We start from the raw sequence: 115,343 nt of genomic DNA, 5'->3' as shown, positions 1-115,343 counted from the left end.
AACTCGCTCGCCGGCCGGGACATCCTCGGCCGCGGCCGCACCGGCTCCGGCAAGACCCTCGCCTTCGGCCTCGCGCTGCTGGCCCGTACCGGCGGACGGCGCGCCGAGCCGCGTGCCCCGCTCGCGCTCGTCCTCGTGCCGACCCGCGAGCTCGCCCAGCAGGTCACCGACGCGCTGACGCCGTACGCCACGGCCGTGAACCTGCGCCTGGCCACCGTCGTCGGCGGCATGTCGATCAGCAAGCAGTCCGGCACGCTGCGCCGTGGTGCCGAGGTGCTCGTCGCCACTCCCGGCCGACTGAAGGACCTCATCGAGCGTGGCGACTGCCGGCTCGACCAGGTCGCCATCACCGTCCTCGACGAGGCCGACCAGATGGCCGACATGGGCTTCATGCCGCAGGTCGTCGCCCTGCTCAAGCAGGTCGAGCCGGACGGTCAGCGGATGCTGTTCTCCGCGACGCTCGACAAGAACATCGACCGCCTGGTCAAGATGTTCCTGACGGACCCCGTCGTGCACTCGGTCGACCCGTCCGCGGGCGCGGTCACCACCATGGAGCACCATGTGCTGCACGTGGCCGACGAGACCGACAAGAAGGCCGTCGCCACCCGGATCGCCGCCCGTGACGGCCGGGTGATCATGTTCGTGGACACCAAGCGTGGCGCCGACCGCTTCGCCAAGCGGCTGCTGGCCAGCGGTGTGCGGGCCGCCGCCCTGCACGGCGGGCGCTCGCAGCCGCAGCGCAACCGGACGCTGGACCAGTTCAAGAACGGCCAGGTCACCGCGCTCGTGGCGACGAACGTGGCGGCGCGCGGCATCCACGTCGACGACCTCGACCTGGTCGTGAACGTGGACCCGCCGACCGATCACAAGGACTACCTCCACCGCGGCGGGCGCACGGCGCGTGCCGGGGAGTCCGGCAGCGTCGTCACTCTGGTGCTGCCCGAGGAGAAGCGGGAGATGACCCGGCTGATGGCCGACGCGGGCATCGCCCCGCGGACCACCCGGATCAAGTCCAGCGACGAGGAACTCACCCGGATCACCGGGGCCCGTGAGCCGTCCGGCGTCGCGATCGTCATCGAGGTCCCGCAGCCGACGCAGCCGAAGCCGCGGACCCGGTCGGGCGAGGCGGCGGCCGGTGGCTCCGGCTTCCGCTCGGGCAGCCGCGGCCGGGGCCGGCGCGGTGGCGCCGGTCAGGGCGGCGGCGCCGAGGGCCGGGGCGCGGGCGGTTCGTCCCGTGGCGCCGGTGCGGGTGCCGGTGCGGGCGGTGGCCGTGGTAGCGGTGAGGCGCGTGGTGCCGGGCGTTCCGGGGCCGGACGCGGTGGTGCGGCGGCGTCGGGGCGTGGCCGCAGGGCCGCGTAGCGCCGCGGACCCCGTGGGGTGACCGGGCGGACCCGTCCGGTCGCCGCTCGGTCCTCAGCCGCCGGAAGGCTGGTCGCGGGGCGGAGCCCCCGGCTGCCTCAGGTGGCGCAGTCCAGGACTGTCCGGCACAGTCCGCACCGGGCCCGAACCCTGCCGCGCACCGGAACGCGGATGCGCTGGTGGCAGGTGGGGCAGGCGAAGGAGACCCGGAGCCCTTGCGGGCCGTTCTCGAAGGCGTACGGGGCGTCGGGTCCCGGGGCCGCCCCCGCGCCCGGGTGGTCCTGGGCGTGCCGCCGGTCCTTGGCGTAGCGGTGCCGGCCCGCCCAGCCCGCGGCCGTGAGGGGCGGCTGCCGTGTGTCGTGGAGGGCCTGGGCGCGGCCCTTGGTGTAGGCCGTGTACGCCTGCGGGCTCGTGAACCACGGGGAGGGGTCCTCGTCGAAGGCGAACGCCCGCTTGGCGAGGACGTATCCGAACTCCTCCGGGGTGAGATAGCCGAGCTTCTGGCTGGAGACGGCGTCCTCGCGGAACGCGTCCAGCAGCAGCCAGCCCGCGCCCAGGTACGTCGTCGCCGTGTCGGTGAGGATCTCGTTGTCGCGCGTACCGGGGAACTCCAGGCCGAGGCGGTGCAGCAGCACATGCGTGACCTCGTGCGAGAGCGCGGCGCCGATGTCCCTGCGGTGGGTGCGGAAGCGGTCGTTGAGTTCGATGAAGTACTCGGGCCCCGCGGCGAGTTCGACGCCGGCGGCGTGTTCCATCGTCCGGAAGCCGACGATCATCCGGGCGTCCGGCAGATGCAGGTGCTGGACGATGGCGCGCGCCACCCGCTGGGCGCCGAGGTACAGATCGTCCTGGTCGCAGAAGGCGGCGTCGGCGGGCGCCAGGCTCGTCGCGTAGCCACGGACGCCGTCGTACGACAGCCTCCGGTACAGCGCCGTGATCGCGGACCGGACGGTGTCGAGGTGGGGGAAGCCGTGGACCACCGGACCGCCGCCGCGGCCGTTGCCCTGGCCGCTGCCGTTCCCCCGGCTGCTGTCCGGCACGCCCCCACCCCCTTCGCGACGCTCGAGCCGGGCTCCACTGTAGCCGGAACGTTACGGATGATCTCGGCCGAAAATGAATCTTGTGAGCCGCGTGAGCAGTTTCCGAGTCCACCAAGGTCTTCCAGGCCCCCAGCTACAACGGCGCGTAGGACTGGGCGCTGATCAAGCTCGCCAAGCCCATCGACCTGCCCACCCTGAAGATCGCCACCAGTACCGCGTACAGCAACGGCACCTTCACCATCGCCGGCTGGGGCGCCGCCACCGAGGGCGGCGGCCAGCAGTGCTACCTGCTGAAGGCCACCGTGCCGTTCGTCTCCGACGCGGACTGCCAGGCCGCCTACGGCAGCGACCTCATCCCCGGTGAGGAGATCTGCGCCGGGCTGATCGACACCGGCGGCGTGGACACCGGCGGCGTGGACACCTGCCAGGGCGACTCCGGCGGCCCCATGTTCCGCAAGGACAACGCCGGAGCCTGGATCCAAGTCGGCATCGTCAGCTGGGGCCAGGGCTGCGCCGAGCCCGGCTACCCGGGTGTGTACAGCGAGGTCTCGACGCTCGCCGCCGCCATCGCCTCCGCGGCGTCGACGCTCCGACCCCGGTCACCGGCCCCGGCTCCTGCCACGGCCGGTGTCCGACTCACACCTGGACATCTCCGGGGGTGCGCGTCCGGACGGGCGCCCCCGGGCCCAACTCGGCATACGGCGCGCCCGCGTCCTCCAGTTCCAGCACCCACACCTCGTTGGCGCCCTCCCGCAGCACCGGCCCCGGCACGTACAGCGTCCGCTGCGGACCCGCCGACCAGTAGCGCCCCAGGCAGAAGCCGTTCACCCACACGAACCCGCGCGTCCAGCCCGGCAGTTCGAGACCCGCATGCCCGGTGCCGGCCGCCCCCACGACGTCGAACTCCCCCCGGAACAGCCCCGTGCGCTCGGCCCCCGCGACGCTCCCGAAAGCCACCCCGGCCAGCGCGTCCGGCCCCTCGAACGTCTCCAGCCGCAGCCCCCGGGCCCGTACACCGTGCAGGAACTGCCGTTCGTGCAGCACTCCGCCCGTGATCCCCTTGGGCTCACCGAGCCGCTGCCCGTAGTTGACACGGCCCAGGGACTCCACCCACAGCTCGACCTCCGCAGGCCCGGCCACCGGCTCGTCCAAAGTGCCGTTCTCGTCGCTCAGCACACCCTCGCGGACACCGTCCACGTACACCACGGCCCGGTCCCGGAGCCCCGACACACCCAGGGTGTACGGACGGCGCGGACCAGGCACGGCAACCTGATAGCGCACCAGGCCCCGGTCGACCCCCAACTCCTCGAAGGTCGGCGGAACACCGGACGGCGCCGATTCCTCATCACCCAGCGCCTCCAGTACGGCGGTCAGCGGAGCCCAGTCCGTCAGCTCCGCCCGTACCGGAGCGGCAAGACCGGCGGGCTCGGGTGGAAGCTCCGGAAGCGGCCCGTCCGCGTACTCGGCGAGCACCTTGCGGAACAGCCGGAACTTCTCCGTGGGGCGGCCGTACTCGTCGATCGGCGCGTCGTAGTCGTACGACGTCACCGTCGGCATGAAGTCCTGGTCCTGCAGCGGACCGGACCGGTTGGCACCCGCCCACCCGGCGAAGTTCGTGCCCCCGTGCGCCATGTAGATGTTCACCGAGGCCCCGCACTCCAGGATCTCCCGCAGCGAGTCGGCGGCCCGCTCCGGGTCGCGTACGACCGGCTCGGCACCCCAGTGCTCGAACCACCCGCACCAGAATTCCATGCACATCAGCGGCCCCTTCGGCTGATGGCGGCGCAGCACCTCGAACGCCTCCCGCGCACCCGACCCGAAGTTCGCCGTGGCGAGCAGCCCCGGCACGGAACCACCCGTGAGCATGTGGTCCTCCGGCCCGTCGGAGGTGAACAGCGGCACGGTCACCCCACGCTCCCGCAGTATCCCGGCCACCCGCCGGAGATAGACCTGATCGGTGCCGTAGCTCCCGTACTCGTTCTCCGCCTGAACCATGATCACCGGGCCGCCGCGCCCGATCTGCCGCTGCACCACCTGCGGCAGCAGCGCCGCGAACCACCGCTCCACGGCACCCAGGTACTCCTCGTCACGCGTCCGCACCCGCCGTCCGAACCGCCCCGTCACCCAGGCCGGCAGACCACCGTTCTCCCATTCGGCACAGATGTACGGGCCCGGGCGGACGATCGCCCACAGCCCCGCCCGCTGCGCCGCGTCCAGGAACCGGCCCAGCGCCGCCACGTCCCGGAACCGGCCGGGCCGCGGCTCATGGAGATTCCACGGCACATACGTCTCGACGCAGTTGAGACCCATGGCGCGCAGCATCGACAGCCGGTGGTCCCACTGCGCCTCGTGGACCCGGAAGTAGTGCAGTGCCCCCGACAGCAGCCGTACGGGCTTCCCGTCGAGCCGGAAGTGGTCGTCCCCCACGGTGAAGTCAGCCATCGTGCTCGTACTCTCCTGTGCGTGCGGTCCCCCGGGGCCGCGCAGCCCCGGATCGCACGACAGCACGCACCACGGAGCGGGCGAACCCGGGAGGAATGTTGTAACCAACCATCGCCCCCTGGCGTGCGGCCGGTCCATGGACAAAGATCACTGCTGTTTGGACACAAATGTTCGGACCAACGCGATGAAGGACGAAAGGGGAGAAAGAAAGGCCGATGTACCACACCTGGATGCGCTTCTTCACTCCCAGCCCGCTCCACCACCGGCTGGGCCTTGTCTGCCTCGGTGTGGGCCTGCAGCACGGCGCACTGCCGACGGTCGGCCCGCGCACCCTGGACCACCACGTCGCCGTGGTCATCAGCTCCGGCAGCGGCTGGTTCAGCGGCACGGACGGCCGCCGGGTCCCCGTCGTCGCCCCCAGCCTGATCTGGCTGACCCCCGGCACCCCGCACCACTACGGCGCCGACCCCGGCACCGGCTGGGACGAGAGCTTCGTCGACTTCACCGGCCCCGCCACCGCCACGTACACCGAACTCGGCTACATCGAGCCCGACCGCCCGCTCGTCCCGCTCGCCGACACGGCGGGCCCCCGAGCCGCGGTGGGGCGGATGGTACGGGCGGCCCGGCGCGGCAACCCGCTGCTGGAGGTGGAGACCAGCGCCGCCGTCCACGAACTCCTCGTCGCCCTGCGCCGGGCCCGCGCCGATGTCAGCCCCGATGGCGACCCGGTCCTCCAGGCCCTCGCCCGCGACGCCTTCCAGCCGCTGTCCGTCGCCGAGCACGCGGCCCGGCACGGCATGACACCCGCCGAACTGCGCACGGTAGTACGGCGGGGCGCGGGCTGCAGCCCCAAGGACTACCTCCTCGGCATCCGGCTCGGCCGCGCCAAGGACCTCCTCGCCGCCACCGACCTGCCGGTCGCCGCGGTCGCCCGACGCGTCGGCTACGACGACCCGGCGTACTTCTCCCGCCTCTTCGCCCGCCGGGTCGGTGCCGCCCCGGTCCGGTTCCGCGAACAGCAGTGCCGCAACGTCCCGGGCGGCTGGAGCGACCAGGTCCCGGACCCGGATCACCCACCGACGATCAGCCCGCTGGGCCCGGCCCTCTGAGCGACTCGCTCTTCGCCGGCCCGGCTAAGCTCGCTGACCATGACCACGAGGGACATCGACGAGTCCGTGAGCGCGGAACTGAACCGGCTGCGCGAGAGCATCGACAACATTGACGCCGCTGTCGTCCATATGCTCGCCGAACGCTTCAAGTGCACCCAGCAGGTCGGCCACCTCAAGGCCGCCCACCAGCTCCCCCCGGCCGACCCGGCCCGCGAGAGCCGGCAGATCGCCCGGCTGCGGGAGCTGGCGGAAAGCGCTCACCTGGACCCGGCCTTCGCGGAGAAGCTGCTCAACTTCATCGTCGCGGAGGTCATCCGCCACCACGAGCGGATCGCGGACGAATCGGCGTCGAACGGGGAGGCCTGAACACCGGAGACCAGACGGCCGTCGTACGCCGCCTCTCGGCCGGCCGACGGCGCAATGCCTACGCGCTGCTTTTCATCCGGCCGACGGCGCAACGTCCACGCACCGCCTCTCATCCGGCCGAGGCCGGCCCGTCCGCCGAGCGCGACGGAAGCGGGCCGGCCCGCCGGGCCGACCGCCTGCGCCTCGACCACACCACCCAGGCGCTCACCAGCAGCCCGATCCCCGTGGCCAGGACGGCGAACCCGGCCGAGGCCGACTCGTTGACCTGATCACCGTCGTCCTCCGGCGCGGGCAGACCGGCGGCCGCGTAATGGGGGAGGACCAGCAGACCCGCCCCCACCAGGGCCGGCACCGCCCAGCCGACGCCCTCGCGGCGCGAGGACCGGACGGACACCAGCGCACCCAGGCCCCCGAACAGCCATCGGAGAACCCGCCTGCGCCCCGCCCACCCCGTACGGCAGCATGGACGCATGTCCGTACTGACGCGCGACGAAGCGCAGACCCGAGCCCAGTTCCTCGACGTACACCGGTACACGATCGACCTCGATCTGACCGGAGGGGAGGAGACCTTCGACTCCCGCACCGTCATCCGGTTCACCACAGCCACGGCCGGAGACACGTTCGTCGAGCTCAAGCCGGCCACCCTGCGCTCGATCAGCCTCGACGGACAGCCCCTCGACCCCAACCACCTCACCGAGAACCGCTTCCCGCTCACCGCACTCACCGCCGGCGCACACGAACTGCGCATCGACGCCGCCATGCGCTACTCCCGCACCGGCGAAGGCATGCACCGCTTCACCGACCCGACCGACGGCGAAACGTACGCCTACACCCAGCTGTTCATGGAGGACGTCCAGCGCGTCTTCGCCGCCTTCGACCAGCCCGACCTCAAGTCCGTCTTCGAGCTGACCGTCACCGCCCCCGACGGCTGGACCGTCCTCGGCAACGGCGTCGCCGAGCACCGCGGCGACGGCCGCTGGACCCTGGCCGCGACCCCGCCGATCTCCACCTACCTCGTCGCCGTCGCCGCGGGCCCCTGGCACTCCGTGACCACCGAACACGCCGGACTGCCCTTCGGCATCCACTGCCGCCGCTCCCTCGCCCCGTACCTCGACACGGACGCCGACGAGATCCTCGACATCACCCGCGCCTGCTTCGACCGCTTCCACGAGAAGTTCGACGAGCCCTACCCCTTCGACTCCTACGACCAGGCCTTCGTACCCGAGTTCAACGCCGGCGCCATGGAAAACCCCGGACTCGTCACCTTCCGCGACGAGTTCATCTACCGCTCCGCCGTCACCGACACCGAACGCCAGACCCGCGGCATGGTCATCGCCCACGAAATGGCCCACATGTGGTTCGGCGACCTCGTCACCCTCGCCTGGTGGGACGACATCTGGCTCAACGAGTCCTTCGCCGAATACATGGGCTACCAGACCCTCGCCGAAGCCACCCGCTTCACCGACACCTGGGTCGACTTCGGCGTCGCCCGCAAGGGCTGGGGATACGACGCCGACCAGCGCCCCTCCACCCACCCCGTCGCCCCCGACCCGGCCGCCGTCCCCGACACCGCGTCCGCGATGCTCAACTTCGACGGCATCTCCTACGCCAAGGGCGCATCCGCCCTGCGCCAACTCGTCGCCTGGCTCGGCGAGAAGGACTTCCTGGCCGGCATCAACACCCACTTCGCCCGCCACAAGTTCGCCAACGCCACCCTCGCCGACTTCATCGACAACCTCGCCTCCGCCACCGACCGCGACGTCCACGCCTGGGCCGACGCCTGGCTGCGCACCACCGGAGTCGACACCCTCACCCCCCACATCGAAGAATCCGACGGTACGTGGTCCCTCACCGTCGACCACAACGGCAGCCGCCCCCACCGCATCGCCGTAGGCGCGTACGACCACACCCCCGACCCCCACCTCGGCCCCGACCACCTCGTCCCGCGCGACCGGTTCGAGATCGACATCCCCCACAACGGCACCGCCGAAGCACTACCCGGACACCGCCCCGCCCTCGTCGTCCTCAACGACAGCGACCTCAGCTACGCCAAGGTCCGCCTCGACCCCACATCCTGGGAAACCGCCGTACGCCACCTCTCCGGCATCCCCGACGCACTGACCCGCGCCGTCGTCTGGAACACCGCCCGCGACATGGTCCGCGACGGCGAACTCGCCCCCACCACCTACCTCGAAGCGGCCCGCGCACACCTCCCCCACGAGACCGACCTCGCCCTCGCCCAGGGCGTACTCGCCTTCGCCGACATCCACATCGCCGACCACTACCTCACCCCCGAGCACCGACCCGCCGCCCTCGCCACCCTCACCGCACTGTGCCGCGACCTCATCCGCCGCACCGAGGACGGCCACAACCCCGGCCTCCGCCTCATCGCCGTACGCCACCTCATCGACGCCGCCACCCAGCCCGACACCATCCAGGACTGGCTCACCAACGGCACCGTCCCCGGCGGACCCGAACTCGACCCCGAACTGCGCTGGCGCATCCTCACCCGCCTCACCGTCCTCGGCGCCACCGACGAAACCGCCATCGCCGCCGAACTCGAACACGACCCCAGCGCCACCGGACAGCAAGGCGCCGCCCGCTGCCGCGCCGCCCTCCCCACCCCCGAAACCAAGGCCGCCGCCTGGCACGCCCTGTTCAACGACGACAGCCTCTCCAACTACCTCTTCACCGCCACCGCCCAAGGCTTCTGGCAACCCGAACAGGCCGACCTCGTACGGGACTACGTGCCCCGCTACTACCCCGACGCGACCCGGCTCGCCGCCCGCCGCGGCCCCGCCATCGCCGAAGCCGCCGGCCGCTACGCCTTCCCCGCGTACGCCGTCGACGCGGAAAGCCTCCACCTCGGCGAACAGGCCCTGAACGACACGGACCTCATCCCGGCCCTCCGCCGCAAACTCATCGACCAGATCGACGACCTGCGCCGCGCCCACGCCGTACGCAACACCCACTGACCCACACGGCCCGCACCAACCATGCGGGCCCCAGAGCCCGCACCACCCGTGCCCGGCGCCACCCCCACCACACAGGGAGGCACCGGGCACACCCATATCCGACGCCACACCCATACCACCACACCCCCCGAAAACGGCCCCCAGCCTTTCCACATCCCCCTTTCGAGTTCAGATCACCGAGCTCTCCGGCCGCGCCCCCGAAAACCCGGACAAGCTGGCAAGTCCACCCATGCCCGCCCACACACACGCACACCCGAAGGGCCCACCACCATGCCCACCCCACCCCTCGCCGGCTCCACCACCGGCCCCGCCGCACTGCGCCCCCTCATCGACACCGTCCTCACCGCACTCCACGACGGCGCCCACCGACGCGACGGCCCCCTCCCCGCAGGCGGACCCGACGCCGTCACCCCCCGCACACGCGCCACCACCCACCCCGTCATCCCCGACCACGGCACCGACCCCCACGACGCCCTGCGCACCCTCGTCACCGCCCTCGCCGAAGGCGCCGCAGACCCCGCACACCCACTCTGCGCCGCCCACCTCCACACCCCACCCCTCGCCCTCGCCACCGCCGCCGACCTCGCCGCCTCCGCCCTCAACCCCTCCATGGACTCCTGGGACCAGGCCCCCGCCGCCTCCGCCCTCGAAGCCGACATCACCGCCGCACTCGCCACCGAGATCTACCCCCACCACCCCTCACCCGACGCACTCATCACCACCGGCGGCACCGAAGCCAACCAACTCGCCCTCCTCCTCGCCCGCGAACGCAACGGCCCCGTACAAACCATCTGCGCCGCCAACGCCCACCACAGCATCACCCGCGCCGCCTGGCTCCTCGGCCTCCCCACACCCGTCGTCATCCCCGCCCCCACCGGCGTCATGGACCTCACCGCACTCGACGAAGCCCTCACCCGGCTCCACAGCCCCCACCGTGCCCTCTTCGTAACCGCCACCGCAGGCACCACCGACACCGGCCACATCGACCCCCTCGCCGACATCGCCGACCTCTGCACCACCCACGGCGCCGAACTCCACATCGACGCCGCCTACGGCGGACCCCTCCTCTTCAGCCCCACCCACCGAGGCAAAGTCCACGGCCTCGACCGCGCCCACAGCGTCACCCTCGACCTCCACAAACTCGGCTGGCAACCCGCCTGTGCAGGCATCCTCGCCGTCCCCCACCGCACCCACCTCGACGCACTCCACCACCACGCCCCCTACCTCAACGCCGACGACGACACCGAAGCCGGCCTCCCCGACCTCCTCGGCCGCTCCCTGCGCACCACCCGCCGCCCCGACGCCCTCAAGATCGCCGTCACCCTCAAAGCCCTCGGCCGCACCGGACTCGCCGACCTCATCGACCACACCATCGCCACCGCCCACCACCTCGCCGACCTCATCGCCCACACCCCCACCCTCGACCTCTACGACCGCCCCACCATCAGCACCGTCCTCTTCCGCCCCACCGACGCCGACGACCACACCGTCGCCACCATCCGCCGCACCCTCCTCACCCGCGGCCACGCCGTACTCGGCCGCGCCCACACCGACGACCGCCTCTGGCTCAAAGCCACCCTCCTCAACCCCCACACCACCCCCGACGACCTCCGCACACTCCTCGACCTCGTCAACCAACTCACCACCGACCTCGCGGAAGGCAACACCCCCCGATGACCGACCAGCCCACCCCCGAAACCAACCAGCCACACGACCTCGTCGGCATCGGCATCGGCCCCTTCAACCTCTCCCTCGCCGCCCTCGCCCACGGCATCCCCGCCAGCCCCCACCCCCTCGCCGCCACCTTCTACGAACAACGCCCCGCCTTCCACTGGCACCCCGGCCTCCTCATCGACGGAGCCAGCCTCCAAGTCCCCTTCCTCGCCGACCTCGTCACCCTCGCCGACCCCGCAAGCCCCTGGACCTTCCTCAACTACCTGCGCACCCGCGACCGGCTCTTCCCCTTCTACTTCGCCGAACGCTTCCACATCCAACGCGCCGAATACGACGCTTACTGCCGCTGGGTCAGCGACAACCTCCCCGGCCTCCACTTCAGCCACCAAGTCGACGCCATCCGATGGAACAACGAACGGCACTTCTTCGAAGTCGACTTCACCCAACTCGACGCCGACGGCGAAGCCGAAGCACTCGGCCGCGCCCACACCCGCCACATCGCCCTCGGAATCGGCACCGAACCCCACATCCCCGACCCCCTCAAACCCCTCGCCGAAGCCGAATCCGTACCCGTCATCCACTCCGCCGACTACCTCCACCACCGCGAAAAACTCCTCACCGCCGAACACATCACCGTCATCGGCTCAGGACAGTCCGGCGCCGAAATCTTCCTCGACCTCCTGCGCGCCCGCCCCACCGGCCGCGAAAAACTCCACTGGCTCGCCCGCACCGAGGCATTCGCCCCCATGGAGTACTCCAAACTCGGCCTCGAACACTTCACCCCCGACTACAGCCGCTACTTCCACGCCCTCCCCGAATCCGTACGCGACGAACTCGTCCCCCACCAATGGCAACTCCACAAAGGCATCGACGCCGACACCATCGCCGCCATCCACGACGAGCTCTACCGCCGCACCCTCCACGGCGGCTGGCCCGACACCACCCTCACCCCCGGCGTCTGCGTCCGCGCCGCAGGACGCCTCGTCAACACCCGCGTCGAACTCCACCTCGAACACACCCAGCAGAACACCCGCTCCCGCCTCACCACCGACGCCGTCATCCTCGCCACCGGCTACCGCGAACGCTCCCTCGACCGCATCCTCACCGGCCTCGACCCCTACATGCGCCGCGACACCTCCGAACGCCCCCGCATCGACGACCGATTCCGCCTCGTCCTCGACCCCACCGTCACCGGCCACGTCTACGTACAGAACGCCGAACGCCACACCCACGGCGTCGGCGCCCCCGACCTCGGACTCGCCGCCTGGCGCAGCGCCACCATCCTCAACGACCTCACCGCCACCAACGCCTACCCCCTCCCCGCACGCACCGCCTTCACCACCTTCGGCCTCACCCCCCGCACCCCCACCATCCCCACCCAGAACCCCGACCTCATCCCCCTCGCCCACGGCAACTGACCCCCGGACCCACACAGACAGCAGGCGGCCGCCCCTCCACCAGGAAAGGACGGCCGCCAACCCGACGAACAAACGCCTAGAACACCGGCGTACCGTCCCGCGTCAGACGCCAGTCCACCGAAGCGAACTGCGCACCATCCACCGAACCCTTCGCCTGCACCCAACCGATGATCGTGTTACGGATCTCCTCCGAATTCGCCCACAACTGCTTCGCACCCGCCACATGCGGGAAATTGCCACCGCCACTCGCCCGGTAGTTGTTCACCGCCAGCACGAACTGCGCCACCGGATCGATCGGCTTCCCCTCGAACGCCAGACCAACGATCCGCGAACCATTCGGCTTCGCAATGTCGATCTCATACGTCAGACCCGACACCGCGTCATAGTTGTAATCCGGAGTGTTGTCCGCATTCGTCAACTTCGCCGTGTCCACCGCAGCACCCGCCGCCGTCTGCACGTAGTACCGGGCCGAGAACTCCAGATAGTCCTTGATCTGCGCACCGGTCAGCAACCGCGCCTCAAGGGTGTTCTCGAACGGATACAGCCCCGCCGCGTCCTTGATCGTCACATTCCCGGCCGGGATCTGCGCCGTACGCGAGAAACACGACGCCTGCGACAGCACCGGAAGCGCCGCGTACGCCCCACCCGCCAGCGCCGCCTTCACCGTCTCCGCCTGGACGACATTGATCAGATCGATGATCGGCTCGTCCTTCCACGCCGCCTCCGCCGTCGTCATCGCCGCCGTCGACGTACCGATGACCTGATTGACGTACGCCACGACCTTCTTGTGCTCGTCCGCGAGCAATCCCGTGATCTTCGGGTCCTCATCCACGGTGTTGGAGTTCAGCACCCGCGAACCCGCCTTCTCCACCACCCAACGACCCTTCTCCCACACCAGATCGAAGTCGAACAGCGTCAGCCGCTGCCCCCACTTCAACGGCTCCGAGAGCACCACCTTCTTGCCGGTCTGCTTGTTCTCCACGAAGTACTCGGGGATCTCCTGATGCGCATGCCCGACCAGAATCGCGTCGATACCCGGCACCTGCTCGGCCACCAGACCAGCCGCATTCTCGACATACGGGATCTGATCACCGTACGACGACGTACCACTGGTGCCCGAGTGCGCCGAGACGATCACGACATCCGCACCCATGGAACGCAGCCGCGGCACGAACTTCGCCGCCTGCTCCTCCAGCCCCGGGAACACCATCTTCCCGCTGACGTTCGCCTTGTCCCAGATGGCGATGCCCGGGTTGGTCAGCCCCAGGACCGCCACCTTCACATCCCGACCCTGCGGAGTACGCAGCTCCTTGATGACGTACGGGGCGAACGCCGGCCGCAACGTCTTCGCATCCAGCGCGTTCGCACCCAGCAACGGGAAATCGCACTGCTCCTCGAACTTCCGCAGCACCGGAATACCGTAATTGAACTCGTGATTGCCGAGCGCCGCCGCGTCATAACCGATCGCGTTCATCGCCTGCGCCACCGGGTGCACCGGCCCACGCTTCGCCGTGATCGGATCGACCTTCGCGTAGTAGTACGACAACTGGGTGCCCTGGATCGTGTCACCCGCATCGATCAACAGGGTGTTGTGACGGCCCTTCTCCAGGCGCACCTGGTCCACCAAGGCCGAGATCTTCGCCAGACCGACGTCGTTGTGAGCCTTGTCGTCGAACTCCGCGTCGGTGAAGTAGTCCCAGTTGAAAACGTTCCCATGCAGATCGGTGGTCCCCATCACGGTGAACGAATACCGCTTCGACGGATCCCCCTGGCCAGGCCCGTCGCCACCACCCTGGGCGGCCGCGGGAACGGCGGAACCACCCGCGATCGCCACACCGGCACCGGCGGCCACCGATGTGCCCAGGAACGTCCTACGGTTCAGCGGCATTTCGTCTCCCACATCTCAGATCTCGTACAGCTCAGTTCCGGTACAGCTCAGTCCTGGTACAGCTCAGTTCTCGCAGCAACGCGCGTAGATAATGACCCAGGAGCCATGCCCGGCAACACCCCCTGCAGGTTTCGATCTGATGACCACCAGCTGTCGTACCCGGATGCAACAGTGGACACATGACCGACACCCCACCCCCCTACGGCACCCCCGACCACCCCCGCGTCGCCGTCCGAGGCGAAGCCCCCCTCGCACCCGCGGAATGCTCATCCGAGCACCCCGGCGCACAATTCAACACTTGTCAATAACCCTTCACCCAAAGGTTGTTGAGCAGTCACGTGCGGCCAATTAACTACCCGTAGGTAAGGTCTAGGCTCGAACCATGCGCCGAGCAAAAATCGTTTGCACCCTGGGACCCGCCACCGACACATACGACCAGATCAAGGCATTGGTCGAAGCGGGAATGGACATCGCCCGCCTCAACCTCAGCCACGGCACCTACGCCGAACACGAAGAGCGATACCGCCACGTACGCAAAGCCTCCGACGAAAGCGGACACAGCGTCGGCATCCTCGCCGACCTTCAAGGCCCGAAGATCCGCCTCGGACGCTTCCGCGAAGGCCCCGTACTCCTCGAACGCGGCGACGACTTCACCATCACCGTCGAACCCATCGAAGGCGACCGCCATACCTGCGGCACCACCTACGACGGCCTCGCCACCGACGTCACCACAGGCGAACGCATCCTCGTCGACGACGGTCGCGTCACCCTCGAAGTCACCGAGGTGGACGGCCCCCGCGTCCACACCACCGTCATCGAGGGCGGCATGGTCTCCGACCACAAGGGCCTCAACCTCCCCGGCGTCGCCGTCTCCGTCCCCGCACTCTCCGAGAAGGACATCGAAGACCTCCGCTGGGCCCTGCGCACCGGCGCCGACATCATCGCCCTCTCCTTCGTACGCAGCGGACGCGACATCGAGGACGTCCACCGCATCATGGACGAGGAGGGCCGCCGCCTCCCCGTCATCGCCAAGGTGGAGAAACCCCAGGCCGTCGACAACATCGACGGCATCGTCGCCGCCTTCGACGGCATCATGGTCGCCCGCGGCGACCTCGGCGTCGAAATGCCCCTGGAACAAGTGCCGATCGTCCAGAAGCGCGCGATCAAACTCGCCAAGCGCAACGCCAAACCGGTCATCGTCGCCACCCAGATGCTCGACTCGATGATCGACAACTCCCGCCCCACCCGCGCCGAGGCCTCCGACGTCGCCAACGCGGTCATCGACGGCACGGACGCGGTGATGCTCTCCGGCGAGACCAGCGTCGGCAAGTACCCCGTCGAGACGGTCCGCACGATGTCCCGCATCGTGGAGGCCGCCGAGGAGGACATCCTCGCCAAGGGCCTCCCGCCCCTGAACGACCGCAACAAGCCCCGCACCCAGGGCGGCGCGGTGGCCCGCGCGGCGGCCGAGATGGGCGACTTCCTGGGCGCCAAGTTCCTGGTCGCCTTCACCCAGAGCGGCGACACGGTCAGGCGCCTCTCCCGCTACCGCTCGCCCATCCCGCTCCTGGCCTTCACCCCGGCCCCGGCCACCCGCTCCCAGCTCAACCTGACCTGGGGCGTCGAGACCTTCCTCGGCCCGCACGTGGAATCGACGGATGCGATGGTGGCCCAGGTCGACGAGGAGCTGCTGAAGATCGGCCGCTGCGAGAAGGGCGACGTCGTGATCATCACGGCCGGCTCCCCGCCGGGAGTCCCGGGCTCGACGAACCTGGTCCGGGTCCACCGTATCGGCGAGGACGAGAGCCCGAAGTAGGGCCGGTCGTCAGTACTTCGGCCCGACGTGGGCGTCCATGAGCGCGACGGACGCCCGTCGGGCGACGGAGATGTTGTACTTCTTGCCCGCGCGGGTGCAGTGCGTCCACTCGATGCCGAGCTTGTCCAGGGTGTCGGTGTAGAGCTGCCGGATGTCGTCCGAGACGTTCGTGAACCAGTACCTCGGGTACTCGTAGCGCTTGCGTACGCCGCCGACCATCCGAGTCGTCCAGTTCATGTTCCGGCAACCGTCGGAGTGGATGAGTCCGCGGATGAAGTCCCAGGGGTGGGCGTCGACGATTTCCTGCTGCCAGGGTTCGAGGATGATGGGGCGCTCGTGCTTCTTGCCGGGGCCGTGTTGCGGGAACAAGCACCACAGGTGCTTGGAGACCACCTTGACCTGGCGGCATCCCTTCCGGCGCACCCTGCACACGGAATTCTCCGGAAAGACGGCGCGCATGGCGTTCTCGCACAGGTCCATGAGGCCCGGCCAGGCATCGGCGCAGGCAATCGACAGGCTGGGAGTGCTCATCCTCCTGTTCTGCACGATGTGCCCATCGCCGAGGTAAAGGCCAAGAAGGTACGCGTACGCAGATTGATCAAGCTCGCCTTCGCATCGAGGGCAAAAGGAACGGTGGGCTCCGGGGCACTCGCCGCGTTTGGCGCGGTCCATGTGTTTCCAGTAGCTGATGGTGCCTGCCGGGACGTTCAGCTTCCGCGCCACGTCCGCGTTCTTTGCGCCGCCTCGGAGGAGAGTGAGCGCCCTCTGCCGTAGTTCCGGTCCGTGGAAGTTCATACGAACACCATGAGCGACCACTCGCTACTGGGTGCAGCAGAAAGCGGATGTTCACGAGAACGTGAACATCCGCTTTGTCTCACATGTGCCGAGTGCGGGATTCGAACCCGCAAGCCCTTTCGGGCAGATGTGTTTGAGACATCCGTGTATGCCATTCCACCAACCCGGCGAGGTTGCTGCCGGAAAGTGTACCGGGTGACATGCCCGGTCCGCTGCTAGGTAGGCTCAAGGGAGCTGTACCTGCCCTTGGAACAAGGAGTCCCCGTGACCGCCCCCGAGCCGCCCCAGCCCTCCGCCGACGACGACAAGTCGCACGTTCCGCCGCTGACGACCCGGGTCGTCATCGCGGAGGACGAGGCGCTCATCCGTCTCGATCTCAAAGAGATGCTGGAGGAAGAGGGCTACGCGGTCGTCGGTGAGGCCGGGGACGGTCAGCGGGCTGTCGAGCTCGCCCGGGAGCACCGGCCGGACCTGGTCATCCTCGATGTGAAGATGCCGGTCCTGGACGGGATCTCCGCCGCGGAGAAGATCGCCGAGGAGTCCATCGCGCCCGTCCTGATGCTCACCGCGTTCTCGCAGCGCGATCTCGTGGAGCGGGCGCGGGACGCCGGGGCGATGGCGTATCTCGTGAAGCCGTTCAGCAAGAGCGACGTGGTGCCGGCCATCGAGATGGCGGTGTCGCGGTTCGCGGAGCTGAAGGCGCTGGAGGGTGAGGTCGCCGACCTCGCGCAGCGGCTGGAGACGCGGAAGCTGGTGGACCGGGCGAAGAGCATTCTGCAGACGGATTACGGTCTGTCGGAGCCGGCCGCGTTCCGGTGGATCCAGAAGACGTCGATGGACCGCCGACTGTCGATGCAGCAGCTTGCCGAGGCGTTGATCGAGGATGCCGAGGAGAAGAAGAAGGCGGCGGAGTAGCCCGTACGCGCGTACGCGGTCATGAAGGAGGCCCGTACCCGGTCAGCCGGGTGCGGGCCTCCTTCATGTGTACGGGAGGGGTCAGTCCTCGCCGAGGTAGGCCTTGCGGACGGACTCGTCGTGGAGGAGGTCCGCGCCGGTGCCGGAGAGGACGATCTTGCCGACCTCCATGACGTGGCCGTGGTCCGCGAGGGAGAGTGCGGCCTGGGCGTTCTGCTCGACGAGCAGGATGGTGGTGCCCTGTGCCTTGAGTTCGACGATGGTCTCCATGATCTTCTGCATCATGATCGGGGAGAGGCCCATGGAGGGTTCGTCGAGCATCAGGAGTTTGGGCTGGCACATGAGGGCCCTGCCCATGGCGAGCATCTGCTGTTCGCCGCCCGAGAGGGTTCCGGCGGCCTGCTTGCGGCGTTCCCCGAGGATGGGGAAGAGGTCGTAGGCGCGCTGGATGTCCTTCTCGATGCCTGCCTTGTCGTTGCGGAGGTAGGCGCCGAGCTGGAGGTTCTCGGTGATCGTCAGCCGGGGGAAGATGTGGCGTCCCTCGGGGGAGTGGGCGAGGCCCAGGGAGACGACCTTGTGGGCCGGGATGTTGGTGAGTGGTTGGCCGTCGAAGGTGATGCGGCCGCCGGCCGGCTTGAGCAGTCCGGAGAGGGTGCGCAGGGTGGTGGTCTTGCCCGCACCGTTGGTGCCGATGAGGGTGACGACCTGGCCGGCTTCGACGGTGAAGGAGATGCCCTTGACGGCTTCGATCTTGCCGTAGGCGACGCGGAGGTCCTCGACCTCCAGTAGTGCGGTCATCGGGCGTCCTCCTCCTCGGTGCCGGTGGTGCCGGTGGTGCTGTCGGTTTCGGTGGTGCTGTCGGATTCGGTGGTGCTGTTGGTGTCGGCGGCGGCGTCGGCCGCCTTGGTGGCGACGGCTTCGGCTGCTTCGACCTCGGCGACTTCTTCGGCGCCGGGGGCGCCTTCGAAGGGGGTGCCGAGGTAGGCGGCGACGACGCGTTCGTCGCTCTGGACGACGTCGGAGGTGCCTTCGACGAGTTTCTCGCCCTGGACGAGGACGGCGACGCGGTCGCAGAGGTTGAAGATGAACCGCATGTCGTGCTCGATGACGAGGACGGCGATGCCCTGGTCGCGGATGGCGAAGATGAGTTCTTCGGTGACGCGGGTTTCCTGCGGGTTCATGCCGGCGGTGGGCTCGTCGAGGAGGAGGAGTCCGGGGTCGCTGGCCAGTGCGCGGGCGATTTCCAGCTTGCGCTGGTCTCCGTAGGGGAGGTTGCGCGCGAGGTGGTCGGCCTTGTCCTGGAGGCCGATGAACTCCAGGAGCTGCATGGCTCGTTCGCGGCTGGCGTGTTCGGCCTTGGTGAAGCCGGGGAGCCGTAGGAGGGCGGACCAGAGGCCTTCTTTTGTCCTGGTGTGGCGTCCGACGAGGACGTTCTCCAGGACGGTCATGTTGGCGAAGAGCCGGATGTTCTGGAAGGTGCGGGCGATGCCTGCCTGGGTGACGAGGTGGGGCTTGGGCGGCAGGACGGTGCCTTTGTAGCTGACCTTGCCCTCGGTGGGGACGTACAGGCCGGTGAGGCAGTTGAAGAAGGTGGTCTTGCCGGCGCCGTTGGGGCCGATGAGGCCGACGATCTCGCCCGCGTTGACGGTGAAGTCGACGTTGCGTACGGCGGTGAGGCCGCCGAAGCGCATGGTGACGCCACTCGCGTCGAGGACGGTGGTGGCGGTTTTCGTGGTGGTCATGGTGGTCACGCCCCCGCCTTGGCGATGCCGGCGCCGGTCTCTTCGGACTGCCGTGGCTCCGGTACGTCGAGCTGGTCGGTCTCGTGGAATTCGAGCTGCTTCCTGCGGTCGGCGACGAGGCCCTCGGGGCGCAGGCGCATCAGGAGGATGAGTGCGACGCCGAAGAGGAAGAGCTGGTAGTCCGACATGAACTGGAGCTTGGCCGGGATGAGGTAGAGGAGTGCGGCGCCGACGAGGGGTCCGCTGAGGGTTCCCATGCCGCCGAGGATGACGGCGGCGAGGAGGAATGCGGAGTTGGGTGGTACGGAGCCGGCGAACTGGTACTGCTCGGGTGTCACGGTGTAGTTGACGTGTGCCTGGACGGTTCCGGCGAGGCCGGCGAGGGTGGCGCCGAGGGCGAAGGCCAGCAGTTTGAGCCGGAAGGCGTTGATGCCCATGGCGGTGGCTGCGGTTTCGTCCTCGCGGATGGCGACCCAGGCGCGGCCGATGCGGGATTCTCCGGAGCGGCGGAAGACGAGGACGACGACGGCGGTGAAGACGAGCATCAGCAGGTAGTAGTTGGCCGACCTGCCGAGGTTGAAGCCGAGGATGTCGTGTTTGAGTCCGAAGTCGAATCCGAAGAAGTTGAGGTCGGGGATGCTGGGGATGCCCTGGGAGCCGTTGGTGAGGTCGGGTCCGCTGTTGCCGTTGAGGTTGTTCACGGTGAGGCGGAAGATTTCACCGAAGCCGAGGGTGACGATGGCGAGGTAGTCGCCGCGTAGTCGGAGGGTGGGGGCGCCGATGAGGACGCCGAAGATGAGTGAGGCTGCGGCGCCGGTGAGTACGGCGGCCCAGAAGGGGAATTCGACGCCGATGGCCGACATGGTGGAGCCGGAGACCAGGGCGGCGGCGTAGGCGCCGACGCCGAGGAAGGCGACGTATCCGAGGTCGAGGAGGCCGGCGAGGCCGACGACGACGTTGAGGCCGAGTGCCACGGTCGCGAAGATGAGGATGTTGGCGCCGATGAGCGCGTATTCCTCTTTCTGCTGTGTGAACGGGAAGCAGACGGCTGCGACGAGGGCGGCGGCGAGGGTGACGTTGCGGTGCTTGGTGGTGAGTGCGGTGACGCGGGAGACGAGTCCGGCGCGGTGGAGTGCGGTGAAGGCGAAGCCGACGGTGATGAGGAAGCCGATGAAGAGTTCGGCGTAGTCGGTGTCGATTCCGTAGCTGAAGATGTAGAGGCCGATGCCGAAGGCTACGGCGATGATGAGGATTTCGGCCCAGGAGGGGAGGGGGGTGGCGCGGCGGGCCGGTGGGGCGCCGAGGCTGTTGCGGAAGCGTTGCCAGGCGGTGGTGCCGGTGCCGGTGTGTGGCTGGTCTCCGGGGAGGCCGAGTGCGGCGATGGCGGCGATGAGTGCGCCGGTGCCGCTGACCCAGGCGCCGGGTTCCAGGTTGACGACGCCGCCGAGGTCGTAGGCGATGGCGCCGATGGTGTAGCCGGTGGTGCCGAGGGTGCCGAGGGCGAGGAGGCGGACGGGGCTGTTGGTGCCGCCGGGGGTGAGCCAGCGGAGGCCTCGGATGCCGTACCCGGACAGCGCGAAGAGCAGGGTGAGTGCGGCGCTGATGAGGGTGAGGACCTGGAGGCCGCCGGGGTAGCCGGTGACGGTGAGGTCGCCGGGGAATTCGCTGGTCCAGGTCCAGGCGAGGAAGGTGCCGGCGAGTGCGATTGCGGCGCCTGCGAGGGTGGCGATGCGGGCGGCGGCTGCGGGGACCGGGAGGAAGGGGGCGGCCTCGGGTGCGGTGGTGTGGTTGGTGGTCATCCGTATCACGCCCGATCCGCGACGCGTTCGCCGAGCAGGCCCTGGGGCCGGATCAGCAGGACGACGATGAGGAGGACGAAGGCCCATACGTCCTTCCAGGCACCGCCGCCGAAGAGTTCCATGCCGGGGACGTCGCTCATGTAGCCAATGGCGAGGGATTCGGCGACGCCGAGGACGACGCCGCCGAGCATGGCGCCGTAGATGTTGCCGATGCCGCCGAGTACGGCTGCGGTGAAGGCTTTGAGGCCCATGAGGAAGCCCATTCTGAAGCCGATCACGCCCTGCTTGAGCCCGTAGGCGACGGCGGCGATGGCGGCGAACGCGGCACCGATGGCGAAGGCCATGACGATGATGCGGTCGGTGTTGATGCCCATGAGCTTCGCGGTGTCGGGGTCCTGGCTGGTGGCCTGCATGCCGCGGCCGGTGCGGGTCTTGGAGACGAAGAGGCCGAGGGCGATCATGCAGACGGGTGCGGTGATGAGGACGAAGAGGTCACCGAGTTGGATGTGGGCGCCGAAGATGTCGATCGCTTCGCCCTTGAACTGGGGGAAGGAGCGGTCCTTCTTGGCGTCGGGGTACCACTTCCAGATGGCCTGCTGGAGTGCGAGGGAGAGTCCGATCGCGGTGATGAGCGGTGCGAGTCGGGGGGCGCCCCGCAGGGGCCGGTAGGCGAAGCGTTCGGCGGCTGTTCCGACGGCGACGGAGCATATTACGCCGCCGATGATCATGAGTGGGGTGATCGCGAGGAGGGAGACACCGGCCGGCATCCAGAGGTACACGGTGAGAGCTCCGAAGCCTCCGATCATGAAGATCTCGCCGTGGGCGAAGTTGATGAGCTGGATGATTCCGTAGACCATCGTGTAGCCGATCGCGATGAGACCGTACATCGCGCCGAGGATGAGTCCATTGGCCAGCTGTTGCGGCAGTTCGTTCACCGCAGGGCCTCCGTGGAGTGGTTCGGATATGGCACCGCGCGGGAGCGCTGGTAGCGCTCCCGCGCGGTCTGGTGTCAGTTCAGTGCGTGGCTGGGAGGGCCTGTGGGGGTCAGGGCTTGTAGGCCTCGCTGAGCTTGGAGGTCCACTTGCCGCCGTCGACCTGGTAGGCGGTCATCATGGTGTTGGTGGTGTCGCCGTATTCGTCGAAGGAGACGGGGCCGGTGACGCCGTCGAACTTGACCTTGGCCATGGCTTCGAGGACCTTGACGCGGGCGTTGTCGGGGAGCTTGCCGTTGTTGTCGGCGACGGCGATCTTGACGGCCTCGATGATGGACCAGGTGGCGTCGTAGGTGCCGCCGCCGTAGGCCTCGTAGGCGTCCTTGTATCCGGCCGTCTTGTAGTCCGCGATGAACTTCTTGGCGGAGTCGAGTTCCTCGACGGGCTTGCCGACGGAGGTGGCGATGTCGCCCTGGGCCTTCTTGTTGAGCTTGATGAAGTCGGCGCTGTACATGCCGTCGCCGCCCATGAGGGGGATCTGGACGCTGTCCTTGAGCTGCTGGCTCAGGGGTGCGCCGGCGGGGTACTCGCCGCCGTAGTAGACGGCCTTGGCGCCGGACTTCTTGACCTTGGTGACGACGGCGTTGAAGTCGCGGTCGTCCGGGTTGACGTGGTCGGTGCCGACGATCTTGCCGCCGAGGGTGGTGAAGGTCGCCTTGAAGGAGGCGGCGAGACCGGCGCCGTAGGGCTTCTGGTCGTCGATGAGGTAGACCTGCTTGATCTTCGCGTCGTTGAAGAGGTACTTCGCTGCGAAGGCGCCCTGGATCTGGTCCGTGGTGGCGGTGCGGAAGTAGGTCTTGTAGGGGCGCTTCTTTTCGCCGGTCTTCCAGTTCTCGCCCTGGGTGAGTTCGGTGCCCGTGTTGGCGGGGGAGACCTGGGTGAGGGAGGCGTCGTTGAGCGGCTTCTGCATCGACTGGGAGACGCCGGAGTTCAGCGGGCCGACGACGCCGACGACGGTGGCGTCGTCGATGAACTTCTGGGCGTTCTGCTGGCCGACGGAGGGCTGTGCCTGGTCGTCGAGCGGCTTGACCTCGAACTTGATGCCGGGGACGGTCTTTTCCTTGTTTGCCGTCTTGGCGGCGAGGTCTGCGGAGTTCTTGATGCCGAGGCCGAGGGCGGACAGGTCGCCCGTGATGGGCGCGTCGACGCCGATGACGACGGTCTGGGTGTCGCCGCTGCTGCTGTTGTTGCCGTCGTCGCGCGACCCGCAGGCGGTGAGTGTCAGTGCTCCGGTGGTGAGCACTGTGGTGAGGATGAGCAAAGAACGGTGTCGCACGAAAGGTCCTTTCCCTGGCGCGGCCTCCTCTGCTTGAGGTGCCGTGTCGTTCGCCGGGCCGTACTGGTTGGTACAGGGCCGTGCTGCAGACGCGCCCGGCGGCGCGGTGACTGGCGGTGACTCTAGGCGCAGGTGTGGGGGTCCGGGATGGGTCCGCCGCAGGATGTGACTGTCTTGTTATGCCTTTGAGCAAGGCTTGAGGTGGCTGTGCTGACATGTACGGTTTTTTGCCGGTCGGGTGGAGTGACCGCATGGTGAGAACGCGCAGCTCTGCTAAGGGGCTTGGGTGGATCTTGCTGCTGTCGCGCGGTGGGGGTGGGAAGGGGGGTGTGCGGGCGCGACGAGGTGCCCGGCGGTGGTGGGGCCGGGTTCGGGGTGTTGCGTGGAGCGTTTTGTGTGGGGCGCTTTTGTTACGCAGTGTTACGTCTGGGTGGGTGCGGGCGACGCGGTGTGGTGTGCGGGGAGTGCTGAGTGGGCCATACAACGGAGGCCGGGGTCAAGGGTGTTGGTCGGTCCGGTTGCTCAACTGTGTTGTGTGCGTGGGTGGTTGTGGGTGGGAATGGCGCTGCCCGGCCGGATTGTCATCCGGCCGGGCAGCGGTGCGGTGGGTGTGGTGCGGTGTCTTTCGGCCGGTCAGGCGGCGTCGGGCCGGGGCGCGTCGCGGAGCAGGCAGGTGAGCCGGGCGGTGCAGACGCGCTTGTTGTGTTCGTCGGTGATGGCGATCTCGTAGGTGGCGGTGGAGCGGCCGCGGTGTACGGGGGTGGCGACGCCGGTGACGAGGCCGCTTCGTACCCCTCGGTGATGGGTGCAGTTCAGGTCGACGCCGACGGCGAGCTTGGTGGCGCCGCCGTGGAGCATGGAGCCGATCGAGCCGAGGGTCTCGGCGAGGACGGCGGAGGCGCCGCCGTGGAGCAGTCCGTAGGGCTGGGTGTTTCCCTCGACGGGCATGGTGCCGACGACGCGTTCCGCGGAGGCTTCGACGATCGTGACGCCCATGCGCTCGCCGAGGTGGCCGGCGGAGAAGAGGGCGGGCAGGTCGACGCCGAGTGCGGCGAATTCGTCGATGATCTCCTGGGGGAACTTGGGTGTGGTGTGCTCGCCCATGGGGTCCGGCTCCGATCGTCTGCGGTGGTTCACCGTCTTATTTGCTGTATGCATCGTTCTTATCAGACGACTGAGCGAACGCTTAGGGCCTGTCCGGTCCTGATCCGTTGGACCGGACCTGGTGGGTTGTGGGTACGGATCATTCCTGGCCGGCCCGCCCCTGGATGTTCTCGAAGCGCACGACGACGGACTTGCTGGCGGGGGTGTTGCTGGTGTCGGCCGTGGAGCCGAGGGGTACCAGCACGTTGGTCTCCGGGTAGTAGGCGGCGGCGCAGCCCCGGGCCGTCGGGTAGTGCACGACGCGGAAGCCGGGGGCGCGGCGTTCCACGCCGTCCTTCCACTCACTGACCAGGTCGGTGTACGCGCCGTCGGCCAGGCCGAGTGCGCGGGCGTCCTCGGGGTTGACCAGGACGATGCGGCGGCCGCTCTTGATGCCGCGGTAGCGGTCGTCGAGGCCGTAGATCGTGGTGTTGTACTGGTCGTGCGAGCGCAGGGTCTGCAACAGCAGCCTGCCTTCGGGGAGTTCGGGGTATTCGACGGGTGCGGCGGTGAAGTTGGCCCTGCCGGTCGTGGTGGGGAAGCGGCGTTCGTCGCGGGGGCCGTGGGGGAGGGTGAAGCCGCCGGGGCGGGCGACGCGGGCGTTGAAGTTCTCGAAGCCGGGGACGACGCGGGAGATGCGGTCGCGGATTGTCGCGTAGTCCTTCTCGAACTCCTCCCAGGGGGTGGTCGATCCGGGGCCGAGGACGGCGCGGGCGAGGCGGGCGACGATGGCGGGCTCGGAGAGCAGGTGGGGGCCGGCCGGGGTGAGGTTGCCGCGCGAGGCGTGGACCATGCTCATGGAGTCCTCGACGGTGACGAACTGCTTGCCGCTCGCCTGGACGTCCTTGTCGGTACGGCCCAGTGTCGGCAGGATCAGGGCGCGGGTGCCGGTCACGGCGTGCGAGCGGTTGAGCTTGGTGGAGACGTGGACGGTGAGGCGGGCGCGGCGCATCGCGGCCTCGGTGACTTCCGTGTCGGGGGTGGCCGCGACGAAGTTTCCGCCCATGGCGAAGAAGACCTTGGCCTTGCCGTCGCGCAGTGCCTCGATGGAGCGGACGACGTCGTAGCCGTGGTGGCGCGGCGAGGTGATCCCGAATTCCTTGTCGAGGGCGTCGAGGAAGGCGGGGGAGGGCCGCTCGAAGATGCCCATGGTGCGGTCGCCCTGGACGTTGGAGTGGCCGCGGACGGGACAGACCCCGGCGCCGGGGCGGCCGATGTTGCCGCGCAGCAGGAGGAAGTTGACCACTTCGCGGATGGTCGGCACGGAGTGCTTGTGCTGGGTGAGGCCCATGGCCCAGCACACGATGGTGCGCTTCGAGGCGAGGACCATCGCGAGGGCCTCTTCGATGGTGCCGCGGTCGAGGCCGGTGGCGGCGAGGGTCTGTTCCCAGTCGGCTTCGCGGGCGGCGGCCGCGAACTCCTCGTAGCCGTGGGTGTGCTCGCGTACGAAGGTTTCGTCGACGGCGCCCTCGGTCTGGAGGATCATCTTGTTGAGGAGCCGGAAGAGGGCCTGGTCGCCGCCGATACGGATCTGCAGGAAGAGATCGCCCAGCGCGGTGCCCCTGATCATGCCGAGCGGGGTCTGCGGGTTCTTGAACCGCTCCAGGCCGGCCTCGGGCAGCGGATTCACCGAAATGATCTTCGCGCCCGCCGACTTGGCCTTCTCCAGGGCGGAGAGCATCCGGGGGTGGTTCGTGCCGGGATTCTGTCCGGCGACGATGATGAGGTCGGCCTGGTGGAGGTCTTCCAGCAAGACGCTGCCTTTGCCGATGCCTATGGTCTCCGTGAGGGCCGAGCCGGAGGACTCGTGGCACATGTTGGAGCAGTCGGGGAGGTTGTTGGTGCCGAATTCGCGGGCGAACAGCTGGAGCAGGAACGCCGCCTCGTTGCTGGTGCGCCCGGAGGTGTAGAAGAGCGCCTCGTCGGGGGAGTCGAGCGCGCCCAGTTCCTCGGCGATGATGCCGAAGGCGCGCTCCCAGGTCACCGCCTCGTACCGCTCGGCGCCTTCGGGGAGGTACATGGGCTGGGTGATCCGTCCCTGCTGGCCCAGCCAGTACCCGCTGCGCGAGGCGAGATCGGGGACCGGGTGTGCGGCGAAGAAGTCGGGGGTGACGCGGCGCAGCGTCGCTTCCTCGGCGACGGCCTTGGCGCCGTTCTCGCAGAATTCCGCGGTGTGCCGTTCGTCGCCCTCGGGCCAGGCGCAGCCGGGGCAGTCGAAGCCGTTCTTCTGGTTGACCTTGAGGAGGGTCTGCGCGGTGCGCCGCAGGCCCATCTGCTGCTGCGCGATGAGCAGGCTGTGGGCCACGGCCGGCAGTCCGGCGGCGGCGTGCTGCGCGGGTTCGACCTGCGGTGCGTCCTGGACCGGGTCACCCGTGGGCGGTTTCGTGGCCATGGTGCGCTCCTCTTCGAGGCGGTGCCGACGCGCATGCGCGCGGTGCGCTTACGCATCGATGCGGTACGTGTTCCTCGCGCGATCCTGCCACGCGGCCCCGGCGGAGCGTCCGGGGAGTCAGGTGCGGTCGGGATTGTCAGTGGTCCGTGGCAGGATCGGGGGCGTGGCTGAGACGGCATCGAAGAAGACGGCAGACAACCGACCGCGCCTGCTCCTGATGGACGGGCACTCCCTGGCGTACCGGGCGTTCTTTGCGCTGCCTGCGGAGAATTTCACGACAGGGTCGGGGCAGCCGACGAACGCGGTGTACGGCTTCGCCTCGATGCTGGCGAACACATTGCGTGACGAGGCGCCGACGCATTTCGCGGTGGCGTTCGACGTCTCGCGCAAGACCTGGCGCTCGGAGGAGTTCCCGGAGTACAAGGCGAACCGCTCGAAGACCCCGGACGAGTTCAAGGGCCAGGTGGAGCTGATCGGCGAGCTGCTCGACGCGATGCGCGCCGACCGTTTCGCGATCGACGGTTTCGAGGCGGACGACGTCATCGCCACGCTGGCCACGCAGGCCGAGGCGGCCGGTTTCGAGGTGCTGATCGTCACCGGTGACCGGGATTCGTTCCAGCTGATCACGGACAACGTCACCGTGCTGTACCCGACGAAGGGCGTCTCGGAGCTGACGCGCTTCACCCCGGCGAAGGTCGAGGAGAAGTACGGGCTCACGCCGCGGCAGTACCCGGACTTCGCGGCGCTGCGCGGTGACCCGTCGGACAACCTTCCGGGCATCCCCGGCGTCGGTGAGAAGACCGCCGCGAAGTGGATCAACCAGTTCGGTTCGTTCGACGAGCTGGTGGAGCGCGCCGAGGAGGTCAAGGGCAAGGCCGGTCAGAATTTCCGGGACCACCTGGACGCGGTGCGGCTGAACCGCAGGCTGACCGAGATGGTCCGTGACGTGGAGTTGCCGAAGACCCCGCAGGACCTGGAGCGCGCGCCGTACGACCGCACGGCGGTGACCGGTGTGCTCGACGTCCTGGAGATCCGTAACCCGAGTCTGCGCGAGCGGTTGCTGGCCGTCGACCCGGGCGCGGCCGAGGACGAGGCCCCGGCGCCCGCCGCGGGTATCGAGCTGGACGGCGCGGTGCTGGGCGCGGGCGAGCTGGCGCCCTGGCTCGCCGAGCACGGCGGGCAGCCGCTCGGCGTCGCCACCGTCGACACGTGGGCGCTGGGCTCCGGCACGGTCACCGAGATCGCGCTCGCGGCGGCCGGCGGCGCGGCGGCCTGGTTCGACCCCGCGGAGCTCGACGAGGGCGACGAGCAGGCGTTCGCCGCCTGGATCGCCGACCCGGAGCGACCGAAGGTCATGCACAACGCGAAGAGCGCCATGCGGGTCTTCCCGGAGCACGGCTGGCAGGTCGACGGCGTCACGATGGACACCGCGCTGGCCGCCTACCTGGTCAAGCCCGGCCGCCGTTCCTTCGCGCTGGACGCACTGGCGGTGGAGTACCTGGGCCGGGAGCTGGCCCCCGCGGCGGCGTACGACGGGCAGCTGGCCTTCGGCGCGGACGACCGGGCCGAGGCCGACGCCCTGATGACGCAGGCCCGCGCGGTCCTGGACCTGGGGGACGCCTTCTCCACCCGGCTCGCCGAGGTCGGCGCGGCCGAGCTGCTGCATGACATGGAGCTGCCGACGTCCGCCCTGCTGGCCAGGCTGGAGCGGCACGGCATCGCCGCGGACCGGGCCCATCTGGAAGGCATGGAGCAGCAGTTCGCCGGTGCGGTGCAGCAGGCGGTGAAGGAGGCGCACGCCGCGGTCGGCCGCGAGTTCAACCTCGGTTCGCCCAAGCAGCTCCAGGAAGTCCTCTTCGGCGAGCTGGGCCTGCCCAGGACGAAGAAGACGAAGACCGGATACACGACGGACGCCGACGCACTGGCCTGGCTCGCCGCCCAGACCGAGCACGAGCTGCCGGTCATCATGCTGCGCCACCGCGAACAGGCGAAGCTGCGGGTCACCGTCGAGGGCCTGATCAAGACGATCGCGGCCGACGGCCGTATCCACACCACGTTCAACCAGACGGTGGCGGCGACCGGCCGGCTCTCCTCCACCGACCCCAACCTGCAGAACATCCCGGTCCGTACGGACGAGGGCCGGGCCATCCGTCGGGGCTTCGTCGTCGGCGAAGGCTTCGAAACGCTGATGACGGCCGACTACAGCCAGATCGAACTGCGGGTGATGGCCCACCTCTCCGAGGACGCCGGTCTCATCGAGGCGTTCACCTCCGGCGAGGACCTGCACACGACGGTCGCTTCGCAGGTCTTCGGCGTCGACAAGTCGGCCGTCGACCCGGAGATGCGCCGCAAGATCAAGGCCATGAGCTACGGACTCGCGTACGGGCTCTCCGCGTTCGGCCTCTCCCAGCAGCTGAGCATCGAGGCGGGCGAGGCGCGCGGCCTGATGGACACCTACTTCGAGCGGTTCGGCGGAGTGCGTGACTATCTGCACCGCGTGGTGGAGGAGGCCAGGGCCACCGGCTACACGGAGACGGTCTTCGGCCGCCGCCGCTACCTCCCCGACCTCAACAGCGACAACCGCCAACGCCGCGAGATGGCCGAGCGGATGGCGCTCAACGCACCGATCCAGGGCACGGCGGCGGACATCGTCAAGGTCGCCATGCTCCATGTCGACCGGGCGCTGACCGGGGCGAAGCTGAAGTCCCGGATGCTGCTCCAGGTCCACGACGAAATCGTGCTGGAGATCGCCGGGGGCGAGCGCGCGCAGGTGGAGGAGATCCTCCGCCACGAGATGTCCACGGCCGTGCAGTTGCGCGCCCCGCTCGATGTCTCGGTCGGTGTCGGCACGGACTGGGAGTCCGCGGCGCACTGACACGGCGCACTGACACGGCGCAGAAGCACGGCGCAGAGACACGGCGCACTGACGCTGCGGCGCCGGACGGGCCGGGCCTTTCGGAGACTCCCGGAGAATCAGGCCCGTCCGGCGACCGAGGGCACGGAAGCACGCGGTCGCCGCAGCCGCATCCACGCCCCGTACAGCACCAGGCCCACCGCCGCTCCCGCCCCGGCGCCGAAGCAGGCGGTCGGGATGATGTCCAGCGGGGTGTCGATGTGCCCGAAGTACGCGTACCACCGTGCGCACCGGTGTACGACGCCGAGCAGTACGCAGACGCTCAGCAGTGCCCCCGCCGACCACCGCCCCCGACGGCTCAGCACGGGCACGGACGGCGGGGCCGGGCACGCCCCCGTCCGCCGCAGCCCCGACGCCGTGAACCAGGCGAGCACGACCAGGGCCACGGCCGAACTGCCGTACTGCACCAGCTGGAACACGGGATGTCCCGCCACACTCCCGTCGAGCACCGGCACCAGCCGCACACCCCACCGGTCGTGATGGGTGAAGGCGTCCCAGACGACATGGGTGGCGGACCCGATGACCGCCGACAGCGCGAACCACCCACCGTCCCGGACACCCCACGCCCCCCGTCCGGGTGCGCGCCGGCCCCGTACGAACGTGTGCACCCGCCCCTGCCAGGCCCTTGGCAGCAGCGCCACCAACGGTTCGCGCAGCAGCAGCCACAGCGCCACCACGGCCCCGGTGATCAGCACATCGACCGTGCACACGCCCCACACCGAATGGGTGACCTGCCCGAACTCCATCGCTCCAGGGATCGCGGTATCCGCGTAGTACGTCATGTCGGGCGCGAACGAGCCCGCGACGAGGGCCGAGGCGAGGAGTGGGCCGCGTGCCGTTCCGTTGCGCCGGATCCCCGGGAGCACGGCGGCGGCATGACTGAGGGTGAACGGCATGGCGGCAAGTATGCGCGAGCCGCCGACGCCCTCCCGACGACCGCCGTACAACCTGCTGTCGGGAATGTGAAAAACAGGTAAGAACCGGTCAGTGCACGGTGTTCCGGCGGCACAAGTTGCCGTAGGGTCGCCTGAGTCCAGGCGCTGGGGAGCGCGGACAGCCGTCGAAGGGGAGGGGCCAGAGGTATGGCAGCGCAGTTCGGTCGCCGACTTCGCAAGGGGGCGACCACCACCGCCGTGGCCGCCGTAGCCGTGGCGGCGCTCTCCGCCTCCGGGGCCCCCGGCACACCGCTGGTCGGCGGCAGCGGCGACCCGCAGTCCACCGGAACGACCCCTCCGCCCGACGACAGCGCGGCCACCGGCAACTCGCCGTACTACACGGACCTGCCCCCGCTGGTCACACCCGACAAGCCGGGCACGTCCACGAATCTGCCCGTCACCGGCAGCGCGGAATCCGGCATTCCGGCTTCGATCCTGGCCGCGTACAAGAAGGCCGAGCAGAGCCTCGCGAGCAGCGACGCCGCCTGCCGGCTGCCGTGGCAACTGCTCGCCGCGATCGGCAAGGTCGAGTCCGGCCAGGCGCGCGGCGGTCGGGTCGACGCGAACGGCACCACGTTCTCCCCGATCCTCGGCCCGGTTCTCGACGGCCGCGGCTTCGCCCTGATCAAGGACACCGACAACGGGGCGTACGACGGGGACGCGACGCACGACCGCGCCGTCGGCCCGATGCAGTTCATCCCGTCCACGTGGGCGACCTGGGGCCAGGACGGCAACGGCGACGGCCGCAAGGACCCCAACAACATCTACGACGCGGCGCTCGCCGCCGGACACTACCTCTGCGCCGGCTCCCGCGATCTGTCCATCGCCACGGATCTCGACCGCGCGGTCCTGAGCTACAACCACTCGAACGCCTACCTCCGTACGGTCCGTTCCTGGTTCGAGTACTACAAGCGCGGCACCCACGAGATCCCCGACGGCACCGGCGTGATCCCGCCCGACCTCGGCGGTACGGACACGAGGCCCGGCAGCCCGAGTCCCTCCCCTGCGCCGTCCGGGCCCGTCAAGCCCGGGCCGACGCCGAGCCCGGCCCCGTCGAAGCCGGGCGGCGGACCCACGACCGGCCCGACCCCCGACCCCACTCAAACCCCCACGCCCCCGCGGTCCCAGACCCTCGCGGGCGTGGAGAACGCCGGCACCGGCACGCTGACCGCCACCGCGGGCGACGCGTTTACCGAGCGGATCAAGGTGCGGGCCAGGAACAGCGCCGGCGGCCCGCTCGCCAGGGTGTCCGTGACCTTCACCATCGCCGGTGACACGGACGCCGCCTTCGACGGCGGGAAGAAGGCGGTCACCCTCCTCACCACGGCCGACGGCACGGTCACCGCCCCGGTGCTGAAGGCGGGCGAAAAGACGGGGAAGTTCACGGTGCGGGCCGTCGCCACCGGCCGCTCGCTGCCCCCCGTCACCTACGGCGCGACCGTCACCGCCCGCCGGGCCGACACGATCGCCAGGACCGACGACAAGGCCCTGACCGCCGCGCCCGGCGCCGAGTTCGCCGACACCGTCGAGGTCAAGGCCACCTACAAGGACGCGGTCGCCGACGGTGTCGCGGTCACCGCCACCATGATCACGGACGCGGCGGAGCACGCCGAGAACGACAAGGGCCCGTACTTCAAGGACGCGGACGGCAAGACGGTCCGCACCCTCACGAACCTGAGGACCGGCGCCGACGGCACCCTGAAGCTCCCGAAGATCTACGCCGACGACACCGCGGGCACGTACAAGCTGCGCCTCACCACCGAGGGCGGCGCCAAGATCGTCATCGAGCTGAAGGTCGAGGCCCCGCCGGCCCCGGAGGTATCACCGACCCCGGAGGCATCGCAGACCCCGGAGGCATCGCAGAGCCCGGAGCCCCCCGCCGCCTGATCGGCCCGGCCGCACGTCACGACAGCCCCTCCGCCACCACCCGGCCGAGGGGCTGTTCCACGTTTTCTCATCCCGCGCCCGGTGTTCTCATCTCGCGCCCGCGTTGCTACGGTGCCCCAACCCTGACGACCCATCAGATCCGTGCTCTCCGGGAGGACCGGCATGCGTGCCCTCGTCGCCGCCGCCATCGGACTGGCCGCAGCCCTCGCACTCGTCTTCACCATCAGCGCGATCGGCGCCCCGCCCGGAGAGACCTCGCCCAAACCTCTGCTGACCACCGTCCCGGGCCCCAAGAACCAGTAACCGGAAGAAGAAACAGAAGCTGAGGGAGGGCACCACCACCATGCGCCGCCGAGCCAGCCTCGTACTCCTGGCCTTCGCCGTCTTCTTCGCCGCCATGTCGCCCCTGTTGCGCTGGTACGCCTTCCCCAGGCTCGCGAAGATCCCGCCCAGTCAGTACCAGGAGACGGTGCTGGAGGCGAAGCCCGCCACCCTCCTCGACTACAACGACAACATGAAGGTCAAGCGGGTCCCCAAGGTCACCATCGTGCAGACCCTCAAAGGCAACGTGGAGGAGTCCGAGAAGATCGAGCGCAGCGCCGGCCGCGACGTCGTCGTCTGGGACGCCCTCAGTTACGTGGTCGGCCCGGACGGCAAGATGGTCTCCGAGATCCCCGAGCGCTACATCTTCGACGCGCACAGCCAGGCCCCCGTACACGCCACCGGGGAATCCGTCGACGGCGACCCGGTCAGGCGCGAGGGCATCGAGTTCAAGTGGCCCTTCCTCACCGAGAAGCGCGACTACGAGTACTTCGACGCGCAGGCCCGCACCAGCTCGCCCATCCACTACAAGGGCACCCGCACCTTCCACGGCATGGACGTCTACTACTTCGAGCAGACCATCCCGTGGACCAAGGTCCCGATGCCGAAGAAGATGCCCATCAAGGGCGTCACCCCGGAACAGATCAGCAAGACGGGCATGACCCGCTGGTACACCACCAAGCGGATGTTCTGGGTGGACCCGGTCACCGGAGCGCCCGTCAACGGCGAGGAGATCCACAAGGAGGAACTGCGCAACGCCAAGGCGATGGGCCTGCCCCAGGACACCGTCACCGTGTTCGCCGGGCACGTGAAGATGCGCGCGGACTACGTCGATTCGATCGTCGCCCTGGTCAAGTCCCAGCGCCTGCTGGTCCTGCTGCTCACCTCGTACCTGCCCTGGGGCTTCCTCGCCCTCGGCGCGGTCCTGCTCGCGCTCGCCCTGTGGCTGGAGGCACGCTCCCGGCACCCGCAGGACGAACAGCCCGACGGAGCGACGGCACCCGCCTTTGACCCGCAACCCACTCCCGCCTGAGCCGGGCCCTCTTCCTACTCCCGCTTGAGCCGCGCCTTCGTGAACCGGGTCGCCTCCACCGTCGTGGGGTCCTGTGGCCACGGATGCTTCGGATACCGGCCGCGCAGCTCGGCCCGCACGGCCCGGTAGCCGTCCCGCCAGAACGACGCCAGATCCGCGGTGACCGCCGCGGGACGGCCGGCGGGGGAGAGGAGATGGACCAGGACCGGCACCCCGGCCACCCGCGGCGTCTCCCGCAGGCCGAACAGCTCCTGGAGCTTCACCGCCAGTACGGGCTGCGCCCCGCCGTACTCCACCCTGATACGCGAACCGCTCGGCACCTCGATCCGCTCCGGCGCCAGCTCATCCAGCCGCACCGCTTCACCGGTCGCCCACGGCAGCAGCCGCCGCAGCGCCTGCCCCGCGTCGATCCGCGCCAGGTCCGAACGGCGCCGGGCCCGTGACAGCTCGGGCTCCAGCCACTGTTCGGTACGGTCCAGCAGCGCACCGTCCGACACCTCCGGCCAGGGCTCCCCCAGCTCCCGGTGCAGAAAGGCGAGCCGCTCCCGCAGCTGCCCGGTGTCCCGCGTCCAGCGCAGCAGCCCGAGCCCCTCGCGCCGCAGCCCCTCGACCAGCGCCTCGCGCACCAGCTCCGGCGCCGGCTCCTTCAGCGGGCGCGCCGACAGCTCGACGGCACCCAGCCGCTCCACCCGGCGGGCCACCACATCGCCGCCCGCCCAGCGGACCTCCTCGCCCGCGAACCGCAGCTGCCCGGCGGCCACCCGCGCCGTGCCCTCGTCGACGACGGCGGCGAGTCGCACCCGCGCCGACGCGGCATGGGCGGGCCGGTCGGCGACCGCGACCGCCAGCCACGGCGCACTGCGCAGCCCCGACCCGTCCCGCAGCTCCGCCCCCGTCCCCGACACCATCAGGAACGCCCCCTCGCCCCGCGCCCGCGCCACCCGCTCCGGGAACGCCAGCGCGGCCACCAGACCGACGGCGGCGTCGTCCGGACCCGAACCCCCGCCCACGTCCTCGACCGACGACGACAGCCGCCGGACCTCCTGCCGCCACCGCGCCGCATACCCGTCCCGGCCCCGCCGGGCGGTACGCAACGCCACCGCCAGATCGTCGCCGTACTCCCGCGGCGGCTCCTCGCTCAGCAGCGCCACCACCTCGGCCGCCCGCCGCCCGCCCACCTCGGCGGCGCCGTCCAGCAGGGCCCGCGCCAGCCGCGGATGCAGGCCCAGCCGGGACATCCGGACACCCCGGTCGGTGACCCGCCCCGCCGCGTCCACCGCGCCCACCGCCGTCAGCACCTCGCGCGCCGCGCCCATCGCGCCCGCGGGCGGCGGATCGAGCAGCGCCAGCCGCGACGCGTCCGGATCGCCCCAGCAGGCCGCCTGCAACGCGAACGCCGCCAGATCCGCGACCTTGATCTCCGGGGACGGGAACCGCGCCAACCGCCCGTCCTCCGCCTGCTCCCAGCACCGGTACACCGTCCCCGGCGCCTCACGTCCGGCCCGGCCCGCCCGCTGCCTGCCCGCCGCCTGCGAGGCCCGTACGGTCGTCAGCGCGCTCAGTCCCCGCGCGTGATCGGTGCGCGGCTCCCTGGCCAGCCCCGAGTCGACCACGACCCGCACCCCGGGCACCGTCAGGGACGACTCCGCCACCGACGTCGCCAGCACCACCCGCCGACCGTCGGACGACCCGGCCAGCACCGCGTCCTGCACCGCCGCCGGAGCCCGCCCGTGCACCTGGAGCACCTCGGCCGCCACCCCCGCCAGCTGCCCCGCCACCCGGCCGATCTCGCCGACACCGGGCAGGAAACACAGCACGTCGCCGTCCCGTTCGTCGAGCGCCCGGCGCACCGTCGCCGCGACATGCGCCAGCAGCGCCGGATCGACCCTCATCCCGTGCGGCGGCCGCACCGGCCCGGTCGGCGGCACCCACACCACCTCCACCGGATGCGAAACACCCTGCGCCTGAACCACGGGGGCGTCGCCCAGCAGCCGCGCCCAGCCCTGCGCGTCCGTCGTCGCGGACGCGGCGACCAGCCGCAGATCGGGCCGGATCGCCTCCCGCACATCAAGGAGGAACGCGGCGACCGTGTCCGCGTCCAGATGCCGCTCATGGCACTCGTCGATGATCACCGCATCGACCCCGGCCAGCTCCTGGTCGCGCTGCAGCCGCTGGAGCAGCACCCCGGTGGTCACCACCTCCACCACCGTGTCGCGCCCCACCACGCGCTCCCCGCGGACCGTGAACCCCACCCGCCCGCCGACCTGCTCCCCGACGAGCCACGCCATCCGCCGCGCCGCCGCCCGCGCCGCGATCCGCCGCGGCTCGGCGACCACCACCCTGCGCACCGGGCCGCCCCCGGCCAGACCGGCCAGGACCAGCGGTACGAGGGTGGTCTTGCCGGTGCCGGGCGGCGCGCACAGCACCGCGACGCCGCGGTCGTCGAGCGCCCGCTCCAGGGCGGGCACAGCGGTGCGTACGGGCAACTGGTCCAGGGCGTCGGTACGGATCACGCCCCCAGTCTCGTACGACACGCCCGCGCTCCCGTACCCCGAGGCCGGTCCGGGCCCCGAGACCGGTTCCGTACCCCGGGACCGGCCCGGTGTCAGTCCCGTACGCAGACGAAGATCGCCGTGCCCGGGATCAGACCCCCGCGCAGCGGGGACCAGCCGCCCCACTCCTGGTGGTTCCAGGCGGGCCACTCCGGTTCGACGAGATCGACGAGCCGGAATCCGCCGGCCACCACGTCCCGCACCCGGTCGCCCAGCGTCCGGTGGTGCTCGACGTAGACCGCTTCGCCCCGCTCGTCCTGCTCGACGTAGGGGGTGCGGTCGAAGTACGAGGCCGCGACCGAGAGCCCCTCGGGCCCCGGCTCGTCCGGGAACGCCCAGCGGACCGGATGCGTCACCGAGAAGACCCAGCGGCCCCCGGGGCGCAGCACCCGGTGCACCTCGCGGAACACCTGCACGGGATCGGCGACGAACGGCACCGCGCCATAGGCGGAGCAGGCCAGGTCGAAGGAGGCGTCCCGGAACGGCAGCGCCCCGGCGTCCGCCTCCACCAGCGGGACCTCGTCGCCGATCCGCAGGGCGTGCTGCAACTGCCGGTGCGAGAGGTCCAGGGCCACCGGACGGGCTCCCTGGGCGGCGAGCCAGCGCGAGCACTGCGCGGCGCCCGCGCCGATCTCCAGGACGTCCAGGCCCTTCAGCGCCCCGGCGGGGCCGAGCAGACCGGCCTCGGCCTCGTCGAGCCCCTCCGGGCCCCAGACGAAACGGTCGTCGCCGAGAAAGGAGCCGTGGTCGCTCTGGTACTCGTCGGCGTTCCGGTCCCACCAGCCGCGACTGGCCCGGCTGCTCTCGGCCTGCGACGCGCTGCGGCGTGTCGCTTCGGGCTCGGCCGGGTGGATCTCTTGGCTCATCGTGTCCGTCGTTGTAGTTTGCCTTCACCCCGCCGCACGCGGTACGTAACCAGGGGTGCCTGTCCTTACGGCTCCGTGCTCACGCAATTGTCTCCCGGGGCCGATATGGCCTCGGAGAACACGAATTGTGCCGGAAATGGGCCGTTGTGCCCCGGGTGTACGCCTTCGCGCATTGACCGTGCCCGGCTGCCCCCGTATGCTACAAGTTGCGCTGCGAGCCTGCGCGCCTCAGACCTAGCAGGCCGCGCTCGCATCTGTTGTATGTCCCCTCGGTTCACGAGGCGCTTCCCGTTCGGCGGGTCCGGTGCTTCCCGAGCTGTCCGGCTTCTGCAGAGGCGATACGGGCTCCCGGCGTAGCAGTACCTACGACTCACTGTCCGTACCGGAGCCCTTTCCCACATGACGAGCAGCACCGAGACCACCGCCACCACCCCGCAGGTAGCGGTCAACGACATCGGTAACGAGGAAGCCTTCCTCGCCGCGATCGACGAGACGATCAAGTACTTCAACGACGGCGACATCGTCGACGGCGTCATCGTGAAGGTCGACCGGGACGAGGTCCTGCTCGACATCGGTTACAAGACCGAAGGCGTCATCCCCTCCCGCGAGCTTTCGATCAAGCACGACGTCGACCCGAACGAGGTCGTCAAGGTCGGCGACGAGATCGAGGCCCTGGTTCTCCAGAAGGAGGACAAGGAAGGCCGCCTCATCCTGTCCAAGAAGCGCGCTCAGTACGAGCGTGCCTGGGGCACGATCGAGAAGATCAAGGAAGAGGACGGCATCGTCACCGGTACCGTCATCGAGGTCGTCAAGGGTGGTCTCATCCTCGACATCGGCCTCCGTGGCTTCCTGCCGGCCTCCCTCGTCGAGATGCGCCGCGTCCGCGACCTCCAGCCCTACGTGGGCAAGGAGCTCGAGGCCAAGATCATCGAGCTGGACAAGAACCGCAACAACGTGGTCCTGTCCCGCCGTGCCTGGCTGGAGCAGACCCAGAGCGAGGTCCGCCAGACCTTCCTCACGACCCTGCAGAAGGGCCAGGTCCGCTCCGGCGTCGTTTCCTCGATCGTCAACTTCGGTGCGTTCGTGGACCTCGGTGGCGTCGACGGTCTCGTGCACGTCTCCGAGCTGTCCTGGAAGCACATCGACCACCCCTCCGAGGTTGTCGAGGTCGGCCAGGAAGTCACCGTCGAGGTTCTCGACGTCGACATGGACCGCGAGCGCGTCTCGCTGTCGCTCAAGGCGACGCAGGAAGACCCGTGGCAGCAGTTCGCCCGTACGCACCAGATCGGGCAGGTCGTTCCCGGTAAGGTCACCAAGCTCGTTCCCTTCGGTGCGTTCGTGCGCGTCGACGAGGGCATCGAGGGTCTGGTCCACATCTCCGAGCTGGCCGAGCGCCACGTGGAGATCCCGGAGCAGGTCGTCCAGGTCAACGACGAGATCTTCGTCAAGGTCATCGACATCGACCTCGAGCGTCGCCGCATCAGCCTCTCGCTGAAGCAGGCCAACGAGTCCTTCGGTGCCGACCCGGCCTCGGTCGAGTTCGACCCGACCCTGTACGGCATGGCCGCGTCCTACGACGACCAGGGCAACTACATCTACCCCGAGGGCTTCGACCCCGAGACCAACGACTGGCTCGAGGGCTACGAGACCCAGCGCGAGGCGTGGGAGACGCAGTACGCCGAGGCGCAGCAGCGCTTCGAGCAGCACCAGGCCCAGGTCATCAAGTCCCGCGAGGCCGACGAGGCCGCTGCTGCCGAGGGCGCTGCTGCCCCGGCCGGTGGCGCCCCGGCTGCCTCCGGCGGCAGCGGTGGCGGTTCGTACTCCTCGGAGTCCGCGGACAACTCCGGCGCCCTGGCGTCGGACGAGGCCCTGGCTGCCCTGCGCGAGAAGCTGGCGGGCGGCCAGAGCTGACGCTCCGCGCCCCCTCCGGTCGGTGATCGACCGCAGTAGCTGAAAAGTGAGGCCCGTTCCCTTCGAGGGGCGGGCCTCACTCGTTGTTCTGGAGCCGGTCCGAAGCTGTCCGGGGTCGTACGGGGTCGTACGGGGCCGTCCGGAGCCGTCCGGAGCCGTCCGGGGGCGTCCGGGGTTGTCCGCGCGGGCCGTTACGGCGTGACGGTGATGTTGTTCAGGATCTGGACCCGGTCGCTCCGGTCGGAGAGGTTGCCCGCCGTGCCGACGTAGACGCCCTCGCCCATGCCGCGGCCGTCGTGCCCGGTGCCGTAGATCCGCGAGTTCTTGATGACGCCGTCCTTGCTGGAGTTGCGGAAGTGGACGCCCTCCATGCCCAGGTCGTGCACGGTCACGGAGTCGATCACGACCCCCGTGGCGGTGTCGGCCATGAGGGTGATCCGGGCGGCGGCGGTGCCGGGGACGGTCGCCTTGAAGTTTCCGGTGTACGTGCCGTCGGCGAGTCGGATGGTGTCGCCGGGGCTCGCGGCGGTGAGGGCGGAATTGAGCTGGGCGGCGGTGCTCACATCGATGACCGTCGCCGCGTCCGCGGTGGTGGCGGAGGCGAGAGCGAGGCCGCCGGTGGCGAGTGCGGTGGCCAGCAGGGCGGGGAGCAGCGTGCGGGTGCGCATGGAGGGCCTTCCCGGCGAAGGAGTTCGAGAGGTTCTCGTACGTGAACGTGGGGCGACTCTCTGAACTTGCTGCCCAGTGACGGTAGGGACGAGGTGAGACCGTGTCAAGGTGTGGACCATTGCTCGCGGGTGGCCGGTGCGACTTGCTTTCCGTCGTCAACTCGGCGCCCACGACGAGGTATTCACTGACATGAATGTCAACGCACGTACCGACGGCGTCCCGTGCGGACAACGGCCGTAGGCGGTGACGGCACTGCACATCCGCGTTCTCGCGCAAGTTCTGGCATGAACCGCCGGGTGAAGGGGCATGGTGCGGGAATGCTCGTGCCCAGCCGGACGTTCTTCTCAGGGAACACGAGGAGGAGCGGTAACCGTGCTTGATCCGCAGAGTTTGTACGAATGGGAGCCGAAGGGACTGGCCGTCGTCGACATGGCGCTCGCCCAGGAGTCGGCCGGCCTGGTCATGCTCTACCACTTCGACGGATACATCGACGCGGGCGAGACCGGTGAACAGATCGTCGACGGCCTGCTCGAAACGCTGCCGCACCAGGTCGTCGCCCGCTTCGACCACGACCGGCTCGTCGACTACCGCGCGCGGCGCCCGCTGCTGACCTTCCGGCGCGATCGCTGGGCGGCCTACGAGACGCCGACGCTGGAAGTCCGGGTCGTCCAGGACGCGACCGGGGCGCCCTTCCTGCTGCTTTCCGGGCCCGAGCCCGATGTGGAGTGGGAGCGCTTCGCCGCCGCCGTCGAGCAGATCGTCGAGCGCCTCGGCGTCCGCCTCGCGGTGAATTTCCACGGCATCCCGATGGGCGTCCCGCACACCCGCCCCGTCGGTATCACCCCGCACGGCAACCGCACGGACCTCATGCCCGGCCACCGCAGCCCGTTCGACGAGGCGCAGGTCCCCGGCTCCGCCGAAGCTCTGGTGGAGTACCGGCTGATGGAGGCCGGACACGACGTCCTCGGCGTCGCCGCTCACGTGCCGCACTACGTCGCCCGCTCCGCCTACCCGGACGCGGCGCTCACCGCCCTGGAGGCGATCACGGCCGCGACGGGCCTGGTCCTGCCGACCGTCGCCCATGCGCTGCGCACGGAGGCCCACCGCACCCAGACCGAGATCGACCGGCAGATCGACCAGGGCGACGAGGAGCTCGTCTCGCTCGTCGAGGGCCTTGAGCACCAGTACGACGCGGTCGCGGGCTCCGAGACCCGGGGCAATCTGGTGGCCGAGCCGGTCGACCTGCCGTCGGCCGACGAGATCGGTCTCGAATTCGAGCGGTTCCTCGCGGAGCGCGAGGGAGACATCTGACCGGCCCCACCGGCCTGGTGTGAGGGGCACTAGGCTGCCCGGCATGCTGAAAGTGGGCCTGACCGGTGGGATCGGCGCCGGCAAGAGTGAAGTGTCACGGCTGCTCGTGGGATATGGAGCGGTCCTGATCGACGCGGACCGGATCGCCCGGGAGGTCGTCGAGCCGGGGACACCCGGGCTCGCGGCCGTCGTCGAGGCGTTCGGCGCGGACATCCTCACCGCCGACGGCACCCTGGACCGGCCCAGGCTCGGCTCGATCGTGTTCTCCGACGCCGACCGGCTCGCCACCCTCAACGCGATCGTCCACCCGCTGGTCGGCGCCCGCTCCGCCGAGCTGGAACGGGCCGCGGGCCCCGACTCGGTCGTCGTCCACGACGTCCCCCTCCTCACCGAGAATGGCCTCGCCCCGCTCTACGACCTGGTCGTCGTCGTGGACGCCGGTCCGCAGACCCAGCTCGACCGGCTCGTGCGGCTGCGCGGCATGACCGAGTCCGAGGCCCGCGCCCGGATGACCGCGCAGGCCACCCGGGAGCAGCGGCGTGCCGTGGCCGATCTGATCATCGACAACGACGGACCGCTGGAGGATCTGGAGCCACAGGTCCGCAAGGTCTGGTCGGAGCTGACGAAGCGGGCTGCGTCCGGGTGATGTCGGTATCAGGACAGCGGGGCCCGGCCGGGTGATGTACGTATCGGGACAGCGGGCCGCGTCCGGGTGATGTCCGTACCGCGACAGCGGGTCCAGGTCGGCTGATGTCCGTACCGGAATACCGCGCCTCGGCCGGGTGTTGAGAGCCGCGTAGTGAAGGGAAGGATGCAATCGTGCCCGAGAGGACCCCGGAAACCGACGTCATCGACTTCCGCGCGGCCGAACACCTGCTGGCGGCGCGCGATCCCCGGGGTGCGGTGAAGCTCCTGGACTCGGTGATCGCGGCCCATCCGGAGAACACGGCCGCCCGGCTGCTGCGGGCCCGTGCCTTCTTCGCCGCCGCCCAACTGCGTCCCGCCGAGCTCGAATTCGAGCTCGTCCTGGAGCGCGAACCCGACAACGCCTTCGCGCATTTCGCGCTCGCCCGCACCTTCGAACGCTCCGGCCGCTCCGACCGGGCCGCCCGCCACTTCCGGCTGGCCGCGGCCCTCGACCCGAACCCGGAGTACCTGAAGGCGGCCCGTTTCCGTACGGAGAACTGACACCGACACCGCCCCGCCGGGCGGCAATGCCGCCCGGCGGACGTCGCGCCCCGGTCAGTGCCCGTACCTGCCGCGCCCGCCGTGGTCGGGTTCGTACGGCGGAATATTGCGGCCCGGCTGGTAGTGCGGGCCCTGGCGGATGTGGTGGATGATCACCGCCATGTCCACGAGGACCAGCAGAAGCAGCACACCGCAGGCGGCGGCCCACCCTGGGCGGTCGGTCAGTGTGAAGGCCGCCAGGCCGAAGACGGCCCAGGCCAGCCCCCATAGACTCAGGCCGAGCCGCAGCCGCAGAGGACTGCGGGCAGTCGTCGGTTCATTACCTGTACGCATGGCAATCGCCCTCTCCTACCAGGATGGACCCGCAACGCGGTTTTGGGGACATGTCGACATGGGATTGAGGGGATCGTGCGTGAACGGCACATCATGGGGGGACCGCGTCGGCCGCAGGGCGAGGGTCCGGGGCTGTCTGCTGGGTGGAGCGATCGGGGACGCCCTCGGAAATCCCGTGGAGTTCCTCTCGCTCGCCGGTATCCGCCGCGCGCACGGTGAACACGGGGTACAGGGACTTCTCGCGGACGAGGAGGGAGTCGTCGGGCGTGTCACGGACGACACGCAGATGACCCTGTTCACCGCCGAGGGACTGATCAGGGCCCATTCCCGGGCGATGTCGAAGGGGATCGGCGGCGCCGAGATCGGGATCGTGCGGAACGCGTACCTGCGCTGGCTGGACACCCAGAACCACCCCGCTCCGCCGCCCGGCGGAGCCGAGAACCCGGTGCGGACCGGCTGGCTCAGGGAGCAGCCCTGGCTGTACGCGCGCCGAGCCCCCGGCAACGCCTGCCTGACGGGCCTCGCGACCGGCCATGTCCCCGAACCGTCGAGGCGGCTCGGGGAGCCCGGTCCCGTCAACACCGGGTCCAAGGGGTGCGGCACGGTGATGCGGTCCGCCCCCTTCGGACTGGTGGCGAAGGACGCCGAGGCGGGCTTCCGGCTCGCTCACTGGTGCGCGCAGATCACCCACGGCCACCCGACCGGTGCGTACGCCGCCGGTGCGTTGGCCGCGATCGTCGCCCATCTCCTGGAGGGCGACTCGATCGCGGGCGCGGTCCTGCGGGCCATGGAGCTGCTGCGTCGCCACCCGGGGCACGAGGAGACGACGGCGGCCCTGCGCGCGGCCGTCGACCTGGCCGCCGAGGGCGAGCCGACCGCCGAGAAGGTGGAGACGCTGGGCGCGGGGTGGGTGGCCGAGGAGGCCCTCGCCATCGCCGTGTACTGCGCGCTGGTGCTGCCGGGCGCCGACCAGGTGGCCCAGTCGCTGCTGCTCTCGGTCAACCACTCCGGCGACAGCGACTCCACGGGTGCGGTCTGCGGCAATCTGCTCGGCGCCCGCCACGGGGACGTACACCTTCCGCCGTCCTGGCTGGTGGCGACCGAAGGGCGAGCGGTGATCACGGAGGTGGCCGACGACCTGTGCGTGGAGTTCGAGCACGCGGTCGCGTGGCCGGCCGAGCGGTACCCGGTGCACTGACGGGCCCGCCGCCGCGCTTCGAAGCCGACGGCAGGTCAATACACCGGGCGGTGACGGCCGGTCAGTCCGTCGGTACGCCCGCGATGACCGCCTGTCAGTCCGTCAGCATCTTGGCGCGCAGCGCGGCCACCGTCGCGTCGTCGAGCCTCAGGTCCTCGCGTAAGTAGGTGTCGAAGTCGCCGTACAGGAGCCTTACAGGTGGTCCACCTCGGCGAACGCCGCGCGCAGCCGGCTCAGTTCGACGGCCTTGGCCAGGGTTATCAGTGCCGAGTCGTGGAACCGGATGCCGTGGCTGAGCGAGACCACGTCGGCCTGGACCGGCGTCCACCGCCGCCGCCCTGCACATCCACCCCAACACCGTCGACTACCGCATCCGCCGCATCGACTGCTTTGCGGGCCTCTCCCCGGCCCGCCCGGCCGGCCTCCAGTACATCAGCGCGGCCCTGGTCGCCCGTCGTTCGGTGTGACCCTCGGGGGGACTCAGGGGAAGCCGGGGGACCGGGATCTGTGGTCCGGCAAGCGATGAATTCCGGACCGCGGGCCGGTCTGTCTCTTCGTGAACACCACAGTGCGCAGCTTCCCCGAGGAGACCCGGATGTCCCAGTCCACGCAGGCCCCGAGCACCCCCGCCGCCGCCTTTGCCGATGCCTCCGACGACACCCCTTCACGTACTTCTTCCGATGCCCCGGCCGGGGGCCGCAGCCGGGCGACCGTCGCGCGGGTCGTACTCGCCCTGTTCTTCGGGTTCAGCGCGTTCGCCAAGCTGATTGATAGCCCGCGAGTGGCGGGGCCGTAGGCGGAGCTGGTCGCGTACGTCCGTGGGCGCGCGTAGCGGCTCCCCGTTCCGGGCCCGGCCGGTCGGTGGTCGGTCGTGGCGGTCAGTGGACCGTGGTGAAGCTGCGCCACGGGAGGTTACGGGCGCCGGTCACGTCGCTGACCGTGGTCGCGACGTACGTCGTACCCGGCCCGGTGCAGTCGGGTGTGCGGTACAGAATGATGTCGATCAGGGTGCCGTTGGTCACTTCCTTGGCACCCGCGGGAGCGAGCCGGTGGCAGCCCTTCACCGAGGGGCTGTTCACCATGATCACGGCGTTCCGCTCCGTCGTGTAGGTGACCGGCCCGACCGCGGTCCGGCCGAGGCCGGAACAGCCTGCGACGGTGAGGGTCAGGAGCACGGTCCCGGCCGCAGTGCCGAGACGGCGGCGTCGTTGATCGATCACGGGCATGGGCGGGTCCTCGTCTGTGTCTCGTCCGGCTCAGCCTTCAGCACCGTTCGCGACACGGCACTGGGTGCGCCACGGAGAACGTGCTGACGCTGGTCACCCTGCCCGTTCCCCGGCGACCCGGCATCCGGGGCGGGGCCGGGCGGGGGACAGCCGTAAGCGGAGAGCCGCGACTCATGTTCATATCGGTTGATAGTGGGCATACCGTGGTAATAGCGACTGATTGTCGTGTTTCGATGTTTCCGGCGTTCAGGGGGCCGTCATGGTCCAGGAGCTCGTGATCGCGATAGTGGCTGCGGCCTCGGCGGGTGCGTTGTACGTGTCCGCAGCGGCCAAGGTCGTCAAGCAGTACGAGCGGGGTGTCGTGCTGCGGCTGGGCAGGCTTCGTAACGATGTGCGAGGGCCCGGATTCACCATGGTGATCCCCGGCATCGACCGGTTGCACAAGGTCAATATGCAGATCGTGACGATGCCGGTGCCCGCGCAGGACGGGATCACCCGGGACAACGTGACGGTGCGGGTCGACGCTGTCATCTACTTCAAGGTGGTCGACGCGGCGAATGCGGTGATCCAGGTGGAGGACTACCGGTTCGCGGTCTCGCAGATGGCACAGACCTCACTGCGGTCGATCATCGGCAAGAGCGACCTCGACGATCTGCTGTCCAACCGCGAGAAGCTGAATCAGGGTCTTGAGCTGATGATCGACAGCCCGGCGGTCGGGTGGGGCGTGCAGATCGACCGGGTGGAGATCAAGGACGTCTCCCTGCCCGAGACGATGAAGCGCTCCATGGCCCGGCAGGCCGAGGCCGACCGCGAGCGGCGGGCCCGCGTCATCAACGCGGACGCCGAGCTTCAGGCGTCGAAGAAGCTCGCCGAGGCGGCGAAGGAGATGTCCAGCCAGCCGGCCGCGCTCCAACTGCGCCTCCTGCAGACGGTGGTCGCGGTCGCGGCCGAGAAGAACTCCACGCTGGTGCTTCCGTTCCCGGTGGAGCTGCTCCGCTTCCTGGAGAGGGCCCAGCAGCCCGGCCAGCAGACGGAGTTGGAGCCGCAGCAGGCCGTGCGGCCGCCGCAGCGCCCCGCGCAGGCGCCGCCCGAGCGTCCGGCCCAGGCGCAGCCCGAGCGCACCGGGCAGGCACAGGCACAGCCGCATCCGCAGCCACGGTCGCGGGCGCAGAAGCCGCAGTCCGGGGCGCCTGTTCCCACGCCCGCTGTGCTTGCGGGCACCCCACCCGCGCGGTCGTCCCGGTCGAAGCCGTTCGCCCGGCACTGAGGCGTGCGGGGATCCCGGCGCCGAACCGGGCACTGCTTGGCCAATACTGCATCTGACCTGCTGGAATGCGGGTGCGCGACCGGTTGTCAGACCCCCCGCCTAGACTCGCAGGAGTCATAGGGATCAGGACGATCAAGAGGATCAGGGCGGGAGGGGAGGGGACCGATGACCACGGCAGAACACCGGCTGGACGAGTCCGCCGTCCGCCTTCTGAGATGTGCTGCCGTTTTCCTTCCGGCATCGCTGCCGAGGGACGGGCGCGTCGCCTTCTGGGATCCCGATGGCGTCCCTCTCTCGGAGCCGGCCGGTTCTGCGGATCGTGAGGGCGCGGCGCAGGGCACGGCACCCGGTGCGGCCGTCGCGGAGATCACCGTCGTCCGCCGGGACGGACAGCAGGACGGCGTGGGACGGCGTACGGTGCCCGCGGTCCTGCTGCCCCTGTGCGATGCCGTGCCGCTGCTGTCCCGCGCCCGGCACCTGCAGTCCGCCCATCCCGCGACCCGCTGCTGGGGCGCCGCCGCGCTCCAGGCGCTCAACCTGGTGGCGCGCGGCAGACTCCTCCCCGGCCTGACGGGCGACGACCACGACGCCTGGCGGGCCGGACCGCGCGACGCCGAGGACATCGCCCACCTCCGCGCGATCGCCGCCGCCATGCCGGCCGAGGGCTACGCGGTCCCGCTCCCGGACCGCGCACCGCTCCAGGTCCCCGACCCGGAGTGGCTGCTCGGGACGTTCCTCGACGCGGTGGCCGACACCCTGCCCCGTACGCCCGCCGCCGCATACGCGATGGGCGCACCTTTCGCGGCCGTTGAGGCCCAGCATCTGCCGGAAGCCCGTGACTGGGCCGTCGAAGTCGCGGCCGGGCTCGACGCGGGGGTACGGGTTTCGCTGCGCCTCGACCTGTCGGCGTACGAACTCTTCGACACGGCGGATACGTACGCCGGCCACCACGAATACAGCGGCGACGGCCACGACGCCTACGACGCCTACGACGCCTACGACGGCCGCAGCGACCGGAACGGCCGCGACGCCGACAACGACCACGGCGACCGGAACCGCCGCGACGTCGACGGCGCCCCCGCTGCGACGGCCGCGGATGCTCGTCCCGGCGCTGCGCGGCACGCCGCCGCGGCCATCACCCAGGTGCACAGCCTGGCCGACCCGACCTACGTCGTCGACGCCGCGGCCCTGTGGCACGGCCCGGCCGGAGAGCCGTTCGGTCCCCGGGCCAGGATCGACGCGGTGCTTGCGCTGCGCCGCGCCGCCCGCGTCTGGGCGCCGCTGGAGCGGCTGCTGGACCAGCCGGTGCCCGATGTGCTCGCGCTCGACGAGGACGAGCTGTACGAGCTGCTGGGCGACGGCGGAGCCCGGCTGACGGCGGCCGGGGTGAGCGTCCACTGGCCCAGGGAGCTCGCCCGTTCCCTCACCGCCGCCGCCGTCGTGCGGCCCGCGCCCGGCTCCGCCACCGACGGCACCTCGTTCTTCGACGCCGAGCAGCTCTTCACCTTCAACTGGCAGTTGTCGCTGGGCGACGAGCGGCTGACCGAGACGGAGATGGACGTTCTCGCGGAGGCCCACCGGCCGGTGGTGCGACTGCGGGACCAGTGGGTCGTCGTCGACCCCGCGCTCGTACGCAAGGCGCGCAAGCGGGAGCTCGGGCTGCTCGATCCGGTCGACGCCCTCGCCGTCGCGCTGACCGGCAGCGCCGAAGTCGACGGAGAGCAGGTCGAAGCGGTGCCCGTCGGCGCGCTGGCCGCGCTCCGGACCCGCATCACTGCCGACGACACCACCATCGCCCCGCCGCCCGGTCTCGACGCCACGCTCCGCGACTACCAACTGCGCGGCCTCGCCTGGCTGGACCGGATGACCTCGCTCGGCCTCGGCGGCTGCCTCGCCGACGACATGGGCCTGGGCAAGACGATCACCCTTATCGCGCTGCATCTGCACCGGGTCCACCCCGCGCCCACCCTGGTGATCTGTCCCGCCTCCCTCCTGGGCAACTGGCACCGGGAGATCAACCGCTTCGCCCCCGGCGTCCCCGTGCGCCGCTTCCACGGCACCGGCCGCACACTCGCCGATCCCGACGGCGGTTTCGTCCTCACCACGTACGGCACGATGCGTTCGAGCGCGGCGCAACTCGCCGACCACAGCTGGGGACTGATCGTCGCCGACGAGGCCCAGCACGTGAAGAACCCGCACTCCTCCACGGCGAAGGCGCTGCGGACCATCCCTGCCCCGGCCAGGGTCGCCCTCACCGGCACGCCCGTGGAGAACAACCTCTCCGAGCTGTGGGCCCTGCTCGACTGGACCACTCCCGGACTGCTCGGCCCGCTCAAGGCGTTCCGGGCCCGCCACGCCCGCATCGTCGAGAGCACCGGTACGGCTGCCGGGCTCGCCAACGACGAAGCGGTCGAACGGCTCTCCCGGCTGGTCCGGCCATTTCTTCTGCGCCGCAAGAAGTCGGACCCGGGCATCGCCCCCGAGCTGCCGCCCAAGACGGAGACCGACCACCCCGTTTTCCTCACCCGCGAACAGGCCACGCTCTACGAGGCGGCGGTCCGCGAGACGATGGCGTTCATCGAGGCCTCGGAGGGCATCGCCCGGCGCGGTCTGATCATGAAGCTGCTGGCCTCGCTCAAGCAGATCTGCAATCACCCCGCGCAGTATCTGAAGGAGGAGCCGACCCGCCTCACCGGCCGTTCGGGAAAGCTCGCCCTGCTCGACGAACTCCTCGACACGATCCTCGCCGAGGACGGCTCCGTCCTCATCTTCACCCAGTACGTGACGATGGCCCGGCTCCTCTCCGCCCACCTCGCCTCGCGCGCCGTCCCCTCCCAACTCCTGCACGGCGGTACGCCGGTGGCCGAGCGGGAACGGATGGTGGACCGCTTCCAGTCCGGCGAGGTACCGGTCTTCCTGCTCTCCCTCAAGGCGGCGGGCACCGGACTGAACCTCACCAGGGCCGCCCACGTCATCCACTACGACCGCTGGTGGAACCCGGCCGTCGAGGAACAGGCCACGGACCGGGCGTACCGCATCGGCCAGACACAGCCCGTGCAGGTGCACCGGCTGATCGCGGAGGGCACGGTCGAGGACCGGATCGACGAGCTCCTGCGGGCCAAGCGGGTCCTGGCCGATGCGGTTCTCGGCGCAGGTGAGACCGCGCTGACCGAGCTGAGCGACCGCGACCTGGCCGATCTCGTCTCGCTCCGGAGGCCGCTGTCATGAGCCCCCGCCCGCAGCCCCTGCCCCGTTCGTACGCCCGCCCCGAGCCCCGGCCGGCCGGTCGGGGCGTGGCCAGGTCACGCCCCGGCCCCGACGATCTGCGGCGCACCTTCGAGGCCGTGCCGCCCCGCACCTCCGACGGCGACGAACCCTTCGCGGACAGCTGGTGGGGCCGCGCCTGGGTGGCCGCCCTGGAATCCCTGTCGATGGACGAGGGACGGCTCTCCCGCGGCCGTACGTACGCCGACAGCGGCAAGGTCGCCGCGATCACCGTCACCCCCGGACGAGTCGTCGCCTACGTCCACGGCAGCCGCCCCCGCCCCTACCGCGCCGAGCTGCGTCTGCGGTCGTTCACCGACGCCGACTGGGACATCTTCCTGGACGCGGTGGCCGCCCGCCCCGGTCACCTCGCCGCACTGCTCGCCAAGGAGATGCCGCACGCGCTGGCCGACACGGCGGCCGAGGCCGGCATCGGACTGCTGCCCACCGCGGGCGATCTCGATCCCGGCTGTTCCTGCCCCGACCACGGCTGGCCCTGCAAGCATGTGGCCGCCCTCTGCTACCAGATGGCCCGGCTGCTGGACGCCGACCCGTTCGTCCTTCTGCTGCTGCGCGGCCGGGGCGAGCGCGAACTCCTCGAAGAGCTGGGCCGCCGCAACGCCGCGCACTCCGCCCGGGAGCGTCCCGCCGCCCCCGCCACCCCCTCCGTGCCGGCCGGCGAAGCCCTTGCGGACCGATACCTCCCGCCGCTCCCCGCCCCGCTCCCGGTCCTGCCGCACCCTGGGCAGCCGCCCTCGTACCCGAGCCTGCCCGGCGCCCGCGACCCGCTCGCCCTCGACCACCTGGCCACGGACGCGGCGGCCCGTGCGCACGCGCTCCTCACCACCGGCCTCGACCCGCTCGCCGGTCTCACCGCCTGGCAGGACGCGGTGCGGCTGGCCGCGTCCCGGCCCACCGCCGGGCTCACCGCGACCACCCGCGCCCTCTACCGCGAGTTGGCGTACGCCACCGGCCGCACCCCCACCGACCTGGCCCGGGCCGTCGCGGCCTGGCGCCAGGGCGGCGCCGAAGGGCTGGCCGTCCTCGAAACACCCTGGGACCCTCCGGCCGGCCCCTTCGACCGCGCCCGCCCCGCGCTCGCTGCCGCCGACTTCCCCCGCTTCCACCCCTGGCGCAACCACCTCACCCACCCCAGCGGCACACTCCAGCTCCGCTTCGGCCACGACGGCCGTTGGTACGGCTACGAATCCGAGCCGGGCGAGGACGACTGGTGGCCCCGCGCCACCCCGGACTCCGACCCGGTGGGCGCACTCCTGGAACTCGGCGGCGGCTGAACCCGGCCTCCGGGCCTCAGTAGCTCTGCAGATAGACGAAGAGAGCGATCAGGAACACGGCGACGATCGGCAGCACGATCAGCCGCGCCTTGCGGAACCCCTCGTTCTCCTGGTCGGACCGGCCCCGGTCGGCGCCGTGCACCGACGCCAGATGCTCCCAGGCCATATCGGTGATCCTCTTCATCGTCAGCAGCGAAGGCGACCAGTCGCAGTGCGCACAGACCACGAAGTCGCGGTACGGGTCGTACCGGAAGTCACGCTCGATATTGACCGTGAACAGCTGACCGTCCGGCGTCGTCGCTGTGAAGTGGCGTACTGGCGTGCCCATATGGATCGTTCCCCGTTCGGTGCGTGTGCACGGTCCTTTACCCGGCCGCGGCACAGTACCCGACCGGACCGCGCCCGTTCCCGGCGCCGTCAGCGAGGCAGTACGGCATCGACGACGTCCCGGGCGAAGTCCGGCGGCACCGGTTCGCGGCGGAACAGCACCCGCATCCAGACCGCCCCCGCGATCAGGTCCAGCAGCAGCATCGGGTCGGCGTCCACGGGGAGTTCGCCGCGGGCGGCGGCGCGGGTGAAGACCGGCTGTTCACGGGAGAAGCGATCGGCGAAGAAGTCGCGGGTGAGGGCGGCGAGTTCGTCGTCGGGCAGGCCGGTGCCCGAGGTCATGGCGCGGGCGACGGGTTCGGTGCGCCCGTCGGTGAGCAGGCGGGTGATCTGTTCGGTGAGGGCGATCAGATCACCGCGGAGGCTGCCCGTGTCGGGGATGTCGATGTCGAGGACCCGGGCATGGATCAGGGCCGCCCGCAGGAGCGCCGGTTTCGAGGACCACCAGCGGTAGATCGTCGTCTTGTTGACCCCGGATTCCTGGGCGACGGCCTCGATGGTGAGCCGGGCGTAGCCGCGTTCCGCGAGATGGCGCAGCGTGGTGTCGAAGATCGCCTCCGCGGCTCGCGGGCCCCGGCCCGGGCGGCGGTTCACGGTCGGGTCGGACATGAGCACTCCAGAAAAAGACAACGCAACGTTGCGTTGCGTTATAAGGTGCTGTCATCGTACTTCGCACTGCGACACAAGGGGCCCGGTATGGCGGAGGCAGCGGTTTCCAAGGCGGTGACCTGGGGGCTGTTCGCCGCCTGGGTGGCCAATGATCTGGAGGAGCTGGCCACCATGGCCGGCTGGGCGCGGGCCGCCCGGCCCGGGCTCCAGGAGCGGTTCCCGCGAGTGCCGGAGGCGTTCTGGAAGCGGATGGAGCTCTCGCAGCGGGACGTCGACGTCGCGATCGGCCTCATGGGCGGGGTCATGGCGGCGGCGTCGGCAGACGGGGCACGCACCGGCGGCCGCAGCCCGTTCTTCCGGAGCGTGCTGGTCGGCTTCGGGGTGCATGGTGTCGCGCACCTGGCGCAGTCGCTGGCGTACCGGGGCTACACGCCGGGGGTGGCCACGGCGCCGACGGTCGTCATTCCGTACTCGGTCTGGGCCGTGCGGCGGCTGAAGGCGGCCGGTATCAAGAGCGGCGGCGCCGTCGCGACGGCTGCGGCGCTGGCGCTTCTCCCGGTGACCGTGGCGGGAGTTCACGCGCTGGCGCACCGGATCAACCGGCCGCGCGGGCGCAGGGCCCGCGTGGCGGCGTGACCGCGTGGCGGCGTGACCGCCGCGTGCCGGAAGTCGGCGGTCGGTGTCAGAAGTCGGCGGTCGTGCGCTCTTCGAGCCGGGCCACCGAGTCCTGGGCGTACGCCTTCTCGTAGGCGTCCCGGATCCGCTCGATCTGGGCATCACGTACGCGCGCCTCGGACGCCGGGTAGAGCAGGGTCAGTTCGTAACTGCGCTCCCGCTCGATCACCCCGCGGGAATCCCGCCACTGGCCCCGGCCGTCCTGGATGGTCAGTCCGTTCGGGAAGCGCGGTGTGACCTCCTCGTCGACGAACGCAAGGAATTGACGATCGGTCACAGTCGGTCCGCCGTCGGGGCGTTCGGTGCCGAAGAACAGCCGGGTCTCGATGTAGGCCTTCCCGCGCACGGCGACGGACGACGTTGCCGTGCGCGAGGCGGCGGGGGATTCGTCGCCGAGCGTGGCGTACGCGACCGGTGTGCCCACGGCCAGGACGGCCAGGGCGGCGGCTGCGGTGAGTGCGGTGTGCTGCTTCGGGCCGGTGAGGCCCTTCGTGCGGGTGAAGTGGGGGAAGCGAGGCAAGGCGGGAACCTTCGTTCGGAGTCTGCGCGGGGGTCCGTGAGGGCCTGCGGCGCGGATGCGCGGGGCTCACTGTGGCAAGCGACGCGCGCCGGACGGCGGCAGGACATGGGAGCACCCACCGGAAACCACCCGTACGGGTCGGACCGGAGCTTCGCCGGAATCCCACTGCTTCACGGAATCCGAGGGTTTCACTGAATCCCACTGCTTCGCCGAATCCCACTGCTTCACCGAATCCGAGGGATTCACCGAAATCCCGCAGCGCCCGCGTACCCCGCGCCTTCGATGGCCCGTTGAAGGGCCGTTGCCGTGAAAAACCCTTGGTTCCCATCGGTTCGGCGCTGCTAGCTTCCTCGATGTGGCGAAACTCAATCAGATCATCGAAGTGGAGAAGGGCGTCAAGTCCAAGGCTCACCAGGACCTGACGGCGGCGCATCACGGCCTTCAGAAGGCCGGTCTGCTGGCAGGGATCTCCCGGACGTATCAGCCGAAGGACGAGGAGGGCGAGCAGCTGCCGCCCGAGTCGACGCTCGTGCAGATCAAGGCCGAGGACGTGCTGCGACAGACCGCGGCGACCCTGACCCGGCTCTTCGATGTGACCGCCACGAAGGACTGGGCGAACTGCGCGGCCCGCGCGGATGTGAAGGTCGACGGGCGGGTCCTCGTGAGCGAGGTGCCGGTGTCGTATCTGCTCTTCCTGGAGAAGCAGCTGACGGACATCAACACCTTCGTCCGCAAGCTTCCGGTGCTCGATGCCGCCGAGGCATGGACCCAGGACCCGTCGACGGACTCGTGGAAGACCGAGCCGGTGCGGACGCTCCGCACGAAGAAGGTGCCCCGCAACCACGTGAAGGCGGAGGCCACCGACAAGCACCCGGCGCAGGTCGAGGTGTACTACGAGGACGTTCCGATCGGGTACTGGACGACCGTGAAGTTCTCCGGCGCCCTGCCCGCGCGACGGGTCAATGAACTGCTGGACCGGGTGGAGAAGCTCCAGCAGGCCGTGAAGTTCGCCCGTGAGGAGGCCAACGGCGTGGACGTCACCGACCAGCGGGTGGGTGATGCGGTATTCGGTTACCTCTTCGGGTGACCGACCAAGGAATCCCCGGCCGTTCACTACGGCCGGGGTGCGCGAGGAGCGCAAGCTGAAACTGAAGCTTGTCGTGACGACGCGGTTCCAGTGGAGGTTCGAGTCCTCCTCCCGGCATTCGACGCGTTCCGCGCACGGACGGGCCGGGGTAGCCCAACTGGCAGAGGCAGACCGCGATCAATCTCAGACTCTTGCTCCAGACTCAGCATTCGCCACCCATCGCCGAATCGATCGGGCCCGTGCCCATGGGCGTCGAGATGCCGGTTCGACTCCGGCCCGCAGAGCTTCGATCTGCGGTCGTCTAAAGGCAGGACGCGACGACATAAACCTGACACGGTTCCTTAAAAGTGTCGGCGTGCCGCATGGGTGGCACCTTCAGGGCCCGGGGGCCGGCTACGCCCCCGGGTCCGCTCCCGTTCCGGACAACGCGCCGCTCGCGGGCAGCGACACCCCGCGCCCCGCGAAGAAGCGCTCGAAATCGGGCAGCGGAAGGTCCGCGGCACGCGTCCCGGCCGTCGTGCCCGAGGGGTTGTGGAAGTGGACACCGGCGCCGTCGGCCGTACGGGACGTCAACAGCACCAGATGCCCGCCGCGCCCCGGAGCGGGCCGCTCCGGATGCCGGATGCCGTAGTGCACCGAGGCCATGACGGTCCGGGCGCAGTCCAGCAGATCGAGGATCTCCCGCACGGAGAGGTGGCGGTGGACCGTGGCGTCGAGTCCGTGCACCTCCCGTACGTACTGTGCGAAAGGCGCGTAGATCAGGCCCCGGATCACGCCCTCGGCATCCTCCGTGTACGCGCCGTACTTGAGCGCGCCGTCGCGCAGCGCGAACAGGGACGGGGCCCCGGCGGCCCCCTCCGGCACGGCGCCCGGGATCTCCCCGGCGCGCGAGCTGTCCCCGGTGCGTCGCGAGCTCTCCCCGGCGCCGAGCGCCATGCGCAGGCAGGTCATACCGCACAGATGACCGGACCAGCGCGCGTACTCGGCCGGTGACGCCGCTCCCGACTCCGCCCACGCGGGATCGGTGGCCGGATCGTGTCCGCCCTCGACGATCGGGCCGACGAGTTCGGGCGAGGCGAACTGGGTGAGGACGGGAACGCGACAGGCGGGGCAGGTCACCGGGGGCATCCGATCACTGGCGGTATCCGGTCAGGAAGCGGCCGATGCGGCTGATCGCCGCGTCGAGATCGTCAGCGTACGGGAGGGTCAGGATCCGGAAGTGGTCGGGCCGCGGCCAGTTGAAGCCGGTGCCCTGCACGACCTGGATCTTCTCTCGCAACAGCAGGTCCAGGACGAACTTCTCGTCGTCGACGATCGGATGCACCTTCGGGTCGATGCGCGGGAACGCGTACAGCGCGCCCTTCGGCTTCACGCACGAAACGCCGGGGATCTCGTTCAGCTTCTCCCAGGCCCGGTTGCGCTGTTCGTACAGCCTGCCGCCGGGCGCGACCAGTTCCCGGATCGACTGCCGGCCGCCGAGCGCCGCCTGGATGGCGTACTGCGCGGGCGCGTTGGGGCACAGGCGCATGGAGGCGAGCGTGGTCAGCCCCTCCAGATAGTTGCGGGCGTGCTGCTGCGGGCCGGAGATCACCATCCAGCCGGAGCGGAACCCCGCCACCCGGTACGTCTTCGACAGACCGCTGAAGGTGAGGCAGACCAGGTCGGGCGCGAGGGCCGCCACGCTGTGGTGCTCGGCGTCGTCGTAGAGGATCTGGTCGTAGATCTCGTCGGCGAACACCATCAGGCCGTGCCTGCGCGCCAGATCGAGGATGCCTTCGAGGACGTCGCGCGGGTAGACGGCACCGGTCGGGTTGTTCGGGTTGATGATCACGACGGCCTTGGTACGGTCGGTGATCTTCGACGCCATGTCCGCGAGGTCCGGGTTCCAGTCCGAGGCCTCGTCGCAGGTGTAGTGCACGGCCTTGCCGCCCGCGAGGGTCACCACCGCGGTCCACAGCGGATAGTCGGGGGACGGGACGAGCACCTCGTCACCGTCCTCCAGGAGCGCCTGGACGGCCATGGAGATCAGCTCCGAGACACCGTTGCCGAGGAAGATGTCATCGACCCCGACGTCCGCCAGCCCCATCGCCTGGTAGCGCTGCGCCACCGCCCGGCGGGCGGACAGGATGCCACGCGAATCGGTGTAGCCGTGCGCCTGCGGAAGCATCCGGATCATGTCCTGGACGACCTCCTCCGGCGCCTCGAAACCGAAGAGTGCCGGGTTGCCCGTGTTGAGGCGGAGCACGCTGTGGCCCGCCTCCTCCAGGGCGTTGGCGTGCTCGATGACCGGGCCCCGGATCTCGTAACAGACCTCGTTGAGCTTGCTGGACTGCCGGAATTCCATGCGGTGGCCTCCCCGACCTGATTGCGATACTTGGTTTTACCAAGCTCGGACTTGGAAAGTCCAACAACATGTCTAGACTGCGTCGCATGCCACGTCAGCAACAGTCCGCAACCCGCCCGGCCCGCCGCCGGAGTTACGACCAGTTCTGCGCCACCGCACGCTCCCTCGATTCCGTGGGCGACCGGTGGACCCTGCTGATCGTCCGTGAACTGCTGGCGGGCCCCCGCCGCTACACCGACCTCCACGCCGACCTGCCGGGCGTCAGTACGGACGTCCTCGCCTCCCGGCTCAAGGACATGGAGCAGGGTGGCCTGGCCACCCGCCGCCGGCTCCCGCCGCCCGCCGCGGCCTCGGTGTACGAACTGACGGAGCGCGGCCGCGGGCTGCTGCCCGTACTAGCCGCCCTCGCGGAGTGGGGCGCGCCCGCGCTCACCGAGCGGCGGCCCACCGATGCGGTGCGGGCGCACTGGTTCGCGCTTCCGCTGCTGCGCGCGCTGGACGGGCTGACCCATGCCGGGGTCGTCGAAGTCCAGCTGGACGAGGGCGAGTTCCATGTACGCGCCGGTGGCGCGACGGCCGGGGGGATGGCCGGGGGGACGGAAAATTCGACGGCCGTTGCGGCTGTGTACGGGGATGGCCCCGCTGACCACGCCGATGCCCGGATCGCCCTCGACGTCGAGGTCTGCCTGGCGCTCGGGCGGGGGGAGCTGACGCTCGCCGAGGCCGTCGAGGATGGGCGCGTCGAGGTGTCGGGCGACGGGCCGCTCGTCGCCGAACTCCGCGGCGAATGACCGGGACGGCGTGGGCGACGACCGTCGGGCCGGGAGGGTTTCGCGGCTCAACTCGCGGGTAGCGTGGGGGCATTTGATATGACCGGTTCCGGAATTGCGGTTCGGATTTCCGGTTCGGGGTTCCGGCCCGGGGTCCGGTTCGGAACGTCCGGTCCGGGGTGTCCAGGATGCTTCCGGGACGCCGAGGCAGAGGAGTCGCACGTGAAGGTCGGCAGACAGCAGGGGAACCGCGGGTGGCGCGTACAGCAGGCGCGACTCGCCAAGGCCCTGGGTATAGGCCGCTGCGCGGCCGCGCTCGGCTTCCTGCCGTCGGCAGCCGTCGCCACACCCGCCGGCGGTGTGAGTGGCACGGTGCTCGCGAAGGGCACGTCAGCGGGGAAGCTGAGGGTGAAGACCCCGAACGGCCGCACCGACGTGACCTTCCGGACCATCACCGTCGAGTCGGGCGGCTCCACCGGCTGGCACACCCATAGCGGTCAGGTCATCGCCGTCGTCAAGTCCGGGACGCTGACGCGCATTATGGACGACTGCTCGGTCGAGGTGATATCCGCGGGCTCGTCCTTCATCGAGCCGTCCGGGGCCAAGCACCGCCACATCGGGCGCAACCTGGGGACCGAACCTGTGGTGATCTTGGCGACGTATCTGCTGCCCGAGGGCAGTGCGCTGTCGGACGACGCCGACGCGGTGCACTGCGGCGCGAAGAAGTAGACCGTGTGACGCGTACCCGTCCATCGTTGCCGGGGCGGCCCTCAGTCGGTGAGCGTCTCCCCGTATGCCCCGTACCTGCGCAGCGCTTCCTTGCCGTGCACCGTGCCGGACGGATCGCCGGCGAACCGCGCCATGACGGGTGAACTGAACGTCACGTCCTCGTGATAATGCGCCAGAACACGGTCGAGATCGTGGGAGTTCCAGTCGTCCTGCCACTGGGCGGCGAACGCGCGAGCGAATTCGAGGTCCATGGAGAGGATCATAGAACGCGAACTCGCCGTGGACGGAGCGATTTGAATGGCGGGGGCGTTGTGACCGGCGGGAGTGTTGTGACCGGTGGGAGCGTTGTGCGCGACGGGAGAGGCCAGTCGTGACTGGGGAGAACCCGAAGGGCGGGAAGAGCGCGGAGGGGCTCGATCCGGCGCGCCGCGCCGCGTTGACGCAGGACCTGCTGCGCGCGCTTGCCGCCCACCAGGACGACACCGCGGCGCGCGGCGACGAATGGTCGCGGCCGGCGAGCGCCCTGGCCAATGCCGTCGCCGCGACCAAGGCCGTACTGCGCGGGCAGCCGCAGACCGCCCGGGGCCTGCTGGAGCGTGGCTTCCGGCGCATCGACGCGCCGGACCGGGGCACCGGGCAGTGGTTCGCCGACATCCGCCGCCTCGCCGAAGCGGCCGCCGACCGGGAACCGGGCCTGCGCCCGCTCGCCGACAGAGTGGTGCGCCTGGCCCGGAGTCGCCTGGCGGGAAGCGGCGAGGAGGCACCCCGTCGGCGGGACGCCCGGTGAAGGCGCGCGGGGCCGGGGCGATGATGGTCGGGTGCGATTCGAAGCGATCACCTGGGAACGGCTGACCGAAGCCTGCGCCACGCACGCCGACGGTCTGGAGCCGGCCGACGCCGGGCCCTGGCTGAAAGTCGCCGTCGATGGCGCCCCAGCGGCCCGCACCGGAGAATTGGCCGGGCGAGTCGCGCAGGCGCTGCGGGTCCGGGGGCGTGCGGTGCTGGTGGTGTCGACCGAGGGGTTTCTGCGGCCGGCGAGTCTTCGGTACGAGTACGGCAAGGAGGACCCCGACTCGTACTACGACAGCTGGTTCGACACGGGCGCGCTGTGGCGCGAGGTGTTCGGGCCGCTGGAGGCGGGCGGGAGCGGGCGGGTGCTTCCTGATCTCTGGGATCCGGTGACGGACCGGGCCACGCGTGCTCCGTATCAACCCCTGCCAGAGGGCGGTGTGTTGGTGGTGCACGGTCCGTTGTTGCTGGGGCACTGGTTCCCGTTCGATCTGAGTATCCATCTGCGGTTGTCGCCGGGCGCACTGCGGCGGCGTACCGAGGCGGGCGAGCACTGGACCCTGCCCGCCTTCGCGCGGTACGAGGACGAGGTGGCACCCGCCGGACGTGCGGACGCGGTCGTACGGGCCGACGACCCGCTGCACCCCGCCTGGACCGGTTGGGGACGGAGCGGGTAGCTGGCGAGGCCGATACGGCGAGCCGGGGGCGTCATGGGCCGGGGCGGCCCCCCACGGTGGTGACCGCCTCCGCCCCCGACCGGCAGCCCGCCGCCACGGCCGAGGCGTCGTCCGCCCCCGCGAGGTGCGCCGCGAGGAAGCCGCCGGTGAACGCGTCGCCCGCGCCCGTCGAGTCCACGGCGTCCCGCACCTGAACAGCCGGGACGCGCCGGGTCACCGTGCCCGCGACGGCCAGCAGGGCCCCGCCCTTGCCGAGCGTGACGACCACCCGCGGCACCTGAAGGCTCAACTTGGCCGCCGCGTCGGACGGTTCGGGGAGTCCGGTGAGCAGCCGGGCCTCGTCCGCGTTGGGCAGCAGCAGATCCGTACCCTCCACGACCGTCAGGAACCGGTCGACGCCCAGCTCGGCGAGGAAGCCGGCCGAAGCCGGGTCGACGCTCACCGTGACCCGTCTTTGCCGGGCCTCCCGCAGGGCGAGCAGGGCCGTCGCCCGGCTCGTCGCGGCGAAGAGGAGGTACCCGGAGAGGTGGAGATGGGCGATGCCGTCGAGCATCGACGGTGACCAGTCGTCGGGGGAGAGGCGGAGCACGGCACCGCTGTCGGTGAGGAAGGTGCGCTCGGCGGCGGAATCGACGAGGGCGACGACGGTGGCGGTCGGCACGTCGTCGTCCACGGCCAGCAGGCAACGTACCCCTGCCCGGCGGAGCGCGTCACGGTGCCAGACCGCACGGTCGGCGCCGACACGGGCCAGTAGCCGTACGTCAGGGCAGCCCGAACGCGCCGCCCAGCAGGCGACGTTGGCGCCCGCACCGCCGGGGAGGGTACGGATCCGGGCCGAGGTGTCCGTACCGTGGACCAGCGCCGTCGCATGCCGGGCCACTACATCGGTGACCACGTCGCCGACGACGAGCAGGCCGCCGCCGCTCATCGGCCCGCTGTTGGTCTTCGGCCTGTCGTCGGCCATTGACCCGTCCTTGGCGATCGGCCCGTCGTCGGCCAATGCCCCGTCGCTGGTCATCGGCCTGTCGTCGGTCATTGACCGGCCGCCGGATTCCGGCGCGATGTCGTGTCCGGCGCGGTGGCGGCCCACGCACCGGAGATCCGAGCGGCAAGCGATACGTTTCCTCGCACGGCCGCCAGATTGGCCTCCAGCGAAGCGCCCCCGGTCCCGCGCATCAGCTGGTCCAGCAGGAACGGTGTGACGGCCTGGCCCACGATGCCGCGCTCCCGGCACACGTCGAGTGCCTCCGCCAGCACGCGGTCATGGAGAGCGGGGTTCAACTGGTCGGCCACGGACACGGGGTTGGCGACGATCAGCGCGGAGCCGGGGCCGCCGAGCGCGTCCTGGGCCCGCATCACCTCCGCGACCTCCTCGGGTGTGCGCACGGTCCAGTCGACCGGTTCGCCCGAGCTGTTCAGGTAGAAGCCGGGAAAGCGGTCGGTGCCGTAACCGAGCACGCCTACACCGAGCGTCTCCAGACGCTGCAACGTCGCGGGAACGTCCAGGATCGACTTCACCCCCGCGCACACCACGGTGATGCCGGTCCGCGCGAGGAGCTGGAGGTCCGCGGACTCGTCCTGGGTCTCCGTCCAGTCCCGGTGTACGCCGCCGAGACCGCCGGTCGCGAAGACGCGCAGGCCCGCGTGCGCGGCCAGGAACGCCGTCGCGGACACGGTCGTCGCCCCGCTCGCGCCCGCCGCCAGGGCCGGCGCGAGGTCCCGGTGGCCCAGCTTCCGCATCGCCGGGTCGGCCGCGACCCGCTCCAACTGGTCCTTGTCCAGGCCGATGTGGGCCCGCCCGTCGAGTACGGCGATCGTGGCGGGCACCGCGCCCGCGGACCGTACGAGCCCTTCGAGTTCCTCGGCGACCCGCAGGTTGCGCGGGCGCGGCAGGCCGTGGGCGATGATCGTCGACTCCAGAGCCACGACGGGGTGGTGCGTGGCGAGGGCCGTCCGTACCTCGGTGGAGAGGACGGGGGCGTAGGAATGTGCGCTGTGCGACGCATTCAATGACATGTCCACATCTCTGTCGCGGGCGCACCGGCCTCAAACGTGCTGCGGGGCTACTCGTCTCCTGCGCATGTTCTCCCGGTCCTGGTGCGGAGTCGCTCCGGAGCGGTCGCTAAGGTGACCGGCCATGACCACATTTGATCAAGCTCCCGCCTCGTTCGCCGTGCACATTCCCGCTGCCGAACTCGAACCGGAACCGCTCGACCCGGCACAGATCGTCTCGGGCGCCCCCGTGGTGACCGGCAAGGTGCTCTGGGAGTCGCCCGACGGCAAGCAGGTGCGCGGGATCTGGCAGATCACGCCCGGCGTGGTCACCGACACCGAGGCCAATGAACTGTTCGTGGTCGTCAGCGGACGCGCGACCGTGGCCGTCGAGGGCGGGGAGACGCTGGAGATCGGGCCGGGGGACGCCTGCGTACTGCGCGAGGGCGACCGGACGACGTGGACCGTGCACGAGACGCTGCGCAAGGCGTACCACATCAGCCTTTGAAGCCTCAGCAGCCTTCGAAGCCTCAGTAGCGTCAGCAGCCTCGGGCGTCGGAGCCGGGTGCAGTCTCTGCACTCGGTGCAGCGGGCGCAGCAGGTGCCCCGGGTGCAGAGGCTGCGGGCGTCGTATCGGAGGCTGCTGTTTCGGCCTGCGTCGCCCGTGCTTCGGCCTGTGCCGCGGGCCGGGTGAGCGCCCGGCGCAGGGCGAGCGCCGCCATGGGCAGCAGCAGACATGCGCCGACCACGTTCAGCCAGCCGTAGCTCGCCCGGGCGACGATCACCCCGGCGACCACGCCGCCGATGCCCGCCGCCGTGTTCATGATCAGATCCGACAGACCCTGCACGGCGGCGCGGGCGGGCTGCGGCACGGAGTCGGTGAGCAGCGCCGAACCCGCGACCAGCCCGGCCGACCAGCCCAGCCCGAGCACGAAGAGACCGGCCGCCGTCTGTCCGTGACTGGCGCCCGCCGTGCCGGCCAGAAGTGCGGCGCAGGAGAGCAACCCGACCGCCAGGCCGATCACGGTGAGCCGGCCGAACCGGTCGGACAGCCAGCCCATCACCGGGGAGAACGCGTACATACCCGCGATGTGGCCGCTGATGACCAGGCCGATCAGCTGGAGCCCGGCGCCGTGATGGCCCATGTCGACGGGGGTCATCACCATGATCGAGACCATCGCGGTGTGCGAGACGGCCACCGTCACCAGTGCCAGCCGCGCCATCGCAGACGCCCGGACCGCCGCGACACCGGCACGCAGCGAACGGCCTGCGGGGGACCCGGCCTCCTGCGGCGCCAGCGCCCGCGCGGTGAGCAGCGGGTCCGGCCGCAGCAGCACCCAGACCACCAGGGCGGCCAGCAGAAAGATCCCGGCCGCGAAGAAGAACGGACCCGCCTGTTCGGATATCGAGGTGCCGCGGAAGAGACGTCCCACCGGGGCCGCGATGTTCGGCCCCAGAACCGAACCGATCGTCGTGGCCCAGATGACGGTGGAGATCGCCCGGCCGCGCCGGTCGGGCTCGACCAGATCCGCGGCGGCGAACCGGGCCTGCAGATTGGCCGAGGAACCGGCACCGAACCCGGCCATGCCGAGCAGCAGCAGCGGGAAGCTCTCCACGATGGTGGCCAGGACCACGAGCCCCGCGCCGAGCGCACCGATCAGATACGCCAGTACGAGACCGGGGCGCCGGCCCCGTGAGGTCATCAGCGCGGCCAGCGGCAGCGAGAGCAGCGCCGTTCCGGTCACCGACGCGGTCGGGGCCAGACCGGACAGCGCCTCGGAACCGCTCACCTCCGTGGCCAGGACCGGGGCCAGGGCGATACCGATGGGCACGCCGAGGCCGCCGAGTATCTGGCTGGTCATGAGCACCGCGGACGTTCTGCGGCGCAGTCCGGGCAGTTCGTCCGCCGTGACCGGGCCGGCGCCGGGAAGGCCGGACCCGGTGGGGGTGTCAGGTGCGTCGAGGGTGTTGGTCACTGGCGCAGTGTGCCAGCCCGTACACGGGTACGAAACCGGGTTCGGTCCGGGCGGGGGCCACAGCAGGGCTACGGCGGAGCCACGGCAGGGCTACGGATCGGGGAGGAACAGCCCCCTCCGCAGCCCGACCGCAGCCCGACCTCAGCCCGAATCAGAACAGCGGCTGTGGCAGCACACCCTCCAGCGCCAGCAGCTTCCGCTTGGTTTCGAGCCCCCCGCCGAACCCGCCGAGTCCGCCGCCGTTCTCCACCACCCGGTGGCACGGCACCACCACCGGCAGCGGATTGGAGCCCATGGCCGCCCCGACCGCCTGCGCGGCCCCCGGCTGCCCCACGCGCTCGGCCAGGTCCCCGTACCCGGCGACCGCCCCGTAAGGGACCCCCGAAGCCAGCTCGCGGAGCACCTGGCGGTTGAAACCGGATGTCAGCGACCAGTCCAGTTCCAGCGAGAACTCCCGCAACGAGCCCGCGAAATACTCCGCGAGCTGGCGTATCGGCTCGGCGAGCCGTGCGGAGCCGGGATTCTCCACCGGCTCCGCACCGAATCGCGTCCGCAACTGTCCGACCGCCCTCTCCCTGACCTCGGGACGGGCATGGAAGACCACACTCACCAGCCCCGCGTCGGTCGCGGCCAGCAGCAGCGGGCCGATGTCGCTCTCGACGACGGCCCACTCGACAACCCCGTTGCTGTTCATGGAAACCATCGTACGGCCGCCCACTGACAACGGACCGCGGAGCCAGGGCAACGGACACTGGAGCCAAGGCAATGGACAGTGGAGCCAGGGCAATGGACCCGGAGCCAGGGCAACGGGCCGCGGAGCCGGGGTGGCCGAGCTGTCAGCCCGTGGCCTCGCGCACCACATCAGGGGTGTTGGTGATGATCCCGTCGACGCCGAAGCCCGCCACCTTCGCGGCGGTCGCCGCGTCGTTGACCGTCCAGGTGTTCACCCGGAGCTTCTTGCCGTGTGCGCCCTTCAGTGCGTGCACCGCCTTCACGTAGTCGGCGGAGATCGACGTGTGCGAGGGGTTGATCTGGTCGGTGAACGCCGCGTACGAGGGCAGATCGGCCACCGCCGGGGTGCCGAGGAAGCCGGTCGTGACGTCCGGACGCTGCTGGTGCACCTTCTTCACGCTGTCCGCGCCGAAGCTCTGGATGACGAGCCGGTGCTTGACATGATTGCGGTCGAGCCACCCCTTCTGGCCCAGCACCCGCAGGGTCTCCTTCTCGATGCCCGGATAGATCTCCGGGCTCTTGATCTCCAGCAGCAGATTCTGGTGGTTGCGCTCGATCCGGTCCAGGTACTGCTTGAGGGTGGGCACGCGGGTACCGGCGAACTGCGGACCGAACCAGCTGCCCGCGTCCAGCCGGGCGATCTCGGCGGCCGTGAAGTCCTTGACCGCCCACGGAGCGCGGTCCGGGAAGACCTCCTCGACGTCGGTGGTCCGCTTCAGATCGGTGTCGTGCACGACCACCAGCACGCCGTCACTGGTGAACTGGACGTCGTTCTCCACCCAGTCGAAGCCGAGGGCGTCGGCCTTGTCGACGGCCGCCAGGGTGTTCTCCGGCGCATAGGCCGAAGCGCCCCGGTGGGCGAGGACGACCGGAGCGTCCGGCTTCGTGTCCTCGGTCCGGGTACTCACGGTCCGGATGCCCGTGACCGTGCTGGTGTGTCCGGCCGTGACCGTACTCGTGGTCCGCGTATCAGTGGTCGACATCAGGAGGGCGCCGGCGCCCATGAGAGCGGTGGCAGCGACGGCGGCGGTGGCGGTACGTGCGTACACGTGTACTCCTCGCGTCAGAGTTACGGGCGGTTCGAGAGTGGCAGTTGTCCTCCAACGAGGGACAGGCGAACGACGGCCACAACGTGAACGCCGCTCCTGAGACCGGGTCACGGACCGATTTCCGTGTCGATAAAATGCAGCTCTTCTGTTTGTCTGCCGGGCCTCGCGCCTTAGGGTCACCTCGAACCCGGGCTTCCGCGAAGGGCGTACGAGCATGCAGGGCACGATCGACGGTTTCAGCTACGGAGCGGTGACGCCCGTCGTGGCCTTCCTCATGGCCTGCCTCGGCGCGGCCCTCGGGCTGCGCTGCACGGCTCGTTCGCTGCGCACCGAGCTTTCCTTCAAGGCCGGCTGGCTGGCCCTCGGCGCGACCTCCATCGGCTCCGGAATCTGGACGATGCACTTCGTCGCGATGATGGGGTTCTCCGTCGAAGGGGTGGTCATCGACTACGACAAGCCGATCACCTTCGCCAGTCTCGCGGTCGCGATCGGCATGGTCGCCATCGGCACCTTCATCGTCGGGTACCGAGGTGCCACCCGCATGGCACTGGTGACGGGCGGCACGATCACCGGGCTCGGCGTGGCCACCATGCACTACCTGGGTATGGCCGGAATGCGTCTTCCGGGGCAGTTCGAGTACGACACGATCACCGTGACCCTCTCCGTGGTCATCGCCGTGGTGGCCGCCACGGTCGCTCTCTGGGCGGCCGTCTCCATCCACGGCTTCCTGCCCAGCCTCGGCGCCAGTGTCGTGATGGGCGTCGCGGTGAGCGGCATGCACTACACCGGAATGGCCGCGCTCAGCGTCCATCTGCATCCCGGCGCCCTCGTCGGCGCCGGTTCGGACGACGGGGCCACCGCCCCCCTCGTACCGCTGCTCGTCGGGCCCGGCTGTTTCCTGCTCCTGGCCGCGGTGGTCGTGATGTTCGACCCCCTGATCGTGATGGGCACCCCGGACTGGGACGACCCCAAGGCACTGAACGGGGCCGGACGTCGCCCCGGAATCCCGGCCCCCCGGCAGGTCCCGCGGCAGGTCCCGAGGTTCGGAACACATGCCGATCCGGCGTCGTTCCACTCCCGGCCCCGCGATCCCGCGTCGCCAGGAGATTGGTGACCCCCGACCCGGCACCACGGCCGACCCGGCCCGGTTGTCAGTGGTGGGTCGTACGGTGGTTGCATGCGGCCCGTTTCGAAGATCGAACGTTCGGTGGCGCCTTTCGAGGTCGTCAGTCCCTACCAGCCCAGCGGCGACCAGCCCGCGGCCATCGCCGAGCTGGAGCGGCGCATCCGTGCGGATGAGAAGGACGTCGTCCTGCTCGGTGCGACCGGCACCGGCAAGTCGGCGACCACCGCCTGGATGATCGAGAAGCTGCAGCGCCCCACCCTCGTCATGGCGCCGAACAAAACGCTCGCGGCCCAGCTGGCGAACGAGTTCCGCGAGCTGCTGCCCAACAACGCCGTCGAGTACTTCGTCTCGTACTACGACTACTACCAGCCCGAGGCGTACGTCCCGCAGTCGGACACCTACATCGAGAAGGACTCCTCGATCAACGAGGAGGTCGAACGGCTGCGCCACTCCGCGACGAATTCGCTGCTCACCCGGCGCGATGTCGTCGTGGTCGCCTCCGTCTCCTGCATCTACGGCCTCGGTACGCCCCAGGAGTACGTGGACCGGATGGTCCAGCTCAAGGTCGGTGACGAGATCGACCGCGACCAACTGCTGCGCCGCTTCGTCGAGATCCAGTACAGCCGCAACGACCTCGCGTTCACCCGCGGCACGTTCCGGGTCCGCGGCGACACCATCGAGATCTTCCCGGTCTACGAGGAGCTCGCCGTCCGCATCGAGATGTTCGGTGACGAGATCGAGGCGCTCTCCACCCTCCACCCGCTCACCGGCGAGGTCATCAGCGAGGACCAGTCCCTCCACGTCTTCCCCGCCAGCCACTACGTCGCCGGACCCGAGCGCATGGAGAAGGCGGTCAACGGCATCGAGCAGGAGCTGGAGCAGCGCCTCGCCGAGCTGGAGAAGCAGGGCAAGATGCTGGAGGCCCAGCGGCTGCGGATGCGCACCACGTACGACATTGAGATGCTCCGGCAGATCGGCACCTGCTCCGGCGTGGAGAACTACTCGATGCACTTCGACGGCCGCTCACCCGGCACCGCCCCCAACACCCTCCTCGACTACTTCCCCGAGGACTTCCTCCTCGTCCTCGACGAGTCGCATGTCACCGTCCCGCAGATCGGCGCCATGTACGAGGGCGACGCCTCCCGCAAGCGCACCCTCGTCGACCACGGCTTCCGGCTCCCCTCAGCGCTCGACAACCGCCCGCTGAAGTGGGAGGAGTTCCTGGGCCGGATCAACCAGACCGTCTATCTCTCCGCCACGCCCGGAAAGTACGAGCTGTCCAGGGGCGACGGCTTCGTGGAGCAGATCATCCGCCCCACCGGCCTCGTCGACCCGGAGGTCGTCGTCAAGCCCACCGAGGGCCAGATCGACGACCTGGTGCACGAGATCCGCACGCGCGCCGAGAAGGACGAGCGGGTCCTGGTCACCACCCTCACCAAGAAGATGGCCGAGGACCTCACCGACTACTTCCTGGAGCTCGGCATCCAGGTCCGCTATCTGCACAGCGACGTCGACACCCTGCGCCGCATCGAGCTGCTGCGCGAGCTGCGCTCCGGCGAGTACGACGTACTGGTCGGCATCAACCTCCTGCGCGAGGGCCTCGACCTGCCCGAGGTGTCGCTCGTCGCCATCCTCGACGCGGACAAGCAGGGCTTCCTGCGTTCGGGGACGTCCCTGATCCAGACCATCGGGCGCGCCGCCCGTAACGTCTCGGGGCAGGTCCATATGTACGCCGACAAGATCACCCCGGCGATGGCGCAGGCGATCGACGAGACGAACCGCCGCCGCGAGAAGCAGATCGCCTACAACACCGAGCGCGGCCTCGACCCGCAGCCGCTGCGCAAGAAGATCAACGACATCGTCGCCACGATCGCCCGGGAGGAGGTCGACACGGAGCAGCTGCTCGGCAGCGGCTACCGCCAGGTGAAGGGTGCCAAGGCCCCCGTTCCCACACTGGGCGTCAAGACGGCGGGCGCGAAGACGGCCGGCGCCAGGAAGGCGGGAAGCAAGGGCGCGGTGGTCACCGACCGGCCCGCGGCCGAACTCGCCGGAATCATCGAGGAGATGACCGACCGGATGCGGGCGGCCGCCGCGGACCTGCAGTTCGAGGTGGCGGCCCGACTGCGCGACGAGGTCGGTGAGTTGAAGAAGGAGTTGCGCCAGATGCGCGAGGCGGGTCTCGCCTGACCCCGTCGCATCGGGTGTGTTGCAGGACCGACACAAAAACGCCCCAAGCGGCCGCGCCCTCGGCGCAACTGCGTAGGGTGCTGGGAAAACCGCGCACGGACGGATGCGGGGCAAGCGGAGAGGGGACAGCGCGTGACGGTCAATATGACCAAGGGTCAGGCCATCAGCCTGCAGAAGAGCGACGGGGGGACCCTGACCGCGGTACGGATGGGGCTCGGCTGGCAGGCGGCGCCGCGCCGTGGTCTGTTCGGTTCGCGTACGCGGGAGATCGACCTCGACGCCTCGGCGGTGCTGTTCGCCGACAAGCAGCCGGTCGACGTGGTCTTCTTCCGCCACCTCGTCAGTGACGACGGCTCGGTCAAGCACACCGGGGACAACCTGGTCGGCGGCGCCGGTTCCGGCGGCGACGACGAGGCGATCCTTGTGGACCTGCAGCGGGTGCCGGTCCACATCGACCAGATCGTCTTCACGGTGAACTCCTTCACCGGCCAGACGTTCCAGGAGGTGCAGAACGCCTTCTGCCGCATCGTCGACGAGACCAACGGCCAGGAGCTCGCCCGCTACACGCTGGACGGCGGCGGGCAGTACACCGCCCAGATCATGGCGAAGGTGCACCGTTCGGGGAACGGCTGGCAGATGACGGCCCTCGGCAACCCGGCCAACGGCCGCACCTTCCAGGACCTGATGCCGGCGATCCTGCCGCACCTGTAGGCACGGCCTGACCGGCCGGCCGACATCGGCACGCGCAGCTCCCGGAGGCATCGGCCGCCGGGAGCTGCACCATGGCACCGGACCACACGGCACCGAACCGCATGACGCCACATCGCGCGGTACCGCACCGCGCGACACCGCATGATGCAGCAGCAACTCACCGAGGGGGCAGGGCAATGACGGCCGAGCTGGTCCGGGGGCAGAACCACACCTTGCCCCAGACCCGTCTGGAGATCCGGGTATCGGCCGGTACGCCCGTCGTGGCCGGTGCCACGCTCGGCGACGAGAACGGCACGGTACGCGGCACCGAGTGGATCGCCCACCCGGGATCGCCCCAGCTGCCCGGGCTCGAAGTGTCCCGGCAGGCCGCCGCCGACCACCGGCTCGCCGTGGACCTCGACGCGCTGCCCGACCCGGTGCACCGGGTCACCGTGCTGCTGGCCCTGCCCGTGGGTGCCGGATACCCGGTCCGGTTCGGTGCGGTCGCCGCACCGTACGTGGCCGTCACCGGGCTCGACGGCACCGAGATCGCCACCTTCACCCTCACCGGCCTGGACGCCGAGTCCGCGGTCACCGCCCTGGAGCTCTACCGACGCCAGGGCGCCTGGAAGGTCCGTGCCGTCGGCCAGGGCTACGCGGCCGGCCTCGCCGCCATGCTCACCGACCAGGGCCTGCCCCGGGCGGCCGAGCTGGCCCACACGATCCAGGAGGCGGTCACCCGCGCGACGGCCCGCTCGGTCGCCCCGCCCCCGCCGCGCACCCCGGACACGGACCGCGTCGGTCACGGCACGGGCCCGGTACCGCCCGCGGACCGCCCCCGGCCACCCGTCGCGCCACCGACGGCCGCCCAGCCACCCGAACCGCTCACCGAGCCCACCACCCTGCCGTCCGCGGCCACGACGGGCGGCCCCATCAACTACGCGCACCCGCGCCGCCAGGCCACCGCGCCCCCGCCGCCCCCTCCCGCCGCGCCGCCCGCCGAGCCGGGCCGCCCCGCACAGCCCGTCGCCGGGGACGCGACCGGCTGGTCGATGGACGAGCGCCTCTACAACCAGATCTGGGGCATGTTCGAGGACCTGGCCCGCACCACCGCCGCGTACCGCAGCGCCGTCGACTTCGCCGAGTCCCGCATGGGCCAGGAGCTCGACCGGACCCTGTCCGACCCGCGCAACCGGATCGGCGGCGCCGGTGACCGGGCCCGCGAACAGGCCCGGGCCAAGCGCGACGAGCTGACCGCCCGGGCCCGCGAGGCCCTCGACCGCGACCTCGCCCAGCTCGCCGCCGAGTCCGCCGTCGTCGAACCCGCACTCCCCGCCGCGTTCGCGGGGTGGGACAACCCCGTCTGGCACGCCCACCGCGTCCCGATGGAGATTCCCATGGCGCTGCGCATCGGCGAGCTCCATCTGCCCGAGAGCCCGGAGCTGCGCATCCCGCTGCTGGTCCGACTCCCTCTGGAGCGGGGCATCTGGGTCGACAGCGGCCGTACGGCGTCCGAGGCCGCAGCGCTGATGGATACCGCCCAGCTGCGCCGCCTCGCCATGGAGAACGCGGTCGCGCACGCGGCCCGGCTGCTGGCCGTGTACCCGGCCCACGAGTTCTCCGTCCATGTCATCGACCCCGCGGGCTCGGCGGCCGGAGCGCTTGCGCCGCTGGTCGTATCGGGGGTCCTCGCCGGTCCGCCCGCTGCCGGGGCCGGGGGCGTGGCCACAGTCCTCGCCCGGCTCACCCGGCGCGTCGACCTCGTGCAGATGGCGATACGGGCCGGCGCCGCGGATTCGCTTCCGCCGGACCTGGACACGGGCGAGCAACTGCTGATCGTCAACGACTTCCCGCACGGCTTCGACGACCGGGCCGTCACCCAGCTCCGGTACCTCGCCGACGAGGGGCCCTCGGTCGGTGTCCATCTGCTGATGGTTGCGGACCGGGCGGACGCCGGCGCGTACGGACCGGTGCTCGACCCGCTGTGGCGCTCGCTGCTCCGGATCACCCCGGTCGCCGACGACCATCTGGCCGATCCCTGGGTGGGCCACGCCTGGACGTACGAGCCACTGAGGATGCCGCCCGGCAGCCGGGTCCTCGAAGAGGTGCTCGCCAGGGTGGCCGCGGCCCGCCGCCCCCGGCAGGCCTGAGCGGCGGAGCCCCCCGGACAACCGAGTTTCACCCCCTGACCAGCACTTTTGAAAGATCTTTACCCTAGCCTTTACCTTTCCTTGGTGTTCCCTGTACTGTTCTTTGGGCGGAGGGGAGTACTCCCATACGCGGCGTTCCCGTCAGTACGGACTGTGACCGGTCCCGGGGCGCCGGCCCGTGGCGCGCAGCCCGTGCGCCAGGGTGGAAGAGACCTCCGGCAGCGACGACGCTGATCAGTAGCCGTAGCGAACTGCCGGAGGCGCAGTGGACGTTTCATGGACCCTCTGGGTGCTGACCATTCTTGGTCTGTCAGCCCTTATCGCCGTCGACTTCTTCATCGGGCGCAAACCCCATGACGTGACGACCAAGGAAGCCGGAATCTGGACGATCATCTGGATCGCGCTGGCCGCGCTCTTCGGACTCGGCCTGCTGGTCTTCGGTGAGAGTCAGGCATCGGGCGAGTTCTTCGCCGGTTTCATCACCGAGAAGTCGCTCAGTGTCGACAACCTCTTCGTCTTCGTCCTGATCATGGCGAAGTTCTCGGTCCCCTCCCACCTCCAGCAACGGGTACTGCTGGTGGGCGTGCTGATCGCGCTGGTCCTGCGAGCGATCTTCATCGCCGCCGGTGCGGCCGTCATCGCCAATTTCTCGTGGGTCTTCTACATCTTCGGCGCGTTCCTGATCTACACCGCCTGGAAGCTCATCCAGGAGGCGCGGGCCGACGAGGAAGAGGAGGAGTTCGAGGAGAACCGTCTCCTCAGGACGATCGAGCGCCGCTTCGGGGTCGCCGACCGGTACCACGGCACCAAGCTCTTCATCCGTAACAACGGCAAGCGCGTCCTGACGCCCCTGATGGTCGTCATGCTCGCCATCGGCACCACCGATGTGCTGTTCGCGCTGGACTCCATCCCCGCGATCTTCGGCCTCACCCAGGACCCGTACATCGTCTTCACGGCCAACGCCTTCGCCCTGATGGGGCTGCGGCAGCTGTACTTCCTGATCGGCGGCCTGCTGAAGAAGCTGGTCCACCTCAGCTACGGCCTCTCGGTCATCCTCGGCTTCATCGGCGTGAAGCTGGTGCTGCACGCACTGCACGAGTCCGGAGTGCACGTCCCCGAGATTTCCATCCCGGTCTCGCTCGGCGTCATCTGCGGTGTGCTGGTGATCACCACGATCACCAGCCTCATGGCCAACAAGAAGCAGGAGCGGGCCGAGGCGGACAAGGCTGCGGACGAGGGCTCCAGCGTCGACGCCTGACCGACCGGTCCCCGTCGGCCGTCCGGCGGGGCGGGAACCAGCACCGGCCGGGGCGCGCAACTGTCCGTTGCCCGCCCCGGCCGGTGTCCGTACGCGTGGAGAGTGCCTTCGCGGCCGCCGTCACCAGCCGCGGGCGCGCCACTGCGGCAGCTGCGGACGCTCGTCGCCGAGCGTGGTGTCGTGGCCGTGGCCCGGATAGACCCAGGTCTCGTCGGGCAGCTGGTCGAAGAGCTTGGTCTCCACATCGTGGAGCAGGCTCGCGAACGCCTCGGGGTCCTTGTGGGTGTTGCCGACCCCGCCGGGGAAGCCCTAGGGTCCTCTCCCGTGAACACTAAGACGCTCCCGCGCCGCACCCTCGTTTTCCTGTACGCGCGGATCTCCGAGGACCCGCGCGACCGTCGGCGGGGAGTCAACCGGCAGATGGGCGACCTCAGGACGTTCTCCGAGGAGAACGGTTGGGAGGTCGGCGGTGAGTACGTCGAGAACGACGTCTCCGCTCACTCGGGCGAGGAGCGCCCCGAGTACGACCGGCTGATGGCCGACGCCATCGAGGCCGCCCGCGAACCCGGTGTCCGTGTCATCGTCACGGGCTATCACCCGTCGCGCGTCTGGCGGCGCCGTGTCGAGCGCGCTCAGGCCATCGAGGACCTGCGGCACGCGGGGTGCTGGGTGGCGTTCGAGTCGGGCGGCCTGTTCAACATGGCGAAGGCGTCGGACCGGTCGCAGCTCGCGAACCTTGGTGAGTCCGACACCGCCGAGTCCGAGGTGAAGAGCGAGCGGGTGGCCCGGGCCGCCCTCGAGCGCGCCCAGGAGGGCCGGGCAAATGGTGCGGTGGCGTACGGGTGGCGGCGTCAGTACGAGTACGACGCCCGAGGGCAGGTCAGTGGGTTCCATGACGTCGAGGACCCGGTACAGGCGGAGGTTGTCCGGGAGATCGTCACTCGCCTGCTGGCCGGAGGCAGTGTCATCGGCATCACGGCTGATCTGAACGAGCGCGGTGTGCCGTCGCCCGGTGCCGGGATGCAGGTCAAGCGGCGGGCTGTCGGGCAGAACGCGGACGGGTCGCGGTGGAACAAGACCAGCGTGAAGAAGCTCGCGCTGCGGCCGGCGAACGTGGGGCTCCGTGTGCACCAGGGCGTGGAGTACAAGGCGGCATGGCCGGCGCTCATCACGGACGAGCAGTTCGCGCAGCTGCGGAATCTGTTCGCGGAGCGGGCCGTGGTGCGGGAGCTGCCGGGGGCGCGCAAGCACCTGCTGACGTGGGGCGAGGTCGCCACGTGCGGGCCGTGCGGGGCGGTGTTCCGGGTCGCGCCGAGGGGGAACTCGAAGCACGGCAGAAAGCAGCCGACGTACGTCTGCGACGCGAAAGGCTGCGTTGGACGGAACGAGGAAGCCCTCGACCGCTACGTGGGGCGCGTGGTTGTACAGGTGCTGTCGAGGCCCGAGGCGGCCGACGTCTTCCGCGGGGATGACTCGGCAGCTCTGGCGGCCCTGGAACGGGCGGAGGGTTTGAAGGCGCGCCAGGAAGCTGCTGCGGACGACTACGCGGACGGGGTCATCACCCGCGAGCAGTTGCGGCGTATCACGGCGAAGCTGGCGAAGCAGATCACGGACGCGCAGAACGAGGCGCGCCGGTTGCGGCCGGCGTTCGACCTGGACGCGTTCGACGGCCTCGTGGGGCCGCGGGCCGGGGAGGCGTGGGAAGCGCTCGCGGTGTCGCAGAAGCGGCGGGTCCTGGACGGCCTGGGGCTGCGGCTGAAGGTGCATCCGGTGTCGCGGCGCGGCCCGGGGTTCGACGAGAGCACGATCGCGCTCGGCTGGGCGGGCGCGGCCTGAGATCGCCCCGCAGGTGCGGCAGTGGCCCCGAGGTATCCCGGGGCCACTTCGTCTTTTCCTGGGGCGGAGACCGTTTCTGCGGTCGAGGTAGCTAGAACTCGCCCCGGAGCGTCTTGGCCATCGTCTCCAACTGACTGGCCATAGCTTCGTGGGCTTCCCGGTCTTCGGCATCGCTCCGCACCGCGAGTTCCCCGCGGGGGCGTCCGTGGATGCGCCACTGCATGTCTTGCACGGAGACCTCTGTTTCGTACGCGTGGGCATCCATGCCGGGGAGCCGGTGCTCGCCGCGGATCCAGGCGCGAACCGTGTTCGAGTCCTCAACCCGGTCGGGGGTGACCTGATACGGCCGATTGTCGAGGGGGACCAGCAGGTGCAGCGGGCTCATGTCCAGGGCGACGGCGAGCGTCAGCAGCTCGGCAACGCCGACGTTCTGCCGGTAGCCGGACTCGAACTTGATGACGGTCCCGCGCTCCCAAGGTAGGCCGAGGGCCCGCAGCCGTTCGGCTAGCTGTTCGGCGGTGAGGTCGCGGCGCTTTCGTACCTCGCGCACACGGCGGGCCACGGTGGCGATCGGGCCTGCAGGGGATCCGTCCTCGTGTTCCATGAGGGAACCATAATGATCGCTTGCGGAATTCTCAACCGGTGTGTACGTTGCGGATTACTCAGGTTCCACGAAGGAACTTTGCGTATCCGTAGATGACGATTCTGCGCCCGGGAGGGGATATGACGCCGATGCGCGAAGCACGGCTCGCACGCGGACTCATGCTCAAGGACGCGGCCGCGCTGGCCGGTGTCGACAGCGGAGCGCTCTCGCGTTTCGAGCGCGGCCAGGAGCACGTGAGCATTGGTGCGCTCTATCGACTGGCCAAGGTGATCGGCCTGGAAGGGCTGGAGCGTGAGCTCGCCCCGTACGTGATCGAGAGGGCCTCGTGATCGCCAACGAAGGCGGCTGGTGCTCGCCGACCCCAGGACAGGACATCGGGGAGTTCATCGCCGAGTTCGTCGCGTCCCGGCCCCCGCTCACCAGCGCGGAGATCAGCGAGCTGCGCACGATCTTCCGACCCGCACTGACCAAGGCCGCGCAGCGCGCGGCCTCCGAGGCGGACACCGATGCCGCCTAACAGTCCCCAGACAGGCGAAAGGCCCGGCTCCCTTCCACAGTCACCGGGCCTCTCCAAGCACTCCACAGGAGCACCTTCTGTGCGCCACACCCTAACGGGCCCCATGGCCCGTGCCAACAATCCGGGCTGGTTTTGGGCCGCCGGTACGAACCCCGCTCGACCCGTCTGCGTAGGACGAGGGCCGGGCAGTTTCTTCGTGACGGAGACCAGCATGCCGTACCCGATCGACGTCCGTCCCGCGATCATGGCGGGGGGTGCCCGGTGACGCCCTCGACTCACCGCGTTGCCCGCTGGTGCGCCGCCCAGGGGTGGGCCGTGCACCCGCTCTCCCCGGGGACCAAGCTGCCGCCGGCGAACTGCCGTTGCTGCTCCCGTCCGACCCCGACGCGCCCGAACCCGCAGTACATCGAGCACGAGACGACGGACTGCCGGTGCATCGAGGCCGGAGGTCACTGCCACGGCGTGCGCGCAGCCACAACGGACCCGGCCCGTATCGACCGGTGGTGGTCGGCTGAGCCCCGGTTCGGGGTCGGAGTCGCGTGTGGCGCGTCCGGCCTCGTAATCCTGGACGTGGACGACCACGCGGACGCGGACCGCCCGGCGAACGAGGAATACCTCCCCGGGGTCGAGCTGCCCGACTCCGCTCGGTCGGAGGCGTTCCAGAGCGGCTGGGACACGATCGCCGTCCTGTGCGAGGTGAGGAACGCGCCGCTCCCGTGGATGGACCCGCCCACGCTGACCGTCCTCACCGCTGGCGGCGGGCTTCAGGCGTGGTTTCGCGTGACCGACCCGGACCTGTGGCACCCCGGCGCCGGGCGCCTCGGGTGGCAACTGGACCTCCGGGCGGGCCGCTCGTACGGCATCGCCCCGGGGACCGTCACGGCCTCTGGGGCGTACCGGGCCCTCGGAGACTGCCGGACCGTGGCCACACTGCCTTCCTGGCTTGACGCCGACCTCCGGCGCACCGGGCACTACCGGAAGCCCGAGCCTGCCCGGCAGCGACCGACCGCCCGGCAGCTCCTCGCCACCATCCAACGACCGAAGAGCGGGGCGTACGTGGACGCTGTTGTCCGCGCCGAGGTCGAGCAGGTGGCGGGCGCTGCGACCGGCACCAGGAACGCCACCCTCTACAGCGCGGCCCGCGCCCTCGGCCGCTTCATCCCGACCGGGCAGCTCTCTGAGTCGGAGATCGAGACGTGCCTCATGGTGGCCGGGACGGCCGCCGGCCTGTGCGACGCGGAGATGCGCTCCGCCATCCGGTCCGGCGTCCGCGCCGGGATCAGCAAGGGAACGGCGGCATGAGCGACAACACGACCGAGCTGACCGATGCTGAGCGCGGTTTTCGCCTCCTGGCCCTGTTGGACAGCCAGCCGCAGCCTGCCCCGGCCGAGGAGCCGGAAGACCTGGAGCCCGAGCCGGAGCCCGAGCCGAAGGAGATCCCAGCGCCGCGCGCCGAGGAGGCCTCCGTGCGGCGCCGCAAGGGGAAGGCGCCGAGCCGGGGCACCGTGCAAGGCGCGGTGGCCACGTCGGACGCGTTCATCGTGGAGCAGGTTGTCACCGACTGCCTGGAGGGCCGGTTCTGCTGGTCGCCGCACCTTGGGTGGATGCAGTGGAACGACAAGGTGTGGGTCTCGGCGGACGACACGACCGTCCGTGAGGATGTCCGGCTGTACCTCGCGGAGTGGGTCGTCGGGCAGCTCGCCAAGCCGACCGCTGGCGTCGGGCCCGACGACCTGGTCCGCCTCCTCGGCAAGGGCCGGATCGCCGGACTGACGGACCTCTCCCGCGGCTTGCTCCTCGTGAACGGCGACCAGTTCGACAAGGATCCAGATGTCATCACTGTGGAGAACGGTGTGGTGGACCTCCGGGACAGCACCCTCCTGCCGCACGACCCGAGCCGGTACCTGACCCGGTACGTGCCCACCCGGTTCGTCCCGAAAGCGCACCACGCGGACCTGGACATGGTGCTGTCGGCCGTCACTCCGGAGGTCGGCGCGTGGCTCCAGGTCCGCCTAGGCCAGGGCATCACCGGGCACGTCCCCGACGACGACGTGATGCTCCTCCTCCACGGCGACGGGAAGAACGGCAAGTCGAGCCTGGTCGACGCCCTGGCCCTCGCCCTCGGCGGCCGGACCGACACAGGCGCCATGACGTTCCTGGACGACAGCGTCCTGTCCGGCGACCGGGACGCTAAGGAGGAACGCATGGCCCTCAAGGGCGCCCGCCTCGCCTTCGCCGAGGAGCTGCCCGAAGGCCGGCGCCTGAACGTCGTCCAGCTCAAGAAGGCGGTGGGCACGGCGCTGATGAAGGCCCGGCACCTGTACCAGCGCGAGGTCCAGTGGGAGACAAGCCACACGATGATCATCACCACGAACTACCGGCCCACCGTCTCCGAGACCGACCACGGCACGTGGCGGAGGCTCGCGCTCGTACCGTTCCCGTACACCTTCGTCCGGGGCGAGCCCACGAACGGCCACGAGCGGAAGGGCGACAGCGGCCTGAAGCGGCGCCTGGCCGGACGGGAGCAGCGGGAGGCCATGCTCACGTGGCTGATCGAAGGCGCACGCCGCTGGTACAAGGCGGACCGGACCATGCCCGAGCACCCGGCGGACGTCCGCGAGGCCACTCGGCAGTGGCGTGCGGAGTCGGACGTCGTCATGCGGTACTGGGGCGAGCGCCTGGTGGCGGGCTACGACTCACACGTTATGTCCAAGGAGCTGATGGAGGACCTGAATCGCTTTCTCGGCGAGATCGGACAGCAGCCGTGGAGCCAGAAGACGGCTGCGGACCGGTTCAGCTCGCACGAGGAGACCAAGGGGCACAAGGTCACCAAGGCGGTCGTCCGGCGAGGGCGAGCGGGCCTGTCCCGGCCGACTGCGACGGACGTCGTCGACGGGTGGGTCAGTGCCCGGCCCGAGGCGCCCGCGCAGTACCACGCCTACCTCGGGGTGCGGTTCGCCGTTGATTCTGACTTGACCCCCTGACCGATCCAGCGACCTCGACCCCCGGCGGCCTGCCCGTCCGGGGGTCGAGTGCTTTCCGAGACGGGTGGAATTGGTGGGGCGTGACGGGTGTGACGGCACTCTGGAAACTTCCTCTCCCCTATACACGAGGGAAGGTTTCCAAGGGCCCGTCACACTCGTCACACACCGCCTGAACTGCGGAAGTGCTCGGTTCGCCTCCTGCCAGTGCGCCCCGCTGACCAGGCCGGGAGAAGCCCAGGGCGGTGTCCTGCAGCCCGCACACGGACGGACCCGGCGCCCCCAGCCGGGCCCCGCCAATCCATCACAGGCCCGCACACGGCCGCACAAGCGATCACCAAGAGGAGACCGAGACGACAACCGACGAACGTGCCCGCTGAAACGCGCTGGAGGTCCGGGAGCCGGGCCAGGTGCCAGCCGCCACGCCGCTGTCGTGGCAGGTGGAGAAGTGGGCCGTTCACGCGGACCGGCTGATGAACAACCTGCTGCCCGCCGACGGAACCGGGCGCGTCGCTGAGCTGGCCGACGTCGCCGCACTCCGCTCCGTTCTGCGTAGCGCCAACCGCCGCACGCCAGACACAAAGCGCCCCCGCTCCGGCGACTTCGGAGCGGGGGCGCCGTCGTGTGCGGGCCGAGCACGGGTCACTGCTTCGATGCGTGCCAGATGCCCGGGGCGTGGATGTCCTCCCACACCTCGATCGGCCCGAACTCGTCGTGCCACACGGTCCGGGTGACCAGCACCGGCACGGCCACGTCGGCACCCTCCGGCACCGGGATCTCCAGGGCCGCGATCTCATCCTGGGACGCGTGCCGGGCCGCGCGGAGTTCCGGGGAGCCGTGGATGGGTCGGCCGGTCCGCTCTTCGTAGTCCTCGTGCCACAGGCGCTCCAAGCGCCCCTGCTGGAGCAGCTCGGGGACTTCAGCGAGCGCGCGCATGTGGATCACCGAAATGCCGAGGATCACCGGCTTCCCGTCCTGGCGGAAGACGCGCCGCCGGACGACCACCTCGTCGTGAGGCTCGATCTCCAGGTCCCGGCAGATTCCCGGGTCGGCGCAGGACCGTAGCGCCGCCTCGTGGCCGGTGGACGTCTCGCCGGATGCGTAGTTGCTGCCGCCCTCCTTGAGCCGGTCGACCCTGGCCGCGCCGGTCGGCGGAGCGACGAGGGGCCGCCGAGTGACGGTCGTGCCGGCGCCCGCGTTCGTCGCGATCAGGCCCTCCTTTCGGAGCACCTCGTAGGACCGGGCAGCGGTGTTTCGCGCCACGCTGTGCTCCTCGGCGACTGCGTTCACGGTCGGCATGGCGTCACCTGGGCGGAGGTCCCCCGCCGCGATGAGGCGCCGGTAGTGGGCCGCGACGTCCGCGTACCCCTTGCGGGCTCCCATGTTGATCTCCCTCTTCCGTGGCTACCACTCGCAGCCAAGACACATAGAACGTACCACCGTTATCGGGTGGTACGTACCCTGTATTGCGTGGTACGTTCTACCTACGTTCCACGGTGACACGGGGGACGAGGCAACTCCACAACGGTCACCCGGACCGGAACACGGGAGGTCACGCGGACTACCTGATACGGGTCCGGACCTACGCAGATGGGGGTCACAGCCCGGGCGCCGGCGAATCACCGTCACTGGTGGAGAGCAACACACAGCAACACCCCGAACGGATTCGATCCGGCGCGCTGCTTCATACGGGCGCGCCGTGGTCGTGGCCATTCGGCCGCCCTCGGCCCCACCGGCGCTACGACCGCCCGGGGCTGCGCACCGCACCGATCACCACCAGGAGGTCACCATGACCGACCGAATCACCCGTATCGCCCGCCTCGGCCGCGTGTTCCGTACCGTCGCCGACGCCGTCCGCTCGGTCGTCGCCCCGGCCGCCCTGGTCCGCAACACCGACCTGGCGGTGCCGGACCCGGCCGACGTCTTCACCGACGAGGAGATGCCGGCCCCGGAAGCGATCGAGGAGGCCGCGGCCGAGTACGCCGCCGCCGCTGACCAGGCCCGCGCGGCCGACCGCGCCAAGCGGAAGGCGAAGAAGCTCCTCGGTCGGCTGCCCGCCGGTATCTACGGTCGGTGGCAGGTCGAGCGGGTCCAGTCCTCACGGACGACCGCAGACCTCGACTCGATCCGGGCCACGTACGCCCGGCTCGGCCTGGGGCCGGTACCGATGCGGCCCTGCGCCCCGTCCCTACGTATCACCGAGCTGGCCGCCGTCGAGCAGCTGCCCGCCCCGGCCGCCGCCGACCTGCCCGCCCTGGTCGCGGCGTGACGGCCGCCGACCAGCCGGAGCAGCCCGGCCCGGTCCTCATGTCCTTGCGGGTCAGCCGCGACGGGGGCCGGACGTACGGGTCGGTCCGCGAGTTCCGTACCGGCGACGACTTGCCGCCTCTGGACACGTTGGCCTGGCCCCCGTGCCAGCGCCCCCGGCACCGGACCTGACCCCGGCCCACTAAGCGGCCCCCGGGTGGCCTACGACGCCGCCCGGGGGCCTTCACGTTCCCGACCGAATCACCAGGAGAGAACGCGCACGCGAGACCGTATCAACGCCCTGCCCGCCGTTCCGACCGACTCCGACATGAACGAGGCGCTGCGCCGCGTCCGCGAGAGGGATACGGCCGAGGTGGCTGGCACTTCCGCCGCCGACGGCCAGGAGCAGCAGCCGCCGAAGTGGCTGGAGGACTTCGCGCACGAGCAGCTGCTCATTCAGACGCGCACCCGGCTCCGTGCGGCCGCCGACGCCGCGGCCGCCGTCGACCGACTCCAGTCCGGCCGGACCTGACGACCCTCACCGTCTGGCACTGACGCCCCGCTTCACGTCCTCGCCCGGCGCCCGGGCGGGGCCGTTCCGGGCACGCCCGCCGCCGTTCCGGCACCATCACCCGCCGTTCCGACCGCACCACCTCACTACCGTGGAGGACCCCCGCCGTGACCACTGCCGCGCTGCCCCGACGAGGGGCTGACACCTTGCCCGCGCCGATCACCCCGGCCGCCGTTCCGGCCGCGCCCGAATCCGTTCCGGTCGCACCGGCCGCCGTTCCGACCACGCCCCCGACGGCCACCCGCGCCCGCCTGGTCGGCTCGCTGACCCGGGGGCAGCGGATCACCGCCGGGGTGATCGTCCTCGCCGCCCTGGTCCTCTCCGGGATCGGCCTGTACCTCTCGTTCGAGCACGTTGCCGCGTTCGCCCACGACCGGCTCCGCTTCCAGAGCCTGGACAAGGCGCGGCTGTTCACGGTCGGCGTGGACGTCGGCATCCTCGTCCTGATTGCCCTGGACCTGCTCCTCGCCTGGCTCCGCCGCCCGGTCGCCTGGATCCGCTACCCGGTATGGCTGCTGACCGGCGCGACCGTGGTCCTGAACGCCGCCTCAGCCGCCCCGGAGACGGGCGCCTGGCAGCGCATGGACTACGTCGCCGCATTCGCCCACGGCGTCGTCCCGCTCCTGTTCATCGTCGTGGTAGAGGTCGGCAAGACCGGCGTCGACCGCATCGTCCGCCCGGCCAGCGACGAGACGGCCGGGCGGGTGCCGCTGCACCGCTGGTTCCTCGCCCCCGCCCCCACGTTCGGCCTCTGGCGCCGCATGCGCCTGTGGGCCGTCCCCACGTACGCGGAGGCCGTCCAGCGCGACCAGGACCTCCGGGTCTACCGGGTGATGCTGGAACGACAGTACGGCCGCGGCTGGAAGCGCAAGGCGCCGGCAGACCTCCGGCTCCCGCTGACGATGGCGCCGTACGGCCTCACCATCGATGAGGCCCTTGCCCTGCCCCGGCAGGCCGAGGAGCGCGAGGCGGCACTCAAGGAGGCCAAGCAGGAGGCGCAGGTGGCTGCGGACGCCCGGGCGGCCGAGAGGTCCGCACAGGCGAAGATCGCCCGTCTGCGGACCGCTGGAGCCGTCCAGGCCGTGGAACACGAGGTGGCCGCGACGACAGAGCAGGCAGCCATTACCGCGCGGGCCGAGCTGGTCGCCACCGAGCGCGCCGTCGAAGCCGAAGCCGCAGCGCTGGAGACCGCGACCGTCGCCGAAGCCGAAGCCCGCCGCGCGGCCGCCGTGAAGCGCGCCGCAGCCGACCGCGAGACCGCAGCCGAAACGGCGCGCCGCGCGGCCGGAATCGAAACGGCCGCAGCCGAAGAGCGCAACCGCGCGGCCGGAATCCTCGCCCTTGAGGCGGCGGCCACCCGGCGCGCAGCAGAAGACAAGAAGGCCACGGCGACCGCTCTGCAGGTCGCTGCCGAAGCCGAGGAGCGCGCGGCCGGAATCCGGGCCCGCGTCGCCGAAATCGAGCGGCGCGCGGTCGAAGCCGAGGACGAGGCGCGGCTGTCGCCCCGCGAGCGGGCCGTACGGAAGGTCGCCCGCCTGGCCCTCGCCCGGACCGGCGGCGACGTCGAGGCGCTGCCGCTGGAGGACATCGCCGACGCCCTTGGGGTGTCGACGTCGACCGCGTCCGAGCGACGCCGCGAGGCATACGACCTCCTCGCCTCCGGCTACGACCCGGAGACGGGCCGGTGACCCCGGCCCTCGCCCTGCGCCGTCTCGGCTCGCCGCGGCCGCCGGTCCCCGGGCAGCTCGGCCTCTTCGGTACCGAGGAGCCGTGGCAGCCCACGACCGGTTGCCGGTGCTGGCCGCCCGCCCCGCGCGGCTGCCACCACTGCAAGAACTGCGACACCTGCCAGGACTGCGGCCACTGCGCCGGGCCCGGCTGCAGCTGCGCCTGCGACGACTGACCGACCGCACCGCGGCCCGCCCGAGAAGAACCCAGGCGGGCCGCCCCCGTTGAACGTGCGACACCAAGGAGGCCAATTCGTGACCACGTTCGCCGACCTCACCGCCCTGATCTGCGCATCCACCGAGGACGCCCAAGCCCGCCGGATCATCGCCGCCCTCATCGACTACACGGACACCGCCCTACCTGCCGCCGCTGGCATGGCCACCAGGTGCGACAACTGCCAGGCAGACCCGTCCGACGACGCTCCGCAAGGACCGGCAGGCCGGGTAACCGAGGAGGAAGCCCTCGCCGCGTGCCGCGCCGGAGTCGCCGCCGGTCGCTCGGTCCGGCAGGTCGCAGAGGGCACCGGGTGGTCCGTCGGCTGGATCTCCAGCCGCATGAAGGAAATCCGCGAGAAGAAAACCATGCCCTGACCTGCACCAACGCAACTCCCGCCCGAGGGGCGGCCCGCACGTCGGGCCGCCCCTTATGCACGTCCTGGCGCTGCTGCTGCCGTCCCCGGACCGACCGGGTGCGGTTGCGGGACCACCAGGCCCCACCCCTTCTGACCGATCACCCCGACCCCGACGGAGGGCACCGTGACGAACTCCCCAGACATCAACCGGCCCGAGCAGTACGAACGGCTCCTCGCACTGCCCGCCATGACCGCCTGGACGGCGGCGAGGCAGCAGGAACACGCCGCCGACGCGGCCACGTACGACGCGGCGCTCGCCGCCGTCCAGTCCGGTCTCCGCTCGCAGCACGTCGCGGGTGACGGCCGCTGGTCGTCGGTCCTGCGGGCCCGGAAGGTGGAGAAGCACCTCCGGACCATGGCCAAGGCGGCGAGGCAGCAGGAGCGGGCAGCGGAGGCGCTGCGCACCACGTACGCCGGACACGTCGCCCACGTCGCTGCCCTCCCCGGGCAGCGCGAAGAGAAGCGGCAGGCCAAGGAACTCCGGAGGGGCAACGGCCGCCAGGCCCTCGCCGCCGTAGCGTCCAAGAGCCTCCACAAGACGGCCGCGGCTGCCGCCCCGCAGGAGGCGACCGGGGACGCCGCCACCCCGGCCGCCGGGCCTGCCCCGGCGCGCGGCATCAGCGACCTGTGGCAGCGCGGCGCCTGATGACCGACCGGCCGATGACCAAGGCGGAACGCCGCGCGTTCAACCAGCGGCAGCACGCCATTACCCGGCAGCAGGCACAGCAGGACCGGGGGCCGCGAGGTGTCGCGGAACTCTGGTGGGACCAGGCCCGCAAGCTCGCGGGCGACCGGGCCGACCAGGGCGACGAGGCGGCGTGGAGCGACCTTGCGGTGACGCTTAAGAACTACTGCGACCGCTACGGGCAGTAGCTGCCCCGACCCTCACATTCATCATCATCACCACCCGCAGAGGGTGACCGGCTCGCGCATAATGCGAGCGCTTGAGCGCAGGAGCGCACGAGCGCGTGCGCGCGTACGCGAGCCGGTCACCCTCTGTCAACCGGAGGGACCGCGAGTCTCATGACCGACGACACCAACGTGATCACGTTCCGACCCCGGGCGGGGGACCCGCCGAGTCCCCCGCCGCTGCCTCCGCTCCCCGGAGCAGCGGCCCCGCCCCCGCTTCCCCCTCCGCCCTCGTCGACCCCGGCCCCGGCCCCGGACCCTGCTCCGGACGCCGGGGCCGACGTCGTCCCCGGCCGGGTGCGCCGCTCGGCCGCCGGGTCCCTCGCCGACGTCCTCGCCGGACCGGCACCGCTCCCGCCGCTGCCGCAGCAGCCCACGGGCGACGTGCCGGCGACCTTCCGCTCCGAGGGCCTGGACGACGGACCCGGGCAGCAGGGGGCGGGCTTGGGAGCCCTGTCCCTGTCGGCCGTCCTCGCCGTCGCCCTGGCCGCCCTGCGCGGCACCGTGACCGTGGTGTCCGACTGGCGGCAGCGGCGTATGGAGCGCGCGGCCGAGGAGGCAGCGTGGCGCGAGGCCAAGGTGAAGCGGCGCGCCGCCGAGGAGGACGCCCGGGCCAAGCTCGCCGCCGTCCCGACGTCAGCCGAGTTCGGCCGTAAGGCCGTCCAGGACGGACGGAAGGCGGCCGCCGGGACGTCCGGCAAGGGCGGCAGTAGCGCGGCACAGGGCTCCACGAGCGCCCTGACGAGGAAGCCGAGCAGCACCAGCCCGAGCAAGGCACCCGCGCCCACGAAGGGGCCGGACAAGCCGCGGCCGCCGGTCGACTCGTCCCGGCCTAAGACGCCGGCCCGGACGAGGGGCGGGAAGGGCGGGGGGACGTCGACGCCGGAGAAGCCCGGCAAGCCGTCCTCCGGAACCCTCGCGCCGAGCAAGGGCAAGACGCCGGGCGGTTCCGGAAAGGGTGCCCTGGAGCGGGCCAGGGACCGCCGCCCGACCAAGCCCGGCGGCGGGAAGGGCGGGGGGACGTCGACGCCGGAGAAGCCCGGCAAGCCGTCCTCCGGAACCCTCGCGCCGAGCAAGGGCAAGACGCCGGGCGGTCCGGGCAGGAAGACGCCGAAGCCGGAATCGACGTCAGGCAAGGGCAAGCCCGGCAGCACGGACAGTGCTGGAAAGACCGACCGGCCCCGGTTCCGGCGGCGCAAGCCGCGACAGGTCAAGCCTGTGAAGAAGATCCCCGGAATCCAGCACGGCACTGCCGAGGGCCACGACGTCCACGAGTGCCGGTGCCGCCGCTGTCGCAAGGCCGTACGCAACCGGGGCGCGTCGGGCAAGCCGGGGTCGACCGGCCCGGGCCCCTCGTCTCCCGGCGGCAGCAGGGTCCCGCCCCGGCCGAAGGCGCCGCCACCCGGTGGCCGCCCGACCGCCGGCACGCCGCCGCCGGGAGCAGCAGGCGGCCCGACCCCCGGCGGGTGGGCGCCGCCTCCTCGAGGAGCGCGGCGCAGCGCGGACGAGGACCTGCACCGCGCGACCGCCTACACGGAGACGGTGATCACCGTGGAGCGGGCCGACCGCCCCGGCGACCAGGCCCGGCGGTGGGAGCCCGCTCCTGCCGGCGCCGTCACCTCCGGAGCCCCGGGCCTGCCCCGCGCTCCGGAGCAACCGGCCGGGCCTCGCCCCGGCACGACCAGCACGACGGAGGAGAACCCCATGGGCGCACCTGCCCGCCGAACCCACGTGCCCGCCGCCCGTAGCGGTGGAGCAGCAGCGGAGCACCTGACCGAGGTGACGCTGGACGACGTCCTGGACCACCTCGCCGCGTCCAAGACCAGGTGCTTCGCCACGTACGACGAATGCGCGGTCCTCGCCGAGCAGGCCCGGAAGCTGCGCCACTCCTTCGAGGAGCTGGCCCACGAGCTGGCCGAGCGGCACAACGTGATCGGCCGCCTCACCTCCGGGGCGATGGCCCGGCTGGCGGAGCTGATGGACGTCGTGGCGCGCAAGGCCGAGGAGATGCGCACCAAGTCGCTCGGTGCCGCCGAGTCCGTCGAGGTCGCGCACGACGCCATGCACGACGCGTACCGGCCTGTCCAGCAGGCGACTGCTGACGCCGGTCTCGTCATGCCCTCCGCCCGCATCCACAACGAGGACTGACCCATGACCGACCTGGTACCGCGTCCCGTCAACCTGCCCGACACCACCACCGGAGGGCGGCCCTCGTTCCTGGCCCTGGCCGCCCGAGTGACCTCGTTCTCCGCCTCCGCGTTCGCCCTCGTCGAGGGGCTGCGGGCGCTGCGGCGGCAGATGGAACACGACGCCGACGACGCCGACCGCCTGGCCGAGATGTGCGACCAGGCCGAGGTAGAGCCCCGGTTCACCTCGCTCATCCGGGATGCCGGCGGGGAGCTGCGCGAGGTCGCCACGGCGTCCGGCGAGATGGCGACCGCCGTGGACGACATGGCCACGGCCGCCGACGATCTGACCGACTCGCACACCCGGGAGTACCGGGGCGTGTACGAGACCGTCCAGGCCTCCGGCGTCCAGCAGGCCCGCCCCGGCTTCTACCGCACCCGCTGACCCGCACCACCACCCCGCGAGGGCCCCGACCACACCGGCCGGGGCCCTCGCCCCGTCCCCGCCCCCGCGCCGTCCAGGAGGACCGCACCATGACCGCCGAGACCATCCCCGCCGCCCTTCCGGCCGCCCCGTCGCAAGGGCTCACCCCTCGTACCGCCCGGCGCCTGGCGACGGCTGAGCGCGTCCTGTACGGCGCCGGGGGCGTCCTCGTCGCCGTCGGCCCGCACACCGGCTACCTGCCCCTCCACGCGGCCGCCCTGGCCGCCGGAGCGGGCACCCTGGTCCACCTGTGGCGCCGGACCCGCAGCGGCGGCAGCGGCCTCCTGACCGCCTGCTGCCGGGCCCTGCCGGTCCTCGGCCTGTCCGGCTGCTACACGGCCGCCCTCGCCTCCCCGGGCGTCGCCTGGTGGGAAGTCGTCGCACCCGTCGCCACGGCGGCCGCGGCCGGTATCGCCGCACCAGTGACCCGCTCCCTCGGCCTGAAGCAGGCAGCGGACGACCTCCCCGAGATGGTCGCCGCGCACGGTGCGGAGCTGCACGTCGTCACCCCGGCCGGACAGACGCCGGCCGACGCGTACGAGACCGGTCTCCACCAGATGTGGACCGCCTCGCCCGCGACCGGCGACACCGCCCTGACGGCCGTTCACCGGCCCGCCGAGGACCGGCCCGACTTCACCGCCGTGATCCTCGCCCCAGCCGGGCAGGCCGTCCCTCGCAGCCTGGACAAGCACGCCGTGGCCGCCGTCTTCGACGTCCCACCGGACGCCGTCACCCTGGCCCCGGTCAAGGGCACCGGCCCCGGCCGCGTGGCCCTTCGCGTCGCCCCGGTCGAGGCCGCCGAGACCGGCCAGGACGACGACGAGGTCCGCACCTTGTGGGAGCTGCGGGTGTCCGGCCCGTCCGGCGTCGCTCCCGGGATGCTCCTCGCCGACTACCGGCTGACGGACGACCGCCTCGTCGTCCTGGTCCAGGCCGCCGAGGACCACATGATCGACCTGCGCCGCAAGCCCCTGGCCCGGGCGCTGCGCGTCGAGGACCCCGAACTGATCATGATCGAGACGGACGGCATGGCCAACGGCGTCGTCACGATCTACCGGGAACACCCACTCATCCACATCCGCGAGGCGACCCGCGCCGACCTCACGATGGACAAGGACGGCCGGGTGACCGTGGGCTTGCGGCACGATGGCCGCCCGGCCCGCATGAGGCTGTACGACCCGGAGCTGGGCGCGCTGACCGACCTCCTCGTCGGCGCCCCCGGGTCGGGGAAGTCGGTCACCCTGCTGACGCTCCTCGCGGCCGAGCGGCTGTCCGGCGTCGTCTCCGTCGTCGCGGACGCACAGGACGGCATGAGCCTCCCGGAGGCGGACAGCCGGGTGTTCCACTTCGGTAAGGGCCGGGCCGCCCTCGGTGCCACGCTCGCCGCGCTCTGCGCCGTCGCCGACTACCGAGAGCAGATCTCCGCCGCGAACGGCTGGGGCTCCTTCACGCTGGGCAACCCCTGGTCGCTGGTCATCGCCACCCTGGACGAGATCAACCGCGTCCTGGCCGCCGACGCCGACGTCCACCAGGACTTCCGTAAGTGGGTCGCCGGGATGATCTCCCGCGTCCAGCTCACCGGCAGGAAGTTGGGCATGGGCATCCGGTTCGCCGGCCAGTCCATCCACCTGGCCGACCTGGGCGACTCCGACAAGATCCGGAGCGGGGCACGACAGGGCACGGTCTGGCTCGGCCGAGTCAACGGCACCATGACCAGCCGCATGGCGCAGGACATGACCGACCGCACGATCGAGGTGACCCCCATCCCTAACTACTTCGGGGCGGGCGGCTCCTCGGAAGTCGCCGCGGCCTGGACCGGCGAGGAGGCCCCGCCCGGGCCGGTGACCGCCGGGTGCGCCTGGATGATCCAGGGCGGCCACCCGGCCATGACCCGCGTGTTCCGCGCGGTGAAGAAGAACCGGACGTACCCGGGGCTGATCGCCCTCATGGAGGTCGCGCCCGTCCCCGGCTTCACCCCGGAGGAGACCGACGTCTTCACCGAGGCTTACGCGGAGGCCCTGCCGTACGCGGAGGACCTGATGATCGGAGGGAAGGCGGCCGCCGAACCGACCCCGGACGCGGAGGATGGCACCGGCGACGACTACGCCGACGATGCCTACCATGCCGTCACGGCACCGAAGACGCCGGCACCCGCCCGGGGCCTCCGTGATTGTGTCCTGGCGGCCCTCGCCGACGGACCGCTCCGCACCCGGGAGATCCGGCAGGCGGTCGGCGTCGGCACCGACGGCGGCCCCGCCTCCGGGTCCGTCGACAACGCCCTGTCGAAGCTCGCCGACGAGGGGCATGTCGTACGCGCCGGTCACGGAATCTGGTCACGTCCCGAGTAACCGCAGACCCCATGGACCTGCCGCCGCCATGCTGGACCCCATGGACTTCGAATACGACTGCTGGCGGTGCGGCACGACCTGTGTCGTCTACGGCCGACCGGTGGGCTTCTGGGTCGAGCGGTACCGCCTCCCCGGTGAGTGGGAGTGCTGGAACTGCGGCGCCACCAACACCACCCCCGACGACGAATGACCCGCCCTCACACAGCAGCACACAGCAGGCCCGGAGCACCCCCCGCTCCGGGCCTTTCCTATGCCCGCGCACCGCCCTGCAGGAGGACCCCGCCATGTACGAGCCGACCACCGCTGAGCAGCTGCACACCATCGCCCAGGCCGCCGACACTCAGCCGCTCAGCGAGGCCCAGGCCGCCGCCGAAGCCGCCCGCCTCATCGCCGAGGGCTACAGCACCAACAGCCCGGTGGCCACCAGCTACAAGGACGTCGCCCCCCTGCCGACCACAGGAGACGCCATGCCCTGGCCCCAGCCCGGACGCCCGCCCATGTCCCAGAAGGCGACGGACGTCAGCGCCCTCATGCTCGCCGGGGGTGTCGCCTCGCTCCCGATCGGCGCGGCCACCTCGCTGGTCCTGTGGTCCCTCGGGCAGGTCGACCCAATCAACCTCGCCATCGGGGCCGGCGCCCCGGTCGCCCTGGTGCTCGCCGTCGCCGCCGTGGTCCGCCGCCTGCAGGGCGTGAACCTGCACACCGAGAACCACCACCACTACACCGGCACGGTCCGGCAGGAGACGACGAACGTTTCGACCACGACCAAGGGCATGTTCGCCCGCACCCGCAACGACATCCGCTGACCCGCCCACCGCATCACCATCGAGAGGCAGCCATGACCGACGCATACAACCGCTTCCAGGCACTCGACATCCGCACTCCGGACGACGTACCGCCCGCCACCCCGCTGGAGTGGCAGATCGAACGCATCAGCATCCACGAGCAGCGCGGGCTGTGCGGCACGGCCGACGACGCCCTGACTGTGCTCGCGCTCCGGGAGAGCGTGCGGCGAGAGCTCGAGCGGACCGGGCTCTACATCTCCGACGGACGCCGCATGGGCGCCACCTGGGAGCAGATCGCGGCCGCGCTCGACATCACCGCGGACGCCGCCCGCGAGCGAATGCGCTCATGGGCCGACGGACAGGAGCAGCTCTACCGGCGCGACGTAGCCGACGGTAGGGCCCACCCCATCGGCATCGACAGCGAGCAGCACGCCTCGACACTCACGGACCTCACCAACACCTGACCCGCACCGAGGCCCCCGGCCGCCCCCTCCGACGAGGGGCGCGGCCGGGGGCCTCTTCGCGTTTCTCAGGACGGGTCGGCGACGAAACTGCCCATGCCTGGCGTCGTGACGATGAGCCCCTCGGCGCGCAGCGCGGCCGTCACCTTCCGCACGGTTCCCCGCGCGACGCCGAACTCCACTTCGAGCTGCACCTCAGAGATCAGATGGCGACGCGGATAGGTGCCGTCTGCGATCCGTTCCCGGACGACCTCGGCAATTTGTTCCCACTTCGACCGTGTGGGGTCATATTCGATCACCCATCGGACGGTACGTAACCGGGCTTATCGGGGCATAGAGATGCACAGCCATACGTAGGCATGGACAGGGGTATACAGGCTGCCTACGCTGCCGGAACGAAAAATGCCCCCGCAGCCTGGCAGGGCCCGGGGGGAAGGCCGACTGGCAGGAGCCGACATGCCGCACCGTACCGCCCCATCCGTCGCACGGGCAGAGCTCGATCAGGCCCCACCCGACATCGCCACCATGCGCACCACGACCCACCGGCTGCTCGCCGAGCACGCCAAGCCGATCGACCCCGAGCAGCTGGAGACGCTGCGGCTGGCACTGTACGGCCACCTGCAGCTGCTCATCCCCATCATCGAGGCGATGACCCTCGGCCTGCCGAAGGACAACGTACCGAGGGCCTGCGCCCTGGCCTGTGCGGGCGAGGCCCGCATGCGGGTACGGCTCAGGGGCGGCGACAACCCACCTGGGCGCATGTCCGTTGCGATGAGGCTGGCTCGGTCCGTCAACGCCCTATGCGACCACTACGACCGGTTGGCCAGCAGCCTGGCCGACGAGGACGTGTCATGACGGCCCCCGCCACCGACCGGCCGCCGCTGTCCGCAGAGTGCACGCTTGCGGCGCGCCCCGGATACAACGACGTGCACAGGCTGTGTCAGCAGACGAAAGACGTGCCCCTTCCCCACGGCGGCGGAATTCTGCTCGCGCTTCGGTGCGGCTGCCCCTGCCATGCAACCCAGCGCCAGCACTGAGTAACTCCCGTACGCGTCCCGCGCACAACGTCGCCACCAGCCGCCCCCGGTCTGCCTCACCCGAGGCAGACCGGGGGCGGCCTTTTTTGCGTTTCACGCGCGATCACGCCGGATCAGATATGGTCCCGCTCCTTGCTGCGGCCCGTTGCTCTCCGCTACAGCCCGCTGCACCCGCGCACAATCAAACGAAGGAGATCGCCATGGGCACCGCCGACGACGGTCCCGAGTGGCTGACCCGGGCCCAGGTGGCCGCCGCCCTCCAGGTCCACGTGGTCACCGTCTCGCGATGGATCAGCACCGACCCGCAGATGCACGTCCGCCGCCTGGGACCGACCGGTCACCGCGTCCGTATCCACCGTTCCGAGGTCGAACGGCGACTGACCGCCCCGACCTCGCAGCAGGACACCACCGCGACCGCCTGACCGGTCGCACACGCACCACCCCGAGGCGATGCCGGCTACCGCGCCGCCGCCCGGGCACGCCGCTGGTTTTGGGCCGGGCGTCAGTACGAGCACCGGGACGTCCCCATGCCCGACCACCAGCCCCCGCCGCCCCCGGCCGGCCCCATCCCCGACACCTTCGTCACCGTCCTGCGTCACCAGTGGGCGCCAGGCATGCCCGCCCCGCTGCGGCGCTGCCGGTTCCTCGCCGCCCTGTACGCCGCCCACCGCCTGGCCGACCCGTTCGGGGCCCTGCGCGACAGCAGCGGCCGCCCCGTCCCCGTGGGCACCATCGCGCACGCCTCCGCCACGAGTGAGACGACCGCCGCCCGCTACCTTGCCGCGGCCGTCGCTGCGGGCGTCCTCGCCGAACGGCACCCGGGCCTCCTCGTCCTGGTCCCTGGCGCCGTCCCCGACTGGCAGGCCGCGGCCGCCGTCATCGACCACCACCACACCTCCGTCGGGAGCTCCGCATGACCCTCGTCCCCTACGCGCGGACCGCCAACACCGTCCGCTGCTGGCTCTGCGGCACCACCGAGGGCCCGCTACGGTCCGACATCCACGTGACCGGCCACCTGTGCCCGCCCTGCTGGACGCTCCAGCCACGCGGCTCCAGTACCTGGGTACGCGCCGCGTCAGCTGTCGCCGCCCGTCTCCAGCTCGGCCGCCACTGGACCGAGAGCGGATTCCGTCAGGGGTGGCTGCAGAACGTCGCACGCCGGCACCGCATCACCGCGTGGCACGACGCCCCCGTCGGGACCCCCGCGCCCGACGTCCCGTTCGGGTGGCTCCCCGCCGAAACCTTCGACCGGGCGGCCGCCGACCTGGAGCAGCGAGAAGACGAGTTCAACCGGTCCCGCGTCACGCCCACCTGACGCCACGGCGGGCAGCACCCAGCCACCGGGGAAGCTGCCCGCCCTCGCCCCACTCCCCTGAAGGGACACTCCCGATGCTTGCCCTCACCTCGTCCCCCGACGTCCCGGCCGCCCGCCCCGGCTCCCGGACCGCGCTCCTCCTGGACCACATGCGCACGGTCGCGCTCCTCGCCGCCGCCGGGCACAGCTACCACCGCATGGCCCGACACCTCCACGTGAAGCCGGAGACCGCACACCAGCGGGCCACGATCGGCGCCCTCCTGCTCCTGCGGTCCGGCGAAGTCCCGCTCTCCAGCCCCCTGGCCCACACCCTCGCCCACCTCCCACCCCTGGAGCAGGAGGCACCGCGCCCCGTACGCCGACGCCCCCGCCGGGTACCGGACGCCCCCACGGACAACATCGACCACACCGACCTCCTCATCCCGCTCCCCGACCTCCACGAACTGGCCGTCCCGTACGCCGACCTGGACGCGCTCACAGCGGAGCCCGCACCCGTCGACCCTGCGGAAATCTGGCAGAACGCTGACACATCCGAGCCTGCGCCGCTCCCGTAGCGCTACGCCCCTGCCCTGGTCAGAGCCGTGGCGCCCGTATACAGCCCCCACCGAACGCGTCCCCTTCACCGGAAGGCTCCTGATGCCCACTCACGTCGTTACCTGCCGCGTCCCGCCCTACGTCCACGACCAGCTCCGAGACCTCGCCGAACGGCGCGGCCAGACGCTCGCCGCCACGACTACCGGCATCCTCGCCGCAGCCCTGGACGACCCGACCGCCACAGGGTCCGCGCAGGACGGCGCGATCGTCACGGCCGTCCGTACCGTGCTGGCCGAAGTCGACGACCCCAAGGCACTCATGCACCGGGAGCTCGCCGTCGTCCTCGCCCGGGCCGTCGAGCGGAGGAGCCCCGGATACATCGCGGCCGCCTCATCGCTGCGCACGTCCGTCGAAGCCGCGCTCTCAGCCCAGCGCTGCGCGGACAGCCCCGGCGACGACTCGATGTCCGCGCTCCTGGACGGGCTCGGTCTCCTGTGACGGCAAGCGATCTCACGCACGAGCTCGAGGCCGGGACCTCCTCGCGTGGTCGTGGTTCAAATTGAACCGGTCGATCCGCCACCGGCGCCGAGGACTGGACCGAGTTGGAGGACGCGGCCGCCGTCGACGTCGACGAGCTTGCCGCGCTCCTGGACGACCTCGCCGACGAGGGACCTGGGCGCCTGATGTGAGGCCCGTCCTGGTCCCCTGACAAAAGATTCGCGCACCAGCACCCGTAACGCCGGAGGTGTTCCAACTTGAACGAACCGTCAGCCGTAACGCAGCATGCTTCCGGCAACTTGCCTGGGCCGACAGCCGTAACGCGCATGGCATGGGCCAGGATCGAGGCACGTCGGCGAACGCTGGAAACCGCCGAGTGGGTCCGGTCTGTGTCGGAGAAGGATCCGCAGCTCGCCGCACTTCTACGCCAGATGTACAGCGTGGTGGAGCCGCGGCAGGTCATCGCGCGGGCCGCCGCCCGGCACGGCCTGTGGTGCGGACTGTGCGCCGTGGACCTCGGAGCCGAGGTCTATCGCTCCCGCATCCCGTTCGCCGGCACCACCGTGCCCGTCTGCCTGGACTGCGAGCCGTACCGGATGCCGGGCGGCTTCGTAGGCGTGTGCTCCTGTGGCAGGAAGGTCTACGGCTTCCACATCGCCCGCACCCGTATCTACTGCTGCACCGATCACCGCGCCGACCAGGTGAACGCCGCCCGGCGCGCAAGGCGAGCCCGCCGCCGCGGGCGCTCCTGTGCCACTTGCGGAACCTTCTTCGTCCCGCCGCGCTCCGATGGTTGGTACTGCTCCCCGAAGTGCCGGCAGAAGGCGTACCGGCAGCGCCGACAGCGGCAGGCCGCAAACCCGGATTCCGCGGCCTGATCCGCCAGGTCCGCGGCCTCCCCACGCAGCCGCACCATGGCCGACTCGGTGGACTCCGCCGCCTGCTTGCGCTCCCGAGCGATCCGGTAAGCCTCATCGAGGCCCACCGCGCCCGTCACCACGGTGTCAGCCAGGTCGGGCGCGTGGTCCGCAACAACGCACGCTTGCGAGACGCGGCTCTTGCTCACCTCGTTCTCGGCTGCCGCCTTCCGAACGCTCCCGGTGTCCAGAAACTGGACAGCCTTGGCCGCCACCATTGCCCGCTGTCCCTTGGTGAGGTGGCGTCGGGCGATGTTGACGGCGAGGGCGTAGCCATCGGGGTCGTCGCCGGCGTACGTCGTGAACTGCGGCTTGACGCTGGCGAGCTCGCACGCGGCAAGCCTGTTCCGCCCATCGAGCACGCGGCCTTCAGCGTCGAGCACGATCGGTTGCAGCAAGCCGCGGACGGCGATGTCGTCAGGAGCACGACACCGAAGCGCACCTCGGCCGGTGACTACCGTTGCGCCGCCGGGCGATGTGGCGGTCCGCTTCGGTCTGTTGTGGTCCTTTGCGTACCTGGCTCTTGATAATGTTCCTTCTCTAGAGCCAGAAATGAGGGAGGACCACATGAGCGCAACTGCCCGTCAGTTGGCCGTCGTCACGGCCGCCGACGTCGTCGACGCGGAGCTGGTGGACGACGACGCAACCGGCGCCGAGGTGGCCGTCCACACAGACCGGGACCGGCACCTCTCCCCCCAGACCGTCGCCGCCATCAAGGAGAGCGTCGCCGCCTCCACGCGCCGGGCGTACGCAACGGACCGCAAGGCGTTCGCCGCCTGGTGCGCGGAGCAGGGCCGCACGGACATCCCCGCGTCCGGCGAGACGATGGCGGAGTGGGTGCGGCACCTGACCGTGACGCCCCGGAAGCGGACCAAGGCGCCGGCCGGGCCGTCGACCATCGAGCGGGCCATGTCCGCCGTGACGTCCTGGCACGAGGAGCAGGGGCGCCCGAAGCCGACCATGCGCGGCGCCCGGGCCGTCCTCAACGCCTACAAGGACCGGCTCGCGGAGGAGAAGGCGGCGGCCGCGCAGCCGAAGCAGGCGACGGCGGCCCTGCCCACGCAGATCCGCGCCATGCTCGCCGGGGTCGACCGGGCCACCCTCGCCGGGAAGCGGAACGCCGCCCTGGTGCTGCTCGGCTTCGCCACGGCGGCCCGCGTCTCCGAGCTGGTCGCCCTGGACCTCGCCGCCGCCGTGGAGACGGAGCACGGCTACGACGTGACCGTGTACCGCAAGAAGGTCCGCAAGCACACCACGAACGCCGTGCTGTACGGCACCGACCCGGACACTTGCCCCGTCCGCGCGCTGCGCGCCTACCTCGCCGCCCTCGCGGCCACCGGGCGCACCGAGGGCCCCGTGTTCCTCCGCGTCGACCGGTGGGACCGCCTGGCCGCGCCGATGACCCGGGGCGGCCGCACGATCGGCGACCCGGCCGGGCGGATGACGGCGGAGGCCGCCGCCGAGGTGATCGAGCGCCTGGCCGTCGCCGCCGACCTCACCGGCGACTGGTCCGGGCACTCCCTGCGCCGCGGCTTCGCCACCGCCGCCCGGGCCGCCGGACACGACCCGCTGGAGATCGCCCGCGCGGGCGGATGGGTCGACGGCTCCCGCGTCCTCGCCCGGTACATGGACGACGTCGACCGCGTGAAGAACAGTCCGCTGGTCGGTATCGGCCTGTGACCACCGACCAGCCACACCACCAGCAGAAGGACGACCTGATGACCGCAGACGAGTACGCCCGCTGGACCTGGACGGCCCTCGATGTCCGTCGCCCCGGTGACATCCCCGGGGCGACGCCGCTGCCCCGGCTGATCGAGAAGCACACCGAGCACGCCGACCGGCTGATCAACAACAACTTGCTGGCGGACTACCCGCACCCGGTGGAGCGCGGCAGCGCCGGGGACGCCCTGGCCGTCCTCGCACTGCGGGAGCGGATCCGCCGCGACATCGAGCACGGGCGCGGATACGAGATCCGCCAGGCGCTACTCCTCGGCGCCACCTGGTCGCAGGTGTCGGCCGCCCTGGACGTCCCCGTGGACGAGGCCCGGGCGCTCCTGCGTGCCTACGCCGACGGGCAGCACAACCTGTACCGGGGCGACGTCGACAGCGGCCGGGCCCGGCCGCTCGGCTTCAGCCCAGAGCAGCACGCGGCCGTGCTCGCACTGGTCGAGCTGGGCGACGACGAGGCGGCCGGCGTCTGATGTTCCAGCGAGGGACGACCGTGCAGTACATCGAGCCATCCGCGGATTGGGGCGTGTACGGCGTCATTACCGGTGACCTTGGCGATGGCGAGACCTATACCGTCGACCGGCTCCCGCCCCATACGGGCACTGGTGTGTGGGGCCACGCTTACGTGGTCCGCGTATGGGACTCGTCGGGTGCCGAGGACGTCCTGCCGGTAATCCACCCTGGCGGGACGATACCGATTCCGGGGCTCCGTCTCGTGCTGCGGACGCAGCGCGGACCCCTGCCTCACCCTGTCGTCGGCTCCTTCGCCGAGGCGGAGACTGCGGCCTTCTGGGACCCGGATTTCAGCCCGTACGACGACTACCCGGCAGGCTGGTCACCGGTCGGCGTGGGCTCGCACCGGGACGTCTTCCTGAACCCGGACCGGACCATCGTCTACAAGGTCGAGACGCAGAGAGGCCGCAACCGTCGAGAGCATCGCACCCTCCGCGGCCTCCGTGCCCAGGGGTACGGCTACGCCCCGCCCACCACGCTGTGGACTGTTCCTCACTCGACACCTGGCAGCAGCGACACAGAGTTTCCAGTCCTGGCGATGCCGTACCTGCCAAACGACGGCACCGTGCCGCGTGCCGCACACCCGCAGGCCGGTGTGGTCGATCTCGGCCCTGCGAACATCACCGTCTGTCGCGGCCGGTACTGGCTGATCGACGCCAGCGGCATTTGAATTCGCCCGGCTCCCCCAGGGAGAAGCGTCCTCGAGGGCCCGCACCTGCCACGGTGCGGGCCCTGTGCCATACCTGGCCCCTCTGTACGGGCTGGTGGAGGGGCAGACGTTCCAGCTAGGTGGGGTGGCCGGTTAGGCGGTACGAGGATCTGCGGCCGCCACTTTTATGGCGCTGTGTGCGCGGTGCGGGAACACCAAAGCGGGGCCGGCCCCTTTCAGGGCGGCCCCGCTTGTGCGAGTTCCGGTTTACCAGCCCCGGGCTCTCCACTCCGTTAGGTGCGGGCGTTCCGCACCGAGTGTGGTGTCATGGCCGTGGCCCGGGTAGACCCACGTCTCGTCCGGCAACTGGTCGAAGAGCTTCGCCTCGATGTCGTTCATCAGCGAGTCGAAGTCCTTCGGAAGTGTTGTCCTCCCAGGACCGCCCGGGAAGAGGCAGTCCCCGGTGAACAGGTGCGGGGCGCCGTGCGGGTCGTCGTAGATCAGCGCGATGGAGCCCGGGGTGTGACCGACGAGATGACGGGCGGTCAGACCGACCCGGCCCACCCGGATCGTGTCTTCGTCGTCGACCAGGACATCGGTCGGGACCGGGATGCCCTCGGCGTCGTACCGCCCGGCGAACGTACGCGCGCCGGTGGCCGCCACCACCTCGCCGAGCGCCTGCCAGTGGTCGCCGTGCCGATGGGTGGTGACGACGGAGGCGATGCCGTCGTCGCCGATCAGCCGCAGCAGGGTCCCGGCCTCGTTGGCCGCGTCGATCAGGAGCTGCTCGCCGGTGGCCCGGCAGCGCAGCAGATAGGCGTTGTTGTTCATCGGGCCGACGGCGACCTTGGAGATCATCAGGTCCGTCAACTCGTGTACGTCCGCACGTCCGCCGACCTTGACCGCTCCCTTGTACGTCATACGACTCAGCCTATAGCGGGGGCAGTACGGGGAGGGGGCCGCCTTCGACGGTCAGCGCCGACCCGTCGCGGCGTCCGCAGAGCCAGCCGAGCAGCTCGGGGGCCGTGGCGCGGACCACGACAGGGTTGCCTTCCGCGCCGCCGCCCGTGGTCCAGGACCGGCCGTCGTCAGCGGTCGCGCCGATGGACACGACCTTCGGATGCCGGTCGAACCGCTCGGCGAGGAAGTCGATCTCCCGGCCGACGAACTCTTCGGGAAGATCCTCCAGCTCGTAGCCGATGCCCAGGTCGACATGGTGCAGCTCGACCTCGACGCGACGGCGGAAGGGAATCCGGGAGGCCGAGTCCGTCACGCCGTTGCGCAGCGTGACCGTGCGGGACCAGTCCGCCGGGGCCGAGGCGGCATCCATGAAGCGGGCCGCGCTCCCGGCCAGGTCGGCCAGTTGCTCGGCCCTCGGCCGGGACGCGTCGCGCTCGATGTCGCGGTCGCGGGTTTCGCTGTCTGCGTACATGGGGCGGCCCTGGAGAACATTTACGATCGCGTCGGCGTTACGAGAGAGGTGCGCAACGACATGGCCCCGGCTCCAGCCCGGCAATCGCGACGGCTGGGCGAGCGCGGCATCGTCCAGTTTCTCGGTGGCGCTGAGCAGCCGCTCGGTCGCTTCATGTAGGGCGTCCAGGTCGTGCGCGTGATCAATCATGATGCCGAGCCTAGCTCCGCCACTCAATCGGGTGAAGGAGTCAGCAGCCGTCCGTAAATCGAATGCGCGTGCTATACGCTCGGAGGTGAAACCTTCGTACATCGCTGTGGCGCCCCCCGTACCCTGGGACAGCGGCTCAGTTCCCCCATTTCTCTCCAGAAAGGTGCGGACCGGCGTGGCCGACCGTCTCATCGTCCGTGGCGCTCGCGAGCACAACCTCAAGAACGTCTCGCTCGACCTCCCCCGCGACTCCCTCATCGTCTTCACCGGGCTTTCCGGGTCGGGTAAGTCGTCTCTCGCGTTCGACACGATCTTCGCCGAGGGCCAGCGGCGCTACGTGGAGTCCCTCTCCTCGTACGCCCGTCAGTTCCTCGGCCAGATGGACAAGCCGGACGTCGATTTCATCGAGGGTCTCTCGCCCGCCGTCTCCATCGACCAGAAGTCGACCTCGCGCAACCCGCGCTCGACGGTCGGCACCATCACCGAGGTCTACGACTACCTCCGGCTGCTCTTCGCCCGGATCGGCAAGCCGCACTGCCCGGAGTGCGGCCGGCCCATCTCGCGCCAGTCGCCGCAGGCCATCGTCGACAAGGTGCTCGGCCTGCCCGAGGGCAGCCGTTTCCAGGTGCTCTCGCCGCTGGTGCGCGAGCGCAAGGGCGAGTTCGTGGACCTCTTCGCCGATCTGCAGACCAAGGGATACAGCAGGGCCCGGGTCGACGGCGAGACCATCCAGCTCTCCGAGCCGCCCAAGCTGAAGAAGCAGGAGAAGCACACCATCGAGGTGGTCATCGACCGGCTCACGGTGAAGGACAGCGCCAAGCGCCGGCTGACCGACTCGGTCGAGACCGCACTCGGGCTCTCCGGCGGCATGGTCGTGCTCGACTTCGTCGACCTCCCCGAGGACGACCCCGAGCGTGAGCGGATGTACTCCGAGCACCTCTACTGCCCGTACGACGACCTCTCCTTCGAGGAGTTGGAGCCGCGCTCCTTCTCCTTCAACTCGCCCTTCGGTGCCTGCCCCGACTGCACGGGCATCGGTACGCGCATGGAGGTCGACCCGGAGCTGATCGTCCCCGACGAGGAGAGGTCGCTCGACGAGGGCGCGATCCACCCCTGGTCGCACGGCCACACCAAGGAGTACTTCGGCCGGCTGATCGGCGCCCTCGCCGAGGCCCTCGGATTCCGTACGGACATCCCGTGGGCCGGGCTGCCGCAGCGTGCCAAGAAGGCCCTGCTCTTCGGCCACAAGATCCAGACCGAGGTCCGTTACCGCAACCGGTACGGGCGCGAGCGCGCCTACACCACGCCCGCCTTCGAGGGGGCGGTGCAGTTCGTCAAGCGGCGGCACTCCGAGGCCGAGAGCGACTCCAGCCGGGAGCGCTTCGAGGGCTACATGCGCGAGGTGCCCTGCCCGACCTGTGAGGGCACCAGGCTCAAGCCGATCGTCCTCGCGGTCACGGTGATGGAGAAGTCCATCGCCGAGGTCTCCGCGATGTCGATCAGCGAGTGCGCCGAGTTCCTCGGCCGGATGAAGCTGAACGCGCGCGACAAGAAGATCGCCGAACGGGTGTTGAAGGAGGTCAACGAGCGGCTGAGGTTCCTGGTCGACGTCGGCCTCGACTACCTCTCGCTCAACCGTGCGGCGGGCACCCTGTCCGGCGGCGAGGCCCAGCGCATCCGGCTGGCCACCCAGATCGGCTCCGGTCTGGTCGGCGTGCTGTACGTGCTGGACGAGCCGTCCATCGGCCTGCACCAGCGGGACAACCACCGGCTGATCGAGACCCTGGTCCGGCTCCGTGACATGGGTAACACGCTCATCGTCGTCGAGCACGACGAGGACACCATCAAGGTCGCCGACTGGGTCGTCGACATCGGCCCCGGCGCCGGTGAGCACGGCGGCAAGGTGGTCCACTCCGGATCGCTCCAGGAGCTGCTGGGCAACGGCGAGTCGATCACCGGCCAGTACCTGACCGGCAAGAAGTCGATCGTGATGCCCGACATCCGGCGCCCCGTCGACCCGACGCGCAGCCTCACGGTGCACGGTGCCCGGGAGAACAACCTCCAGGACATCGACGTCTCCTTCCCGCTCGGCTTGCTCACGGCCGTTACGGGCGTCTCGGGTTCCGGAAAGTCGACGCTGGTCAACGACATCCTCTACACCCACCTGGCACGCGAGCTGAACGGCGCCAAGTCGGTCCCCGGCCGGCACACCCGGGTCGCCGGCGACGACCAGGTCGACAAGGTGGTGCACGTCGACCAGTCGCCCATCGGCCGCACGCCCCGGTCCAACCCGGCCACGTACACCGGCGTCTTCGACCACGTCCGCAAGCTGTTCGCCGAGACGATGGAGGCGAAGGTGCGCGGCTATCTGCCGGGCCGCTTCTCCTTCAACGTCAAGGGCGGCCGCTGCGAGAACTGCTCCGGCGACGGCACGATCAAGATCGAGATGAACTTCCTGCCGGATGTGTATGTCCCGTGCGAGGTCTGCCACGGAGCGCGCTACAACCGGGAGACCCTGGAGGTCCACTACAAGGGCAAGTCCATCGCCGAGGTGCTGGACATGCCGATCGAGGAGGGCCTGGAGTTCTTCGAGGCCGTCCCGACGATCGCCCGCCACCTCCGTACGCTCCACGAGGTCGGCCTCGGGTACGTCAGGCTCGGCCAGTCCGCGCCGACGCTCTCCGGCGGCGAGGCACAGCGTGTGAAGCTCGCGAGCGAGCTCCAGAAGCGCTCCACCGGCCGGACGGTCTACGTCCTGGACGAGCCGACCACGGGTCTGCACTTCGAGGACATCAGCAAGCTCATCAAGGTGCTCTCCGGGCTGGTCGACAAGGGCAACTCGGTGATCGTCATCGAGCACAACCTCGACGTGATCAAGACCGCGGACTGGGTCATCGACATGGGCCCCGAAGGGGGCAACGGCGGCGGTTTCGTCGTCGCCGAGGGAACCCCGGAGCAGGTCGCCGGGGTTCCGGCCAGCCACACAGGCAAGTTCCTCCAGGGCATCCTGGACCCGGACCGGGTGAGCGAAGCCGCGGTGCCGGCGGCCCGCAAGCCGGCGCGGAAGGTGGTGGCGAAGAAGGCGGTCGCCGCGAAGTCGACTCCGGCCAGGAAGACGGCCACGGCCAGGACGAGCGCGGGCCAGGCCGCCAAGTCGGCCACGGCCAGGACCGACAGGACGGCCGCCGCGAAGAAGCCCGAGGCGAAGAAGGCGAGCCGCACGCGCAAGGCCTGATTGTCCGCGCGCCAGTCCTGATGGCCCCGCGCGTTCAGGTGGCGGCCCCCGAAGCCCGGGGGCCGCCACCTCTGTCGATACGGGGGACCTTCCGCCGGTACGGTCCCTGCCCCTCACCGAAGCTCTCGGCGCGCAGCGTGTGCGCCCGGCGCCCGGCGCACGGCGGCTGCGCCACCCGCACACGCCGTACGCCGGAACGCCCACACCCCCGTACCCCGGAACACCCACACGCCCCGATCCGGCCACCCCACTCCACCCCATCTGACCAGGCACAACGGGCCTTGGGCAGCCCGGCCGCCGGGTCCCCGATCTCCGCCGGTATCGTCGGTTCTGTCACCGATGGCTCTGATACCCGCGGTACCTCCGGTCCGCGTGGTGCCCCAGTCGACCGGTAATCCTCTGCACCCTGCCCCCTCTGACCAGTGGAGACCGCATGCCCGGCCAGCCCACCACCCGCCGTACCGTGCTGAAGGGCGCCGCTCTCGCCGGCGCCGCCGGGCTGGGAGTGGCCGCCTGCTCGACCGAGTCGAAGCTCGGCCACGCCGAGACGCCGACGCCGACCGCCCCCGTCGAACTCGGTGTGCCGGAAGAGGTTCCGGTCGGCGGATCCAAGCTCTACCGCGAACAGCGGGTCGTCGTCAGCTGCCCGGCCAAGGGCCAGTACAAGGCGTTCAGTGCCCAGTGCACCCACGCGGGTTGCCTGCTGGACAAGGTCGAGGACAACGTCGGGAACTGCCCCTGCCACGGCAGCCTCTTCGACACGACGACCGGCAAGGTGACGCATGGCCCGGCGACCGTGCCGCTGCCCTCCGTCCCGGTCAGGATCGAGGGCGGAAAGCTCGTCGCGGGTCCCGACGCCTGACGGCGCGCGGAGGACGGGTTCACCTGTTGCTGGCCCCTGCTCCACCAGGTGGTGACCGATGCCGTCCTGGTGCGCGCGCACCACATGCTGCGACTCCTGCCGCCATCGGGAAACCCCGTGACCGGCGGCGGCACCCCCTGACCCGTGCTCGGGGGCGCGCTCCCTCAACCGCGCCCCGGAGCACGGCACCACGGCCGGACAGGCCGCACTGTCACTGCCCGCAAGTAGGGTGGGAGACATGGCAGACCCCTCCAGCTACCGCCCCAAGCCGGGACAGATCCCCGACTCCCCGGGGGTCTACAAATTCCGCGACGAGCACCGCCGGGTGATCTACGTCGGGAAGGCGAAGAGCCTGCGCCAGCGACTGGCCAACTACTTCCAGGACCTGGCCAGTCTCCACCCCCGTACGCGCACGATGGTCACCACGGCCGCCTCCGTCGAGTGGACCGTCGTCTCCACGGAGGTCGAGGCGCTCCAGCTGGAGTACTCCTGGATCAAGGAGTTCGACCCCCGGTTCAACGTCAAGTACCGCGACGACAAGAGCTATCCGTATCTCGCGGTCACGCTCAACGAGGAATTCCCGCGCGTCCAGGTCATGCGCGGAGCCAAGAAGAAGGGCGTGCGCTACTTCGGTCCGTACGGGCACGCCTGGGCGATCCGTGAGACGGTCGACCTGATGCTCCGGGTCTTTCCGGTGCGCACGTGCTCCGCCGGAGTCTTCAAGAACGCCGCCAGGACCGGCCGCCCGTGTCTCCTCGGCTACATCGGCAAGTGCTCGGCCCCCTGCGTCGGCCGGGTCAGCCCCGAGGAACACCGCGAACTGGCGGTCGACTTCTGCGACTTCATGGCCGGCCGCACCGGCACGTACATCCGCCGCCTGGAGAAGGACATGATGGCGGCGGCCGAAGAGATGGAGTACGAGCGGGCGGCCCGCCTCCGCGACGACGTGGAGGCCCTCAAGCGGGCCATGGAGAAGAGCGCCGTCGTCCTCGCCGACGCCACCGACGCGGACCTGATAGCGGTCGCGGAGGACGAGCTCGAAGCCGCCGTCCAGATCTTCCATGTGCGGGGCGGCCGGGTGCGCGGCCAGCGCGGCTGGGTCACCGACAAGGTCGAGAACGTCGACACCTCGGGCCTGGTCGAGCATGCCCTGCAACAGCTCTACGGAGAGGAGACGGGCGACTCCGTCCCCAAGGAGGTCCTCGTCCCGGCGCTCCCCGAGCACCCCGACGCGGTCTCCCAGTGGCTCGCCGGCCGTCGGGGCTCCCAGGTCAGCCTGCGCATCCCGCAGCGCGGCGACAAGAAGGACCTGATGGCGACGGTCCAGCGCAACGCCCAGCAGGCCCTGGGGCTGCACAAGACCAAACGCGCCTCCGACCTGACGACCCGCTCCCGGGCCCTGGAGGAGATCGCCGAGGCGCTCGGCCTCGACACGGCTCCGCTGCGCATCGAGTGCTTCGACATCTCCCATCTCCAGGGCGACGACGTGGTCGCGTCCATGGTCGTCTTCGAGGACGGTCTCGCCCGCAAGAGCGAGTACCGCCGCTTCCAGATCAAGGGCTTCGAGGGCCAGGACGACGTCCGGTCGATGCACGAGGTGATCGGCCGCCGCTTCAAGCGGTATCTCCAGGAGAAGGAACGCACGGGGGAGTGGGAGGAGACGCCCGCCCCGAGCGGCCCCGTCCCGGCACCGCACACCGCCTCGACGGCCCCGGCCGACCCGGCCACCGGCATGGACACCACCCCCGATCCGATGGGCACCACCCCGGATCCGATGGGCACCACCCCGGATCCGATGGGCACCACCCCGGATCCGATGGACATCACCCCGGATCCGATGGGCACCACCCCGGATCCGATGGACATCACCCCCGATCCGGTGGCCACCACCTCAGATCCCATGGGCACCACCCCGGATCCGGACGCCGAGCCCCGTGAGGACGACGGTCGTCCCAAGCGGTTCGCCTATCCGCCGCAGCTCGTCGTGGTCGACGGCGGCCAGCCGCAGGTCGCCGCGGCCAAGCGCGCCCTCGACGAGCTCGGGATCGACGACATCGCCGTCTGCGGCCTCGCCAAGCGCCTCGAAGAGGTCTGGCTGCCCGAGGACGACGACCCCGTCGTCCTGCCCCGCTCCAGCGAGGGCCTCTACCTCCTCCAGCGTGTCCGCGACGAAGCCCACCGCTTCGCGATCACGTATCAGCGCGCCAAGCGGGCCAAGCGCATCCGTTCCAGCCCCCTGGATGCCGTCGCCGGCCTCGGCGAGACCCGGAAACAGGCGTTGATCAAGCATTTCGGCTCCGTGAAGAAGCTGAAGCAGGCGACAATCGACGAGATCTGCGAGGTGCCGGGGATAGGCCGTAGAACGGCGGAATCCGTGGCCCTCGCCCTGGCCTCGGCCGCCCCGGCCACGCCCGCCGTGAACACGGCGACAGGAGAGATCATTGAAGAGGACGACGGGGGCAGCACGACATGACTGAGCACGAACACGAACACGAAGTCGGGCGCGAACACGAAGTCGAGCACGACAGCACCGACCGAGCAGACGGAGCAGGAAACGTGAGTACGGGCACCACGATCGACCCGGGCAACGGGACCGCGGCCATCCCCGAACTGGTGATCATCTCGGGGATGTCGGGCGCGGGCCGCAGCACCGCGGCCAAGTGCCTGGAGGACCTCGGCTGGTTCGTCGTCGACAACCTGCCGCCCGCCCTGATCCCCACCATGGTCGAGCTCGGCGCCCGTTCGCAGGGCAACGTGGCCCGGATCGCCGTCGTCGTCGACGTACGCGGCCGCCGCTTCTTCGACAACCTCCGCGAATCCCTCGCCGACCTGGAGGCCAAGCACGTCACCCGGCGGATCGTCTTCCTGGAGTCCTCCGACGACGCCCTGGTCCGCCGCTTCGAGTCGGTCCGCCGCCCGCACCCCCTCCAGGGCGACGGCCGGATCGTCGACGGCATCGCCGCCGAGCGCGACCTGCTGCGCGAGCTGCGCGGCGACGCCGACCTGGTGATCGACACCTCCAGCCTCAACGTGCACGAACTGCGCGCCAAGATGGACGCCCAGTTCGCCGGCGACGAGGAGCCGGAGCTGCGCGCCACGGTCATGTCGTTCGGCTTCAAGTACGGCCTGCCGGTCGACGCCGACCTGGTGGTCGACTGCCGCTTCCTGCCCAACCCGCACTGGGTCCCCGAGCTGCGCCCGTTCACCGGGCTCAACGCGGAGGTCTCCGACTACGTCTTCGATCAACCCGGCGCCAAGGAATTCCTCAACCAGTACACGGAACTGCTCCAGCTCATCGCCGCCGGGTACCGCCGCGAGGGCAAGCGCTACGTGACGATCGCCGTCGGCTGCACGGGCGGCAAGCACCGCTCGGTCGCCATGTCCGAGAAGCTCGCGGCCCGGCTCGCGACCGAAGGCATCGAGACGGTACTCGTCCACCGGGACATGGGGCGCGAGTGACCAGTCGTAATCTGCGCCTGCGGAGGCTGCGCAGAGCCACCTCGGCACTGTCCGCCCGCAAGCGCGGCGCGCAGCCCAAAGTCGTCGCCCTCGGCGGCGGCATGGGCCTTTCCGCGTCGCTCGCGGCGCTCCGCCGGATCACCGGCGACCTCACGGCCGTGGTCACGGTCGCCGACGACGGAGGCTCCAGCGGCCGGCTCCGTGAGGAGCTCGGCGTCCTGCCGCCCGGCGACCTCCGCAAGGCGCTCGCCGCCCTGTGCGGCGACGACGACTGGGGCCAGACCTGGGCCCAGGTCATCCAGCACCGCTTCCAGTCCAAGGGCGACCTGCACGAGCACGCGGTCGGCAACCTGCTGATCGTCGCCCTGTGGGAGCAGCTCGGCGACCACGTCCAGGCCCTGGACCTGGTCGGCAAGCTCCTCGGGGCGCACGGCCGGGTGCTGCCCATGTCCGCCGTGCCGCTGGAGCTCCAGGCGCTCGTACGGGGACACGACCCGGCCCGCCCCGACGACGTGGACACGGTCCGCGGCCAGGCCACCGTCGCGCTCACCCCGGGCGAGGTGCAGTCCGTCCACGTCGTCCCGTCCGACCCGCCGGCCGTTCCCGAGGCCGTCGCCGCCGTCCTGGACGCCGACTGGGTGGTGCTCGGCCCGGGGTCCTGGTTCTCCTCCGTGATCCCGCACCTGCTCGTACCGGAACTGCTCGACGCGCTCGTCGAGACCAAGGCCCGCAAGGTCCTCTCGCTGAACCTCGCACCGCAACCCGGTGAAACTGATGGCTTCTCCCCGCAGCGTCATTTGGAGGTTTTGGGACGACACGCCCCTAAACTCGCCATGGACGTGGTGCTGGCCGACGAAGCCGCCGTGCCCGATCGTGAGTCCCTCGCCGACGCCGCCAAGCGGCTCGGTGCCGCGGTCGAGCTGGCGCCGGTGGCCTCACCCGACGGCGTTCCGATTCATGACCCGGAGCTGTTGGCCGCCGCGTACGACCGTATTTTTCGGATGCATGGAAGGATCGGCCCATGGCGATGACGCCCGCGGTGAAGGACGAAATCTCTCGGCTTCCCGTGACCCGGACCTGCTGCAGGAAGGCAGAAGTCTCGGCGATTCTTCGGTTCGCAGGTGGGCTGCACCTGGTGAGCGGCCGGATTGTGATCGAGGCTGAACTGGACACTGGGAGCGCGGCGCGCCGGCTGAAGCGGGACATCCTGGAGATCTTCGGGCACAGCTCGGAGCTGATCGTCATGGCTCCCGGCGGGCTGCGGCGCGGCTCGCGCTTTGTCGTACGGGTAGTGGCGGGCGGCGACCAGCTGGCGCGCCAGACCGGTCTGGTGGACGGCCGTGGCCGACCCATCCGGGGGCTGCCCCCGCAGGTGGTCTCGGGGGCCACCTGCGATGCCGAGGCCGCCTGGCGCGGGGCCTTCCTGGCTCATGGCTCGCTCACGGAGCCCGGGCGTTCCTCCTCGCTGGAGGTGACCTGCCCGGGCCCGGAGGCGGCGCTCGCCCTGGTCGGCGCGGCCCGCAGGCTCTCCATCGCCGCGAAGGCCCGCGAGGTGCGCGGAGTGGACCGGGTCGTCGTCCGCGACGGCGACGCGATCGGTGCGCTGCTGACCCGGCTGGGCGCCCACGACGCGGTGCTGGCCTGGGAGGAGCGGCGGATGCGGCGCGAGGTCCGCGCCACCGCCAACCGGCTCGCCAACTTCGACGACGCCAACCTGCGCCGTTCCGCGCGGGCCGCGGTTGCCGCGGGCGCCCGGGTGGGGCGTGCGCTGGAGATCCTGGGCGAGGAGGTGCCCGAGCACCTCGCGGCCGCCGGTCGGCTGCGCATGGAGCACAAGCAGGCATCCCTGGAGGAGCTGGGCGCGCTCGCCGAACCGCCGCTGACCAAGGACGCGGTCGCCGGGCGGATCCGCCGACTGCTGGCGATGGCCGACAAGCGGGCCCAGGACCTGGGCATCCCGGGTACGGAATCCACCCTCAGCGAGGAGCTCGCCGACGGCCTGGTGGGGTGACCTGCGAAAAGCCATGAAATCGGCCGAACCCAGAACGCACGGCCTTCCCGAGGGTGTGGACTCTCCGTAATCGCCACTGCGTGTACGGCCGGTTGTCCGGAGGCCCGTACTCCTACCGCGGAGTGCGGGCCTCGGCGCTTCGTACGGCCCCGCTCGATGTCACTCCGTGGCCATCGGAGAGGTAGGGTCGGAGGCGGTCGGGGACATCTCATACAACTCGCCGGGGGCAACCCCGCGTACCTAACGAGGAGATCGGTTCGTGACGATCCGCGTAGGCATCAACGGCTTTGGCCGCATCGGTCGTAACTACTTCCGCGCGTTGCTGGAGCAGGGTGCGGACATCGAGATCGTGGCTGTCAACGACCTGGGCGACACCGCGACCACGGCACACCTTCTGAAGTACGACACGATCCTGGGCCGTCTCAAGGCCGAGGTCAGTCACACCGCCGACAGCATCACCGTCGACGGGCACACCATCAAGGTGCTCTCCGAGCGCAACCCGGCCGACATCCCCTGGGGTGAGCTGGGCGTCGACATCGTCATCGAGTCGACCGGCATCTTCACCAAGAAGGCCGACGCCGAGAAGCACCTCGCGGGTGGTGCCAAGAAGGTCCTCATCTCGGCCCCGGCCAAGAACGAGGACATCACGATCGTGATGGGTGTCAACGAGGACAAGTACGACGCGGCCAGCCACCACGTCATCTCCAACGCCTCCTGCACCACCAACTGTGTCGCGCCGATGGCCAAGGTTCTCGACGAGAACTTCGGCATCGTGAAGGGCCTGATGACGACGGTTCACGCGTACACGAACGACCAGCGCATCCTGGACTTCCCGCACTCCGACCTGCGTCGCGCCCGCGCCGCGGCGGAGAACATCATCCCGACCACGACCGGCGCCGCCAAGGCCACCGCTCTGGTGCTCCCGCAGCTCAAGGGCAAGCTCGACGGCATGGCGATGCGCGTCCCGGTCCCGACCGGTTCGGTCACCGACCTGGTCATCACGCTGGAGCGCGAGGTGACCCGCGACGAGGTCAACGCCGCGTTCCAGAAGGCTGCCGAGGAAGGCCCGCTCAAGGGCAAGCTGGCCTACACCGAGGACCCGATCGTGTCCTCGGACATCGTCTCGGACCCGGCTTCCTGCACCTTCGACTCCCTGCTGACCATGGCAGAGGGCACGCAGGTCAAGGTCATCGGCTGGTACGACAACGAGTGGGGCTACTCCAACCGTCTCGTCGACCTGACCGTGTTCGTCGGCAGCCGGCTCTGACCGTCGGATCGGCAGGCACCTAGAAGTGAGCACGGGGCTCGAAAGGCGCAGCGCGGCGCCGTTCGAGCCCCGTTGCATGCCCTCTCGTCCTCTCAAGGAGTCCAGCAAGATGAAGACGATCGACGAACTTCTCGCCGAAGGGGTCACCGGCAAGCGCGTATTCGTCCGCGCCGACCTCAACGTGCCGCTGAGCGGCACCACCATCACCGACGACGGCCGTATCCGCGCCGTCCGGCCGACCGTGGAGAAGCTCGCCGCGGCCGGTGCGCGGGTCATCGTCGCCTCGCACCTGGGCCGTCCCAAGGGCGCCCCGGACCCCGCCTTCTCCCTGGCGCCCGCCGCCGCCCGCCTCGGTGAACTCATCGGCGCGGACGTGGCGTTCGCGACCGACACCGTCGGCGAGTCCGCCCGTGCCACGGTCGCCGCGCTCACCGACGGCAAGGTCGCCGTCATCGAGAACCTCCGCTTCAACCCCGGTGAGACGTCGAAGGACGACGCCGAGCGCGGCGCGTTCGCCGACCGGCTCGCCGAACTCGCCGACGTATACGTGGGCGACGGCTTCGGAGCCGTACACCGCAAGCACGCCTCGGTGTTCGACCTTCCGGCCCGGCTGCCGCACGCCGCCGGCGACCTGATCGCCACCGAGGTCGGCGTCCTGAAGAAGCTCACCGAGAAAGTCGAGCGCCCGTACGCCGTCGTGCTCGGCGGCTCGAAGGTCTCCGACAAGCTCGGTGTGATCGACCACCTGCTGGAGCGCGCCGACCGCATCCTCATCGGCGGCGGCATGGCGTACACCTTCCTCAAGGCCCAGGGCCACGAGGTCGGCAGCTCCCTCCTCCAGGAGGACCAGATCCCGGCGGTGCTGGAGTACCTCGAGCGCGCCAAGGAGAAGGGCGTGGAGTTCGTGCTCCCCGTCGACGTCGTGGTCTCCGAGCAGTTCCCGGACCTCAAGGCCAAGGCGCCGACCGAGCACCGCACCGTGCCCGCGGATGCGATCCCGGCCGGTTTCATGGGCCTGGACAACGGCCCCGAGACCAACAAGCTGTACGCCTCGAAGCTCGCCGACGCCGTCACCGTCTTCTGGAACGGCCCGATGGGCGTCTTCGAGCACCCCGACTACGCCGAGGGCACCCGGGCCGTCGCCCAGGCCCTCGTAGACTCCTCGGGCTTCAGTGTGGTCGGCGGTGGCGACTCCGCCGCTGCCGTCCGCATCCTGGGCTTCGACGAGAACGCATTCGGACACATCTCGACCGGTGGCGGCGCCAGCCTCGAATACCTCGAGGGCAAGACGCTTCCCGGCCTCGCCGCACTGGAGGACTGACCTTTCATGACCACCCGTACCCCGCTGATGGCGGGCAACTGGAAGATGAACCTCAACCACCTCGAGGCCATCGCGCACACCCAGAAGCTCGGCTTCGCGCTGACCGACAAGGACTACGACGCCGTAGAGGTCGCCGTCCTGCCGCCCTTCACCGATCTGCGCTCCGTGCAGACGCTGATCGAAGGCGACAAGCTGAAGATCAAGTACGGCGCCCAGGACATCTCGGCGCACGACTTCGGCGCGTACACCGGTGAGATCTCCGGCCCGATGCTCGCCAAGCTGAAGTGCACCTATGTCGCCGTCGGCCACAGCGAGCGCCGCCAGTACCACGGCGAGACCGACGAGCTCTGCAACGCCAAGGTGAAGGCCGCCTTCAAGCACGGTCTGACCCCGATCCTCTGCGTCGGCGAGGAGCTGGAGGTCCGCGAGGCGGGCAACCACGTCACGCACACGCTCGCGCAGGTCGACGGCGGTCTCAAGGACGTTCCCGCCGAGCTGGCCGAGTCGATCGTGATCGCGTACGAGCCGGTCTGGGCGATCGGGACCGGCAAGGTCTGCGGCGCCGACGACGCCCAGGAGGTCTGCGGGGCGATCCGCAGCCGTCTCGCGGAGCTGTACTCCCAGGACGTGGCCGACGCGGTCCGTATCCAGTACGGCGGCTCCGTGAAGTCCGGGAACGTCGCCGAGATCATGTCGAAGCCCGATGTGGACGGTGCGCTGATCGGTGGCGCCGCACTGGACGCCGACGAGTTCGTCAAGATCGTCCGCTTCCGCGACCAGTGAGTATGCGGTAGCGCGGATCCGTCGTACCCTTGCGGGGGCCGAGGAGGTTGTAGCCTCCCGGCCTCCGCTGTTCGCACATGCAGTCCAGAGAATTCCGGAAAGTAGGGACCAGCCGTGATTTTGGCGTTCGAGATCGCCCTGATCGTCTTCAGCCTGCTGCTGATGCTGCTGGTGCTGATGCACAAGGGAAAGGGCGGCGGCCTTTCCGACATGTTCGGTGGCGGCATGCAGTCGTCCGTGGGCGGCTCCTCGGTCGCCGAGCGGAACCTCGACCGGATCACGGTCTTCGTCGGTCTGGCCTGGTTCGCGTGCATTGTTGTGCTTGGTCTGCTGATCAAGCTGGACAACTGACGCGTCGTACGCGATTCCCGGTGAGGGTGTAACTCCTTTCACTGGACGCGCGTTGGGCCTTACGTAGACTGGGGCATCTTCGAGCACCATCACGCAGGGAGTTACGACCGTGGCAAGTGGCAACGCGATCCGGGGAAGCCGGGTCGGAGCGGGGCCGATGGGGGAGGCCGAGCGGGGCGAGTCCGCACCGCGCCTCCGCATCTCCTTCTGGTGCTCGAACGGGCACGAGACGCAGCCGAGCTTCGCCAGTGACGCGCAGGTACCGGAGACCTGGGACTGCCCGCGCTGTGGTTTCCCGGCCGGCCAGGACCGGGACAGCCCGCCGGACCCGCCACGCACCGAGCCGTACAAGACGCACCTCGCGTACGTACGTGAGCGGCGCAGCGATGCGGACGGCGAGGCCATCCTCGCCGAGGCCCTGGCGAAACTCCGGGGCGAGATCTAGTTGTTGTTCACCGGCCGGGCACCTCACAGGTGCCCGGCCGGATCGCTTTTGCCGTGCCGCAGCTCGCCGTCGTCTCGTCCACCCTTCTGATCAATTAGGTTGGAAGGGCAGCGGGGCATCTGCAGGCACGAGAAGAAGTGGGCTGATATCCGGGATGAATACACCAAGCCGAACCAGGCTCAACCAGACGCCCGAGTGGACCGCTCTGGGCAAGCACCGCGAGCAGCTCGGGACGACGCATCTGCGGCAGCTCTTCGCGGACGATCCGGAGCGCGGCACCGGATACACCCTCCGGGTCGGCGATCTGTACGTCGACTACTCCAAGCATCTGGTCACCGACGAGACGCTCCGGCTGCTGCGTGAGCTCGCCGCGGCCACCGGCGTGGCGGAGCTGCGGGACGCGATGTTCCGCGGGGAGAAGATCAACACCACCGAGGACCGCGCCGTCCTGCACACCGCGCTGCGTGCCCCGCGCGACGCGGTGATCGAGGTCGACGGCGAGAACGTGGTGCCGGCCGTGCACGCCGTGCTCGACAGGATGGCGGCCTTCTCCGACCGCATCAGGTCGGGGGAGTGGACCGGTCACACCGGCAAGCGCATCAAGAACATCGTCAACATCGGCATCGGCGGCTCCGATCTCGGCCCTGCCATGGCGTACGAGGTGCTGCGCTCCTTCACGGACCGCTCGCTCACCCTCCGCTTCGTGTCGAACGTCGACGGCGCCGACCTCCATGAGGCCGTACGCGATCTCGACCCGGCCGAGACGCTCTTCGTCATCGCGTCGAAGACCTTCACGACGATCGAGACGATCACCAATGCCACCTCCTCCCGCAACTGGCTGCTGACCGGGCTGAGGGCCGGTCAGGAAGCGGTCGCCAAGCACTTCGTGGCGCTTTCCACGAACGCCGAGAAGGTCGCGGACTTCGGTATCGACACCGCCAACATGTTCGAGTTCTGGGACTGGGTCGGCGGCCGCTACTCCTACGACTCCGCCATCGGTCTCTCGCTGATGATCGCCATCGGCCCGGACCGGTTCCGCGAGATGCTCGACGGCTTCCACCTCGTCGACGAACACTTCCGCAACGCGCCCGCCGAGGACAACGTCCCGCTGCTGCTGGGCCTGTTGGGCGTCTGGTACGGCGCCTTCTTCGACGCCCAGTCGCATGCCGTGCTGCCGTACAGCCACTATCTGTCCAAGTTCACCGCGTACTTGCAGCAGCTGGACATGGAGTCCAACGGCAAGTCCGTTGACCGGGACGGCAATCCGGTCGGCTGGCAGACCGGACCGGTCGTCTGGGGCACCCCCGGCACCAACGGGCAGCACGCCTATTACCAGCTGATCCACCAGGGCACCAAGGTCATCCCGGCCGACTTCATCGGCTTCGCCGAGCCCGTCGCCGACCTGCTGCCCGGCCTCGTCGCCCAGCACGATCTGCTGATGGCCAACTTCTTCGCCCAGACCCAGGCGCTGGCCTTCGGCAAGACGCCGGACGAGGTCCGTGCCGAGGGCG

Annotated in this window: 106 protein-coding genes, 1 tRNA gene and 5 pseudogenes (2 of these 112 running past the window's edge); 75 read left to right on the top strand and 37 right to left on the bottom strand. The window is 70.4% G+C overall.

The window, feature by feature from the left end; all coding sequences use genetic code 11:
* Positions 1–1,359, top strand: partial view of a DEAD/DEAH box helicase gene (locus OH735_RS08940; protein ID WP_406380854.1) — the 3' portion only. The gene continues 291 nt to the left of window position 1, outside the view; only the last 1,359 of its 1,650 coding nucleotides appear in the window; the start codon falls outside the window, past its left edge; its stop codon occupies positions 1,357–1,359.
* Between the two features lie 98 nt (positions 1,360–1,457).
* Here OH735_RS08940 and OH735_RS08935 read toward each other — a convergent pair whose 3' ends face one another.
* Positions 1,458–2,399, bottom strand: coding sequence for a hypothetical protein (locus OH735_RS08935; RefSeq protein WP_406380853.1), 942 nt, complete (start codon positions 2,397–2,399; stop codon positions 1,458–1,460).
* 107 nt (positions 2,400–2,506) lie between these two features.
* On the opposite strand from OH735_RS08935, the pseudogene OH735_RS08930 reads away from it, so the two are divergent.
* Positions 2,507–2,989, top strand: a pseudogene (locus OH735_RS08930) (serine protease); the annotation flags it as partial.
* A 46-nt stretch (positions 2,990–3,035) separates the two neighbouring features.
* On the opposite strand, the gene OH735_RS08925 reads toward OH735_RS08930, so the two are convergent.
* Positions 3,036–4,841, bottom strand: a complete 1,806-nt coding sequence (locus OH735_RS08925) for a glycoside hydrolase family 35 protein (protein WP_406380852.1) — start codon at positions 4,839–4,841, stop codon at positions 3,036–3,038.
* A gap of 215 nt (positions 4,842–5,056) precedes the next feature.
* Here OH735_RS08925 and OH735_RS08920 point away from each other — a divergent pair, with 215 nt between their 5' ends.
* Positions 5,057–5,950 (top strand): helix-turn-helix domain-containing protein, encoded by an 894-nt coding sequence (locus OH735_RS08920; RefSeq protein ID WP_406380851.1) that lies wholly within the window; start codon positions 5,057–5,059, stop codon positions 5,948–5,950.
* Positions 5,951–5,989: 39 nt separating this feature from the next.
* On the top strand, positions 5,990–6,316 hold the full coding sequence (locus OH735_RS08915; protein WP_406380850.1) for a chorismate mutase: 327 nt from the start codon (positions 5,990–5,992) through the stop codon (positions 6,314–6,316).
* 109 nt (positions 6,317–6,425) lie between these two features.
* Here the strand turns inward: OH735_RS08915 and OH735_RS08910 are convergent, their stop codons facing one another.
* Complete coding sequence (locus OH735_RS08910; RefSeq protein ID WP_406380849.1) at positions 6,426–6,710, bottom strand: hypothetical protein; 285 nt, start codon at positions 6,708–6,710, stop codon at positions 6,426–6,428.
* A 76-nt stretch (positions 6,711–6,786) separates the two neighbouring features.
* Here OH735_RS08910 and pepN point away from each other — a divergent pair, with 76 nt between their 5' ends.
* The 3 genes from pepN (at position 6,787) to OH735_RS08895 (ending at position 12,383) form a co-directional block, all read left to right on the top strand.
* The gene (gene pepN / locus OH735_RS08905) at positions 6,787–9,291 is read left to right on the top strand and encodes an aminopeptidase N (RefSeq protein WP_406380848.1); all 2,505 of its coding nucleotides are present in this window, start codon (positions 6,787–6,789) and stop codon (positions 9,289–9,291) included.
* A 270-nt stretch (positions 9,292–9,561) separates the two neighbouring features.
* Positions 9,562–10,968: a pyridoxal phosphate-dependent decarboxylase family protein gene (locus tag OH735_RS08900; protein WP_406380847.1), complete on the top strand. Its 1,407-nt coding sequence runs from the start codon at positions 9,562–9,564 to the stop codon at positions 10,966–10,968.
* A complete protein-coding gene (locus OH735_RS08895; protein WP_406380846.1) occupies positions 10,965–12,383 on the top strand; it encodes a lysine N(6)-hydroxylase/L-ornithine N(5)-oxygenase family protein in 1,419 nt (472 codons plus the stop codon). The genes OH735_RS08900 and OH735_RS08895 overlap by 4 nt, the downstream gene beginning before the upstream one ends.
* 76 nt (positions 12,384–12,459) lie before the next feature.
* Here the strand turns inward: OH735_RS08895 and OH735_RS08890 are convergent, their stop codons facing one another.
* The gene (locus OH735_RS08890; protein WP_406380845.1) at positions 12,460–14,271 is read right to left on the bottom strand and encodes a bifunctional metallophosphatase/5'-nucleotidase; all 1,812 of its coding nucleotides are present in this window, start codon (positions 14,269–14,271) and stop codon (positions 12,460–12,462) included.
* 382 nt (positions 14,272–14,653) lie between these two features.
* Between OH735_RS08890 and pyk the strand changes: the two genes are divergently transcribed.
* A complete protein-coding gene (gene pyk, locus OH735_RS08885) occupies positions 14,654–16,087 on the top strand; it encodes a pyruvate kinase (RefSeq protein ID WP_406380844.1) in 1,434 nt (477 codons plus the stop codon).
* 9 nt (positions 16,088–16,096) lie between these two features.
* Here pyk and OH735_RS08880 read toward each other — a convergent pair whose 3' ends face one another.
* Together OH735_RS08880 and OH735_RS08875 are read right to left on the bottom strand one after the other, a co-directional pair.
* A complete protein-coding gene (locus OH735_RS08880; RefSeq protein ID WP_406380843.1) occupies positions 16,097–16,882 on the bottom strand; it encodes a helix-turn-helix domain-containing protein in 786 nt (261 codons plus the stop codon).
* Between the two features lie 86 nt (positions 16,883–16,968).
* Positions 16,969–17,051, bottom strand: a tRNA-Leu gene (locus tag OH735_RS08875).
* Positions 17,052–17,146: 95 nt separating this feature from the next.
* Here OH735_RS08875 and OH735_RS08870 point away from each other — a divergent pair.
* Positions 17,147–17,797, top strand: coding sequence for an ANTAR domain-containing response regulator (locus tag OH735_RS08870; protein ID WP_406380842.1), 651 nt, complete (start codon positions 17,147–17,149; stop codon positions 17,795–17,797).
* 81 nt (positions 17,798–17,878) lie between these two features.
* Here OH735_RS08870 and OH735_RS08865 read toward each other — a convergent pair whose 3' ends face one another.
* The 7 genes from OH735_RS08865 to OH735_RS08835 form a co-directional block, all read right to left on the bottom strand.
* Positions 17,879–18,595: an ABC transporter ATP-binding protein gene (locus OH735_RS08865; RefSeq protein WP_406380841.1), complete on the bottom strand. Its 717-nt coding sequence runs from the start codon at positions 18,593–18,595 to the stop codon at positions 17,879–17,881.
* Positions 18,592–19,548 carry an ABC transporter ATP-binding protein gene (locus OH735_RS08860; RefSeq protein ID WP_406380840.1) on the bottom strand — a complete coding sequence of 319 codons (957 nt, stop codon included), beginning with the start codon at positions 19,546–19,548 and terminating at the stop codon, positions 18,592–18,594. The genes OH735_RS08865 and OH735_RS08860 overlap by 4 nt, the downstream gene beginning before the upstream one ends.
* Entirely contained in the window at positions 19,545–21,338 is a 1,794-nt protein-coding gene (locus OH735_RS08855; RefSeq protein WP_406380839.1) for a branched-chain amino acid ABC transporter permease, read from the bottom strand. Before OH735_RS08855 ends, OH735_RS08860 begins: the two co-directional genes overlap by 4 nt.
* 5 nt (positions 21,339–21,343) lie before the next feature.
* On the bottom strand, positions 21,344–22,273 hold the full coding sequence (locus tag OH735_RS08850) for a branched-chain amino acid ABC transporter permease (protein ID WP_406380838.1): 930 nt from the start codon (positions 22,271–22,273) through the stop codon (positions 21,344–21,346).
* A gap of 109 nt (positions 22,274–22,382) precedes the next feature.
* Positions 22,383–23,591 carry a branched-chain amino acid ABC transporter substrate-binding protein gene (locus OH735_RS08845; protein ID WP_406386480.1) on the bottom strand — a complete coding sequence of 403 codons (1,209 nt, stop codon included), beginning with the start codon at positions 23,589–23,591 and terminating at the stop codon, positions 22,383–22,385.
* Positions 23,592–24,239: 648 nt separating this feature from the next.
* Positions 24,240–24,710, bottom strand: a complete 471-nt coding sequence (locus OH735_RS08840) for a PaaI family thioesterase (RefSeq protein ID WP_406386479.1) — start codon at positions 24,708–24,710, stop codon at positions 24,240–24,242.
* 139 nt (positions 24,711–24,849) lie between these two features.
* Positions 24,850–27,141: an FdhF/YdeP family oxidoreductase gene (locus tag OH735_RS08835; RefSeq protein ID WP_406380837.1), complete on the bottom strand. Its 2,292-nt coding sequence runs from the start codon at positions 27,139–27,141 to the stop codon at positions 24,850–24,852.
* A 163-nt stretch (positions 27,142–27,304) separates the two neighbouring features.
* On the opposite strand from OH735_RS08835, the gene polA reads away from it, so the two are divergent.
* Positions 27,305–30,016: a DNA polymerase I gene (gene polA, locus OH735_RS08830; protein ID WP_406380836.1), complete on the top strand. Its 2,712-nt coding sequence runs from the start codon at positions 27,305–27,307 to the stop codon at positions 30,014–30,016.
* 98 nt (positions 30,017–30,114) lie between these two features.
* Here polA and OH735_RS08825 read toward each other — a convergent pair whose 3' ends face one another.
* Complete coding sequence (locus tag OH735_RS08825; protein WP_406380835.1) at positions 30,115–30,951, bottom strand: DUF4184 family protein; 837 nt, start codon at positions 30,949–30,951, stop codon at positions 30,115–30,117.
* Positions 30,952–31,137: 186 nt separating this feature from the next.
* Between OH735_RS08825 and OH735_RS08820 the strand changes: the two genes are divergently transcribed.
* The 3 genes from OH735_RS08820 to OH735_RS08810 all read left to right on the top strand — a co-directional run bounded on the left by OH735_RS08820 (position 31,138) and on the right by OH735_RS08810 (position 34,231).
* Positions 31,138–32,877 carry a lytic transglycosylase domain-containing protein gene (locus OH735_RS08820; protein ID WP_406380834.1) on the top strand — a complete coding sequence of 580 codons (1,740 nt, stop codon included), beginning with the start codon at positions 31,138–31,140 and terminating at the stop codon, positions 32,875–32,877.
* Between the two features lie 162 nt (positions 32,878–33,039).
* Entirely contained in the window at positions 33,040–33,180 is a 141-nt protein-coding gene (locus OH735_RS08815) for an SPW_0924 family protein (protein ID WP_266745573.1), read from the top strand.
* Positions 33,181–33,220: 40 nt separating this feature from the next.
* Complete coding sequence (locus tag OH735_RS08810; RefSeq protein ID WP_406380833.1) at positions 33,221–34,231, top strand: DUF3068 domain-containing protein; 1,011 nt, start codon at positions 33,221–33,223, stop codon at positions 34,229–34,231.
* Positions 34,232–34,245: 14 nt separating this feature from the next.
* Here OH735_RS08810 and hrpB read toward each other — a convergent pair whose 3' ends face one another.
* Together hrpB and OH735_RS08800 are read right to left on the bottom strand one after the other, a co-directional pair.
* Positions 34,246–36,744 (bottom strand): ATP-dependent helicase HrpB, encoded by a 2,499-nt coding sequence (gene hrpB, locus OH735_RS08805; protein ID WP_406386477.1) that lies wholly within the window; start codon positions 36,742–36,744, stop codon positions 34,246–34,248.
* 92 nt (positions 36,745–36,836) lie between these two features.
* Positions 36,837–37,649, bottom strand: coding sequence for a class I SAM-dependent methyltransferase (locus tag OH735_RS08800; RefSeq protein ID WP_406380832.1), 813 nt, complete (start codon positions 37,647–37,649; stop codon positions 36,837–36,839).
* Between the two features lie 399 nt (positions 37,650–38,048).
* Here OH735_RS08800 and rpsA point away from each other — a divergent pair, with 399 nt between their 5' ends.
* Positions 38,049–39,560, top strand: coding sequence for a 30S ribosomal protein S1 (rpsA, locus tag OH735_RS08795; protein ID WP_072483117.1), 1,512 nt, complete (start codon positions 38,049–38,051; stop codon positions 39,558–39,560).
* 194 nt (positions 39,561–39,754) lie between these two features.
* On the opposite strand, the pseudogene OH735_RS08790 reads toward rpsA, so the two are convergent.
* A pseudogene (locus tag OH735_RS08790) lies at positions 39,755–40,228 on the bottom strand (sheath polysaccharide-degrading enzyme); the annotation flags it as partial.
* A 391-nt stretch (positions 40,229–40,619) separates the two neighbouring features.
* Between OH735_RS08790 and OH735_RS08785 the strand changes: the two are divergent.
* The 3 genes from OH735_RS08785 to OH735_RS08775 all read left to right on the top strand — a co-directional run bounded on the left by OH735_RS08785 (position 40,620) and on the right by OH735_RS08775 (position 42,728).
* The gene (locus OH735_RS08785) at positions 40,620–41,540 is read left to right on the top strand and encodes a PAC2 family protein (protein WP_406386475.1); all 921 of its coding nucleotides are present in this window, start codon (positions 40,620–40,622) and stop codon (positions 41,538–41,540) included.
* Positions 41,541–41,583: 43 nt separating this feature from the next.
* Positions 41,584–42,186, top strand: a complete 603-nt coding sequence (gene coaE, locus OH735_RS08780) for a dephospho-CoA kinase (protein WP_406380831.1) — start codon at positions 41,584–41,586, stop codon at positions 42,184–42,186.
* A 173-nt stretch (positions 42,187–42,359) separates the two neighbouring features.
* Entirely contained in the window at positions 42,360–42,728 is a 369-nt protein-coding gene (locus OH735_RS08775) for a tetratricopeptide repeat protein (protein ID WP_406380830.1), read from the top strand.
* A gap of 54 nt (positions 42,729–42,782) precedes the next feature.
* Here the strand turns inward: OH735_RS08775 and OH735_RS08770 are convergent, their stop codons facing one another.
* Positions 42,783–43,061: a DUF6343 family protein gene (locus tag OH735_RS08770; protein WP_406380829.1), complete on the bottom strand. Its 279-nt coding sequence runs from the start codon at positions 43,059–43,061 to the stop codon at positions 42,783–42,785.
* Positions 43,062–43,140: 79 nt separating this feature from the next.
* On the opposite strand from OH735_RS08770, the gene OH735_RS08765 reads away from it, so the two are divergent.
* The 3 genes and pseudogenes from OH735_RS08765 (at position 43,141) to OH735_RS08755 (ending at position 45,055) form a co-directional block, all read left to right on the top strand.
* Positions 43,141–44,259, top strand: coding sequence for an ADP-ribosylglycohydrolase family protein (locus OH735_RS08765; protein ID WP_406380828.1), 1,119 nt, complete (start codon positions 43,141–43,143; stop codon positions 44,257–44,259).
* Positions 44,260–44,568: 309 nt separating this feature from the next.
* A pseudogene (locus OH735_RS08760) lies at positions 44,569–44,726 on the top strand (helix-turn-helix domain-containing protein); the annotation flags it as partial.
* An 89-nt stretch (positions 44,727–44,815) separates the two neighbouring features.
* Complete coding sequence (locus OH735_RS08755; RefSeq protein WP_406380827.1) at positions 44,816–45,055, top strand: hypothetical protein; 240 nt, start codon at positions 44,816–44,818, stop codon at positions 45,053–45,055.
* Positions 45,056–45,137: 82 nt separating this feature from the next.
* On the opposite strand, the gene OH735_RS08750 is transcribed toward OH735_RS08755, so the two are convergent.
* Positions 45,138–45,485, bottom strand: coding sequence for a hypothetical protein (locus OH735_RS08750; RefSeq protein WP_406380826.1), 348 nt, complete (start codon positions 45,483–45,485; stop codon positions 45,138–45,140).
* Positions 45,486–45,744: 259 nt separating this feature from the next.
* Here OH735_RS08750 and OH735_RS08745 point away from each other — a divergent pair, with 259 nt between their 5' ends.
* From OH735_RS08745 to OH735_RS08735, 3 genes are all read left to right on the top strand, one after another.
* On the top strand, positions 45,745–46,752 hold the full coding sequence (locus OH735_RS08745; RefSeq protein ID WP_406380825.1) for an SPFH domain-containing protein: 1,008 nt from the start codon (positions 45,745–45,747) through the stop codon (positions 46,750–46,752).
* A gap of 165 nt (positions 46,753–46,917) precedes the next feature.
* On the top strand, positions 46,918–49,980 hold the full coding sequence (locus tag OH735_RS08740) for a DEAD/DEAH box helicase (protein WP_406380824.1): 3,063 nt from the start codon (positions 46,918–46,920) through the stop codon (positions 49,978–49,980).
* Positions 49,977–51,311 carry an SWIM zinc finger family protein gene (locus OH735_RS08735; protein ID WP_406380823.1) on the top strand — a complete coding sequence of 445 codons (1,335 nt, stop codon included), beginning with the start codon at positions 49,977–49,979 and terminating at the stop codon, positions 51,309–51,311. The genes OH735_RS08740 and OH735_RS08735 overlap by 4 nt, the downstream gene beginning before the upstream one ends.
* Before the next feature lie 16 nt (positions 51,312–51,327).
* Here OH735_RS08735 and OH735_RS08730 read toward each other — a convergent pair whose 3' ends face one another.
* Together OH735_RS08730 and OH735_RS08725 are read right to left on the bottom strand one after the other, a co-directional pair.
* Positions 51,328–51,639, bottom strand: a complete 312-nt coding sequence (locus tag OH735_RS08730) for a hypothetical protein (RefSeq protein ID WP_406380822.1) — start codon at positions 51,637–51,639, stop codon at positions 51,328–51,330.
* Between the two features lie 89 nt (positions 51,640–51,728).
* On the bottom strand, positions 51,729–52,307 hold the full coding sequence (locus OH735_RS08725; protein WP_406380821.1) for a TetR/AcrR family transcriptional regulator: 579 nt from the start codon (positions 52,305–52,307) through the stop codon (positions 51,729–51,731).
* 87 nt (positions 52,308–52,394) lie between these two features.
* Here OH735_RS08725 and OH735_RS08720 point away from each other — a divergent pair, with 87 nt between their 5' ends.
* A complete protein-coding gene (locus OH735_RS08720) occupies positions 52,395–52,943 on the top strand; it encodes an HXXEE domain-containing protein (RefSeq protein WP_406380820.1) in 549 nt (182 codons plus the stop codon).
* Positions 52,944–52,989: 46 nt separating this feature from the next.
* Here the strand turns inward: OH735_RS08720 and OH735_RS08715 are convergent, their stop codons facing one another.
* Positions 52,990–53,502: a DUF3574 domain-containing protein gene (locus OH735_RS08715; protein ID WP_406380819.1), complete on the bottom strand. Its 513-nt coding sequence runs from the start codon at positions 53,500–53,502 to the stop codon at positions 52,990–52,992.
* 355 nt (positions 53,503–53,857) lie between these two features.
* On the opposite strand from OH735_RS08715, the gene OH735_RS08710 reads away from it, so the two are divergent.
* Both OH735_RS08710 and OH735_RS08705 read left to right on the top strand, forming a co-directional pair.
* A complete protein-coding gene (locus tag OH735_RS08710; protein ID WP_406380818.1) occupies positions 53,858–54,589 on the top strand; it encodes a hypothetical protein in 732 nt (243 codons plus the stop codon).
* A 31-nt stretch (positions 54,590–54,620) separates the two neighbouring features.
* Positions 54,621–54,706, top strand: a pseudogene (locus tag OH735_RS08705).
* Between the two features lie 276 nt (positions 54,707–54,982).
* On the opposite strand, the gene OH735_RS08700 reads toward OH735_RS08705, so the two are convergent.
* Positions 54,983–55,708 carry a peptidase gene (locus OH735_RS08700; RefSeq protein ID WP_406380817.1) on the bottom strand — a complete coding sequence of 242 codons (726 nt, stop codon included), beginning with the start codon at positions 55,706–55,708 and terminating at the stop codon, positions 54,983–54,985.
* Positions 55,709–55,721: 13 nt separating this feature from the next.
* Entirely contained in the window at positions 55,722–56,933 is a 1,212-nt protein-coding gene (locus OH735_RS08695) for a pyridoxal phosphate-dependent aminotransferase (RefSeq protein ID WP_406380816.1), read from the bottom strand.
* Between the two features lie 86 nt (positions 56,934–57,019).
* Between OH735_RS08695 and OH735_RS08690 the strand changes: the two genes are divergently transcribed.
* A complete protein-coding gene (locus tag OH735_RS08690) occupies positions 57,020–57,724 on the top strand; it encodes a winged helix-turn-helix transcriptional regulator (protein ID WP_406380815.1) in 705 nt (234 codons plus the stop codon).
* Positions 57,725–57,925: 201 nt separating this feature from the next.
* A complete protein-coding gene (locus OH735_RS08685) occupies positions 57,926–58,432 on the top strand; it encodes a cupin domain-containing protein (protein WP_406380814.1) in 507 nt (168 codons plus the stop codon).
* A gap of 41 nt (positions 58,433–58,473) precedes the next feature.
* Here the strand turns inward: OH735_RS08685 and OH735_RS08680 are convergent, their stop codons facing one another.
* Positions 58,474–58,683: a nuclear transport factor 2 family protein gene (locus OH735_RS08680; protein WP_406380813.1), complete on the bottom strand. Its 210-nt coding sequence runs from the start codon at positions 58,681–58,683 to the stop codon at positions 58,474–58,476.
* 119 nt (positions 58,684–58,802) lie between these two features.
* Between OH735_RS08680 and OH735_RS08675 the strand changes: the two genes are divergently transcribed.
* On the top strand, positions 58,803–59,219 hold the full coding sequence (locus OH735_RS08675) for a hypothetical protein (RefSeq protein ID WP_406380812.1): 417 nt from the start codon (positions 58,803–58,805) through the stop codon (positions 59,217–59,219).
* A 31-nt stretch (positions 59,220–59,250) separates the two neighbouring features.
* A complete protein-coding gene (locus OH735_RS08670; RefSeq protein WP_406380811.1) occupies positions 59,251–59,898 on the top strand; it encodes a uridine kinase in 648 nt (215 codons plus the stop codon).
* Positions 59,899–59,929: 31 nt separating this feature from the next.
* On the opposite strand, the gene OH735_RS08665 is transcribed toward OH735_RS08670, so the two are convergent.
* A complete protein-coding gene (locus tag OH735_RS08665; RefSeq protein WP_406386473.1) occupies positions 59,930–60,862 on the bottom strand; it encodes a carbohydrate kinase family protein in 933 nt (310 codons plus the stop codon).
* Positions 60,863–60,930: 68 nt separating this feature from the next.
* A complete protein-coding gene (locus tag OH735_RS08660; RefSeq protein ID WP_406380810.1) occupies positions 60,931–61,914 on the bottom strand; it encodes a pseudouridine-5'-phosphate glycosidase in 984 nt (327 codons plus the stop codon).
* Positions 61,915–62,035: 121 nt separating this feature from the next.
* Here OH735_RS08660 and OH735_RS08655 point away from each other — a divergent pair, with 121 nt between their 5' ends.
* Entirely contained in the window at positions 62,036–62,398 is a 363-nt protein-coding gene (locus OH735_RS08655; RefSeq protein WP_406380809.1) for a cupin domain-containing protein, read from the top strand.
* 31 nt (positions 62,399–62,429) lie between these two features.
* Here the strand turns inward: OH735_RS08655 and OH735_RS08650 are convergent, their stop codons facing one another.
* The 3 genes from OH735_RS08650 to OH735_RS08640 all read right to left on the bottom strand — a co-directional run bounded on the left by OH735_RS08650 (position 62,430) and on the right by OH735_RS08640 (position 65,647).
* A complete protein-coding gene (locus OH735_RS08650; RefSeq protein ID WP_406380808.1) occupies positions 62,430–63,866 on the bottom strand; it encodes an MFS transporter in 1,437 nt (478 codons plus the stop codon).
* A 151-nt stretch (positions 63,867–64,017) separates the two neighbouring features.
* Positions 64,018–64,560, bottom strand: a complete 543-nt coding sequence (locus OH735_RS08645; protein ID WP_406380807.1) for a methylated-DNA--[protein]-cysteine S-methyltransferase — start codon at positions 64,558–64,560, stop codon at positions 64,018–64,020.
* 142 nt (positions 64,561–64,702) lie between these two features.
* Positions 64,703–65,647, bottom strand: a complete 945-nt coding sequence (locus tag OH735_RS08640; protein WP_406380806.1) for a glycerophosphodiester phosphodiesterase — start codon at positions 65,645–65,647, stop codon at positions 64,703–64,705.
* Positions 65,648–65,861: 214 nt separating this feature from the next.
* On the opposite strand from OH735_RS08640, the gene OH735_RS08635 reads away from it, so the two are divergent.
* From OH735_RS08635 to OH735_RS08615, 5 genes are all read left to right on the top strand, one after another.
* Complete coding sequence (locus tag OH735_RS08635; protein ID WP_406380805.1) at positions 65,862–66,761, top strand: MHYT domain-containing protein; 900 nt, start codon at positions 65,862–65,864, stop codon at positions 66,759–66,761.
* Positions 66,762–66,824: 63 nt separating this feature from the next.
* Positions 66,825–68,960, top strand: coding sequence for an excinuclease ABC subunit UvrB (uvrB, locus tag OH735_RS08630; protein ID WP_406380804.1), 2,136 nt, complete (start codon positions 66,825–66,827; stop codon positions 68,958–68,960).
* 132 nt (positions 68,961–69,092) lie between these two features.
* The gene (locus tag OH735_RS08625) at positions 69,093–69,671 is read left to right on the top strand and encodes a TerD family protein (protein ID WP_073747806.1); all 579 of its coding nucleotides are present in this window, start codon (positions 69,093–69,095) and stop codon (positions 69,669–69,671) included.
* 176 nt (positions 69,672–69,847) lie between these two features.
* Entirely contained in the window at positions 69,848–71,800 is a 1,953-nt protein-coding gene (locus OH735_RS08620) for a TerD family protein (protein WP_406380803.1), read from the top strand.
* Positions 71,801–72,065: 265 nt separating this feature from the next.
* Positions 72,066–73,058, top strand: a complete 993-nt coding sequence (locus OH735_RS08615; protein WP_406380802.1) for a TerC family protein — start codon at positions 72,066–72,068, stop codon at positions 73,056–73,058.
* Positions 73,059–73,178: 120 nt separating this feature from the next.
* On the opposite strand, the pseudogene OH735_RS08610 reads toward OH735_RS08615, so the two are convergent.
* A pseudogene (locus OH735_RS08610) lies at positions 73,179–73,364 on the bottom strand (MBL fold metallo-hydrolase); the annotation flags it as partial.
* 18 nt (positions 73,365–73,382) lie between these two features.
* On the opposite strand from OH735_RS08610, the gene OH735_RS08605 reads away from it, so the two are divergent.
* Positions 73,383–74,894, top strand: coding sequence for a recombinase family protein (locus OH735_RS08605; protein WP_406380801.1), 1,512 nt, complete (start codon positions 73,383–73,385; stop codon positions 74,892–74,894).
* Between the two features lie 91 nt (positions 74,895–74,985).
* Here OH735_RS08605 and OH735_RS08600 read toward each other — a convergent pair whose 3' ends face one another.
* Positions 74,986–75,498, bottom strand: a complete 513-nt coding sequence (locus tag OH735_RS08600) for a hypothetical protein (RefSeq protein WP_406380800.1) — start codon at positions 75,496–75,498, stop codon at positions 74,986–74,988.
* 128 nt (positions 75,499–75,626) lie between these two features.
* Here OH735_RS08600 and OH735_RS08595 point away from each other — a divergent pair, with 128 nt between their 5' ends.
* From OH735_RS08595 to OH735_RS08580, 4 genes are all read left to right on the top strand, one after another.
* Positions 75,627–75,827, top strand: coding sequence for a helix-turn-helix domain-containing protein (locus OH735_RS08595; protein WP_406380799.1), 201 nt, complete (start codon positions 75,627–75,629; stop codon positions 75,825–75,827).
* Complete coding sequence (locus OH735_RS08590; RefSeq protein ID WP_406380798.1) at positions 75,824–76,015, top strand: hypothetical protein; 192 nt, start codon at positions 75,824–75,826, stop codon at positions 76,013–76,015. The genes OH735_RS08595 and OH735_RS08590 overlap by 4 nt, the downstream gene beginning before the upstream one ends.
* Before the next feature lie 261 nt (positions 76,016–76,276).
* Positions 76,277–77,317, top strand: coding sequence for a bifunctional DNA primase/polymerase (locus OH735_RS08585; RefSeq protein WP_406380797.1), 1,041 nt, complete (start codon positions 76,277–76,279; stop codon positions 77,315–77,317).
* On the top strand, positions 77,314–78,999 hold the full coding sequence (locus OH735_RS08580; RefSeq protein WP_406380796.1) for a phage/plasmid primase, P4 family: 1,686 nt from the start codon (positions 77,314–77,316) through the stop codon (positions 78,997–78,999). Before OH735_RS08585 ends, OH735_RS08580 begins: the two co-directional genes overlap by 4 nt.
* A 639-nt stretch (positions 79,000–79,638) precedes the next feature.
* Here OH735_RS08580 and OH735_RS08575 read toward each other — a convergent pair.
* Entirely contained in the window at positions 79,639–80,379 is a 741-nt protein-coding gene (locus OH735_RS08575) for a GntR family transcriptional regulator (protein WP_406380795.1), read from the bottom strand.
* A 406-nt stretch (positions 80,380–80,785) separates the two neighbouring features.
* On the opposite strand from OH735_RS08575, the gene OH735_RS08570 reads away from it, so the two are divergent.
* From OH735_RS08570 to OH735_RS08510, 13 genes are all read left to right on the top strand, one after another.
* Positions 80,786–81,265, top strand: a complete 480-nt coding sequence (locus OH735_RS08570) for a hypothetical protein (RefSeq protein WP_406380794.1) — start codon at positions 80,786–80,788, stop codon at positions 81,263–81,265.
* Between the two features lie 306 nt (positions 81,266–81,571).
* Complete coding sequence (locus OH735_RS08565; protein WP_406380793.1) at positions 81,572–81,775, top strand: hypothetical protein; 204 nt, start codon at positions 81,572–81,574, stop codon at positions 81,773–81,775.
* Positions 81,776–81,921: 146 nt separating this feature from the next.
* On the top strand, positions 81,922–83,502 hold the full coding sequence (locus OH735_RS08560; RefSeq protein ID WP_406380792.1) for a DUF2637 domain-containing protein: 1,581 nt from the start codon (positions 81,922–81,924) through the stop codon (positions 83,500–83,502).
* On the top strand, positions 83,499–83,717 hold the full coding sequence (locus OH735_RS08555; protein ID WP_406380791.1) for a hypothetical protein: 219 nt from the start codon (positions 83,499–83,501) through the stop codon (positions 83,715–83,717). Before OH735_RS08560 ends, OH735_RS08555 begins: the two co-directional genes overlap by 4 nt.
* A gap of 79 nt (positions 83,718–83,796) precedes the next feature.
* On the top strand, positions 83,797–84,132 hold the full coding sequence (locus OH735_RS08550; protein ID WP_406380790.1) for a hypothetical protein: 336 nt from the start codon (positions 83,797–83,799) through the stop codon (positions 84,130–84,132).
* 165 nt (positions 84,133–84,297) lie between these two features.
* On the top strand, positions 84,298–84,819 hold the full coding sequence (locus OH735_RS08545; protein WP_406380789.1) for a hypothetical protein: 522 nt from the start codon (positions 84,298–84,300) through the stop codon (positions 84,817–84,819).
* 14 nt (positions 84,820–84,833) lie between these two features.
* Complete coding sequence (locus OH735_RS08540; protein ID WP_406380788.1) at positions 84,834–85,046, top strand: hypothetical protein; 213 nt, start codon at positions 84,834–84,836, stop codon at positions 85,044–85,046.
* A 150-nt stretch (positions 85,047–85,196) separates the two neighbouring features.
* Positions 85,197–87,230 carry a hypothetical protein gene (locus OH735_RS08535; protein WP_406380787.1) on the top strand — a complete coding sequence of 678 codons (2,034 nt, stop codon included), beginning with the start codon at positions 85,197–85,199 and terminating at the stop codon, positions 87,228–87,230.
* Between the two features lie 3 nt (positions 87,231–87,233).
* A complete protein-coding gene (locus OH735_RS08530; RefSeq protein WP_406380786.1) occupies positions 87,234–87,653 on the top strand; it encodes a conjugal transfer protein TraB in 420 nt (139 codons plus the stop codon).
* An 89-nt stretch (positions 87,654–87,742) separates the two neighbouring features.
* The gene (locus tag OH735_RS08525; protein ID WP_406380785.1) at positions 87,743–90,040 is read left to right on the top strand and encodes a hypothetical protein; all 2,298 of its coding nucleotides are present in this window, start codon (positions 87,743–87,745) and stop codon (positions 90,038–90,040) included.
* A gap of 40 nt (positions 90,041–90,080) precedes the next feature.
* Positions 90,081–90,230, top strand: a complete 150-nt coding sequence (locus tag OH735_RS08520; protein WP_406380784.1) for a hypothetical protein — start codon at positions 90,081–90,083, stop codon at positions 90,228–90,230.
* A 94-nt stretch (positions 90,231–90,324) separates the two neighbouring features.
* A complete protein-coding gene (locus tag OH735_RS08515; RefSeq protein WP_406380783.1) occupies positions 90,325–90,846 on the top strand; it encodes a hypothetical protein in 522 nt (173 codons plus the stop codon).
* A 32-nt stretch (positions 90,847–90,878) separates the two neighbouring features.
* Positions 90,879–91,289 carry a hypothetical protein gene (locus tag OH735_RS08510; RefSeq protein ID WP_406380782.1) on the top strand — a complete coding sequence of 137 codons (411 nt, stop codon included), beginning with the start codon at positions 90,879–90,881 and terminating at the stop codon, positions 91,287–91,289.
* Positions 91,290–91,354: 65 nt separating this feature from the next.
* On the opposite strand, the gene OH735_RS08505 is transcribed toward OH735_RS08510, so the two are convergent.
* Positions 91,355–91,585 carry a GntR family transcriptional regulator gene (locus OH735_RS08505; RefSeq protein ID WP_406380781.1) on the bottom strand — a complete coding sequence of 77 codons (231 nt, stop codon included), beginning with the start codon at positions 91,583–91,585 and terminating at the stop codon, positions 91,355–91,357.
* A 157-nt stretch (positions 91,586–91,742) separates the two neighbouring features.
* Between OH735_RS08505 and OH735_RS08500 the strand changes: the two genes are divergently transcribed.
* The 6 genes from OH735_RS08500 to OH735_RS08475 all read left to right on the top strand — a co-directional run bounded on the left by OH735_RS08500 (position 91,743) and on the right by OH735_RS08475 (position 94,670).
* Positions 91,743–92,141, top strand: a complete 399-nt coding sequence (locus OH735_RS08500; RefSeq protein WP_406380780.1) for a DUF6415 family natural product biosynthesis protein — start codon at positions 91,743–91,745, stop codon at positions 92,139–92,141.
* 382 nt (positions 92,142–92,523) lie between these two features.
* A complete protein-coding gene (locus OH735_RS08495) occupies positions 92,524–92,745 on the top strand; it encodes a helix-turn-helix domain-containing protein (RefSeq protein ID WP_406380779.1) in 222 nt (73 codons plus the stop codon).
* Positions 92,746–92,850: 105 nt separating this feature from the next.
* Positions 92,851–93,240: a hypothetical protein gene (locus tag OH735_RS08490; protein WP_406380778.1), complete on the top strand. Its 390-nt coding sequence runs from the start codon at positions 92,851–92,853 to the stop codon at positions 93,238–93,240.
* On the top strand, positions 93,237–93,638 hold the full coding sequence (locus OH735_RS08485; RefSeq protein ID WP_406380777.1) for a hypothetical protein: 402 nt from the start codon (positions 93,237–93,239) through the stop codon (positions 93,636–93,638). Before OH735_RS08490 ends, OH735_RS08485 begins: the two co-directional genes overlap by 4 nt.
* Positions 93,639–93,712: 74 nt before the next feature.
* The gene (locus OH735_RS08480; RefSeq protein ID WP_406380776.1) at positions 93,713–94,192 is read left to right on the top strand and encodes a hypothetical protein; all 480 of its coding nucleotides are present in this window, start codon (positions 93,713–93,715) and stop codon (positions 94,190–94,192) included.
* 82 nt (positions 94,193–94,274) lie between these two features.
* A complete protein-coding gene (locus OH735_RS08475; RefSeq protein ID WP_406380775.1) occupies positions 94,275–94,670 on the top strand; it encodes a hypothetical protein in 396 nt (131 codons plus the stop codon).
* A 685-nt stretch (positions 94,671–95,355) separates the two neighbouring features.
* Here the strand turns inward: OH735_RS08475 and OH735_RS08470 are convergent.
* Positions 95,356–95,985: a hypothetical protein gene (locus OH735_RS08470; RefSeq protein ID WP_406380774.1), complete on the bottom strand. Its 630-nt coding sequence runs from the start codon at positions 95,983–95,985 to the stop codon at positions 95,356–95,358.
* Positions 95,986–96,154: 169 nt separating this feature from the next.
* On the opposite strand from OH735_RS08470, the gene OH735_RS08465 reads away from it, so the two are divergent.
* From OH735_RS08465 to OH735_RS08455, 3 genes are read left to right on the top strand one after another with little or no spacing between them, the layout of a single operon-like run.
* Entirely contained in the window at positions 96,155–97,267 is a 1,113-nt protein-coding gene (locus OH735_RS08465) for a tyrosine-type recombinase/integrase (protein WP_406380773.1), read from the top strand.
* Between the two features lie 38 nt (positions 97,268–97,305).
* Entirely contained in the window at positions 97,306–97,788 is a 483-nt protein-coding gene (locus OH735_RS08460; protein ID WP_406380772.1) for a hypothetical protein, read from the top strand.
* Between the two features lie 20 nt (positions 97,789–97,808).
* Positions 97,809–98,498 carry a hypothetical protein gene (locus OH735_RS08455; protein WP_406380771.1) on the top strand — a complete coding sequence of 230 codons (690 nt, stop codon included), beginning with the start codon at positions 97,809–97,811 and terminating at the stop codon, positions 98,496–98,498.
* Positions 98,499–98,744: 246 nt separating this feature from the next.
* On the opposite strand, the gene OH735_RS08450 is transcribed toward OH735_RS08455, so the two are convergent.
* Positions 98,745–99,398, bottom strand: coding sequence for an MBL fold metallo-hydrolase (locus tag OH735_RS08450; protein ID WP_406380770.1), 654 nt, complete (start codon positions 99,396–99,398; stop codon positions 98,745–98,747).
* A gap of 10 nt (positions 99,399–99,408) precedes the next feature.
* Positions 99,409–100,098: a maleylpyruvate isomerase family mycothiol-dependent enzyme gene (locus OH735_RS08445; RefSeq protein ID WP_406380769.1), complete on the bottom strand. Its 690-nt coding sequence runs from the start codon at positions 100,096–100,098 to the stop codon at positions 99,409–99,411.
* A gap of 175 nt (positions 100,099–100,273) precedes the next feature.
* Between OH735_RS08445 and uvrA the strand changes: the two genes are divergently transcribed.
* The 12 genes from uvrA to pgi form a co-directional block, all read left to right on the top strand.
* Positions 100,274–103,333 (top strand): excinuclease ABC subunit UvrA, encoded by a 3,060-nt coding sequence (uvrA, locus tag OH735_RS08440; protein WP_406380768.1) that lies wholly within the window; start codon positions 100,274–100,276, stop codon positions 103,331–103,333.
* Positions 103,334–103,766: 433 nt separating this feature from the next.
* On the top strand, positions 103,767–104,195 hold the full coding sequence (locus tag OH735_RS08435; RefSeq protein WP_406380767.1) for a Rieske (2Fe-2S) protein: 429 nt from the start codon (positions 103,767–103,769) through the stop codon (positions 104,193–104,195).
* 238 nt (positions 104,196–104,433) lie between these two features.
* Complete coding sequence (gene uvrC, locus OH735_RS08430) at positions 104,434–106,668, top strand: excinuclease ABC subunit UvrC (protein WP_406380766.1); 2,235 nt, start codon at positions 104,434–104,436, stop codon at positions 106,666–106,668.
* Positions 106,665–107,654, top strand: a complete 990-nt coding sequence (gene rapZ / locus OH735_RS08425; protein WP_406380765.1) for an RNase adapter RapZ — start codon at positions 106,665–106,667, stop codon at positions 107,652–107,654. The genes uvrC and rapZ overlap by 4 nt, the downstream gene beginning before the upstream one ends.
* Positions 107,651–108,685, top strand: a complete 1,035-nt coding sequence (yvcK, locus tag OH735_RS08420) for a uridine diphosphate-N-acetylglucosamine-binding protein YvcK (protein ID WP_406380764.1) — start codon at positions 107,651–107,653, stop codon at positions 108,683–108,685. The genes rapZ and yvcK overlap by 4 nt, the downstream gene beginning before the upstream one ends.
* On the top strand, positions 108,676–109,665 hold the full coding sequence (gene whiA / locus OH735_RS08415; protein WP_389990053.1) for a DNA-binding protein WhiA: 990 nt from the start codon (positions 108,676–108,678) through the stop codon (positions 109,663–109,665). The genes yvcK and whiA overlap by 10 nt, the downstream gene beginning before the upstream one ends.
* Before the next feature lie 259 nt (positions 109,666–109,924).
* Positions 109,925–110,932: a type I glyceraldehyde-3-phosphate dehydrogenase gene (gene gap / locus OH735_RS08410; protein ID WP_406380763.1), complete on the top strand. Its 1,008-nt coding sequence runs from the start codon at positions 109,925–109,927 to the stop codon at positions 110,930–110,932.
* Positions 110,933–111,041: 109 nt separating this feature from the next.
* On the top strand, positions 111,042–112,253 hold the full coding sequence (locus tag OH735_RS08405; protein WP_406380762.1) for a phosphoglycerate kinase: 1,212 nt from the start codon (positions 111,042–111,044) through the stop codon (positions 112,251–112,253).
* A gap of 6 nt (positions 112,254–112,259) precedes the next feature.
* Positions 112,260–113,036 (top strand): triose-phosphate isomerase, encoded by a 777-nt coding sequence (gene tpiA, locus OH735_RS08400; protein WP_406380761.1) that lies wholly within the window; start codon positions 112,260–112,262, stop codon positions 113,034–113,036.
* Positions 113,037–113,150: 114 nt separating this feature from the next.
* Positions 113,151–113,387 carry a preprotein translocase subunit SecG gene (gene secG, locus OH735_RS08395; RefSeq protein ID WP_266736497.1) on the top strand — a complete coding sequence of 79 codons (237 nt, stop codon included), beginning with the start codon at positions 113,151–113,153 and terminating at the stop codon, positions 113,385–113,387.
* Positions 113,388–113,496: 109 nt separating this feature from the next.
* Positions 113,497–113,832 (top strand): RNA polymerase-binding protein RbpA, encoded by a 336-nt coding sequence (locus OH735_RS08390; RefSeq protein ID WP_072483070.1) that lies wholly within the window; start codon positions 113,497–113,499, stop codon positions 113,830–113,832.
* 154 nt (positions 113,833–113,986) lie between these two features.
* Positions 113,987–115,343, top strand: the 5' portion of a protein-coding gene (pgi, locus tag OH735_RS08385; RefSeq protein ID WP_406380760.1) for a glucose-6-phosphate isomerase. It continues 296 nt past the right edge of the window; the window shows 1,357 of its 1,653 coding nt (coding positions 1–1,357); its start codon is at positions 113,987–113,989; its stop codon lies beyond the right edge, outside the window.

The organism is Streptomyces sp. NBC_01618 (assembly GCF_045209435.1).
In the GTDB taxonomy this organism is placed as follows: Bacteria; Actinomycetota; Actinomycetes; order Streptomycetales; family Streptomycetaceae; genus Streptomyces.
The sequence above is the reverse complement of the archived record's forward strand: the minus strand, read 5'-3'. Positions and strand labels throughout refer to the sequence as shown.

Coding starts and splice junctions, on each gene's coding strand:
- OH735_RS08925 (WP_406380852.1), bottom strand. CDS start 4,841: ATGGCTGACTTCACCGTGGGGGACGACCACTTCCGGCTCGACGGGAAG.
- OH735_RS08920 (WP_406380851.1), top strand. CDS start 5,057: ATGTACCACACCTGGATGCGCTTCTTCACTCCCAGCCCGCTCCACCAC.
- OH735_RS08915 (WP_406380850.1), top strand. CDS start 5,990: ATGACCACGAGGGACATCGACGAGTCCGTGAGCGCGGAACTGAACCGG.
- pepN (WP_406380848.1), top strand. CDS start 6,787: ATGTCCGTACTGACGCGCGACGAAGCGCAGACCCGAGCCCAGTTCCTC.
- OH735_RS08900 (WP_406380847.1), top strand. CDS start 9,562: ATGCCCACCCCACCCCTCGCCGGCTCCACCACCGGCCCCGCCGCACTG.
- OH735_RS08895 (WP_406380846.1), top strand. CDS start 10,965: ATGACCGACCAGCCCACCCCCGAAACCAACCAGCCACACGACCTCGTC.
- OH735_RS08890 (WP_406380845.1), bottom strand. CDS start 14,271: ATGCCGCTGAACCGTAGGACGTTCCTGGGCACATCGGTGGCCGCCGGT.
- pyk (WP_406380844.1), top strand. CDS start 14,654: ATGCGCCGAGCAAAAATCGTTTGCACCCTGGGACCCGCCACCGACACA.
- OH735_RS08880 (WP_406380843.1), bottom strand. CDS start 16,882: ATGAACTTCCACGGACCGGAACTACGGCAGAGGGCGCTCACTCTCCTC.
- OH735_RS08865 (WP_406380841.1), bottom strand. CDS start 18,595: ATGACCGCACTACTGGAGGTCGAGGACCTCCGCGTCGCCTACGGCAAG.
- OH735_RS08855 (WP_406380839.1), bottom strand. CDS start 21,338: ATGACCACCAACCACACCACCGCACCCGAGGCCGCCCCCTTCCTCCCG.
- OH735_RS08840 (WP_406386479.1), bottom strand. CDS start 24,710: ATGGGCGAGCACACCACACCCAAGTTCCCCCAGGAGATCATCGACGAA.
- OH735_RS08835 (WP_406380837.1), bottom strand. CDS start 27,141: ATGGCCACGAAACCGCCCACGGGTGACCCGGTCCAGGACGCACCGCAG.
- OH735_RS08825 (WP_406380835.1), bottom strand. CDS start 30,951: ATGCCGTTCACCCTCAGTCATGCCGCCGCCGTGCTCCCGGGGATCCGG.
- OH735_RS08820 (WP_406380834.1), top strand. CDS start 31,138: ATGGCAGCGCAGTTCGGTCGCCGACTTCGCAAGGGGGCGACCACCACC.
- OH735_RS08815 (WP_266745573.1), top strand. CDS start 33,040: ATGCGTGCCCTCGTCGCCGCCGCCATCGGACTGGCCGCAGCCCTCGCA.
- OH735_RS08810 (WP_406380833.1), top strand. CDS start 33,221: ATGCGCCGCCGAGCCAGCCTCGTACTCCTGGCCTTCGCCGTCTTCTTC.
- OH735_RS08800 (WP_406380832.1), bottom strand. CDS start 37,649: ATGAGCCAAGAGATCCACCCGGCCGAGCCCGAAGCGACACGCCGCAGC.
- rpsA (WP_072483117.1), top strand. CDS start 38,049: ATGACGAGCAGCACCGAGACCACCGCCACCACCCCGCAGGTAGCGGTC.
- coaE (WP_406380831.1), top strand. CDS start 41,584: ATGCTGAAAGTGGGCCTGACCGGTGGGATCGGCGCCGGCAAGAGTGAA.
- OH735_RS08770 (WP_406380829.1), bottom strand. CDS start 43,061: ATGCGTACAGGTAATGAACCGACGACTGCCCGCAGTCCTCTGCGGCTG.
- OH735_RS08750 (WP_406380826.1), bottom strand. CDS start 45,485: ATGCCCGTGATCGATCAACGACGCCGCCGTCTCGGCACTGCGGCCGGG.
- OH735_RS08745 (WP_406380825.1), top strand. CDS start 45,745: ATGGTCCAGGAGCTCGTGATCGCGATAGTGGCTGCGGCCTCGGCGGGT.
- OH735_RS08740 (WP_406380824.1), top strand. CDS start 46,918: ATGACCACGGCAGAACACCGGCTGGACGAGTCCGCCGTCCGCCTTCTG.
- OH735_RS08735 (WP_406380823.1), top strand. CDS start 49,977: ATGAGCCCCCGCCCGCAGCCCCTGCCCCGTTCGTACGCCCGCCCCGAG.
- OH735_RS08730 (WP_406380822.1), bottom strand. CDS start 51,639: ATGGGCACGCCAGTACGCCACTTCACAGCGACGACGCCGGACGGTCAG.
- OH735_RS08725 (WP_406380821.1), bottom strand. CDS start 52,307: ATGTCCGACCCGACCGTGAACCGCCGCCCGGGCCGGGGCCCGCGAGCC.
- OH735_RS08720 (WP_406380820.1), top strand. CDS start 52,395: ATGGCGGAGGCAGCGGTTTCCAAGGCGGTGACCTGGGGGCTGTTCGCC.
- OH735_RS08695 (WP_406380816.1), bottom strand. CDS start 56,933: ATGGAATTCCGGCAGTCCAGCAAGCTCAACGAGGTCTGTTACGAGATC.
- OH735_RS08690 (WP_406380815.1), top strand. CDS start 57,020: ATGCCACGTCAGCAACAGTCCGCAACCCGCCCGGCCCGCCGCCGGAGT.
- OH735_RS08680 (WP_406380813.1), bottom strand. CDS start 58,683: ATGGACCTCGAATTCGCTCGCGCGTTCGCCGCCCAGTGGCAGGACGAC.
- OH735_RS08665 (WP_406386473.1), bottom strand. CDS start 60,862: ATGGCCGACGACAGGCCGAAGACCAACAGCGGGCCGATGAGCGGCGGC.
- OH735_RS08660 (WP_406380810.1), bottom strand. CDS start 61,914: ATGTCATTGAATGCGTCGCACAGCGCACATTCCTACGCCCCCGTCCTC.
- OH735_RS08655 (WP_406380809.1), top strand. CDS start 62,036: ATGACCACATTTGATCAAGCTCCCGCCTCGTTCGCCGTGCACATTCCC.
- OH735_RS08645 (WP_406380807.1), bottom strand. CDS start 64,560: ATGAACAGCAACGGGGTTGTCGAGTGGGCCGTCGTCGAGAGCGACATC.
- OH735_RS08635 (WP_406380805.1), top strand. CDS start 65,862: ATGCAGGGCACGATCGACGGTTTCAGCTACGGAGCGGTGACGCCCGTC.
- uvrB (WP_406380804.1), top strand. CDS start 66,825: ATGCGGCCCGTTTCGAAGATCGAACGTTCGGTGGCGCCTTTCGAGGTC.
- OH735_RS08620 (WP_406380803.1), top strand. CDS start 69,848: ATGACGGCCGAGCTGGTCCGGGGGCAGAACCACACCTTGCCCCAGACC.
- OH735_RS08600 (WP_406380800.1), bottom strand. CDS start 75,498: ATGGAACACGAGGACGGATCCCCTGCAGGCCCGATCGCCACCGTGGCC.
- OH735_RS08595 (WP_406380799.1), top strand. CDS start 75,627: ATGCGCGAAGCACGGCTCGCACGCGGACTCATGCTCAAGGACGCGGCC.
- OH735_RS08580 (WP_406380796.1), top strand. CDS start 77,314: ATGAGCGACAACACGACCGAGCTGACCGATGCTGAGCGCGGTTTTCGC.
- OH735_RS08575 (WP_406380795.1), bottom strand. CDS start 80,379: ATGGGAGCCCGCAAGGGGTACGCGGACGTCGCGGCCCACTACCGGCGC.
- OH735_RS08570 (WP_406380794.1), top strand. CDS start 80,786: ATGACCGACCGAATCACCCGTATCGCCCGCCTCGGCCGCGTGTTCCGT.
- OH735_RS08565 (WP_406380793.1), top strand. CDS start 81,572: ATGAACGAGGCGCTGCGCCGCGTCCGCGAGAGGGATACGGCCGAGGTG.
- OH735_RS08540 (WP_406380788.1), top strand. CDS start 84,834: ATGACCAAGGCGGAACGCCGCGCGTTCAACCAGCGGCAGCACGCCATT.
- OH735_RS08535 (WP_406380787.1), top strand. CDS start 85,197: ATGACCGACGACACCAACGTGATCACGTTCCGACCCCGGGCGGGGGAC.
- OH735_RS08530 (WP_406380786.1), top strand. CDS start 87,234: ATGACCGACCTGGTACCGCGTCCCGTCAACCTGCCCGACACCACCACC.
- OH735_RS08525 (WP_406380785.1), top strand. CDS start 87,743: ATGACCGCCGAGACCATCCCCGCCGCCCTTCCGGCCGCCCCGTCGCAA.
- OH735_RS08520 (WP_406380784.1), top strand. CDS start 90,081: ATGGACTTCGAATACGACTGCTGGCGGTGCGGCACGACCTGTGTCGTC.
- OH735_RS08515 (WP_406380783.1), top strand. CDS start 90,325: ATGTACGAGCCGACCACCGCTGAGCAGCTGCACACCATCGCCCAGGCC.
- OH735_RS08510 (WP_406380782.1), top strand. CDS start 90,879: ATGACCGACGCATACAACCGCTTCCAGGCACTCGACATCCGCACTCCG.
- OH735_RS08500 (WP_406380780.1), top strand. CDS start 91,743: ATGCCGCACCGTACCGCCCCATCCGTCGCACGGGCAGAGCTCGATCAG.
- OH735_RS08495 (WP_406380779.1), top strand. CDS start 92,524: ATGGGCACCGCCGACGACGGTCCCGAGTGGCTGACCCGGGCCCAGGTG.
- OH735_RS08490 (WP_406380778.1), top strand. CDS start 92,851: ATGCCCGACCACCAGCCCCCGCCGCCCCCGGCCGGCCCCATCCCCGAC.
- OH735_RS08485 (WP_406380777.1), top strand. CDS start 93,237: ATGACCCTCGTCCCCTACGCGCGGACCGCCAACACCGTCCGCTGCTGG.
- OH735_RS08480 (WP_406380776.1), top strand. CDS start 93,713: ATGCTTGCCCTCACCTCGTCCCCCGACGTCCCGGCCGCCCGCCCCGGC.
- OH735_RS08475 (WP_406380775.1), top strand. CDS start 94,275: ATGCCCACTCACGTCGTTACCTGCCGCGTCCCGCCCTACGTCCACGAC.
- OH735_RS08465 (WP_406380773.1), top strand. CDS start 96,155: ATGAGCGCAACTGCCCGTCAGTTGGCCGTCGTCACGGCCGCCGACGTC.
- OH735_RS08460 (WP_406380772.1), top strand. CDS start 97,306: ATGACCGCAGACGAGTACGCCCGCTGGACCTGGACGGCCCTCGATGTC.
- OH735_RS08450 (WP_406380770.1), bottom strand. CDS start 99,398: ATGACGTACAAGGGAGCGGTCAAGGTCGGCGGACGTGCGGACGTACAC.
- OH735_RS08445 (WP_406380769.1), bottom strand. CDS start 100,098: ATGATTGATCACGCGCACGACCTGGACGCCCTACATGAAGCGACCGAG.
- OH735_RS08435 (WP_406380767.1), top strand. CDS start 103,767: ATGCCCGGCCAGCCCACCACCCGCCGTACCGTGCTGAAGGGCGCCGCT.
- uvrC (WP_406380766.1), top strand. CDS start 104,434: ATGGCAGACCCCTCCAGCTACCGCCCCAAGCCGGGACAGATCCCCGAC.
- rapZ (WP_406380765.1), top strand. CDS start 106,665: ATGACTGAGCACGAACACGAACACGAAGTCGGGCGCGAACACGAAGTC.
- whiA (WP_389990053.1), top strand. CDS start 108,676: ATGGCGATGACGCCCGCGGTGAAGGACGAAATCTCTCGGCTTCCCGTG.
- OH735_RS08405 (WP_406380762.1), top strand. CDS start 111,042: ATGAAGACGATCGACGAACTTCTCGCCGAAGGGGTCACCGGCAAGCGC.
- tpiA (WP_406380761.1), top strand. CDS start 112,260: ATGACCACCCGTACCCCGCTGATGGCGGGCAACTGGAAGATGAACCTC.